The sequence below is a fragment of the Dietzia sp. MNB45 genome (assembly GCF_051994785.1).
GTDB lineage: Bacteria > Actinomycetota > Actinomycetes > Mycobacteriales > Mycobacteriaceae > Dietzia > Dietzia kunjamensis.
In genome coordinates, this window is record NZ_CP163397.1 from 3,592,607 (window position 1) to 3,707,949 (window position 115,343).

A 115,343-nucleotide genomic window follows, 5' to 3' on the forward strand; every position below is an offset into this window, starting at 1 on the left:
CGCATCGCGGCCGTCGACGACTCCCCGGGCGGCAAGGGCGTCAACGTCGCCCGCGTCCTCGCCGGCGGGGGGGTCCGGGGGCAGGCGGTGTTCCCGGCCCCGGCGGACGACCCGTTCGTGGCGATGTGCGCCGGGGCCGGCGTCGCGACGTCCGTCGTCCCCGCGCACGGCGCCGTGCGGATCAACCTCACCCTCGCAGACCCCGCCGGAACCACCACCAAGATCAACGCCCCCGGGCCCGAGCTCGACAGCACCGCGATCGACCGGGCCCGCTCCACGATCGCCGCCCTCGCCGGTGAGGCGACGTGGGTGGTGCTGTGCGGGTCCCTGCCACGCGGCGTGCCGGACGACTTCTACGCGGACCTGGTCGGTGCACTCCGCCCCGCGGGGGCCCGCCTCGCCGTCGACACCTCCGACGCACCACTGGCCGCCCTCGCGGCACGCCTGCCCGACGCGGCGCCCGACCTGGTCAAACCCAATGGCGAGGAGCTCGGGCAGCTGGCCGGCGTCGACGGCTCCGAGCTGGAGCGTCGCGCCGCCGCCGGTGACACGACCCCCGTGGTGGACGCCGCGCGGGCGTTGCGCGCCCGCGGCGTGGGCGCGGCCCTGGTCACCCTGGGCGGCGCCGGTGCCGTCCTGGTCGACGACGACGAGGCGTGGTTCGCGAACGCTCCTGCCGTGCAGGTCAGATCCACGGTCGGGGCCGGAGACTCCGCGCTCGCGGGATATCTGCTGGCCGAGTCCCGCGGACTCCCGCCGCGGGACAGGCTGGTCTGGGCGGTCAACCACGGCAGCGTCGCCGCCTCACTGCCCGGTACCGGACTGCCGCTGGGCCTCGACCCGACCACGTTCCGCGCCACGGTCCGGCGGCTCGACTGACCCGCCGCGCCGGCGCCCTGCACCCACAGACCGCGGCCCCCCACCCGGCGGCCTCCCCCCCAGCACCCTCCCAACCCAGCACCTCTCAAACCAGCACCCTCGGAAGAACACGGAGCACGGCAATGAACCAGCCGATCATCGAGACCGCCGCGGTGCGGCTCGACGCCGACCTCGGCGGCACCAAGCAGGAGGTGATCCGGGCGCTGGCCCGGACCCTCGTCGACGCCGGCCGGGCCGACGACCACGACGCGCTCGTACGCGATCTGTTCGCCCGCGAGGACAAGGCGGCCACTGGCATGAAGGGCGGGATCGCGATCCCGCACTGCAAGTCCGAGGCGGTGTCCGCGCCGAGCCTGGCCTTCGCGCGGCTCGACCCGCCCGTCGACTTTGGCGCCAAGGACGGCCCCGCCGACCTCGTGCTGATGATCGGCGCCCCCGCCGGCGGCGGCAAGGACCACCTGAAGATCCTGGCCACCCTCGCCCGAAACCTGGTGCGCTCCGAGTTCGTGGACTCCCTCCGGTCGGCCGCCACGCCGGACGAGGCGGTCGCGGTCATCGAAGGCGTGCTCAGGCCGGAGGAGAAGACCTCGTCGTCGTCCTCGACCCCCGGTTCGGCAGCGGGCGCGGCATCGGGCGCGGCGCCGGCCCGGGTGGTCGCGGTGACCGCCTGCCCCACCGGCATCGCCCACACCTACATGGCCGCCGACTCGCTCGCCCAGGCCGCGGAGGCGCGCGGCGTCGAACTGCACGTGGAGACCCAGGGCTCGGCCGGGGCCACCCCCCTCGACGCGGCGGTGATCGACGCCGCGGACGCGGTCGTGTTCGCCACCGACGTCGGGGTGCGCGACCGCGGCCGGTTCGCCGGCAAACCCGTCGTCGAGTACGGGGTCAAGAAGGCCATCGACGCGCCCGACCAGGTCCTCGACGAGGCGCTGGCCGCGGCCCAGGACCCCCGGGCACGGCGCGTGTCGGCGGACTCCGGCACCGCCGACGGCGGCTCCGGCTCGGGGGGCGGGTCCGGCTCCGACGAGCACTGGGCTCGCGGCCTGCAGCGCGCCGTCATGACCGGCGTGTCGTACATGATCCCGTTCGTCGCCGCCGGCGGGCTGCTGCTCGCACTGGGATTCCTGTTCGCCGGGTACGACGTCGCGTTCGTGTGGGAAGAGCTCGCCACCGGGTTCTCACTCACCGACCTGCCCGGGGAGGTGTGGTACCTCGACGGCGAGATCGTGTCCGCCGGGACCGCCGGGGCCGAAGCCCTCACCCACTCCGGGCTGCGGCTCTACATGGGAGCCGTGCTGTTCGCGATCGGCCAGGCCGCGATGGGCTTCATGATCGCCGTACTGTCGGGCTACATCGCCTACGGACTGGCCGACCGTCCCGGCATCGCCCCGGGCTTCGTCGGCGGCGCCCTGTCGGCGACCCTCGGCGCCGGGTTCATCGGCGCGCTCGTCACCGGCATCCTCGCCGGCTACCTCGTGCGATGGATGACCACCTGGAAGACGCCGCGCTGGCTCGCCGGTCTCATGCCGGTGGTCCTCATCCCGCTCATCGGCTCGCTGGCGATCGGCCTGCTGATGTTTCTGCTGCTCGGCCGCCCGCTGGCCTCACTGACCTCCGCCATGGAGTCGTGGCTGGGTGGCATGACCGGCTCCTCGGTGATCCTGCTGGGCGTCATCCTGGGCCTGATGATGTGCTTCGACCTGGGCGGGCCGATCAACAAGGCGGCGTACACCTTCGCCACGGCCGGTCTGGTCGCCGACAACCCGGCGACGCTGCGGATCATGGCCGCGGTGATGGCCGCCGGCATGGTTCCGCCGCTCGCGATGGGCTTGGCGACCGTCGTGCGCAAGCGCCTGTTCAGCCCGGTGGAGCAGGAGAACGGCCGCGCCGCGTTCCTGCTGGGCGCCAGCTTCATCACCGAGGGGGCGATCCCCTTCGCCGCCGCCGACCCGCTCCGCGTCATCCCGTCGATGATGGCCGGTGGCGCCGTGACCGGTGCGCTCATCATGGCGTTCTCGGTCGAGTCGTACGCGCCCCACGGCGGGTTGTTCGTGGTGTTCGCCATCAACCCGGTCTGGGGCTACCTCCTGGCCATCCTCGCCGGCACCCTCGTCGCGTGCGCGGCCGTGGTGGTCGCCAAGACCACCCGCCGCGAGCCCACCCCGGCCCCGGCCGCCGCAGCACAGCCGGTCGCGGCCTGACACCAGAACCTGCACGATGACGGGGGAACCCCCGGCACCGGAATACACAGAGGAGACACCATGCCCAGCACCACCGTCACCGTCGGATCGGCCGAGGGCCTCCACGCCCGCCCCGCGGGGATCATCGCCGAGGCCGCCGAGAAGTACGAGACCGACATCGAGATCACCTACGACGACGAGGAGGCCGACGCCGCGTCCGCGATGCTCATCATGGCGCTCGGCGCCGAGAAGGGCGCCACGGTGACCGTCAGCGGAGAGGACGCCGACGCGGTGGCCGAGATCGCCGCGCTCATCGAGCAGGATCTCGACGCGGAATGACCGTCCTGGTCGTGGGATCCGGCGGGTATCTCGGCTCGCGCCTGGTACCCGCCCTGCTCGCCCGTGGTCACCGCGTCCGGGCCGGCGTCACGGACCCCGGCCGTGCCGCGACGCACCCCTGGTCCGATCGGGTCGAGACCGTGCGCTGCGACGTCCTCGACCCGGCGAGTCTCGCGGCGGCCCTCGACGGGGTCGACGAGGTGGTCTACCTGGTCCACCGGATGGGCGGCGGCGCCGACTTCCGCCGCGAGGACGCCGAAGGCGCGGAGGCGATGCGCCGGGCGATGGCCGCCGCCGGCACGGAGCGGTGTGTCTACGTCTCCGGACTGGCCCCCTCGGGGGACGACCGGCTGCCGCTCTCGCAACACATGGCGTCGCGGCTCGAGGTGGAATCACTGCTCTCGGCCGGGTCCACGCCCGTGTTCACGCTCCGGGCCGGGGTGATCCTGGGCGCGGGCTCGACGAGTTTCGAGGTCCTCCGCACGCTCTGCGAGCTGCTCCCCGTCCAGCCGGTGCCCCGATGGATGCGACACCGGAGGGTCGAGCCCGTCGCCGAACGGGACGTCGTGGAGGCCCTGTGCCATGCCCTGGACGGTGAGCCCCGCACCGGCCACGCGGACCTCGGCTGCGGGGAGGCCCTGACCTACCCCGCGCTGCTCGCGCGCTACTCCCGCATCGCCGGGTGGCCGACGGTGCGCCTCCCCGTGCCCGGGGTGCCGTGGGACCTCGTCGCCGCCGGACTGGCACCCCTGGTCGATCAGGGCGGGGCGACGGTCAGCGCGCTGATCGAGAGCCTGCAACACGACATGGTGGTGGGTGATCCCGCCGCGGGGCTGCTCCCCGGGGACTGGGAGATGACGGGGATCGACGAGGCGATCCGGGTCGCGCTCGCCGACGCCGCCGGCTAGGTGGGATGTCCAGCGCGGCCACCGCCGATGCGACATCCGCTGACCCGCTTAGGTAACCTCGATCACAACTGACACTCGTCAATCCGCGAGAGTCTCGAGATCGAGGCCCGAGACGACCGCCCGAGGAAACAAAGAGGTCGCGCATCATGACGTCGCGTATCGCCACCCCGCCGGTCGCCCCGGGCCGTGAGGCCCTGTTCCGTCCCCTCGAGGTCAGGTCGCTGCACCTGGCCAATCGCCTCGCCATGTCCCCCATGACCCGCATGGGCTGCCCCGACGGCCTGCCGGACGAGGTCAACCGCGACTACTACGCCGACCGGGCCGCAGGCGGAACGGGACTCGTGGTGACCGAGGGCATCGGCGTCGACCACCCGACCTCGGTCGACCATTCGTGGATCCCCCGCCTCGACACGCCGGAATCCGTATCGGCCTGGCGTGTGGTGACCGACGCCGTCCACGCCGCCGGCGGCCGGATCATCGCCCAGCTCTGGCACGTCGGCCCGCTCTGGGGCGCGAACGCCCGCTTCGACCGGGCCCACCGCGACCGGCTGATGGAGATGCACCCCATGCGCCCGTCCGGCCGGTGGGGAACCCCGGGCGTCACCACGTACTCCGAACGCAGCGTCGCCCGCTGGTCGCCCGAGGTCCCGCCGATGACCGACACCGACATCTCCGAGGTCATCGACGCATTCGCCCGCTCCGCGCGCCTGGCGATGGAGGCCGGATTCGACGGCGTGACGCTGCACGGCGGCCACGGGTATCTGCTCGACGCGTTCGTCTGGGCCGACACCAACCGTCGCACCGACGACTGGGGCGGTGACCTGGCCGCACGCAGTCGCTTCCCCGCCGCGGTCGTGTCCGCCGTCCGCGCCGCGCTCGGCCCCGACGCGCCGCTGTTCTACCGCTTCTCCCAGCACACTCAGCAGGACTACACGGTCCGCAAGGCGACCACTCCCGACGAACTGGGCGTCTACCTGGGCGCACTCGCCGAGGCCGGGGTCGATCTGCTCGACGCCTCGACCAGGCGGTTCAGCGACGCGGCATTCCCCGACCTGGGAGGTGACGACGGCGAGGTGACCCTGGCCGGATGGGCCCGCCGGCTCACCGGCCTGCCGTCCGGCGCCGTGGGCGGGGTGGGGATCGGGACGTCCCTGCGCGAGCAGAAGTCGGGCAAGCCGGCCATCGCCGCGGACAACATCGATGCGGTCGTGGAGTGCATGGAGCGCGGCGAGTTCGACCTCATCTCCGTGGGTCGTCTGCATTTGGCGGATCCGTCGATCGCCGAGGTCCTGCGCACGGCCGGGCCACTGCCGGAGTTCGTGCGCGAGGTGCACGAGATGCCGTTGCGCTCCCCCGCCTGACCTGCCGTGCCGCGGGGGCATCTGGCCTGCCGCGCCGGGTTTCCGGCAGCGCGAGACGAACCCTGGCCGGGCCGCCGAAACGGGCCTAGCCTTCGGCCATGACCGTCACCGACGAACTGCTCGAGGCCGCCAAGGCCTACCAGGCCGACTTCGACAAGGGCGACCTGCCCATGCCGCCCGGGCGGGAGATCGCCGTGGTGGCCTGCATGGACGCCCGTCTCAACCCGTACGGCCTGCTGGGCCTGACCGAGGGCGACGCGCACGTCATCCGCAACGCCGGTGGGGTCGTCACCGACGACGTCCTGCGCTCGCTGACGATCAGCCAGCGCCTCTTGGGCACCGAGGAGATCGTCCTGATCCACCACACGGACTGCGGGATGCTCACCTTCCGCGACGACGACCTCAAGGACCGGATCGAGTCCGACACCGGCCAGCGGCCCCGCTGGGCGCCGGAGTCGTTCCCCGAGCCGGAGGCCGACGTGCGCCAGTCGATCGCCCGCGTCGAGTCCGATCCGTTCCTGCTCCACGCCACCGCCGTCCGCGGCTTCGTCTACGACGTCGGCACCGGCGAGCTGCGCGAGGTCGCGCGCGACTGACTCTCGTGCACGCGGTCCCGGGCGACGGCCGGCGACGCTTCCCGGGCCAGTGGGGGCGGGGAGATCATGAGCACTCTTCCCGACGGGTGACGATCGGGCTAAATTGAAGTTTCTTAACCCGACGCCGAGTCACTCCGGCGACCCCGATCGGAGCTCCCGCCGTGTCCGCACCCAATCGCCCCGCCGAGACCGCTCGTTCCGTGAACCCCTTCCGGGTCGCCCTTCTGGTCGGCGGCCTCATCGCCGTGGGCTTCGGCATCGCGGTCCTGTTCTGGCCCGTCAAGACCGCCCTCGCCGTGACCGGGGTGCTGGCCGTCTACGCGATCGCGGCCGGCATCGTCTACATCGCTGTGGCGGCCGTCGCCAGGTGGCAGAGCACGGGCAGCAGGATCAGCCACGCCCTCCTCGGAGTGCTGTTCATCCTCGCCGGCGCCTATGCATTCGCCTCTCTCCAGGAGTCGGCGGCGTTCCTCGCTCTCTTCGTCACGGTCATGATCGGCGTGATGTGGATCGTCGAGGGTTTCACCGCTCTGTTCACCCTCGGCGAGACCGGGTCGAGCGCGGTGACGGTCATCTTCGCGATCATCTCCGTCCTCGCCGGATTCGCGCTGCTCAGCACCCCGGTGTGGGGCGCGGGGTTCCTCTGGTGGCTCTTCTCGATCTCCCTCGTCGTCCTCGGTGTCCTCAACGTGGCCCGCGCTTTCCCGCTGAGGAGTTGATCGGCGGCCGCGCACCCGGCCCCGCCGGGTGCCGTCGGTGACAACCTCGTCGTCGTCGTCGCCCCCACCCATCCGCGACCGCAACCATCCAGACGACACGAGACCCCGGGACCACATCGGTCCCGGGGTCTCGTATCGCGGGGTCGTGCCTTCCCGGGGTCTTGCCGTCGCGGTCGGGGCGGCCCCGCGGGGTCAGATCGACCGGGTACTCAGTTCGTCCGGATGCCGGACTCGTCCGAGTACATGGACGTCTTGCTGGTCTCGGGGGCAAGGACCAGCGAGATGATGGTGAGCACGCTCAGGCCGACCAGGTAGTAGCCGACGTAGGCGACCGAGTAGTTCTGCACCAGCCACACCGCGACGAACGGGGTCAGCGCCGCGCCCAGGATCGCGGAGAAGTTGTACGCCACTCCCGAGCCCGTGTAGCGCGTGTGGGTGGGGAACAACTCGGGAAGCACCGCGGACATCGGCCCGAAGGTCAGCCCCATGAGCATCATGCCGACGCACAGGAAGAGCAGCATCCGCACCACGTCAAGGTCCTCGCCCGTACCCATCGCGTCCGGGTCGAGCCACCAACCGAAGCTCAGGCCGAACAGGATGATGGCGGCGGTGACGCCGATGAGCATCCGACGGCGGCCCAGCTTGTCGGCCAGCAGGCCGGCCACCGGGACGAACGCGGCGAACAGGACGATCGCGATCACCTGGATGATGAGGAACGACCGGTACCCGTATCCGAGCCCGCCGGCGTCCGCGCCGCCGATCGCGAACGACAGGATCCATGTGGTCATCAGGTAGAACAGGCCATACGTGGCCAACATGATGAACGTGCCGAGGATGATCTCCCACCAGTTCCTGCGGAACACCTCCGAGACCGGGGTCTTGACCCGCTCGTTGTTGGCGATCGCCCGGGCGAAGACCGGCGTCTCCTCGATGCGGAGCCGTACGTAGAGGCCGACGGCGACCATCACGATCGACAACAGGAAGGGCAGACGCCAGCCCCACACCAGGAACGGGTCGCCCAGTTCCGCGGCGGTGGAATCGTAGGAGAACCAGATCGTGAGCAGCAGGAAGATGCCGTTGGCGAGGATGAAGCCGAACGGCGCGCCGAGCTGCGGCCACATGGCGGCGAACGCGCGCTTGCCCGGTTGCGCCGTCTCGGAGGCCAGGAGCGCCGCGCCCGACCACTCGCCGCCCAGGCCGATGCCCTGGAAGAAGCGCAGGATCGTCAGCATCGCCGGGGCCCAGAGACCGATCTGGTGGATCGTCGGCAGCAGGCCGATGAGGAACGTCGCGATACCCATGGTCAGCAGCGCGCCGACGAGGGTGACCTTTCGGCCGAGACGGTCCCCGTAGTGACCGAAGACGATGGACCCGAGCGGCCGCGCGATGAACGCCGTACCGAAGGTGGCCATCGAGGCCAGCAGAGCGGTGCCGGAGTCACCGCCTGCGAAGAACAGCAGCGGGAAGACCGACACCGCGGCCGTCGCGAAGATGTAGAAGTCGTAGAACTCGATCGTGGTCCCGATGAGCGAGGCGAGGATGATCCGGCGCCGGGGCACCGGCTCGGCCGAGATCGTCTCGGGGACCGCGGTACCCGTCCCGTGGGGCCCTGTGGACCCGTCCGGCGTTGCCATGTTCCTCCTAGGGCGTCTGAACGGCGCATCTACTGTCGACCACCGACCGTCGACCGCGACAAGCGTAGGCGGCCAGGTGATGTGGGTCACCCTGACCGGTGGTGGCTGTGCACGTGGCACAGATCAGCCCGTCGATTTTCGCGATCGTTGCGCACGGTGTCCAATCCCTCCCCCGCCGCCGGGGCGTGCGGGGGTGGTGCGGGTGATGCGGCGTGCTGGCGAGGCGGCGCGCAGGGGTGGCGCTGGTGATGCCGTGCGCCGGGTCAGCGCGTCCGGTAGTGGGAGTACGCGGTCCCGCCGGCGAAGACGCGATGGGCGGCGAGCTCCAGGTCCAGCGTCGTGTCCGGGGGCAGCGCGCGCAGTCCGCCGCCCACGACCCTGGGGAAGACGAACAACCGGAGATCCGAGACCAGCCCCGCGCGGATCGCCGCGCCGGCCGTGGTGGGTCCGAAGATCTCCACCTCGCCCGGCGCCTCATCGACGATGCGGCGCAGAGTGTCCAGGTCGAGTCGCGGGACGAGGCGATCACGATCGGACACGAGGTCGTTCGCGGTCAGTCTCGAGGACACCACGGTGCGCGGTATCGCCTTCCACCGCTCCGCGAACTCGTGCTCGTCGGGGCTCCACGAGTCGTCCTCCGGTGGGGACAGCCAGTACTCCATCAGCTTGTACGTCCGCCGGCCGAGCACCTCGTGGACGACGGGCCCCAGACGTTCCACGTGGAACCGGAACACCTCGCCGCTCGGGGCGGACCAGTTGAAGTCGCCACTCGCGTCCGCGACGTACCCGTCGACCGAGACGGTCGCCGTGTAGGTCAGCGTGCCCATGGCCGTCCTCCAGCCCTTGTCCGTGATGTGGGCGGTCGTGATGAGGGCAGTGTAGTGCCGTGCGCAGGTTCCAGACTGAGCGTTTCCCGCGATTCGGTGTCCGGGGCCCGCGGCGGCGTCGGGTCAGTCGGACACCGCGCGGTCGGCGTCCCGACGCTCCCGCTCCTGCGCCTCGGCGATGGCCTGACGTGCGTAGACCCACCGGGCGGTGGAGTTCAGGTGCGAGCGGTGGTCACCGATGTGCAGTCCCCAGGACAGCAGGGTGATGACGCGGTTCCGGAAGCCGATGAGGAAGGCCAGGTGCACCACCAGCCACAGGACCCAGGCGAGGAAGCCGTGGAGCTCGAGCGGCCCGATCTTGGCCACCGCGCTGTAGCGCGACACCGTCGCCATCGACCCCTTGTCGAAGTACTTGAACGGCGGGCGCTCGGACGGGGACCGTCCCCCCTCGACCTCGCGGACGATCTGCTTGGCGACGTACTTGCCGCCCTGGATGGCGACGGGGGAGACACCCGGCAGGTTGTCGAGGTTGATCATGTCGCCGATCACGAAGATCTCCGGGTGCCCGGGCAACGAGAGATCCGGGTTCACCAGGACCCGGCCCGCCCGGTCCACCTCGGCGCTGGTCTGGTCGGCGAGCATCTGGCCCAGTGGGCTCGCCTGGACCCCGGCCGACCAGATCTTGCAGGTCGAGTCGATCCGGCGGAGCGATCCGTCGGGGTCCTTGACCTCGATTCCGCTGTAGTCCACATCGGTCACCATGGCGTTGAGCTGGATCTCCACACCCAGTTCCTCCAGCCGCCTGCGGGCCGCGTTGCCGAGCTTCGGTCCGAAGGGCGGCAGGACGGCAGGGGCGGCGTCGATGAGGATGATGCGGGCCCGACCCGGGTCGATCCGGCGGAAGCTGTTCTTCAGGGTCCGCTGAGCCAGCTCCGCGATCTGCCCGGCCATCTCCACGCCCGTGGGACCGGCGCCGACCACCACGAACGTCAGGAGACGACGACGCTCCGCCTCGTCCTCGGTCACCTCGGCCTGTTCGAAGCAGCCCATGATCCTGCTCCGCAGCTCCAGGGCGTCGTCGATGGACTTCATGCCGGGAGCCCAGCGCTCGAAGTGATCGTTCCCGAAGTAGGACTGGTTGGCACCGGCGGCGACGACGAGACTGTCGTACTCGAGCTCGAAGTCCACGTGCCCGGCGGTCGCGTGGACGGTCCGCGCGGTCACGTCGATCCGGTCCACCTCACCCAGGGCGACGGTGGCGTTCTCCTGATCGCGGAGGACCAACCGGGTGGAGGGCGCGATCTCCCCGACGGACAGGATCCCGGTCGCCACCTGGTACAGCAGGGGCTGGAAGAGATGGTGGCCGGTCCTGGCGACCAGGGTGACGTCCACGTCCGCCTTGTCGAGGGCGCGGGCCGCGGCGAGGCCCCCGAAACCCGACCCGATGATGACGACGCGGTGGCGACGATCCGCCGGGGCCTGAGCACCCGTCACCGGATGAGAGTTCATGGTCATGGTGCCTCCTCGACCCACTACTGTCCGGGTTCCGAGCCCCGCGGGGCCCACTCCCGCCGATCCTAGACCGCCCGACCGGGCCGGGGTCCCGAGCCGCCGAACCGTGCCGGACCGGAGTCAGACCCAGTCCGCGAGCGTCGGCGCGTATCGGCGGAGCACGCGGGTCACGAGCAGCAGGATCACCACGAGGATCCCGACCCACAGCACGGTCAGACACCAGCCCGCGAGGACGTCGCTGGGGAAGTGGACCCCCAGGTAGACGCGGGACGCGCCGACCGCGAGGACGTAGACCACCGCCACCGCGAGCGCGGCCCACCGGTCCCGGCTGCCCCAGGTCAGGACGACCAGCGGCGCCGCGAGCGACATCGACCCCCATCGCGTGCCCACTGGGGAAGGAGAAGGTGTTCTCCGCCGACAGGTGCTCCCAGAAATCCGGGCGCGACCGCTCGAAGGCCGGCTTGAAGGCGACGTTGAGCCTGGACGACCCGTACACCGCGGCGAGCACGAGGAAGGCGCCCCCGAACCTGCGCAGGACGCACAGCAGCAGCGCGATCACGACGGAGGCCGCGAGCACGAACTGGCCACCGAGGTAGCTCGCGGTCTCCGCCGCGGCCGTGAGCCAGGGGGTCGTGGCCCCGTGCACCCACATCATCACCGGCCGGTCCAGGGAGACGGTCTCGTCGTCGGAGACGGCGAACGCCAGCCCGGCGAAGACCGCCAGGAGGGCCAGCAGGAACCCGGCGCCCGCCGCCGGTGCCCTCCACCGGGACGCCCCGGTGGAGGGCCGGGTGTCGCCGTCGTCGATGGTCATCGCCCCAGCGTAGGGACGCGGACCGGGAAAATCAGGAAAAACTACTGCCGGGCGCCGCGGTGGTGATCGCTCCGTCGACCAGGTGGACCTGCGCGTCGCACCGGGCCGCCATCGTGGCGTCGTGCGTGACGAGCATCAGCGCCACGTCGAGCTCACGCGCGGTACCGAGCAGGAGGTCCATGACGACCCGACCGGACGCGGAGTCGAGCGCGCTCGTCGGCTCGTCGGCGAGCAGGAGCGACGGCCCGCTCATCAGCGCGCGCGCCACGGCCACCCGCTGCCGCTGCCCGCCGGACAGCGCCCCGACCGACCGGTCCGCGGCATCACCCAGGCCCACCACGCCGAGCAGCTCGTGGGCGCGCTCGCGGGCGTGGAGCCGTCGGGCGCGGGACGGCCGCGACCCCAGCCACACCATGGCCTCGAGCTGTTCCCGGGCCGTGAGTGACTCGATGAGGTTGGCCTGTTGGAACACGATGCCGATCTCGCGTCGGCGCAGCTCGGCCCCCCGGCGCGCGTCCACCGCGGCCAGGTCCACCGCCCCGTCCCCGGTCTCCAGCCACACGTGCCCGGAGTCCGGTCGGGCGAGTGTCGCCGCGACGGCGAGCAGGCTCGACTTCCCCGATCCCGAGGGCCCGGTCACCGCGAGGCTGCGGCCCCGCCCGATCGAGAGCGAGACGTCGTCGACGGCAGTGACCCTGCCGTGGCCGTCGGGGAAGGTCAGGACGACGTTCTCCATCCGCAGTGCGGTCGGGACGGGCGCGGTGGTCACGGGGGCATCGTGGAGGGCGGTACGGGTCAGTGCGGTACGGGGCATGGCGGTTCTCCTGGTGGTGGGTCGCGGTGAGGACGCCGGGGTCGACGACGACGAGGTGAAGCAGGTGCCGGACTCGGAGCCGTTCATCGGGCCGCCCCCAGTGCCGAGTTGGGGTCGGCGGTCAGCACGGGCCGCAGCGAGACGGCGGCGCCCGCGAGGCCGAGCACGGCGAGCAACACGGCCGGCACGAGGGTGGTCCCGGCCGAGACGACGAACGGCACGGTGCCGCCGACGGCCAGGCCGAACAGGGCGGCGATCCCGACCCCGCCCACGACGCCCACGGCCAGGACGACCGCGGCCTGGCCGACCGAGTCGCGGACGACCGCGGCGGTGGACGCCCCGAGCGCCTTGAGCACGGCTACGTCACGTCGGCGCTGCATCCCCCAGACGGCGAAGAACGAGCCCACGACCAGAGCGGTGACGGCGAGGAGCATGGTGGTCATCGTGCTCAGCGAGGTGTTCTCGGCCCGGTGCGAGGGCAGCGCTCCGACGAGTCCGTCGGAGTCGACCAGCGTGAGGCCGGCCTCGGCGGCGACGGCATCCGGGTCGGCGCCCGCCGCCACGGCCACGGTGGTGGCCGCCCCGCCGCGCGGAGCGAGCGAGTGCCAGGTGTCGAGGTCGGTGACGACGACAGGGGTGTGCGAATGCCAGAGATCACCGGTGTGTCCGGCGACCGCCAGCGCGCTGCCCCCGAGGCTGATCACGCCGACGTCGGAGCCCACCTCGTCGTCGACACCGTCGGAGACCAGGACCTCCCCCGGCGCCGGTGGCGCCACCGACCCCACCTCGTCGGCCAGTCCCACTGCGACGACGGAGACCCCGGTCTCGGTGCCGTCGTCCAGGGTGATCCGGGCGAGTCCCACCGGGACGGCCGACGGGTCCCCGGCGGCCACGGCGGCCACCTGGTCGGCGGTGAGTGCGGCGCGGTCGAGGTCGACGGCGCCGGAGTCGTCGGCGGGGAGGACGAAGCCGGAGCCGTCCGCGCCGAGCGCCCGGAGCGCGGACACGCTCTGGTGAGCCAGCCCGGCGGTCAGGCCGAGCAGGCCCGCCACCAGGACGGACAGCATCAGCACGACGCCCGTGATGAGGGCGAAGCGCCACCGCGCCGTGCGGAGCTCGCGGAGTGCGAAGAACATGGGGTCCCTTTCGTGGGGTCTGCCTGTCGTGGGGTCTGCCTCCAGGCTCGTCCCGCCGACGCCGCACCGGATCGGCCACGAGGGTGGTTCCGCGGCGTCGAACGGTGGGGCCGGCCTCCATCGTTCGATGGATGCCGGGTGCCCCACCGGCGACTAGCGTCGACCGGGTGATCCCCGCGCCCGCGTCCGCCGCCGCGTCCGCACCCGCCGCCGAGCTCCCGCCGGAGTCGGCGGGGGTGCGTGCGGTGTTCGCGCAGCTCCAGGTGGCACTGCACACGTTGGTGGCCGCACTGCTGGCCCTCACGTTGGTCAGCGCGCACCGGGACACCTCCGGCATGCCCGATCCGCCGGCGGTCGCCGCCGCCGTGGGGTTCACGGTCGTGTACGTCGCGGGGACGGTCTGGGCGCGCCGTCGCCCGACGACCACTGCCGTCCGGGTCGGGTGGCTGCTCGCGGTCCTGGCGTTGTGGGCGTGCCTGGTGGTCCGGGTCCCCGAGGCCGCCTACCTGGCATTTCCCCTGTTCTTCCTGGTCCAGTTCCTCCTCGGCGTGTGGGCGGGCACCGCGGCGGTGGCGGCGCTGGCCGCCGTGGCGGTCGTCGCCCTGGGCCTGCATCACGGGTTCACTCCCGCCGGGGTCATCGGCCCGACGGTGGGAGCGCTCGTGGCCCTCGGACTGGGGGCCGGTGTGCGGGCACTGCACCGCGAGTCCCAGGCCCGGCGGGAGGTGATCGCCGAGCTCGTGGCCACCCGCTCGGCGCTCGCCGCGCGGGAACGGGAGGTGGGCCGGGAGGCCGAGCGCGCGCGACTGGCCGGGGAGATCCACGACACCGTCGCGCAGGGGCTCGCGAGCATCGGGATGCTGCTGCACGCGGCCGAGCGCACCGCGCCGTCTAGCCCCGCCGTCGACCAGATCCGCCTGGCCCGCGAGGTGGCGGGCGAGAACCTCACCGAGACGCGCAGGCTCATCGCCGCCCTGCGGCCCGCGCCGCTCGACGGCGTGTCGCTGGCCGGGGCGCTGGGCCGTGTGGCTGCGAGGTGCCGGGCCGAGAATCCCGGGCTCGAGGTGTCCGTCACCACCGGGAACGCCGGCGAGCACGCCACCGAGTCCTCCACCGAGCCCTCCACCGAGCCGCCGGCGGAGCTCGCCGCGGTGCTCGTCCGGGTGGCGCAGGAGGCGATGACGAACGCGGTGCGGCACGGTGCCCCGAAGCGGATCACACTGACCCTGTCCGGCTCCCCCACCACCGTGGTCCTGGAGATCGCCGACGATGGCCGCGGCTTCGACGTCGCCGCCCCGCGCACCGCCGCCTCGTTCGGGCTCGACGGCATGGCGCGGCGGGTGGGCGACCTGGGCGGGCGGTTCGAGGTCGACTCCGAGCCGGGATCGGGCACGGTGGTCCGCGCCGTACTGCCGGTGCGGGAGACGGCGCCGGGGACCCGGTTGGGAGACGAGAGATGACGACGACGAGGACGCGTGTGCTGATCGCGGACGATCACGCGGTGGTGCGAACCGGGCTGCGTGCACTGCTCGCCGCCGATCCCGCGATCGAGGTGGTCGCCGAGGCGGCGGCGGCCGGCGCCGCCGTGGAGCGGTGCCGGATCGGGGACGTGGACGTGGTGTTGATGGACCTGCGGTTCGCGGGGGATGCCGCCGCCGGTGTGCTGGCCACCGCCGCGATCCGCGACCTGGCCGACCCCCCGCAGGTGTTGGTACTGACGAGCCACGACACGGACGCGGACATTCTCGGCGCCATCGAGGCCGGGGCCTGCGGTTATCTGCTCAAGGACGCCGGCCCTGACGAGCTGTTGGGCGCGGTGCGCGCCGCCGCCGCCGGCGAGAGCGCGCTGTCCCCCACTGTCGCCGCGCGGCTGATCAGCCGGATGCGCGACCCGCGGCCGGTGCTGACCGAGCGGGAGGCGGAGGTCCTGCGCGCCGTCGCCACCGGGGCGACCAATCGGCAGGCCGCCGCGTCACTCCACGTGTCGGAGGCGACGGTCAAGACCCACCTCGTCCACGTCTTCGACAAGCTCGGCGTCACCTCGCGGACCGCGGCGGTGGCGCGGGCACGTGAGCTGGGCCTGGTGTGAAGGTCTCGTACATGCGGATCGCCACGGCGGCCGCCGACACCGCGCTGACCACGGCGGCGGCCCACACCGCGGCGTGCATCCCCATGGCGTCGGCGACGATCCCCCCGAACACCGCGCCGACCGCGTAACCCAGGTCGCGCCACACGCGGTAGACCCCGACGGCTCGTCCCCGCCACACGGGGTGGGCCACGTCGCCGATAGCCGCCAACAGCGTCGGATAGACCATCGCGGTCCCGGCTCCCAGGATCACGGTCCCGACCGCCCACGTGCTGAATCCACTGCCGAGGGCGATGACGACCAGGGCGACCGCCTGGGTGGCCATTCCCACCGAGATCAGGTGCTTGCGGCCGATCCGGTCCGAGAGCGCGCCGGTGAACAGCTGTCCCACGCCCCAGACGGCGGGGTAGAGCGCGAACAGGAGTCCGATCTGTCCCACGGACAGACCCGCGGTGGCGAACAACAGGGGGAACAGTCCCCAGGACAGCCCGAAGTTGAGGTTGTTGACGAGCCCGGCCTGGCTGGCCGAGGACAGAGCCGGTTCTGTGAAGCTGGTCTGGATCGCGATCTCGCGGTCCGTCATCTCGGCGTGGAGATGGTCGTGCAGTCCGTCGGGGCGGGCGGTGTGCCGCCCCGCGTCCACCAGGGCGTGATCGCGGGTCTCGCGGACGAAGATCCCGGACAGCACCAGGGCCAGGGTCGTATAGGCCACTCCGACCAGGAACGGCGCCGGTCGCAGACCGTACTGGCCGGCCAGGTAGCCGGCGAGCAGCGAGGTCACCGCGACCGCGCCGTATCCTGCCGCCTCGTTGAGCCCCATCGCCAGACCACGCTGTCGCGGCCCGACGAGGTCGATCTTCATGACCACGGTCGTGGACCAGGTCAGGCCCTGGTTGATGCCCAGCAGGATGTTCGCGGCCACCACCCAGCCCCAATCGGGCGCCCAGATGAGCATGAGCGGGACCGGGATGGCGAAGAGCCACCCGACCAACAGGACGGGTTTGCGTCCGTATCGATCCGAGAACGTCCCGGCGAAGTAGTTCGCGATCGCCTTGGTGACACCGAAGGCCGCGACGTAGGTGAAGATGAAGGTGTAGCCGGTCAGGCCGAAGACGTCCGTCGCCAGCAGGGGCAGCACGGTCTGCTGCTGTCCCACCATGCCGCCGACCAGCGCATTGATCGCCACCAGCAGCGTGAACTGGGCGGCGTTGGCCTTGAGACCGAGTACGGGTGCGCGTTCGGTGGGCATGCTCCCCTTTCATGACTGAGTCCGCTGAGTGGTCAGTCCACGGCGCACTATACCCCTGCGGGTATTGATCCTGCCGGTTTCGCCAACTGTACACAGTTGACTACAGTCAAGCTGTACACACTTGACTACAGCGGGGAGGTCAGTGCTTGTCCCGCCTCGCCCCGCACCCACATCGGAGGATCATATGACCGGAACCCGTCCCGAAATCGCGGCCCCACCCGGCACTGATCGCGCGAGCCGCCTGGCAGGAAAGACCGCGATCGTCACCGGAGGCGGACAGGGCGTGGGCCGCGGGATCTCGCTCGGCCTGGCCGAATCAGGCGCCTCGGTCCTGCTGGTCGGGCGGACGCCCGAGAAACTCGAGAAGGTAGCCGAGGAGATTCGCGAGATCGGCGGTGCGGCCGAATGCCTGCCGGTCAACATCACCGCGGAAGGCGCACCCGAGGCGATCGTGGACGCAGCGGTCACGCATTTCGGAGGGGTCGACATCCTCGTCAACAACGCGAACATGGCCCGGCCCCTGCCACTGTCCGACTACCCCGACGACGGTTTCCGCAAGGCCTTCGAGTCCGGCCCCCGCGTGTCGCTCACGCTGATGAAGCTGACCCGTCCTCTCATGGCGCAGAGGGGCGGTGGGGTGATCATCAACCTGGTGACCTCGGCAGCCGTCCGGTGGGATCCCTCCAACTACGGCATCTACGGGGCCGTGAAGGAGAGCATGCGCGCCCTCACACGGGCCGCCACGTACGAATGGGCCGACGACGGGATCCGCGCTCTCAACGTAGCCCCGCATGCCCACAGTCCCGGGCTGGACTGGTGGATGGACAACAACCCCGAGGAGGCCGCCGAGTTCCTCTCCGCCATCCCCGCCGGCCGCGTGGGTGACCCGGTGACCGACATCGGCCGCCCGGTCGCCTGGCTCTGCTCGGCGGAGGCCTCGTACCTGAGCGGAGCGACCATCCCGCTCGACGGCGGCCAATCCCGCTGGGGCTGACCACTGCCCACCCCCGGACCACCGGACCACCGGACCACCAACTGTCAGTTCGATCAGGAGCACAAACGATGTCCCAGAATGCGCAACTTGCCGAGCTGTCCCGAGCCGGGGTGTCGGTCTGGCTCGACGACCTGTCCCGGGACCTGATCTCCTCCGGACGCCTCGCGGAACTGGTGGAGACCCGGTCGGTGGTCGGGGTGACGACGAACCCGGCGATCTTCCACGCCGCGCTGACGAGCGGGACCGCGTACGACGAGCAGCTCAGCCACCTCCGAGGCCGAGGTCATGAGGCGGACGCCGTGATCCAGGCCGGCACCACCGACGATGTCCGTGCCGCCTGCGACATCCTGGCGCCGGTGTACGAGCGAACCGGGACAGTAGACGGACGAGTATCGATCGAGGTCGATCCGCGACTGGCTCACGATGCCGAGGCCACGGTGGCACAGGCGAAGGAACTGTGGCAGATCGTGGACCGACCCAACCTGCTGATCAAGATTCCGGCCACCACGGCCGGGTTGGAGGCGGTCAGTCGGGTGCTGGCCGAAGGCATCAGCGTGAACGTCACACTGATCTTCTCCGTCGAGCGGTACACACAGGTCGTTCAGTCCTACCTGGACGGTCTGGACGCCGCCGCCCTGGCCGGCCACGACTTGTCGTCCATCCACTCCGTGGCGTCGTTCTTCGTCTCGCGGGTCGATACCGAGGTCGATGCCAGACTCGAGGCCATCGGCACACCGGCAGCGCTGGCCCTGAAGGGCCAGGCCGCGCTGGCCAATGCCTGGCTGGCCTATGCCGAGTATCAGCAGAACTTCGAGAGCTCCGACCGGTTCCGGAGCCTGGCCGGCCGCGGCGCCCGACCGCAGCGGCCGCTGTGGGCGTCGACCGGCGTGAAGGACACTCGGTACAGCGACACCCTGTATGTCAGTGAGCTGGTCGCACCGGCGACGGTCAACACGATGCCGGCGGCGACCATGGAGGCGTTCGCCGACCACGGGGACATTTCTTCGGGGTCGGGCACCAGGAGGTTTGCCGAACCTGCAGCGCTGTTCGAGGCGCTCGGAGAGGTCGGGATCGACATGGATGACGTCTTCGCTCAGCTGGAGCGCGAGGGCGTCGCCAAGTTCGACACGGCCTGGAACGAACTGATCGCGGCCGTGGGTGCACAACTAGCGTCTCGGTGACGACGCGCGGGCACGAGCCTGCGGCATGCCGGAGGTCTGCGCGATGGGCACGCCTCCGCGGCGGATACGACGGGCCCCGCAGGAGCAGGACTCGTAGACGATGACGCCCTCACTGGTCGAATGCCGCGAATCGCCCACCCACCTGTGATCGACGTCGAGGACGCACTCCGCCCCCACGGCGTGAGGGCGAATCGTTGAACGCGTGTTGTCGGCTTTCCGCATACGTTGACCATGGTGCAATGGGTCGGTGCAGTTCAACCATGACAATATGATCGGTCCGCTACACAAGTTCGAAGTGCGCGACCCTGCACTTTCCCGTGCACAGTCGCACCAGCTTCTCGAGTAGTCGCACCGATTACGAGAGCCGTTCGAGGCTGGCGACGTCGAATCGACCTGCGCAGCAATTGACTGCCTCCTGGAGGCAGCGACCTCAAGGGCCTTTCTGAGTACCCATGACGGGATGAAGCCCCATCTCCACTTCACGGCCGATCACGATGATGCTGTCGCGCGGACCAAGGCGATCACCGCGGGCGGCCTGGCGATCTTCGCGGTGGAGTCCGCGGGCGGTCGGCTCGGGGCATGCAACCGGCATGGTTGCCCGGAGGTCTTCGTCGACACCAGCCGCAACGGGCGACGGGCCTATTGCAGCGCCCGATGTGGCAACTACGAGGCCGTCAGGCGGCACAGGTCCGCCATCTGAGGACTGGACTGTGGACCCACTTGGTGAATATGCCCCCCGGTCAATCCGAGATGCCGATCCAGCCCGATAGCGCAAAGCTTCGGCGGAAGCTACTGCCGGGCACGGCGAAAATTGAGACTGCCAACCGGGGCAAAGCGATAAATGAAACCGGCCGTGGAACGAATGCCGGGCCTACGCGAATATGGTTTGCCGTCAATTGTTCACCTATCGGGTTCCCATGGTTTTGTGGCGGTCCACCGAGGCACACTTCGCGAGGTCCGCCCGTTGGGTAGCGCTAGTTCGCATTCGGCCTTGACCCTGCCAGACGAGAATCGCAGCGAGAGGTACGGCACGGCCAACGCGGGGGGCGGGTCCGAGTATCCGGTCCACCATGATCACCGCCCACGGCATCCAGGCGGCACTGCACCAGGTGTGCGGTACCCGGCGGCGACTTGAGGTGATCGACCGTCCACGCACGAGCTGGAAAACCCTCGCGACCCCGCAGATGTCCTCAACAGAGCGCCCAACGTAATCATTGACGACCTCGTGCCATCCCGGCGCGGCCTTCACCGCTGGCGGCCGTCTGATATTCGGCGGCATCTCCAAACGGTGCCGTACACGTCTTGAGCGGACACCTAAGTGCCAGGCCCGCGGTGAGGGCGATACCGATACCAGGCGGGCAGAGTCACGAGGTCAGCCCTGAAGGGGCAGCCACTCCTCCCTGCCCGCCGTCAATCTAGTCCGCTTCGTCGAGCACCGTGTGCGCGCAGGTCACGAGCTCGTCAACCGCTCCCGCCGGTATCTGCCCCATCGCCGTGAGGTTTCGTGAGTCGTCGAGCTGGCGCCGGCGGACCCCCTCGAGGATGATCGCAAGCTTCCACAGGCCGAGACCATGCCAGAAGGGCACATCCGAGACATCGCGCCCCGACACCTCGGCATAGTGCTCGACGAGCTCGGTCCGAGTCGCGAAGCCAGGCACGGTCGAGGCATCGAATCGCATCGTGGGCGGGTCCCCCGCCTGGGGCCAGTAGGCGAGCAGGGTCCCGAGGTCTGCAAGCGGGTCGCCGAGCGTGGCCAGCTCCCAGTCGAGGATCGCCCGCACCTGCGCGTCGTCCGGGTCGACGATGACGTTGCGTAGATGGCTGTCGCCATGCACGAGGGTGATCTCACCGGGCGCCGGCTCGCGCTCACGCAGCCGGGCCGTCAGCCGGTCGAGATCGGCGAGATCGCGGGTGCGGGAGAGCTCCCACTGCCCGCTCCACCGGCGCAGCTGGCGCGCGGCGTACGGCTTGCGGCTCGCGAGGTCGGCCAGGCCGACCTCCTCCAGGTCGACGGCGTGGATGCGTGCCAGGGTTTCCGCCAGAGACAGCCCCACAGCGTGCCGAGCAGCCGCGGAGAGCCGCTCCGCATCCGCTCGATCATCGAGCACCAGCCCGTCGACGAAGGACACTACGAGTACCGGACGGTCGGCGACCGCCGGGGCCTCGCACAATCCGTGGACGACAGGCAAGGGCACCCGCGTGTCCTGGAGAGCCGAGAGAATCCGGTGCTCCCGCGCGACATCATGCGCGGAGGCGAGGATCTCGCCCATCGGTGGACGGCGTAACACCAACCGGCGACCCCTGACGTCTGTCGCCAGGTAGGTCAGGTTGGACTGACCCAAACCCACACGTTCGTAGGTCAACGGCTGCTCGACCTCCACTCGCTCGGCGAGCCACTCCGTCATCGCCTCCGTGTCGATGCCCTCGATCACTTCTTCCGCCCCCACTCGGGATCGCGCCGACGGTACTCGCGACGCGCGATGGTCATCTTGTGCACCTCGTCCGGACCATCGGCGAGACGCAGGGTGCGCATATGGGCGTACCAGAGCGCGAGAGGGAAGTCGTCGCTCACGCCGCCGCCGCCATGCACCTGGATGGCGCGGTCGATGACCTTCAACGCGACAGCTGGGGCCGCGACCTTGATCGCGGCGATCTCCGTGCGCGCCACCTTGTTGCCGACGGTGTCCATCATGTGTGCCGCCTTCAGGGTGAGCAGGCGGGCCATTTCGATCTCGATGCGCGATTCGGCGACCCAATCCATGATGTTGGCCCGGTTCGCCACCGGCTCGCCGAACGTCACCCGCGACTGTGCTCGGTCGATCATCAGGTCGAGAGCACGCTCGGCCACACCGATCGCTCGCATGCAGTGATGGATACGACCCGGGCCGAGTCGTGCCTGGGAGATCATGAAGCCATCCCCCTCTCCGGCGAGAAGAGCGGAGCGGGGCACGCGCACATCGGTGAAGGTCACCTCGGCGTGGCCCTCGCGGTCCATGTAACCGAAAACGGGCAGGCCGCGCTCGATCGTCACTCCCGGGGTGTCGACCGGGACGACCATCATCGACTGCTGGCGGTGGGGTGGGGCGTCTGGATCGGTTTTGCCCATGACGATCATGACCTTGCAGTTCTTGTGCAAGGCGTTCGACGTCCACCACTTGCGCCCGTTGATGACGTACTCGTCACCGTCGCGCTCCATGCGGGTCTCGACGTTGGTCGCGTCGGAGCTCGCGACGGCCGGCTCGGTCATGGCGAACGCGGAGGCCATCTCGCCCGCGAGAAGCGGCCCCAGGTACTTTTCTTTGTGCTCCTCGGTGCCGAAGAGGGTGAGCACCTCCATGTTGCCGGTGTCCGGGGCGTTGCAGTTGATGGCCTCGGGTGCGATCTCGAGGCTGCGGCCGGTGATCTCGGCGAGGTGCGCGTACTCGAGGTTGGTCAGGCCCGGTCCCCACTCCGGATGCGGGTGGAAGAGGTTCCACAGGCCCTGGCTGCGCGCCTCGGCCTTGAGGTCCTCGAGCACCTGCGGCTGGTGGTTGGCATCACCGGAGGCGCGCATCTGCTCGCGGTAGACGCTCTCCGCGGGGTAGACGTGCTCGTCCATGAAGGTGAGGAGACGGTCGCGGTAGTCCTGTCCGCGTTGGCTGAGCTCGAACATCGTGGTCGTCCTTGTCTGGAGGTGTGCAGGTCAGGTGGTGACACCGGACGGTGCCGGGAGGGAGAGGGCCTCGTGGACCCGGGGGATCGTGTCCTCGGCGGTCCGGTGGTGGATGCCGCGGATGCCGAGGCGGGCGGAGCCGGCGAGGTTGTGCTCGAGGTCGTCGACGAGGACGCACTCGTCCGGGTCGACGCCGAGCCGGTCGCAGGCGATGCGGTAGATCTCGCGAGAGGGCTTGCGCACGCCGACCTGGCCGGAGACCACGCTGACGTCGAAGAGTTCCTCGAGGTCGACCCGGGCGTAGCAGTCCCGCCCGAGGGAGTTGGAGACGAGCGCCACCGGCGTGCCCGCGGCGCGGACCCGGCGCACCAGGTCGATCATCGGCAGGTCGAGTTCGAGGTGGGCGGCCAGACGGGCGAGCAGGCCCCGCGCCTCGACCCGGCCGCCCGCCTCGACGAGCGCCGCGGCGAAGGCATCCTCGAAGCCCTCGTCGTCGAGCCGGCCCACCTCGTGCTCGACGAGTGCGCGGCGGGCCCCCTCGTGGGTGGCGAGCACGCCGAGCGCCCGGTCCGGTTCGAGCCCAACGTCGGCGGCAAGCGCGCGGAAGGCGGTGCTGATCGGGACGGTGAGCACTCCCCCGAAGTCGATGAGCAGTGCCTGGACGGGGCGCGCGTCGGACGGGGTCGACTCCGGTGACGTGGACGTCATGGCGTGGCTCCTTCGGTACTTCGTGGTGACAACAGGTATACTTGAATTCAGATTCATGTTCAAGTCCCGGATCGCCGCTACCCGAGGAGCCACCATCCCCAGCGCCAGCCTGCCGTCGACGCCACACCGCGGGGCGCTCGCCGGCGCCCTCGCCGTGCTCTTCGGCGTGACCGGCCTCGGCAGCGCCGCGGTCGCCGTCGCCCTGCCGGCGATCTCCGCGGACCTCGGCCTGACGACGGGGCGTGCCGCGCTCGTCGTCAGCTGCTACTCGCTCGCTCTCGCCGTCGGCAGCGCGATCTTCGGGCGGCTCGGCGACCTCTTCGGCATCCGGCTGCCCCTCATCATCGGGCTGTCGGTCATGGTGACCGCGGCCTGCGCGGGGTCACTCGTCGACTCCCTTCCCGCCCTCGTCGCCACCCGGACCCTGCAGGGCCTGGGTGCAGCCGCCGTCCCGGCGCTCACCATTGCCGCGATCCAGGCGCTCTTCGCCGGTGACTCGCGAGCCCGGGCCATGGCTACGTACTCGGGAGTCGGCGCGACGATCAACGTCCTCGGACCGGTCGTCGGCGCCCTGCTCGTCGACCCCTTCGGCTGGCGACCTGTCGTCGCCATCCCGCTGCTCACCCTGCTCGTCGTACCGCTCGTGTGGCGCGACCTGCCGACGCAGCGGCAGCAGGGCGCGACCCTCGACCCCGTCGGGGCGGCACTCGTCGGCGGGGCGGCCATCGGCGCCGTGCTGTCCCTGCAGGCAGCGACCCTCGGCCCGGTCGTCGCGGTCGCCGGCGGGGTGCTTCTCCTCGCCTGCGCGCCCACCGCCGTCCTGCGCTCGCGCAGGCGGCCGCACGGCGTCGTCCCCGCCGCCCTGGTCCACAACCGGGCCGCCCGCCGGAGCCTGCTCACCGCGGCGAGCCTTCCGGCGGCGTGGTTCGGCATGCTCGTCACCGTGCCGACGGTGCTCATCGCCCACGGTTGGTCGGGCACTGCGGTGGGGATGCTCCTGCTGCCCTGCGCTGCGCTAGGCCTCATCGCTCCGCGCATCACCGGGCCGGCGCTCATCAGGTTCGGCGCGGCGCGCAGTCAGCTACTCTCCGCGATCGGCACCACCCTGGCCATCGTCCTGGCCGCGTTCGGGGCCGACCGGGTCGACGCCCTCGCCCTCATCGCCGCCACGCTCGTACTCATGCTCGCCTTCGGCCTGGGCCAGCCGGCGATGACCGCGCTCGTGGCCGACTCGGTTTCCGTGCACCACCGCGGTGGGGCGCTCGGCCTGCTCACTCTGATCTTCCTGCTGGGCGGCAGCCTCGGCGCCGCCGCGGTCGGTGGCCTCGGTGAGGCCATCAGCTTTCCCCGCGCCCTGCTCGTCCTGGCCGTCCTCCCGCTGACGGCCGCCCTCGCCTTTGCCCGTCCACTCCCGTCAACCCGACCACGACCCCAGGAGAACCCATGACCACTACCGATCACGTCCTGTACGAGCTGACCGACGGCATCGCGACGATCACACTCAACCGGCCCGACCGGCGCAACGCCATGTCCGTGCCGATGATCGAACGGCTCGGCGAGTTGCTCGCCAGGGCCGACGAGGATCCCGCCGTGCGCGTCCTCGTCCTCACCGGCGCGGGGCGCTCCTTCTGCGCTGGCGGCGACGTCCAGCAGTTCGACGAGAACGGCGGAGAAGGGGGCGGCGCGAGCGAGGTCGACCCCACGGCGGTCGCCGCGCAGCTGCACCACCAGGAGCTCACCGTCGGGCGCCTGCACGCCTTCACCAAGCCGACGATCGCAGCCCTGCCCGGCGCGGCCGCCGGGGCCGGCCTCGGCCTGGCACTCGCGACCGATCTGCGCATCGGGACCCCGCGAACCGTCGCCGCGACGGCTTTCGCCGCGGTCGCCCTGTCCGGCGACTTCGGTGTCGCGTGGCTGCTCGACCGGCTCGTCGGTCCTGCGCGCGCGCGTGAGCTGATGCTCCTGAACCCGCGCCTCGACGGGCAGGCCTGTCTCGACATGGGCCTGCTCACGCGGCTCGTCCCCGAGGAGGAGCTCGCACAGGCGACCACCGAGCTCGCGACCCGCCTGGCCCACGGTCCGGCGCTGACCCTGGCGCACATCAAGAGCAACCTGCGCGAGGCCCCGCACCAGACGCTGTCGGAGTCGATGGCCGGCGAGGTCCCGCGGCACAAGGAGTGCGGCCTGACCGACGACCACGTCGAGGCGGCCCGCGCCTTCGTCGAGAAGCGCCCCCCGGTCTTCGTGCACTGACGGCTCGACCGGAGGCGGCCACAGCGAGACGCGGCCGTCGGGTGAGCTACCCCTCGAAGTAGGCGCGCGGGTTCTTCACCAGCATCGTGTCGATGTCGTCCTGCGACGCGCCGCCCTCGAGCAGCGCCGGGATGACGTCCTCGCTGATGTGCCGGTAGTTCCAGCGCGGGACCACCTGGCGCTTGGCCTCGGGGTCGAACCAGTCGATGAAGCACGCCGCGTCATGTGCGAGCACCATCCGCTCGGCGTAGCCGCGGCGCAGCAGCTCCAGCACCGTCGCCACGCGGTCCTCGAACGGCAGGAGAACGTCGAGGCCGAAGCGGTCCATGCCCAGGTAAGAGCCTGCGTCGGCGACCTTGCAGAGGTAGTCGAGGTCGGTCGTGTCGCCACTGTGGCCGATGACGATCTTCGCCAGGTCGGCACCCTCCTCGGCGAGGACGCGCTGCGCGACGAGTCCGGACCCGGTGTGCGGGTTGGTGTGCACGGTGATCGGAGCCCCGCTCTCGGCGCTCGCCGCACCGACCGCCCGCATGGCCCGCTCGACGCCCGGGGTGAGCCCCTGCTCCTCGATCGCGCACTTGAGGAATCCGGCGCGCACGCCCGTGTCGGCGATGCCCTCGCGCAGGTCCTTGAGGAAGAGCTGCGTGAGCGGCTCGGGCACGTCGAAGAGCAGGCCGGGGCCGGTGTAGTGGAACTGGAAGGGGATCTCGTTGTACGTGTACAGACCGGTGGCGACGACGATGTTGACGTCGACCTGCTCGGCGACGCGCTGCACGCGCGGGAGGTAGCGCCCCAGCCCGAGGACGGTCGGGTCGAGGATCGTGTCGATGCCGAGGGCCGGCAGCTGCCCGAGCTCGACGACGGCCTCGGCCACCTTGACGTCTTCGTCCCAGTCGCCCTGGTAGTTCTCCCGGTACTCCTCCCCCAGCACGAAGATGTGTTCGTGGGCCAGCACGCGGCCCAGGTCGGCGGAGTCGATGCTCCCTGTCACGGTCGGTACGGCCACCATGGCGCTCTCCTTCGGGTCGGTCCTCGGAGCATAGGTCCACTTGAACTTGAATTCAAGTACTAATCGAGGCCCGGTTAGTGTGGCGATCGTCGGCGAGCGACGCGCCGGCGGCACGAGAGAGCCGGCCGCACCGACCAGCGGGTCGGTACGGCCGGCTCCCTCGTTCAGGGCCGGGTCAGATCGCCTGGGCGGGGACGACCTCCGGCTGCGCCACCGGGTGGTCGCGGTCGTGGCGGGCGAGCTTGCCCTTCAGGAGCGGAAGGAGGAGCAGACCGAAGATGGTCGCACCCACGAGCACCCACAACCCGGAGGACGGCGAGCCGGTCGCCTTCTCCGTGAGGCCGAACGCGTACGGTCCGACAAAGGCACCGGTGAGCCCGATCGTGTTGACGAAGGCGAGGCCCGCGGCGGCGGCCACTCCCCCGAGGCGGGCCATGAGGACTGACCAGTAGAGGGGCTGGACGCCGACGATGAAGACCATCGTCGCGCTGAGCAGGAGCATCTTGGCCACCGGGTTCTCCGTGGAGACGAAGGCGAGAGCCATGACGATCGCGGCGGCGGTCGTGATGCCGATGAGCCGCACCTCGGTGCCGGGGTTGCGCTTGAGCAACCGTGGCACCACAAGGACGCCGATGACGGCACCGACACCCACGACGCCCGAGATGAGCCCGATCATGAAGCTGTCGGTGACCTCCATCGCCTCGACGATGGAGGGGACGAAGAAGACGACGCCGTAGGTCGCGATCTGGTTCATGAAGTAGATCGCCGCGATGGTCAACAGAAAGGGCTTGGACATCGCGGTGCGGACGATCGCGCCGGGGCGCGACTCCTCGGGCTGCTCGCCGACGGCCCGGCGGGTCAGCTCGCGCGCCTCCTCCGGCTCGAGCCACGGCGCCGTCTCCGGCGAGTTGGGCAGGGCGAAGAATATGAAGATGCCGAGGAGGACGGTGGGGATGCCCTCGAGGACGAAGAGCCACTGCCAGCCGTGCAGGCCGGCGATGCCGTCCATCTTCATGAGCGCACCGCCGATGGGGTTGGCGACGATGAAGGCGACGGACGAGGCGGTGAGGATGAGGCCGACCGCGGTGGCGCGATCCTTTTGCGCGAACCAGGTCGTGATCAAGTACATGATTCCCGGGTAGAGGCCGGCCTCGGCCGCACCGAGCAGCAGCCGCAGGATGTAGAAGACCATCGGGCTGGAGATGAACATCATCGCCATGGTGATCAGGCCCCACGTGACCGCGATGCGGCTGATCCAGACCTTGGCTCCGATCCGGTGGAGGATGAGGTTGCTCGGCACCTCGAGGGCCGCGTAGGTGATGAAGAACAGGCCCGCCCCGAGCCCGTAGGCCGCGGCGTCGATCCCCGCGTCGATCTCGAGCGAGGTCTTGGCGAGGCCGACGTTGGTCCGGTCGACGAAGGCCATGAAGTAGGCCGCCATCAACAGGGGCATCAGGCGCACGAAGGCTTTCCTGGTCGCCCTGGCGTGCACGAGGTCCGACGGGGTTGTCGGTGCAGTCATGTGAACTCCTGGATCTGAATGATGATTCAGGTTCATATTGAACCCGGATTCAGATTGTGTCAAGGGTCACAACACTTGAGCCCCTCGGCACGTCGAGACGACCGGCACGGTGCCGTGTTCGTCGACCAAGATGGCGGCGTGGGGATCAGGGACGAGGTGGTACTTGTGCGGCGGTTCCCCGGCGTTCACGAACACCACGTACTCGTGTCCGGCCCGCCAGTCGACGCCTCGGGCACGGTCGTTCTCGAACTCGACGTCGGGTACACCGGCCCCGTTGTGCTGGGCTCACTGGGCCTGTCGCAGCGAGCACGAACGCGATGCCGGCCGCCACGGAGAGGGCTACGAGGATCGCCGTGACAGGGATATGGCTACGGGCAGGCCGCGGGTGGGGCTCCCCGTCGCACAGGTCCTTCCTGCAGCGGCACACCCAGCAGTGCGGCAACCAGGATCCGGCGCCCGCTCACCCCCCACACCCGGCGAGGCGCGGCCACTGGAAGGTATCGAGAGACGACTGTAGTGGCGTTGACCGCTGACCGCCGCGCACCCCTCATCACTGTCAGTCCCGGGTGTCGGCGAGCTCCTGCGCGCGGGCGAGCAGCTGGGGCTTGCGTATCTTGCCCGTGTCGGTGAGCGGGAATGCCTCGACGACCTCGACGAGGGGCACCTTGTAGCCCGCCATCCGGCCGCGCGCCCACTCCTCCACGGTGTCGGCGCTCAGTGACCCCCCGGCCCGCGCGCTGACAAAGGCGACCGGCCGCTGACCGCTGGTCGCGTCCTCGGCGGGCACGACGGCGACCGAGCCGATCTCGGGGTGGTCGGCGAGCATCATCTCCACCTCGGCGGGGAAGACGCTCATTCCCTTGACCTTGATCATGTCTTTACTGCGCGCCAGGTAGTGCAGGCACCCGTCGTCGTCGAGGTACCCGGTGTCGCCCGTGTGCAGCCAACCGTCGCGGAGTTGCTCGGCGCTCGCGGCCGGGTTGCCCCAATAACCGGTCATGATGGAGGGGCTGCGAAGGAGGATCTCCCCCGCCTCGCCGAAGGGAATCGGCGCGGCGGTCACCGGGTCCACGACGATCACGTCGGTGCCGGGCACGGGCAGCCCGCAGAAGACCGGTTCCGTCAGCAGGTCGTGGTCGTCCTCGTGGAAACCGTGGGGCACGACGTCGACGGTGTGGCTCTCGGTCATGCCGTAGGACCCCTCCCGCAGGATCGACCCCGCGCCGACGACCTGCGACCAGCGACGCCGGATCTCGGGGGTCAGCTTGCGGATGAAGGACATCGCCATGGGGGCGGTGAAGGAGGTCAGGTCGCGCTGCTCCACCCCCGGCACCTGAAGGATGTCGAGGTAGCTCTCGACGGTCGCCGCGGTCATCGTCACCCGGTGACGCTCGATCAGGTCGACCACCGTCGCTGCGTCCCAGCGTTCGAGGAGGACCGTCGTGCCACCCATGACGAGTGGGATGAGGATGCCCAGGTCCTCCCCCGCGATCCAGAAGACCGGGATGAAGCACAGCGACACGATGTCGCGGCCGGCGAGCCCGTTGGCCCCTGTCGCGCTCACCGCGGTGTAGACCATGTGTCGCTGAGCGTGCTCGCAGCCCTTGGGCAGGCCAGTCGTGCCCCCGGTGTAGTTGAGCGCGGCGAGGGCGTCGAGGTCCCCGGCCGGCTCGAGCAGCGGTTCCGCGCCGACTGTCTCGGACCAGCGCACGACCTCGACACCGTCGGCGGAGGGCAGGGGCTCCCCCTCTCCCCCGACGACGACGATGGTGCGCACCTCGGTCTCGACGGCCGCGCCGCAGAGCCGCTCGGCAAGCGCAGCGCTCGTCACGACGACCCGGGCGCCGGAGTCGCCGAGCTCGTGGACGAGCTCGGCGTGCTGGAACATCGGGTTGACCGGGACGTGCACGCAGCCCGCCCGCAGGGTCCCGAGGAAGGCCACGACGAACTCCGGAACGTTGCCCAGGTGGACGCCGACGCGGTCCCCGGGAGCCACCCCCTTCGCCCGCAGCCAGCCGGCCCACCGTGCGTGCCGGTCGGCGAGCGCGCGGTAGTCGATGACGACGTCGTCGTGGACCACGGCGGCCCGGTCGGGGCGCTGCCGGGCCCAGGCGTCGATGTACTCGGGCACCGTGAGGTCGCCCAGGGGGTGGACGACGTCACGCGGCGTGTCCGCAGGACGGACCCGCTCCTGCCGGCGTCGGACGTCCTCGAGGTGCTGGGTGTATTCCATTCCTGCGCTCCTTCGCGTCACCAGGTGTCGATGTAGCGGGTCGGTCCGTCGACCGGGGTCGCGGTCGCCATCGCGGTGAGGATCCACCGTCGGGTGTCGGCCGGGTCGATGACGTCGTCGAGCTCGACGACGGCGGCCGCGTTGACGGCCCGTCCGCGTTCGTACAGGTCGGCGAGGAGTCGGTCCTCGAGCTCACGCCGCTCGGTCGGGTCGGCAACGGCCTCGAGCTCGCGACGGAAGCCGAGCCGCACGGCCCCCTCGAGCCCCATCCCCCCGACTTCGCCGGTGGGCCAGGCGAGCGTCGCGGCCGGTCGGTGGAAGCTGCCGGCGGCCATCGCCTGCGCTCCCAGTCCGTAGGCCTTGCGCAGGACGACGGTGACGATCGGCACCCGAAGGTGGGCTCCGATGACGAAGAGCCGGGCGAAGTGCCGCACGGTCGCAGTGCGCTCGTGATCGGGGCCGACCATGAAGCCGGGGGTGTCGCACAGGGAGACGACGGGCAGCCCGTGAGCGTCGCAGAGCTGCAGGAAGCGCGCGAGCTTGTCGGCGGCCGGCGTGTCGATCGCCCCGCCGAGGTGCCGCGGGTTGTTGGCGACCAGACCCATCGGCCTCCCCTCGATGCGCACCAGGGCAGTGACGACACCGGGGGCGAAGCCCGCCCTCAGCTCGAGCACCGACCCCTCGTCGGCCAGGGCGTCGATCGCGGCGTGGATGTCGTAGGCGCGCACCCTGTTCTCGGGGACGACGTGGCGCAGCGTGCGCTGGTCGGCCGCGGTCCACTCCTCGTGCACACCCTGAAAGTAACCGAGGTAGCGCCGCGCCACCGTGACGGCCTCCGCCTCGTCCTCGACGACGACGTCGACGACCCCGTTGCTGCTCTGGACGTCGATCGGGCCGACCTGCTCCGGGGAGAATGCCCCGAGGCCACCGCCCTCGATCATCGCCGGGCCGCCCATGCCGATCGTCGAGTCGCGGGTGGCGACGACGACGTCGCAGCACCCGAGGAGAGCGGCGTTGCCGGCGAAGCAGCGTCCGGCGGCGATGCCGACCGTCGGCACCTGCCCGCTGAGCCGTCCCATCGTCGCGAAGGTCGGCACGTCGAGGCCGCTGGCCACGGTCGTGTCGGTGTCGCCGGGGCGGCCGCCGCCCCCTTCGGCGAAGAGGACGACCGGCAGCCGCTGCCGCTCGGCGATCTCGAGTATGCGGTCGGTCTTCTTGTGGTTTAGGTAGCCCTGGGTGCCGGCGAGAACCGTGTAGTCGTAGGCGAGGACGGCGCAGCGGGTGTCCTCGGCGGGTGCCGACGTGATCCGCCCGATCCCGGTGACGATGCCGTCGGCCGGGGTGTTCGCGATGAGGTCCTCCTCGCTGCGTCGGGCCCGCTGGGCCGCCACCGCGAGACCGCCGTACTCGACGAAGCTCCCCTCGTCGACGAGGTCGGCGATGTTCTCCCGCGCGGTCCGCTGACCGCGGGCGTGGCGCCTGGCGACGGCCTCGGGGCGCGCGTCGTCCATGCGCCGGTCGCGGCGCTCGAGCACACGCGTGAGGTCGGGTCGCTCGGCGTCGAGGTCGGGGCGGTCGTCGACGGCACCGGCCGCGGACTGGTCTACCGACGGGAGGAGCCGCACGAGCAGGTCGCCGGCGGCGACGGTCGCGCCGGCGGCCGCCCGGACCGCCGTCACCTCCCCCGAGACCGGCGCGGGTACGAGGTGCTCCATCTTCATCGCCTCGACGACGACGAGCGGCATCCCCGCGGCGACGTCCTGCCCCTCCTCGACGAGGACCGCGACGACGGTCCCGCCCATCTCGGCGAGGACCTCGCCGTCGACGCCGTCGGAGGGTCCCGCGGCGCGTGACAGGCCGGCGGAGGCGAACCACTGGGTCGTCACCGCCCATGTTGCTACGTCGTCGTGCCCGAGCAGCTCGCGCAGCACGGGCAGGGTGGTCTCCACGCCCCCGACCGCGCACTCGTCCACCGCCTGGCGCGCCTTGGCGAGCGCCCCGGCGTGCCCACCGTGGCTGTGGGTGACGATCTTGGCGACGAGGGAGTCGAAGGAGCCGTCCACCCGGGTGCCCTCGACGAGGTGGGTGTCGACGCGCACCCCCGGGCCGGCCGGGAGCGCGAGGCCGGAGACGACGCCCTGCGCGGGGAGGGTCTCGCCGCTGCTGCCGGTGCGCTCGGCCGCGACCCGCACCTCCACCGCCGCGCCGGTGACGCGGGGAGGGGATGACAGACCGAGGTCGGCGAGCGTCTCACCCGAGGCGAGGCGCAGCTGGGCGAGCACGAGGTCGACGCCGGTGACGAGTTCGGTCACCGGGTGCTCGACCTGCAGGCGGGGGTTGACCTCGATGAACCACCACCGGGTCGGGTCGTCGGCGTCGACGAGGAACTCGACCGTCGCCAGCCCGCGGTAGCCGCGGCCGGCCAGGATCCGCAGCGCTGCCGCGTGGAGATCGGCGCGCACCTCCTCGGGCAGGTGGGGCGCGGGGGCGACCTCGACGACCTTCTGGAAGCGCCGCTGCAGGGTACAGTCACGCTCGCCGAGGTGGCTGACGCCCCCGTCGCCGTCGGCGACCACCTGGACCTCGAGATGACGGGCCCTCTCGACGTAGAGCTCGGCGAAGAGGGCGCCGTAGCCGACGCTGCGCTCGGCCTCCGAGCGAGCCCGCTCCCACGCGTCGGCGAGCGGCTCACCGGCGGGGACGGCCCGCATGCCGCGGCCCCCGCCTCCGGCCGCCGCCTTGACCATGACACCGGCGGGCTCGTGCTCCCGGGCGAAGGCCTCCGCCTGCTCCCGGGTGACCCCGACGTCGGTGGCGGGCAGGACCGGCACACCGGCCTCGTGCGCCGCCGCCCGGGCGCTGCCCTTGTCGCCGAAGAGCTCGAGAAGCGACGCGTCCGGGCCGACGAAGGTCACGCCCGCGGCGGCGCAGGCCCGGGCGAGCACCGGGCTCTCGCTGAGGAACCCGTAGCCGGGGTGGAGTAGGGTGCACCCGTGCTCCGCCGCCCCGGCGACGAGGGACTCGGCGTCGAGATAGGCGCCCGCCCCCTCGCCGGGGAGTATGTGGACCCCCGTGGCGACCCGAGCGGCGAGCGAGTCGACCTCCGCCCGGGTCACGGCCACGACGACGTCGAGACCGATCTCCCTGGCGGCACGGACGATGCGGAGGGCGATCTCTCCACGGTTGGCGACGAAGACGGACTCAGGCACGCGGGCTCCTCAGCGAGACAGGGGGTCAGAAGATCTCGAACAGGCCGGCGGCGCCCATGCCGCCTCCGACGCACATCGTCACGATGCCGTACCCGGCGCCCCGGCGGCGGCCCTCGATGAGGAGGTGGCCGGCCATGCGGGCGCCGCTCATGCCGTACGGGTGGCCGACGGAGATGGCCCCGCCGTTGACGTTGTACTTCTCCGGGTCAATGCCGAGCGTGTCGCGGCAGTAGAGGGCCTGGACGGCGAAGGCCTCGTTGAGCTCCCACAGGTCGATGTCGTCGACGGTCAGGCCGTGCTGTGCGAGCAGCTTCGGCACTGCGACAACCGGCCCGATTCCCATCTCATCGGGCTCGCACCCCGCGACGGCCATCCCGCGGAAGGCGCCGAGCGGGGTCAGTCCCCGGCGCGAGGCCTCCCCGGCCTCCATGACGACCGCGGCGGAGGCACCGTCGGACAGCTGGGAGGCGTTGCCCGCGGTGATCGAGAAGCCCTCGGTGCCGTCCTTGGCGAGCACCGGTCCGAGCGTAGCCAGATCATCGATCGTCGTGGTCGGCCGATTGCCCTCGTCCCGGGTGAGCGTGACCTGCTGCGAGCCGACCTCGCCGGTGGCCCGGTCCCTGGTGAGCATCGTCGACTCCAGCGGGACGATCTCGTCGTCGAAGGCCCCGGCCGCCTGGGCGGCGGCGGTGCGCAGCTGCGACTGCAGGGCGTACTCGTCCTGCGCGTCGCGGCTAATGCCGTAGCGCTTGGCCACGACCTCTGCGGTCTCGAGCATCGACATGTACGTCGCGGGCACGTGCTCGACGAGCCACGGGTCCTGCGCGCGGTAGGTGTTGAGGTGCTCGTTCTGCACGAGCGAGATCGAGTCGACGCCACCGCCGACGGCGACGTCCATGCCGTCGAGGACGACCTGCTTGGCCGCGGTCGCGATGGCCATGAGGCCACTCGCGCACTGGCGGTCGACGGACATGCCGGCGACGGACACGGGAAGGCCGGCGCGCAGGGCGGCCTGCCGTCCGATGTTCATCGCGGTGGAGCCCTGCTGCAATGCGGCTCCGATGACGACGTCCTCGATGCGGTCGCCCTCGGCGCCGGCGCGCTCGACGGCGTGCCGGACGGCGTGGCCGATGAGCTCCTGGGCCTGGGTGTCGTTGAATGCGCCGCGGTAGGCGCGACCGATCGGGGTTCGGGCGGTAGAGACGATGACTGCGTCGCGCACTGTCACTCCTGTGTTGACTGGGGTGGGGTCGGGTGGGCGGTCAGCTCGCGGGGAGGTCCACGAGCGCTGCGAGGTCGGTGCGGTGGCGGTCCGGCGTACCGAGGGCGAGTTGGTCGGACTTGGCCCGCTTGAGCCGGGTGTGGACCGGCGCCTCCCACGTCATGCCGATGCCGCCGTGCAGTTGCAGGGCCTCCTCGGTGGCGTGGACGGCCGCGTCGGAGCAGAAGGACTGGGCGAGAGCCTGCGCGACGTACTGGTCGGGGTCCTCGTCGGCGAGCGTGGCGGCGGCGTACCGGGCGGCCGCCTGTGTGGTGACGAGGAGCAGGTAGAGATCGGCCAGCCGGTGCTTGATCGCCTGGAAGGAGCCGATCGGGCGGGCGAACTGCACGCGGGTCTTCGCGTACTCCACCGTGGTCTCGAGGCTCCACCGGGTCAGCCCGAGCTGCTCGGAGGCCAGCAACGCGGCCCCCGCCGCGAGAGCGGCGTCGACGGCGTCGTCGGCCCGGCCCCCGGAGGCGACCTCGGTGCCGGTGCCGGTCACGGTGACCCGGGCCAGCGGCCGGGTCACATCGAGCGAGGTGATCGGCGTGAGGTCCACCTCGTCCCGGCCGCACACGCGAAGGGAGGTCGCGCCCCCTTCGTCCCGGGTCGGGACGAGGAAGAGGTCGGCGCCGAGCGCACCGGCGACCGGCTCGGCCGAGTGGTCCACCGGCGTCCACGCCCCCCGCCGCGCGGTCCACGGCAGGACGAGCGCGGCGGTGCGCTCACCGGCGGCGAGCGCCGGCAGATGTACCTCGTCGCCGGCGTGGACGAGGGCGGTGGTGGCGACGACGGCGCTGGTGAGGAAGGGGACGGGCGCGACGGCGGCTCCCAGCTCCTCGAGGACGACCGCGGCCTCGCGCGCGCTCGCCCCGGCTCCCCCGAGGCTCTCGGGAACGAGCAGACCGGCGAGGCCGAGCTGCTCGGCGAGCGCGCTCCACAGGCCGGTGACGTCGGCGTCGGGCTCGTCGGCCAGACGGGCGGGCAGCGCGTCGTCGAGCGTTCGCTGGAGCGCCGAGCGGACGCTCGAGCGCAGGGACTCCTCGACGTCGGAGTGGAGAAGGTCGATCATCGCGGCACGTCCTTGAAGGCGATCCCCTTGTCGGGGCGGTGGTCGGGGGGTAGGCCGAGCACCCGCTCGGCGATGACATTGCGCATGATCTCGCTCGTGCCCCCCTCGATCGAGTTGCCCTTGGCGCGCAGGTAGCGGTAGCCGGGGCCGTGCCCGAGGAAGGACCCTCCGTCGGGGCGGACCATCGTCCAGTCGTGGTAGGTCAGCCCCTCCTCGGGCGCGACCTCGAGGGCGAAGCCGCTCACCTGCTGCGCCTGGTGGGCGAAGGCGAGCTTCATGGCCGAACTCTCCGGGCCGGGCTGACCGGCCTCGAGGGACTGGCGCAGGCGCTCCCCGGCCAGCCGGGTCACCTCGGTCTCGACCCACCACTGCATGAGCTCGGCGTGGTGGCCGGGCGTGCGCACGGAGGGATCCTCGCGCCAGCGCTGCGCGACGAGGCCGATCTGGCCCGCCTCGCGGTCGCTGCCGGCGCCGATGGCGACGCGCTCGTTGTTGAGGGTCGTCGTCGCGACCTTCCACCCCTGACCGATGGCGCCGACCCGGTGGGTGTCGGGCACGCGGACGCCGGTGAGGAAGACCTCGTTGAACTCCGCCTCGCCGGTGATCTGGCGCAGAGGACGCACCTCGACGCCGGGATCGGTCATGTCGAGCACGAAGTAGGTCATCCCCGCGTGCTTGGGCACGGAGGTGTCGGTCCGGGCGAGGAGGATCGCCAGGTGCGCGTTGTGGGCACCGGAGGTCCAGACCTTCTGCCCATCGACGACCCAGTCGTCGCCGTCACGGACCGCCCGGGTGGCGACGCCCGCGAGGTCGGACCCGGCGCCCGGTTCACTGAAGAGCTGGCACCAGACCTCGGTCCCCGCGAAGAGCGGCCGCAGGTAGCGCTGCTGCATCTCGTCGCTGCCGAAAGCGAGCATCGTCGGGGCGGCCATGCCCAGGCCGATGCTGTTGCGCCCGAGGTCCGGTCGCGGTGCCCGCGCGGCGTCGAGCAGGGCGTCGACCTCGAGTTGGCGTCCGCGGGCCAGGCCCAGTCCCCCCTTGCCCTCGGGGAAGTGGACCCAGGCCAGACCATGGTCGAACTGCGCGGCGAGGAACTCGGCGTCCGGGGTGGTCCGGGGGTCGTGGCTCGCGAGGAGCTGCTCGACCCGCTGCTGCAGATCAGACATCGGCGGTCATCCTGCGGATCTCGTGGCGGGCGAGGGCGTTCTTGTGCACCTCGTCGGGACCGTCGGCGAAGCGCAGGGTGCGCACCTGGGCGTACCACTCCGCCACGGGGAAGTCCTGGCTCAGGCCGCCGGCGCCGTGCACCTGCACCACCTTGTCGAGGATCCACTCGACGGTGGCGGGCGCGGCGATCTTGATGGCCTGGATCTCCGTGTGGGCGCCCTTGTTGCCCACGGTGTCCATGAGCCAGGCGGCCTTGAGGGTGAGCAGGCGAAGCTGCTCGATGCGCACCCGCGACTCGGCGATCCAGTCACGGACGACGCCCTGGTCGGACAGTGGTTTGCCAAAGGCTACGCGGCTCGCGGCCCGGGCGACCATGAGCTCGAGCGAGCGCTCCGCGATACCGATGAGGCGCATGCAGTGGTGGATGCGCCCGGGGCCGAGGCGGGCCTGGGCGATCGCGAAGCCCGCCCCCTCGTCGCCGATGAGGTTGCTCACCGGCACCCGTACGTCGGAGAAGTCGATCTCGGCATGGCCGCCGTGGTCGCGGTCGTCGTAGCCGAAGACCTTCATCCCGCGCCGGATGTCGACGCCGGGGGTGTCTCGTGGCACGAGGATCATCGACTGCTGCCGGTTCCGGCCGGCCGACGGGTCGGTCTTGCCCATGACGATGAAAATCTTGGCGTCGGGGTTCATCGCGCCGGAGATGTACCACTTGCGGCCGGTGATGACGTACTCGTCGCCGTCACGGACGATCGCGCACTCGATGTTGGTCGCGTCGGAGCTGGCCACGCGCGGCTCGGTCATGGCGAAGGCCGAGCGGATCTCACCGGCGAGCAGCGGCTGGAGCCACTGCTCCTTCTGCTCCGGGGTGCCGAACATGTGCAGCACCTCCATGTTGCCCGTGTCGGGCGCCGCGCAGTTGGTCGCAACCGGGGCGATGTGCAGGCTGCGGCCGAGTGTCTCGCACAGCGGCGCGTACTGGAGGTTGGTCAGCCCGGCGCCGTCCTTCCCGGGGAGGAAGAGGTTCCACAACCCCTGACTGCGGGCCGCCTCCTTGGCCCGCTCGATGACCGGTGGCGGAGACCAGCGGTCGGGGGCCGCGTCGAGCTGCTCCTGGTAGGTCGCCTCGATGGGGTAGACGTGCTCGTCCATGAAGGCGTTGAGCTGCTCCTGCAGTTCGGCGGTCCTGGCGTCCGTCGTGAAGTCCACGGGTCGCTCCCTTCGCTCAGGTGGTGGGGGTGGTGGCGCGGGCGGGCCGCTCACCGGTGGTCGCGATGTCGTCGCGGTCGATCTGGCGTTTGAGGATCTTGCCGGTCGCTCCCTTGGGGAGCGCCTCGACGAGGCGGTAGATCCGCGGGACCTTGTAGGAGGCGAGCCGCTCCGCGAGCCAGGCCCGCAGGGCTGCGGGGTCGATCGTCGCGCCGGGCTGTGGGGTGACCACCGCGGCGATCTCTTCGCCGAGCCGCTCGTCGGGGACCCCGATGACCGCCACCTCGAGGACGTCGGGGTGGCCATAGAGGACCTCCTCGACCTCGCGCGGGTAGACGTTGTAGCCGCCGCGGATGACGAGGTCCTTCTTGCGGTCGAGGATCCACAGGTCGCCGTCCTCGTCCATCCGGCCGATGTCCCCGGTGAAGAACCACTCGCCCTCGCGGACGTCGGCCGTGGCGTCGGGCCGGCCCCAGTACTCGCGCATGACCACCGGCCCCGCGATGGCGACCTCGCCGACCTCGCCGGGAGGCAGGTGGTTGCGGTCGTCGTCGACGATCGACAGCCGGCACCCGTCGAGGGCCCGGCCGACGCTCATCTCCTTGCGCGGGTGGATCGCGCGGTTGAAGCTCGCTGCGCCGGTAGTCTCGCTCAGCCCGTAGCCGTCGAGGACCATCGCGCCGAAGCGGTCGCGGAAGGCCTTGGCGACCTTGAGGGGGAGGGCGGCACCACCGGAGCAGGCCAGCCGCAGGTGGGCCAGGTCCTCGGCGGTGACGTCGGTGTCGGCGTGGAGCATGGCATTCCACATCGTCGGCACGCCGGCGAGCGCGGTGAGCTGCTGGTCGGCGGCCAGGCGCAGCAACGCCGCGGCGTCGAAGGGACGCATGAGCGACAGGCTGCCGCCGGGAGTGTAGACGGTGAACATCACCGCGGCCTGGCCGAAGACGTGGAAGAGGGGAAGGGCGGTGCCCATCCGGTCCTCGCGAGTCACCTCGAGCGCCTCGGCGAAGCCGGCGCCGCAGGCGAGCAGGTTGCCGTGGGTGAGCACGGCGCCCTTGGGCGCGCCGGTGGTCCCGGAGGTGTAGAGCAGCACCGCGGCGTCCTCGGACGACACGTCGGCGAGGGCGGGTTGCTCCCGGGGGGCGGCGACGCACCCCGGCTCGAGCAGCCACAGGGGCAGGTCGGCCGCGTTCGCGGTCGCCTCCACCGGCTCGCGACCCTCGTGCCAGCCGAGCGCGGTGGTGCACCCGGCGTCGTCGACGAAGTGGGCCAACTCACGCTGCGTGCACAGCGGGTTGACGGTCACGGCGGTCGCGCCGAGTGCGAGGACCGCGTGGTAGGCGAGGACGAACTCGGCGCTCGTCGGCAGGACCACGAGGACGCGGTCGCCCGGACCGACGCCGAGGTCGACGAGACGCTCCATCGCCCCGCGCACCCCGGTGCGCAACTGCGCATAGGTCCAGTCTCGCTCCCCCTCGCGCAGGGCCACGGCCTCGGGCGTCTCGTCGGCCCAGGTCCACACCAGTCCGGCTGCGTTGGTCATCGGGTCCCTCCCTGAAGGTGTCGCTGGTAGCGCTGCATGCCGTGGATCCACCGGTCGTGGTCGTCCACCTTGCGACGCAGGAACTCCCGCACGTCGGCGTGCGGCGTGACGAGGAAGGCCCCCTCGGCGACCGCGGCGAGCACCTGGTCGGCCACGTCGCGCGGGGCGAGGACCTCGCCCGCGCTCGTCACGGCGGCCGCGGCCACCCGGTCGCCGTCGCCCCCGGTCGAGCTCATGCCGGAGTGGAGCATGTCGGTGTCGACGCCCATCGGGCACACACAGCTGACGCCGACACCGTAAGCGCCGTAGGTGACGGCGAGCCACTCCGCGAAGCCGACGGCGCCGTGCTTGGTCACCGAGTAGGTGGCCGAGCCGATCTGGGTGAGCAGTCCCGCGGCCGAGGCGGTGGAGACGAAGTGCCCGCTCCCCCGCTCGACCCAACCCGGCACGAGCTGCCGGGCGGCGCGCACGTGCGCGAGCAGGTTGACGTCGAGCGCAAGCTGCCACTGCTCGTCGGTGGCGGCCAGGCCGGAGCCGTCGCCGACCCCGGCGTTGGCGAAGAAGAGGTCGACCGGGCCGTGGTGATCCTGCGCGGCGGCGATCATCGCGGCGATCGTCGTGTCGCTGGAGGCGTCCCCCGCGACCGCGACCACGCCGAGCCGCTCGGCCGTGGTGGTCAGCCGCGCCTCGTCGAGGTCGGAGACGACGACCCGCGCGCCGGCCTCGACGAGCGCCTCGGCGAGGGCGGCACCGATGCCGCCCGCGGCGCCGGTGACGACGGCCACCTTGTCCTGCACCTGCATCGCGGCGCCCATCAGTCGCACGGCCCGCCGGCGACGTAGAGGACCTGGCCGGTGGTGAAGCCGGCGCCCTCGCTCGCGAAGAAGGAGACGGCGTGCGCGATGTCGTGCGGCGTGCCGGTGCGGGCCACGGCCGCCTGCTCGCTCGCCATCTTCTTCAGATCATCGAAGGCGATGCCGATGCGCGCCGCGGTCTCCGCGGTCATCTCGGTCTCGATGAAGCCGGGGGCGATCGCGTTGGCGGTGACGCCGAACCTGCCGAGCTCGATGGCCAGGGTCTTGGTGAGACCCTGCATGCCGGCCTTGGCGGCCGAGTAGTTGGCTTGGCCGCGGTTTCCCTGCGCCGACGTCGAGGAGAGGTTGACGATTCGACCGAAGCGCTCCTGCGTCATGTACGCCTGGCAGGCCCTGGTCATGAGGAAGGCCCCGCGCAGGTGGACCGCCATGACGGCGTCCCAGTCCTCGACGGACATCTTGAAGATCAGATTGTCGCGGATGATGCCGGCGTTGTTGACCAGGACCGTGGGCGCACCGAGTTCGTCGGCGACGCGCGCGACGGCCGCCTCAACCTGCTCGGGATCCGACACGTCGGCGCCGACGGCGAGCGCCCGGCCCCCGTTCGCGACGATCTCCTCGACGACGCCCGCGCAGGCGGACTCGTCGAGATCGAGGACGGCGACGGCCATCCCGTCGTCGGCCAGGCGACGGGCGACGCCCGCGCCGATACCTCGGGCCGCGCCGGTGACGACGGCGATGCGCTGGTGGTCAGTGGTCATGTGAGAACTCCTGTGGTCTCGACTGCCGGATGACTCGAAACATACTTGAATCCGGCTTCAGGTTCAACTAGATTCGGGGAGTATCGTCCGCGACCGAAGGAGCTCATCGTGACCCAGACCACCCAGCGCCGCCCGACCTCCGTGCAGGACCTCCAGGACCTCGTGGGGGTGGAGCTCGGCCCCACCGAGTGGCACGTCGTCGACCAGTCGCGCATCGACGGCTTCGCCGACCTCACCGGCGACCACCAGTGGATCCACGTCGACCCCGCGCGGGCGGCGGACTCCCCCTTCGGGTCGACGATCGCGCACGGCCTCTACAGCCTCTCGCGCACGCCCGCCTTCCTCGAGGAGCTCATGGCCTTCGACGGGTTCGCGCACAGCCTCAACTACGGCTACGACAAGGTCCGCTTCATCCACCCGCTGCCGGTGGATTCGCGGATCCGGCTGCGCGCCAGCCTGACGTCGGTCGAGGAGACGTCACCGGGCGCGGTCAAGGTCGTCACCATGCTGACCGTCGAGGCGGAGGGCATCGACAAGCCGATCCTCATCGCCGAGTCGATCGGCCGCTTCACCGTCTGACCCCTACTTCACCGTCAGACCCCTGCACACACGAGAGGACCGCACCTGCCGAGCAGGTGCGGTCCTCGTTCGTCAGGGCCGGGGTCCGGTCAGCGGCGCACGCCCATGGCCCCCGAGAGCGGCAGCTGCCACCCGAGGGCCCGGTGGGCGGCCACCTCGTCGTCGATCCGCTGCGCGACGTCGGCCGGGAAGGATGCGGCGCGGCGCGTGGCGAGGTCGACGTGGCCCTCGATCACCTCGAGCGTGTTGGCGATGCGCCCGGTCGTGCGGTTGAGAACGACCGAGATGCCGTGGAAGACCTTGTCACCGCGGTCGAGCCACCGCACGTGCACCGAGACCTCCTCGCCGATGTGGACCTCGTGGAAGAAGCGCAGGTGCTGCTCCATACTGAAGACCCCCAGGTGCCGGCTGGTGCGGTAGGCGTCGTCGATCCCCACCCGGCGCAGCGCCTCCTCGGCGCCCCGGATGTGGAAGCCGTAGAAGTGGGCGACGTTGACGTGGCCGTTGCCGTCCTCCCACTCGCGCCCGGCGACGGTGCTGCAGGCAGCCGGGATTCGGTCGATCTCCTTGACGGGGGGCAGACTACCGCTCACGGCACCAGCACGACCTTGCCGGTGACCGTCCGGCCCTCGAGGGAGCGCAGCGCCGCCGCCGCGTCCTCGAGCGGGTGGGTCGCCCCGACGACGGGCCGTAGGGCCCCACTGCGCAGGTGCGGGAGCATCGCCTCCCACTCCTTACCGACGTGGCCGAGACGGGACAGGGCGTAGGCACCCCAGCCGACCCCCACGACGGAGACGTTGTTGAGCAGTAGCCGGTTGACCTTGACCTCGGGGATCGAGCCGGCGGTGAAGCCGATGACGAGGAGGCGGCCGTGCTCGCGCAGACAGCGCAGCGAGTCGGTGAAACGGTCGCCGCCGACGGGATCGACCACGACGTCGACGCTCGCCTTGCCGACGGCCTCGAGGAAGCCGTCGGCGAGGACCACCTCGTCCGCACCCGCGGCCCGGGCGATCTCCCCCTTCTCCTGCGTGGAGACCACTCCGATGACCGTGCCCGCCCCGAAGGCCTTGGCCACCTGGATGGCCGCGGTCCCGATGCCACCGGCGGCGCCGTGGACGAGGACGGTCTCCCCCTCGGCGAGGTGGCCGCGCTCGACGAGCGCGAAGTAGACCGTCGCGTAGTTGAAGATGAAGGAGGCCCCCTCCTCGAAGCCGACCTCGTCGGGCAGGACAAAGGTGAGGTCGGGGCGGGCCAGGGCCTGCTCCGCGAACCCTCCGAGCAGCGTGAGGGCGGCGACGCGGTCACCGACGGACAGGCCACTGCCCTCGGGGGCCGCGGTGACGACGCCGGCGACCTCTGCCCCCGGGACAAAGGGGAGGTCAGGCTTGACCTGGTACAGGCCGCGCGTCTGGAGCAGCTCGGGGAAGGCGACCCCGGCCGCCTTGACCTCGATGGTCACGAGGTCCTCGTGGTGCGGGTCGGGCAGGTCGACGACCTCGACGGAGTCCGGGCCGTCGAGCGAGGAGATGTGGATGGCGCGCATGGTGGGTCCCTTCAGATCTTCAGGAGGAGCTTGCCGGTGTTGACCCCGTCGAAGAGGCCGAGCAGGGCGTCGGGGAAGGCGGGGACCCCGCCCTCGAGGACGGTCTCGCTCGGGACGAGGCGGTCCTCGGCGATGAGTCGGGAGATCTCGGCGACGCCCTCGGGGTAGCGGTCCGCGTAGTCGAACACGACGAAGCCCTGCATCGTCGCGCGGAAGACCAGCAGCGACATGTAGCGTCGAGGCCCCTCGGCGAGGGTCTCGTCGTTGTAGGCCGAGATCGCGCCGCAGAGGACGACCCGGGCACCGCGGCGCAGGTTGGCCAGTGCGGCGTCGAGGAGCTCGCCGCCGACGTTGTCGAAGTAGATGTCGATCCCGTTGGGGGCCGCCTTGCGGACCTGGCGCAGCAGGTCGCCGTCCCGCCGGTCGATGACCTCGTCGAGACCGAGCTCACGCAACCAGGCGACCTTGTCCGGGCCGCCGGCGACACCGATGACCCGGGCCCCCATGGCCTTGGCCAGCTGGGCGACGGTACTGCCGACCGCGCCGGCCGCCGCGGACACGAGGACGGTGTCACCGGCCCGCACCCGACCGACGTCGACGAGACCGAAGTACGCGGTCATGCCGGGCATGCCGAGTGCGCCCAGCCAGGTGCTCATCGGCGCGACATCGAGGTCAAGGTGGGTGACCCCGTCCGTGTCCGACAGGGCGTACTCGCACACGCCGAAGCTGCCGCTGACCACGTCGCCGACGGCGAAGTCGGGGTGCTGCGAGGCGATGACCTCGCCAGCGCCCAGGGCCCGCATGACGTCGCCGATGCCGACCGGGGGGATGTAGGAGCGCACGTCGTTGAGCCAGCCGCGCATTGCCGGGTCGAGTGAGACGAGGTCGACGCGCACGAGGATCTCGCCGGGTCCGGGGTCGGGCACCTCGCTCGTCGTGAGGTCCCAGGTGCTCGCGTCGGGGCGGCCCTGCGGGCGGGCGGCGAGGCGGATCTCCTGCGAGGTCCGGGTCATGGGGCTGCTCCTGTGCTCGATCGGATGTCCTCGCCACCCTCCCACAACGTGAATCGTGATTCAACTACTGTTGAATCGTGATTCAAGTACGACTACCGTCGACCCACCACCACCCGACGCGAAGGACCACCATGGACATCCCCGCCCTCTTCTCACTCGACGGACGAGTCGCCCTCGTGACCGGCGGCTCCCGCGGCATCGGCCGCATGATCGCCGAGGGCCTGCTCGCCCAGGGCGCGACCGTCTACATCACCGCACGCAAGGAGGAGGCCTGCCGGGCCACCGCGGCCGAACTGACCGCGATCCACGGCGACGGGCGGTGCGTCGCCCTCCCCCACGACATCTCGACGACCGCCGGCATCGCCGCCCTCCTGGAGGCCTTCCGCGAGCACGAGGACCACCTCGACGTGCTGGTCAACAACGCCGGGGCGGCCTGGGGCGAGCCCTTCGACGATTTCTCCGAGAGCGGCTGGGACAAGGTCATGGACCTCAACGTCAAGGCACCCTTCTTCCTCACCCAGGCCGCCAAGGGCCTGCTGCTCGCCGGCCGCGAGCGGACCGGCCACCTGGCCAAGGTCATCAACATCGCCTCGATCGACGGACTCTCACTCAACCCGATGGAGACGTACTCGTACCACGCGAGCAAGGCCGGCATCGTCCACCTGACCAAGCGGATGGCGGTGCGCCTGGCGCCCGAGGGCATCATCGTCAGCGCGATCGCCCCCGGCGCCTTCGCCTCGAACATGAACAAGGAGGCACGCGACCACGGCGACGAGATCACCGGGCAGATCCCCTCCGGACGCATCGGCCGCCCCGAGGACATGGCGGGCGCAGCGGTCTACCTGGCCTCGGACGCCGGCGACTACGTCGTCGGCAGCACCCTCACCGTCGACGGCGGGGTCACCATCGCCCGCTGACCGCGCACGGGGCTGCGCGCCGGACGGCTCAATCCTCGCGCAGCTCCGGCGTCGTCAGCCCCAGGGCATTGGTCCACAGCCGGGTCGCTGTCTCGACGAGGTCGTCGACGGACTCGACGACCGCGCCCCCGGTGAAGGCCTCGTAGGCCAGTCGGGCGACCATCCCGGACAGGGCCATCGCGGCCATCGAGGCATCGACACCGCGATCGGCGAGACCCCGCTCCTGCAGGTCCGCGATGGCGCGTGCGTTGCGCGTGACGAACGCCATCGAGCGCGCGTTGCGCAGGTCGCGGAAGCGTGGGTTGAGCGCCGCCACCTGCTGGAGGAGCATGTTGAGGCGGGCATTGCGCCGGTACGCCTCGAAGTAGGCGCGGTTGCTCGCGGCGATGATCGCCACGGGGTCATCGCTCGCCTCGATGCGGCCCGTCCCGGGGTGGAGCATGTCGCTCTGCGCCTGGTAGAGGACGGCGGCGAAGACCTCGTCCTTGCTGTCGAACCACGTGTAGAAGCTGCCGATCGAGCACTTGGCCTCGGCGGCGATGTCGATCAACCGGGAGTCGACGTAGCCGTCGCGCTCGAAGACCGTGCGGGCCGCCGCGATGAGCGCCTCGCGGGTGCGCCGACCCCGCGCCGTCTGCGGCTGCGGCTGGGTGCCCATACGTGCGGCGTCGACGAGGTCGGGGGCCTCCGTGCTGGTGTCGCTGTCGCCGGGCATGGCGATAATGCTAGCGGGTGTTTGTACTTGTTCGTCGGGGGTCAGGCGCTGCACGGAGGAGCCTGTTAAGATCCCTGTGTATGCGGATGGTCAGAGGCAGGGTTTGATTCGGTTGAATCGCCCTGGCCCCGTCGGAGGGTCTTGCTGAATCAGGCGGCCTGAGGTTCGGTCGCCTGGTTGGAACGGCGGTTTGGCAAACTGAAAAACTGTTTGACAACCGACGACGAGAGCTACTGCCGCGCAAGGCGAAAGCTGGGATTTTCACCAGCGCAGACACCCGCGGCGCGCGGTGACGCGGCCGCTCAGACGACTCGTGGGCCAAGCCCATCGGGTGTTAGGAACGCCTTTCGGAAAGCGCCGTTCTGACAATCGGATAGCGCGCGTATGAGCATCCGATAGCGGACCCGCAGGGAGTCGCTCGGCTCGCGCGCATTCGACCGGTGTCCGCCGTTCCACGGCGAACGCACGGGCCGCGCGCGACATTGGGTCCGGGTTGGTGCCCGCTTCTTGATCCTCACCGACCGGACGGGCAGGTTGGGATGCACCGCTCTGAGTGAGTCACACGCCATTTCCGTGGGGTTCAATGACGTGCTGCTCGTCCCCTGGGCACTGGATGGCCATCCGGGGAGCTGGGGTGCCCTGAAGTTCCAGGTCACAATTGTTAGCAGCTGGCGGCGCGTTGGGGGTGGTCAGGCTGGCGGCCCTCCGCCAACTGGGCGGGGGACTTGGTCAAGTGCTCGGCGTCGGTGTTCGAAGGAGCGACACCGGTTCGGCCTGCCCGACGCGATCAAGAGGACGTCCGCGTTGTCACCGCCTGGGCCCGGGCGAGCAGGAGGAAACGGGGAGCCTGGCGGGTGGCACCTGATCCCATCAAGGCGCTACCCGGTAGCCGTCCGAACGCTATCCGATCGTCAGAACCGTGCTATCCGAAGCACGTCCCAAACACATCGGGTCGCGGTGTTGCGCAGGGCACCCTCAGCCATACCGGCGGGACCAGTGGTTGCGGGCGCGGGGTTCGGCAATGTTAGACGAGGACTGCGTGGTCGAGTTCGAGGTGCCAGCCAGTCGAACAGCTGGGCCCCGTCCGTCGCCTAACGTGGCAGCAGATCGGCTGCAGGAAGACATACCGGCGGCATGCGGTACACTTTTTCCGTGCATCTGTACTTCCTGTGACGGCTGAGTAGGCCCACCGCGCTCGTTGAGTATTCCGAGTCTGCGGCGGCCGCTCGTTCTGACCCTTCTGGGTCGCCGTCAGTTGCGTACCTATCTGCCTGTTCGTGGCCGGTGGTGCGTCGTCTCGAAGGACTACAATGCTCACCCCGATAAACCGTCATCCGGCGCGCCAGCGCGCGCAGCTCATCGCTTCCGACGTGTCTTTAATGCGCGGAGCCACGCCCGTTCTCCATCATGTCGACCTCACCCTCACTTTCTCATCGCGTGTCGCGATCGTGGGCGAGAACGGGCAGGGGAAATCGACGCTCCTGCAGGTGCTCGCTGGCGTCCTGGCCCCGGACTCCGGAACAGTCCAGTGCATCGGCACGATCGGTGTTGCCGAGCAAGAGATGACCGCCACTGACAGTCGAACTGTTGGACAGGCGGTCACGGAGGCGATCGCCGAACCTCTGGCCGCGTTGGAGGCACTCGACGCCGCCGCTCTCGCTCTCGCGGACAACACGGACCGGGCGGAGGAGCAGTACGCGGCCGCGTTGGAACATGCCGAAGCGCTCGATGCGTGGGATGCCGAACGGCGCGTGCAGGTCGCGCTCGAAGCGCTCGACACGGAGACGGACACGACCAGGCTTCTCGCAGACCTCTCGGTGGGACAGCGTTATCGGGTACGGCTGGCGTGCCTTCTGGGCGCCGATCACGACTTTCTCCTGCTTGATGAGCCCACCAACCACCTCGACCGAAGCGGGCTCGGGTTCTTGGCCACGCAGCTCCGAGCGCGGAGCGGGGGTGTTGTCGTCGTCAGCCACGATCGTGCGCTGCTGTCCGACATCGCGGAGACCATCGTCGACCTCGACCCGACGCCGGACGATCGGCCGCGCGTGTACGGGAATGGCTATGCCGGCTACCGGGAGGGGCGCCTGGCCGAGCGGGAACGCTGGGAACAGGACTACGACCGCCAGCAGGCCGAGCATGCTCGACTGCAGGACAGTCTCAGCGCCGCGCAGAACCGATTGGTCTCGGGATGGAGACCAGAGAAGGGCACCAACAAGCATGGGCGCGCCACCCGGGCCAGCGGGCTCGTGCAGAACGTGCACCGACGCCAGGAAGCACTGGAAGCCCACGCCGTCACCGTGCCGGAACCGCCTCAGCTCTTCCGGTTCCCCGACCTCCCCACACGCACTGGGGCGGTTCTCCTCAGCGTCGATCAGGTCAGCGTCGCTGGGCGGTTGACCCGGCCAGTGTCGTTCTCACTCTCCCACCGCGGCCGTCTCGTCGTGACCGGCCCGAACGGTGCCGGCAAGTCCACACTGCTGAGCGTGGTCGGCGGTGAGCTGGCGCCGGACACGGGAGCGGTTCGAACGCCTCGGAGCACGCGCTTGGGCTTTCTCCATCAGGAGACGACCCTGCCGCCTGAGCGGAGAGCGAGCGAGGTGTACGCCACGCACGTCGGCGCGCTGGTGTCCGAAGGCACTTTGCTGGAGTCGGATGCGATCGGGCTCTCTCAGCTTGGTCTGCTGCGCCCGCGCGAGGCGGGCAAACGAGTGGGTGAGCTCTCGATGGGGCAGCAGCGCCGGCTCGATCTGGCGCTCGTGCTCGCGATGCGCCCGCATGTGCTGCTCCTGGACGAACCCACCAACCACCTTTCCATCGCGCTCGTTGACGAACTCACCGACGCGCTCGGAGCAACCACGGCGGCGGTCGTCCTGTCAACGCACGATCGGCAGCTGCTCCGTGACGTTGACGAATGGCCGAGCCTCGAACTGACTTCGATGGTCGAAGGCGAGGCCCTGGTATGAGCGAAATGAACCTCAACCGGATACGTGCCCTGCGGCCACTGGCTTCGCGGGACTATCGCCTCCTGTTCGCCGCGGTCGGCATCGAGGTCTTCGGCACCGGGATGTGGACCATCGTGATGGTCTTCCAAGTGCTCGCGCTCGATGACAGCCCGCTCGCGCTCTCAGCGGTCGCAACAGGGATGAGCTTGGGCCTGTTCACCTTCTCGATCCTTGGTGGCGTTGTCGCCGATCGGTTCTCCAAACGCCGCATCATCATCACCGTGCAGGGATGCACCGCGGCTGTGATGATCGTGGTGGCAGTCCTGTCCCTCACCGAGACGATCGAACTGTGTCACGTCGGCGTTGCCTCATTCGCGATGGGCGCAGGAAGCGCGTTCTTCTACCCCGCCTACAGCGCGTATTTACCTCAGGTGCTTCCGCCTGAGCAGCTCCTCGCAGCGAACGGGCTCGAAGGTGCTCTCCGCCCCTCATTGGGGCAGGGCCTCGGTCCCGCCCTCGGCGGAGTCATCGTCGGCATATTCTTCCCCGCCATCGGGGCCGTCATCGTCGCAGCCTCGTACGCAATCGCGTTCATCCTCACCCTGTTCCTCAGCCGACGCGACGAGCCGACCACGGCCACGTCTCCGGAGCAGCACACGAGCGTGTGGGGCGACCTTCGAGCAGGCGTGAACTATGTGGTTCACACCCGCTGGTTGCTCTGGACCCTGATTTTCGGATCCTCGCTCGCTCTCATCATCCAGGGACCGATCGAAGTGCTGCTGCCCTTCATCACTCGCGACAGGTTCGAGGACGCCGAATCCACGTTCGGCTTCCTTCTCGCCGCATTCGGCATCGGTGGGGCTATCGGCTCACTCGTTGTGTCGTCGCTGAAACTCCCGCGTCGCTACCTCACGTTCATGATCGCCTGTTGGGGCGGCGGAACCCTCCCTCTCGCGGTCATCGGCGTCGCCGACAATCTGATCCTGATGCTCGCAGCCCTGTTCATCGTCGGCGCAGCGACCGGAGCCGGTGTCGTCATCTGGGGAACCCTGCTGCAACGCTTGGTGCCGCTCGACATGATCGGCCGAGTCGCGAGCCTCGACTTCTTCGTCTCGATAACCTTCATGCCGGTCTCGATCGCGGTCGCAGGACCGCTCTCGCTGCTCGTACCCATCCCGGTGATTTTCACCATCGCCGGCATCGCTCCACCCGTACTTGCGCTGATCGCGTTGCTGGCAGGACGTATGCGCGAAAGCGAGATAGAACGCCTTCTGGACGAACGGTGAGACGCGACTGTCGACATGCCCAACGCTTCCGTCCGGGCGGGCTTCACCTGCCCGGACTTGACCACATTCTGCCGACTCGACGAGCTTGACCTCGTCGTCACCGGCCAACGCCTCGAGCCCGGCCGAGCGGTGCTGGCCTGCCGGGTTCTCACATCGGACGAGTGGTGTCGGCGCTGCGGCGCCGAAGGGACTCCTCGTGACACCGTCGTCCGGCGTCTTGCACATGAGCCGCTGGGCTGGCGACCCACCGTCCTCGAGGTCGCGGTGCGTCGCTACCGCTGCATTGGCTGCGGGCACGTCTGGCGCCAAGACACTACCCGGGCGGCCGAGCCGCGGGCGAGGCTCTCGCGCCGCGGGCTGCGGTGGGCACTCGAAGCGCTGGTCGTGCAGCACCTGACGATCGCCCGGATCGCCGAGGCGCTCGACGTCGCGTGGGACACCGCCAACGACGCCGTTCTCGCCGAGGGCAAGCGTGTTCTTATCGACGACGAGCACCGTCTCAACGGTGTGAAGGTCGTCGGGGTCGACGAGCACGCCTAGGAGACTGCTGAACAAGCTGCGATCCTGGCACGGCCGGTGTGCGTGAGGGCCGGTTGGCCCTCGCGCGAAGTGCGGGGTTGGAGATCTCTGGGTTCGGCGAGAGGGGCGAGAGGTTCGTGGCGCCCACCGCGGGTTGTTCGAGCCTGTGCTGGGGCGGGAATGCCTGGCCCCGGCCCGCTGGTCAGGCCAGGGCCCAGGTTCCGTTCTGGCTCGTCAGTCCCATCGCGAGGAGTCGGCGCAGGTTCGGCGCCACGCACGCCTGGATCGTGCTCGCCTGCTGGATGCTCGTCGGCATCGCGCTGGCCTACGCCGGCGCGCGCCGCACCCGCACCCGCGCCTGAGGAACGGCTCCGGCGGCGGGCCGGTCAGTGCCCGTCGCCGCCGTGCCCGTCGCCGCCGTGCCCCGCGGCGAACCGCCCCGGCGTCATCCCGGTCACCGCGGAGAAGTCGCGAATGAAGTGCGCCTGGTCCGCGTAGCCGAGCATCGCCCCCACCTCCGCCGCGCCCTCCTCGCCCGTCCGCAGGAGCTCGGCGGCCTCCTGGAGCCGACGCCGCTGGATCAGCCACTTCGGAGTCAACCCGAGCCGCCGGTGCACCAGCCGCTGCAGCGTGCGCTCGCTCATCCCGAACTCCTCGCACAGCTGGGCCACGCGCAACACCTCGCGATCCGTCTCGACGTACCGGACGAGCCGATTGACGATCTCCCCCTCCGCGTCCACCGGGAGGTATCCGCGCAGCACCGACGCGTAGGCGTCCATCGCCGCGAGGTGACTGCGCTCGGTGTGTGGATCGGGGTCCATCGCGGCCCGGACCTGTTCGGTCAGGGCCGAGCCCGCCTCCCCCAGCACCTCTGTGAGGTCGAAGAACCGGTCCGTGAAGTCGGAGACCGAGTCCGCGGGCCCCAGCCCCGGTTCGCCGGGCCCAGCCGGAGCCGAACCGCGCGCCAGCAGGTACCCGGCGGCCGGGGCGAGCATCACGCCCACCGCCCACCCGTCACCGGTCAGCGTGGTGGTGGACAGTCCCGACACCACGCCGTAGAAGCGCGCGTACCCGGGCGTGATGACGATCAGACACACCGGGTACTGCAGCACCTTCTGGAGCGCCTCCTCGCCGCGCGGGACCGACCACACCGGGATCCAGAACCGCTCGAGGAAGCCGGCGAACTCCGGCGGCGGGGCGTACCGGTACATCGCGTGCGAGGCGTCACCGGATTCCTTCAGGTGAGCACGCTCGATCGCGTCCATCCGCCGGCCGGAGGGGGACGGATCAGGGGCCTGCCCACTGTCGGATTTCATCAATCCCCGACACTGCCACAGGCCCTAGCGTTGCGGGCATGAACACCACAGCAGAGCGCTACGGCGCGGCCCGCGAGCCACTGACCGACCTCATCGAGACCGTCCCCGCCGCGTCGTGGTCGTCGTCGTCACCCTGCGAGGGGTGGACGGCGCGGGACATCGTGCGGCACATCATCGACACCCAGCGCGACTTCCTCGCCACCCACGGCGTGGACCTGGGAGAAGAACCGAATGTCCACGACGACCCCGCGCGGGCCTGGCGTGATCACGCCGGGCGCGTCCAGGCGAAGTTTGACGACACCGACAACGACGACACCGACGTGGCAGCGATCGCCTTCGAGGGATTCTTCGGCCCCACCACCGTCGGCGCCGCGCTCGAGCAGTTCTACATCTGGGACATGGTCGTCCACCGCTGGGACATCGCCCGCGCCACCGGGCTCGACGCGGGACTGACCGACGCCGAGATCGACGAGATGGAGCAGGGCGCGCACAGCTTCGGCGACGCGCTCTACATGGACGGGATCTGCCGCCCGGGCGTCACCGCCCCCTCCGGCGCCGGGCGTCTCGAGCAGGTCCTGGCCCGGCTGGGCCGGGTCGCCTGAGCGGTCGGAATGATGCACCCTCGGTGACCGACGAACGTGCCGGGATGCCCGTGCTGTTCTGCCCACGCAGGTTGTGTACGCGGTCTGCGGGTGAGGCGCCTCGTAGTGCTGTGTGGCCGCGGTGGAAATTGTAGTGATGCAGGAACGCCGGTAGGCGAACCGCGCGGTCGGATTCGCTGACGTACGCGGCGGCGTAGGCCCATTCCTCGAGCATGGTGCGGTTGTAGCGTTCGACTTTGCCGTTGGTCTGCGGCCGGTACGGGCGGGTCCGCTTGTGGCTGACGGCGGGGCCGAGGGCGTCGGCGAAGGCGTGGGAGCGGTAGCAGGAGCCGTTGTCGGTCAGGACCCGGCGCACGGTGATCCCGGCGTCGGCGAAGAAGGCGTGGGCCCGGTGCCAGAATCCGGCGGCGGTCTCTTTGCGCTCGTCTTCCAGCAGCTCGCTGTAGGCCAGGCGCGAGTGGTCGTCGACGGCGTTGTGGATGTACCAGTACCCGGTGCCGCTCCGGTTCTTGCGGCCCTTGGCGCGGCCGTGGACCTTGTGGCCGCCGCCGTCGGGGATGCGGCCGAGCTTCTTGATGTCCACGTGGACCAGGTCGCCGGGAGCGTCGTGCTCGTACCTGGTCGGGCGAGGCCGGGTGGCGCGGACCGGGGCGCCGGTGGCCGGGTCGGTAACCGCCAGGCGCACGCACCCGTAGCGGGAGAGGATCTTGTGCACGGTCGAGGGGTGCATGCCCAGGTGGTAGGCGATGCGGGCCGGGCCCCACCGGCACGAGACGCGCAGCCCAATTACCCGGCGCTCGCGCCGACGGGGCGTCTGGTGCGGACAGGTATGTGGCCGGCTGGAGCGGTCGACCATGCCCGCCTTGCCGTTCTCTCGGTATCGCTCGGCCCAGCGGCGGGCGGTGGTGACCGAGACGTTGAACCGCTCGGCAGCCCGGGCCGGGGTCCAGCCGTCCTCGACGACACACCGAGCCAGGCGCAGTCTTCCCGTGGGCGTCAGAGTCGCGTTAGCGTGGGACACGAAGACCTCCGTTGTGGATGTGGGTGCTTGGTCGCTTCCACACCTCACACGGAGGTCTTCCTCATTTCATCTCGCCATGCCGACGGGTGACACAACCTGCGTGGTCGATACACCTAGCGCGCCTCGGTCGCGACAGGCTCAAGCAGAAGCAGACATGTCTGCTCCTCGTATGACTTGACTGTCGAGGTAAATCGGAACCTGTCATTGACCTCAATCCCATCGGGGATATTGGTTCCGGTCCAATTGAGGTCACTAACCAGATTGATGTCCCGGTACTGGAAATTGGGGCCAACGGGATTGGACTCGTCAAAATCTCCGGCGGACAGCAGTACGAGGTAGCGGGTGTCGTAGGTCTCGTAGTTGGCGAGAGCACCAATATGTCCGTCGAACTGAATCGTCTGGCCGGCGTAGGTCGCTGCGAAATCCGCGATGCTCGGCGAGCACGTGTCAGTCAGCTGCAGCAGGCCCGCGAGATCCGGGTTGGTCCCGGCGGTAAGAGGCTCAACGGCCACCGGGCTGTCGCTGGGGGTCTCAGCATTTGTCGCAGGTGGCACGTCCAGGGGCTCCGCTGGCTCTTCGACTACCGCGGCCGCTGATTCCGCCTCTACTGCGTCGTCATCGCCCTCTAGCGCTACACCCACCGCAAGAATGCCACCCAGCACCACTGCGACCCCTGCAGCGATGGCAATCTGCTTCCGCGGGAGGGGCGGTTTGGGTCGCCGGAACTTCAAAGTGGTCTTCACCCTGCCCTGGTCCTGTTCGACGAGCTCCCAGCCCTCCGCCTCCTTCTTAGCCGCCGCCCGGCGTTCGGTGCCGCGCACTGCAGTCACCTCAACGAACTGATACCTGATGTCCTCGTTAGCCATTCTGTACCTACATTCTCGGTAGCGAGACCTGCACCCTTAGCGCGGCGGAAGCGAACCGGTGAAAAGCACGACCCTCAATGTCGAATTGACTATTTCTGCGCCGCCTTGAATGAGCACAGCAACTCCGGGAGTTTACAACGAAGCTAGACAGCGCCACTGCAGTCAGCGACAGGGGACTGCTGCACGAGTAGGTGACAGGTTGGGTCACGCAGCCTGAGTGGCTGGCGTGGTCATGATGGTCTCGAACTCAATGGGGGTCAACCGGCCGAGAGCGGCTTGTCGACGTCGGCGGTGGTAGGTCCTCTCGATCCATGTCACGATCGCGATCCGCAGCTCTTCGCGGGTGGCCCAGGTACGGCGGTCGAGGACGTTCTTCTGCAGCAGCGCAAAGAAGCTCTCCATGGCTGCGTTGTCGCCGGCGGCGCCGACCCTGCCCATGGATCCGACGATGCTGTGGCGGTTGAGGGCGTGGACGAACTTCCTGCTTCGGAACTGGCTACCTCTGTCTGTGTGGACTACGCAGCCGGCCGCATCGCCACGCCTGGCGACGGCGTTGTTGAGCGCGGCGACCGCGAGCCGGGACTTCATCCGGGAGTCGATCGAGTAGCCCACGATCCGGTTGGAATAGACGTCCTTGAACGCGCAGAGGTAAAGCTTGCCCTCTGCGGTCTTGTGTTCGGTGATGTCGCCGATCCACAGCTCGTTCGGAGCGCCCGCTTCGAAGACGTGCCGGATCACGCCGTGCTTGTCGAGCACGGCGCACAGGTCGTCGTGGACCGGTGAGCCGGGCTTCTTCGCCTTGCCCTTCTTGGGCTTGCCGAACGCCGACCACCAGCCGTTGGACGAGCAGATCCGCCACGCGGTCCGCTCTGCCATCGACTGGCCGGCATCTCGGGCCTCGTCGAGGAGGAACCGGTAGCCGAACTCCGGATCGTCGCGGTGGGCCTCGAACAGCGCGTTGGCGCGGTAGGCCTCCTTGAGCTCGGTGTCAGTGACCGGCTGCGCGAGCCAGCGGTAGTAGGGCTGGCGAGCGATCTTGAGCACCCGACACGTCACCGTGACGGGGACACCGTCACCGGCCAGCTCTCGGACGAGCGGGTACATCATTTTCCCGGCAGGTTCGCCTGCGAGAGGTAGGCGGCCGCGCGGCGAAGGACCTCGTTCTCCTGCTCGAGCAGCCGGATCCGCTTCCGCGCCTCCCGTAGCTCGGCGTTCTCGGTTGACGTCGTGCCGGGCTTCTTGCCGTCCTCGACGTCGGCGGTCTTCATCCAGTTCGTCAGGCACGACTCGCTGATGCCGAAGTCGGCGGCGATCTGCTTCAGGTGGACGCCCGGCTCACGGCTCCTTGCGACACGAACGACGTCGTCGCGGAACTCCTTGGGGTACGGCTTTGGCACGGTATACATCCTTCCAGCGGCACCGTTCGGCACCACAGATCAGATGTCACCTAATCGTGCAGCAGTCCCCTGGAAACGTCTCCGCTCCTAGCGATTACCTCGAGGGTCACGAGTCACCAGAGGCAGAGAAGAAGAAGGACGACGACAAAACCGCCGCGACGCAGATGGCGCTGTTCTCCCTGTCCGAATGGCAGGAAGCCATCTACACCCGCATCGTCGACAAGGTCGGCACCCGCACCTACTGGGAGGACTGGGCCTCAGATGTCTCTGACATCTCCGCCCGGCTCATCGCCAGAATTAACGCCATCCTCGACGCCGCCGACCCGGCTCTAACCCAGCGGTTCGACGACTTCGTTGAAGGACTCAAAGACAACCTCAATGACTCCATCGGACGCGAAGACGCCGTGTCGATGCTGGCCCAGCATCTGATTACCAAACCCGTCTTCGACGCCCTCTTCGAAGGCCACGACTTCGCCGCGCAAAACCCCGTCTCCCGCGTCATGCAGACCATGGTCGATGCACTGTCCGGCAGCGGCCTGGATTCAGAAACCAACTCCCTCGAAAAGTTCTACGCCTCCGTCCGCGTGCGCGCCTCCGAAGTGTCCTCTGCCGAGGGCAAGCAGCAGGTCATCGCCGAACTTTACGAGCGATTCTTCAAGCTCGGCTTCGCCAAACAAGCCGACGCTCTTGGCATCGTCTACACCCCAGTACAGATCGTCGACTTCATCCTGCGGGCCGCCGACCACGCGTCCCGCGAAGCCTTCGGCCGCGGCCTGACCGATGAAGGCGTGCACATCCTCGACGGATTCACCGGCACCGGCACCTTCATGACCCGCCTCCTGCAATCCGGACTCATCCAACCCGATGACCTGGTCCGCAAGTACGCCAGCGAATTGCACGCCAACGAGATAATGCTGCTCGCGTATTACATCGCTGCGGTAAACATCGAAACCACTTACCACGCTCTCACCGGCGCCGGCGTTGACGACTATGAGCCTTTCCCTGGCATCGTGCTGGCTGACACCTTCCAGATCTCTAAAGCCGACGATGGCCTGGACCTCCAGGTGTTCCCCGCCAACAACGACCGGATAACCCGCCAGCTTGAGACTCCGATCAACGTCATCATTGGCAACCCGCCGTATTCCGTCGGACAGGGTTCAGCCAACGACCTCAACGCCAACCTGTCCTACCCGACCCTCGACTCTCGAATCGCGGACACTTTCGCCAAACTGTCCACCGGCGCGAACAAGAACAGTCTGTACGACTCCTACCTGCGGGCCTTCCGCTGGGGCACCGACCGCATTGGCAACCAAGGCATCGTCGCCTTTGTCGCCAACGGCGGCTGGATCGACGGCAACACCGCCGACGGCATCCACCTCTCCCTCGTCCAGGACTACAGTCGCCTATACGTCTACAATCTCCGAGGCAACGCACGGACAGCCGGCGCACTGCGCAAGAAGGAAGCAGGCAACGTCTTCGGAAGTGGCGGGCGCACCTCGATCGCTGTCTGGATCGGTGTGAAAGATCCTGCCCACACCGGTGCCTGCGAAATCTTGTACCGCGACATCGGCGATTATCTCTCCCGCGACGACAAGCTCGCCGCCATCGACACTGCCACCTTGGACAATCTCGAGTGGCAGAGCATCACCCCTAACAGCCATGGCGACTGGATAGGTCAGCGCGACGACAACTACGGCGCCTGGCCCCTCCTCGGCACAAAGAAGCCCGGCGACACCGCCACCCGCTACTTCCACACTTACTCCGCTGGGCTGCAGACCAACCGAGATTCATGGGTCTACAGCTACTCGCGAGAAAGTCTCGAGCACCAAGCCCGAACCCTTATCACCAACTACAACCAGGCCACCGCCGACTTCTCCAATTACCAGCAGCAACAGGGAGTGAACAGGCCCAACTAGAAGACCGTCACCGCGTTTCTCACCGCGAACCCCGAGCACGCCGACGAGAAAACGATCAAGTGGTCTCGAAGCTTGCGGACGCACGCGGCCCGCAAGGTCGAACTCTCTTACGACTCCGAGAAAATCGTTCCCGCCGCCTCCCGGCCCTTCACTCGGCAGCTTGTCTACTTCGACAAGCACCTGAATCACGAGCGCGGACGAACGCCGTCAATGTTCCCCACGCCCCGCCATCAGAACATCGGCATTCTCGTCCTAGCCCCTAGAGATGGCACGTCGTTTGCCGTGCACATGGTCGGTTCGCTTCCAGACCTTTCGTACTTCACGTACGCCTCTCAGTTCTTCCCCAGGTACACGTACGAGTCGGCGGAAGCATCGGATGGCGGGTTCGATCTCGGAGGTCACGGGACAGTTGATGAGTTCGGCTATCGGCGATTGGACAACATCACCGACGACATCGTCGCCGTCCACTCCGAGGCACTCTCCGGGCCGGTGGACAAGGATGACATCTTCTACTCTGTCTATGCCCAACTCCACGACCCCGGTTATCGCACTCGCTACGCCGCTGACTTGAAAAAGATGCTGCCGCACCTACCCCCGCCCTCCTCACGCGGACGTTTCAACCAGCTGGCCACTTGGGGCAGGCAGCTCGCGGACCTGCATGTGAATTACGAGAACGTCGAACCGTGGCCACTGGACGTGACAGTCAAGCCCGGTGTCGACGACTGCGATCGCGACACCTGGCGACTAGACAAATTGCGGTTCAAGTCCAAGACCGACCACTCCACGATCATCTACAACCGTCACGTCACAATTTCCGGCATCCCCGACGAGGCCGAGCGCTACCTCTTGGGCTCGCGCACCGCGCTGGCCTGGCTGATCGACCGCTACCAGGTCAAGACTGACAAAGCTTCAGGCATCGTTAACGACCCCAACGATTGGGCCGACGAACACGACGACCACCTCTACATCGTCAACCTCATCGCCAAAGTCACCCGGGTCGCTGTCGAGACGATGGAGATCGTCGATCAGATCGCCACAAACTCCGAGTTCGCCGATGGGCCATCTTGAGACTTCGGACGGCATCTCTCAATAGACAGACTTTTGCGGACCCTCGCTCCCTGTGGAACGCATTTAACGTCTTCAAGAAATCTTTAAACAAAGGAGGATTTGTTGAGCACAAATTCAAAGTGGCAACGCACGATGGTTCTGATGGCGAGATCTCGCTTCGGTCGGTATGCACCACGGCGCTAGCGGTCTCGATGGTCGCCCTTCATCTCGCGAATGACGAACAGGTCTCCTTACGTGAGTCGACCGTATCCATTGACGCGGTGGACCGGGAACTAGGGGCGAAGGCCGACGTCGAAGACCCCCTACTCACCGCACACAGATTGGTGAAGTTCTACCTGTCTCAGTTGGGGACGCTCTTAACGGCGTCGGCAACCTCACCCTCGCGAGCGGACCGCGACACGTAACGGTTGGCACGATCGCCCGAACAGTCTCGGAGCTCGCCGCCAAGTGCATCTACGTAGCTTGCCCTACTGACGACTATTTAGTTCGTACCCTTCGAGCCGGCAAACTGATGGAAGCGTCAATCGAGGACTACAAGTCCGGTGACGTCGACGGCGCTCACGAAATTATTACTCGATGGTCGCAATGGAGAGTGCGCAATATAGACAATTTCAACAAGGTTCCAAAGCAATCCAAGCCGATTTCAACTTCAATGATAAAGCAGGCTTTCCCTGAGGAAGACGACTCTGCCTACAGGAAGCTGAACAGACCAGCTCATGGGAATGCCGCATGGCTTTCCGCTGTGGAAATTCAAGAGCAAAAGCGCACTCCATTCGCCACAATATACGCGATGAAGAACATTAGCTACGCCACTCGCTGCCTTGCCACGGCCATCAGCAATGCCGGTCGCCTCTGGTCGTGTGACCTCAATGAGATCACACGTAGGGCCCTCGCCGATTTCGATATTGACGCTGACTGGGATCACGTGACGCGACTACTTCAAACTCACATACGAGCAATTTCGGACTTGAACGAGAGCGACTACGCCGTTACCCGTCAGGACCGCCAGCCACGGAGATGAACGGCGGGCCCGGGGGCTATCGAGCGCACCTTGATCGGCGCCGCCGTCCCGAAGGCCGCCACTGACAAATTAGTGGCACGCTACTGACACCGGTTTGGCAAACTGACAAACTGTTTGGCAACCGACACGAGAGCTACAGCCCCCGCGCCATGTCCACGAAACGCGAGTAATGCAGCTGATGCGCCACCGTGATCGTGGACGTGGGCCCACCGCGGTGCTTGCCCAGGATCAGGTCGGCCTCTCCGGCCCGCGGGTCATCGCGCTCGGAGGCGTCCGGGCGGTGCAGCAGCATGACGATGTCGGCGTCCTGCTCCAGTGAGCCGGACTCACGCAGGTCGGACACCTGGGGCCGCTTGTCGGTTCGCTGCTCGGGGCCACGGTTCAGCTGGGAGATCGCGATCAATGGGACGTCGATCTCCTTTGCCAACAGCTTGAGCTGACGAGAGAACTCGGAGACCTCCTGCTGACGGGACTCCACCTTCTTGCCCGACGACATCAGCTGGAGGTAGTCCACCACGATCAGCCGCAGGTCGTGCTTCTGCTTGAGCCGGCGGGCCTTGGCGCGGATCTCCATCATCGTCATGTTGGGCGAGTCATCGATGAACAGCGGAGCCTCGGAGATCTCCCCCATGCGCCGGGCCATCCGGGTCCAGTCCTCATCGCTCATCTTGCCCGACTTCATATCGGACAGCTTCACGCGCGCCTCCGCGCTCATGAGACGCATGACGATCTCCGTGCGGCTCATCTCCAGCGAGAACACCACCGAGGAGAGCCCATGCTTGATGGAGCAGGACCGCATGATGTCCAGGCCGATGGTCGAGTTGTGCGTGGGGATCGCGGTGGGGCCGGCCAGGTACAGGTGATCGGAGGCGGCGACCTCGATGCACCTGACCGGGACGCTCTCCGCACTGCGCACGTCGGTGATGAGCCGGGCCACCCGGTCGGAGCCGGGACTCTCGGGGACGACGATGCCGAAGTCGCAGACCAGCATGAGGGTGTCGAGCGACTTGGTGGTGACGATCTGCTCGGTGCCGCCCATCTCGATACGCCACTCGTGCTCGGCGTCGGCGACCAGCTCGGTGCCGTCGTTGAACCGCACTGTGAAGCATGGACGGTCCTGCCACACCTCGGTCACGGCGACGACCTCGGTGGGCTGCCCGTCGGCACCCAGCACCCGGTCCCCCACCGCGACCTCGCCCATGGTGGTCTGCCCGTCGGGCGTGGGCAGGACGGTGTCGAGGGCCAGCGCCTTACCCACGCCGGGGCGGGCGGCGATGATGATCATCTGGCCACCGTGCAGGCCGTTGGTCACGGCGTCCAGGTCGGCGAATCCGGTGGGCACACCCTGGGCGAGCCCGCCCGCGGTGTGGATCGCGTCGATCTCGTCCATCGTGGGCTGCAGCAGCTCCTCGATGATCACGAAGTCCTCGGTGGTGCGCCGCTCGGTGACCTCGAAGATCTCCGCCTGCGCGCGGTCCACCACCTCGGCGACGTCCGCGCCCTCGGACCCCGAGTAGCCGAACTGCACGATCCGGGTGCCGGCGTCGACCAAGCGGCGCAGCACCGCCTTCTCCGCGACGATCTGCGCGTAATACCCGGCGTTGGCCGCGGTGGGGACGGTGGAGATGAGCGTGTGCAGGTAGGGGGCACCGCCGGCACGACGGAGATCACCCCGGCGGTCGAGCTCGGCCGCCACGGTGACGGCGTCGGCCGGCTCACCGCGTGCGTACAGGTCGAGGATGACGTCGTAGATCGCCTGGTGCGCGGGCTTGTAGAAGTCGCCCGGCTGGATCTCCTCCACCACGTCCGCGATGGCGTCCTTGCTCAACAGCATCCCGCCGAGCACGGACTGCTCGGCGGTGAGGTCCTGCGGCGGGGTGCGGCCGAACTCTCCGCCGCCACCCTCGTCCGGCGGAGGCGGCATCTCGCCGGGACCGCTGAATCCCCCCTGCGCCATGACCGCTCCTCTCCGCTGTAGAACTCGTACCGCCACCGACCCCGATCGGGCGCCAACCCGAATGGGCACCGGCCCTGAACAGGCGCCGAGCGACCTCTCCACTGTAGGTCACCCCGCCGACACGCCCGGCGCCCCGTCCACCCGGTTATCCACAGGCCTATCCACATTTGCGAGAGAGCACCTGTGGACAACTGTGAATGGATGTGAGTTACGCAGGGCCGATGGGCGTATCACTGTGGACAACCGGTGGAAACCGCTGGCCACTTTCAGCAAACCCGCAGGTCACCATCATCGTTGCAGGTCGTGGCGCCGGTGGAGAACGGTACTTACCACGTCACAAACAGGGACACAATGGATAACGAAAGATGAACGGCACTGATCCGAGAACCGCCCGCACCCTAGGCATTACAACTAGTTATCCACAGGCCGTCCACAAAAGCGAGGGCCCCGACCGTCACTGTGACGGTCGGGGCCCTTCGCGGTGAATCAGGCGGGGACGACCTCGACCGCGACGCGCGCGGTGGTGTCGTGACCCAGGTCGACGACGACGCTGTGGGCGCCGGTCGACTTGATGTGCTCCTTGGGCATCTCGACGGCACGCTTGTCGAGGGTCGGTCCGCCCGCAGCCTTGATGGCGGAGGCGACATCGCCCGCGGTGACCGAACCGAACAGCTTGCCGGTGTCCGAGGTCTTGACCGCGACCTTGACGTCGGCCAGCGACTCGAGCTTCTGCTTGAGCTCGTTGGCGTGGTCCGAGTCGCGCACCTCACGAGCCTCCTGGGCCCGCTTGATGGAGTCGACCTGGCGCTCGGCGCCACGGGTGGCCACGATGGCCAGCCCGCGCGGGAGCAGGAAGTTACGACCGTATCCGCCCTTGACCTCGACGATGTCGCCCGGCGCACCGAGCTTGTCGACGTCGGCGGTGAGGATCAGCTTCATGATCCGTCTACCTTTCTTTCCTCCGACGGACCCGACCGGGGCCGGGATGTCGCGAGGTCATGTCTCATGCTTATGGGGTGGGACGCGGGTGGCGCCCCGGGGAAATCGACGCGCTCTAGAACGGGGGCTCGTCGTCCATGCCACCGAAGCCACCGGAACCGCCGGCCTGCGGGGCGCTGCCCCACGGGTCGTCGTTCTGCTGACCACGGCCCTGGCCGCCGCCGTAACCGCCCTGCGGCTGACCGCCACCCTGGAAGCCGCCGCCCTGCTGGCCGCCACCCTGGAAACCGCCGCCCTGCTGGCCGCCGCCCCCGCCGCCTTCACGGTTGGTGCGGGTCACCTTGGCGGTGGCGTACTTGAGCGACGGGCCGACCTCGTCGACCTCCACCTCGTAGACGGTGCGCTTCTCGCCCTCACGGGTTTCGTACGACCGCTGGCGCAGCCGACCGTTGACGATGACGCGCATGCCCTTCTGGAGCGACTCGGCGACGTTTTCCGCCGCCTGCCGCCAGACGTTGCAGGTGAGGAACAGGCCTTCGCCGTCCTCCCACTGGTTGGTCTGAGAATTGAAGCGACGTGGCGTGGAGGCGATCCGGAAGTTCGCCACCGCGGCACCCGACGGCGTGAACCGCAGCTCGGGGTCCGCGACGATGTTCCCGACCACTGTGATAGGGGTGTCGCCCTGTGCCATGCGCTTGTCCTCCGTGTTGAAGCCGGCGTATTACAGCCTGAGGTGGATGGTGATCGAAGGCCGACCGACCGCGCCCAGATTACCGGTGCGGTCGGACACTCCGGGTCACTTGTCGGCGCGGAGCACCTTGGTGCGGAGAACGTTCTCGTTCAGACCGAGCTGACGATCCAGCTCCTTGACCGCGTCCGGCTCGGACTTGATCTGCGCGACGGCGTAGATGCCCTCGGTCTGCTTGTTGATCTCGTAGGCGAAGCGGCGCTTCCCCCAGACATCGACCTTGTCGACCGATCCGCCCTCTTGCCGGATCACGTTGAGGAACGTGTCCAGCGACGGCGCCACGGTGCGCTCGTCGAGACTCGGATCGAGGATGACCATCACTTCGTATTGACGCATGGGACCTCATCACCTCCTGTGGACTACAGATTCGGCCACGGTGTCTCCGTGGCAGGAGGGTCGTTGCGTCAGCAACCGCTCAAGGCTACCCCGGTGACCTCGGCAGACGAAATCCCCGTCGGCGGTGGCAGCGCCGTCGCGGGGGCGCGCCACCCCCTCACAGGTCGTCGAGTCTGACGTAACCGTCCTCCACCGCCCGCAGCAGCAACCGGACCTTGGTCCGCGCGGGCCGGCCGACGGCGTCGTACTTGGAACGCACCCGCTGGATGTACGTGCTGACGGTGGAGTCGGCCAGGAACAGCCGCTCGGTGACCTCGCGCTTGCTGTCCGAGGCGAGCCAGGCGATGAGGACCTCGACCTCCCGGTCACTGAGGTCCGGACGGGCCGCGGCGGGGTGGAAAGGGATCGTGGCGGTCATGGCGCCCTCTCGTTCGATGAGTTCCGACTCATTCTGGCGACGCCCGGTCACGGCGTGAACTTCCCCCGAAATGTCAGTACAAGTCCGTACGGATGCATCCTACGATCGTATGAAACCCCAGCACATGACCTCCGAATCCCTTCCGTACGCCGGTCGGCCGGCCGTACGATGTTGACCGTGCACACCCCCCGCGAGCCCGTCGAGGGCGCAGTTGGACGATCAGCTCCTTCTCAGATTCAGACTCGTGAGGAGCTCGGCACCGCGCTCACCGCGCTCCGGGTGGCGGCCGGACTCTCGGTCCGCGATGTCGTGCGGTTGGTCCCCTCCCTGACCCTCGGGACCGCCTCCGGCTGGTTCTCGGGCCAGCACGTGCCGACCCGAGCGAGCGAGGCGACGCTGGTGGAGCTGCTCCGTCTACTCGGGGTCGGCGGGGACGCGGGCTCGGATACGGACCCGGCCGGCACGGGCCCGGCCGGCACGGGCCCTGCCGGCACGGACCCCGCCCGCGCAGACTCCGCCACCGCGGCCACCATCGACGAGTGGCGGGCGGCCGTCGAGCGGGTCCGGATGCGTCCGGGGCCCCGACGCACCACCCGCCGCACGCAGAACGGCACCCGCCCCGGGGAGGCCGGATCGTCGACGGACCCCGCTGCCCCGACCGGGACCGACCCGACCGACGCCCGACCGACTCCCCGCTCGGCCGTGCCCCAGCCCGATGACACCGGCAGCCCGTATGTCGGCCTGCGCTCGTACCTCAGTGACGACGCCGCCCTCTTCCACGGTCGCGGGGCCGAGATCGACCAGGTCCTGGCCCGCGTGACCGCCTCACGGACGCGGCCGCTCGTCGTGGTGGGCGCCTCCGGGTCGGGCAAGTCGTCACTGCTCGCCGCCGGACTCGCCCCGCGGTGGGTCGCCGAGGGTTCGACCGTGGCGATCGTGCGCCCGGCCGGGATCACCGGCGAACTCGCGAGCGCCACCGGCCACCTCGTCGTCGACCAACTCGAGGAGCTCTGGGCGGACGAGGTGAGCCCCGCGCGCCGCGCGGAGGTGCTCGACGTGCTCGCCACCCGCGCCGCCGAGGGCCGGCCGACGATCCTCGCCCTGCGCGCGGACTTCTTCCAGCCCGCCCTCGCCGAGCCCGTCCTGCGCGACGCCCTGGACGACCCGGTGGTGATCGGCCCGCCCAGCCGCGAGCAGCTCGCCGAGATCATCGTCGAGCCCGCACGCTCCCTCGGCTACACGGTCGAGCCGTCGCTGGTGAACCTGCTGCTCGACGCGGTCGCCCCCGCCGACGGCGGCGCCGACGAGCGCTCCCTCCTGCCGCTGCTGTCCCACGTGCTGCTGGTGTGCTGGGAGCGCAGCCGCCGCCGTCGCATCACCGTGGACGACTACTACTCCTCCGGCGGGGTGGAAGGCGCCGTCCGCGCGTCGGCGGAATCCGTCTACCAGGAACTGGATCCGGCGGGCCGGGCCGCGTGCAGGACCCTGTTCCTCCGGCTGGTCGACGTCCGTTCCGCCCGTCCCGTCCGCCGCCACGCCCCGCTCGCCGAGCTGTCCGAGGACCTCCTCGTCGTCGCCACCCCCTTCGCCCACGCGGGCCTGCTCACCGTCGACGGCGAGGCGGTGACCCCCACCCACGAGGTGCTCTTCTCCTCGTGGCCGCGCCTGGTCGACTGGATCGACGCGGACCGGGAGGGCCTGCGCACCCTGGCGCGCGTGCGCTCCGCCGCCGCCGACTGGGAGGGGTCGGGGCGCGACGAGTCCGCGTTGCCCCCCGCGTCGGCGACCGCGGACTACCTGAGGTGGAGGGACGACGACGACGGCCCCAGCGCCCACCTGGCGGAATCGGAGCGGCAGTTCCTCGCCGCCGCCGAATCCCATCACCGATCCGTCGCCCGGAGGGACCGCAGGCGCATCCGTACGCTGACCGTGCTGGCGGCGTCGTTGGCGGTGGTGACCGTACTGGCCCTGGTCGCGAGCGGTGTCGCACTCCGCGCCGGCGCGGACGCCCGCCACACCCGCGACGTGGCCCTGTCCCGCTCCGGCTCGGTCTCCTCCACCACCGCCTTCTCCCGCGACCCCGGCCTGGGCCGCGCGTTGGCCCTGGCCGCCTACCGGATCCACCCCAGCACCGAGGCGCGCTCGGCGCTGCTCAACACCAGCCGCGCCGACGTGCCACTGCGGTTCGAGGCCGCCCCCGGCAGTGGACGGGTCATCGCGCTGCCGGACGACGGCGGTGTCGCCGCCGTCAGCTCGGACGGCGTCCTGCGGATCTTCCGCGCGGGCGACCCCGCGGCGGTCGCGACCCTCGCCCTGGGCGTCGGGGAGCGCCACGAGCTGTACGCCGCCGACCTGTCGCCGGGCGGCTCGGTCCTCGGGGTCGCCGGACAGGGCGCGGTGCACCTGGTCGACCTGAGCGATCCCACGGAGCCCACGATCCTGGCCGCCCTCGAGGAGGGTGCCGGGCCGTTCCACTCCGTCGCCTTCTCCCCCGACGGCACCACCCTCGCGGCCGGCACCGGTGACGGCCGTGTCCTGCGGTGGCCGCTGGGCATGCGCGGCGGGGCGCTGGCCGTCACCGACCAGCGCGCGGTCGGTGCAGTGCTGGCAGCTGGGCGGTGTCGGTGGAGCGGACGCTGACGGCGGTGCCGAGGTCCTCGAGGGTGCCCGCCCGCTACCCGAACTGACCGGGTGGAACGCCTACGTCCACGACGTCACCTACGACGACCGGGGACGGCTCGCCGCCGCCGGCTCCGACGAGCGGGTCCGCGTCTACGACCCCGTCGGGCGGATGCTCACCGAATTGCCGGCCTCGCAGGTCGCGACCGGGGTCCGCTTCACCGACTCCGACCACCTCGTGACGTATTCGGTCGACGGCCTCGTCCGACTCTGGCCGCTGGGGCGCCTGGGCGCGGCGTCGGAGTCCAACTCGATCTTCCAGACCGCGTCCTCGGCGGATCGGACCACCGGGGTCCTCGGCGTCACCGCCGCGGAACTGCACCACACCGTCGTCGACACCACCGGCCCGGTCCCGCGCGAGACCGGCCGCGTCGTCCCCGACGCCGGGACCCGGTTCTCCGGCTCCCTGGCCATGTCCCCCGACGGCCGCGTCGTCCACGCCGGGCTCGCCGACGGGGGCCTGCAGGTGTTCACCGCGCCGTTCGGGCCCGCCACCCGCCCGGTGGCGGCCCTGCCCGTGACCTCCGGGGTGGTGGTGGCCAGCCCGCTCAGCCCCGACGGGCGCACCCTGGCCGTGTGCAGCGACACCAGCCCCGACCTGGGACTGGTCGCCGTCACCGATCCCGCCGAGCCCACGCTCCGGGTCACGGTGCCGCTGCCCGACCCGTGCGTCGTCGCCGAGTTCTCGGCCGATTCAGGGCAACTCGTCGTGCCGACCCTCGGGCCCGAGACGGTCGTCCTCGACACCACCGACCCCGACCGGCCGACCGTCGCCCACCGGCTCACCACCGGGATCGGCGCCTCGCCGTCGGCCGGGTACGCGCACGGCTCGCCACTGCTGGCCACCTCCGGCGGGGACAAGACGATCCGACTGTGGGACATGGCCGACGCGACCGCGCCCCGCGAACTGTCCTCGTTCACCGCGCCGCCCGGGGAGATCTACTGGACCGCGTTCTCCGCGGACGACGACCTGGTCATGCTCACCTCGAGCACCGGCCAGGTCACCGTGGTGGACGTGTCCGACCCTGCCGGGCTGCAACCGTGGGCGGTTCTGGGATCGACCACCGATCCCCTGCTCTGCCAGGGCCGCAGCGCCTCGCCCACGGGCGGCCTGCTCGCGGTGGGCGTCGAGGGCGCCATGTGGATGTGGCAGCTCGACCCGGACCGGGTGGTGAGCGAGGCCTGCGCCGGTGGCGTGCAGCTCACCGCCGAGGAGTGGGATCGGCACTTCCCGGACACCGAGCCGTTCGACCTGTGCGCGTGAGTGCTGGTCGCGCTGCGGGAGCGCCGGGCCGCTGACCGGGGGCGGGGGCGGTGCGGGGGCGGTCAGCCGTGTTGGAGGCCGATCGTCAACGCCTGCGTGACCGGGATGACGGTGAGGAACAGGAAGGCCGCCACCGTCCAGCCGATCCACACGGGTTGGCGCCACCCGGCCCGGTAGCCGCCGGCAGCGGTGACCATGCAGATGAAGCCGATCAGGATGCAGACGAACATCCAGATCATGGAGTTGGTGCTCATGGGGCGGCGTCCTCTTTCCGGGGGGCGTCGACGGGGTCGCGCCTCGCGGGCGGGGCGACGACGAGGGGGTCGTCCGGGTCGGCGAGCACCCCGGCCAGCGGGTCCGGGCCCTCGGGCGTGCCCTGGTGCGTCATGCGGACGCGGTCCAGGTGGGGGCGGTAGATCTCGAGGATGACCACGGCGCAGATCGCCACGACCAGCAGGTCGCGGACCAGGACGAGTGGGTGGAACACGTCCGCGCCGATACCCTTGTTGTCCACGCCGTGGAAGTACGACATGTGCGCCACCCAGAGCAGGGCGTCGAACGCCATCCACGGCAGCAGGAGCCGCACGCGGGGGACGGCGAGCACCGCGAGGGGCACCAGCCAGAGCGAGTACTGCGGACTCCACACCTTGTTCGTGAGCAGGAAGAACGCCACGATGAGGAACGCCAACTGCGCGACCCGGGGGGTGACGGGCGCAGTGAGTCCGATGACGAGCACCGCGATGCAGCCGAGCGCGAACAACACCAACGACACCAGGTTGAGGGTCGCGGGGGCCTCCCCCGCCGCGCGGGCCGCGTCGAAGCCCTGCCACCCGGTGAGGGTCTGGATGACCGCGTAGATGCTCTCGGGATTGGCGGGCCTGTCCGAGTTGAGTCGGTAGAACTCCCGCCAGCCCTCGGGGAACGGGATCATGATCGGCAGGTTCACGGCCAGCCAGGCCACCACCGCCGCCGCGGCCGCCTTACCCAGCTCGGCGAAGCGCCGACGGCGCAGGGCCACCACCAGAAGTGCGCCGAACAGGAACAGCGGGTACAGCTTCGCCGCCACGCCCAGGCCCAGCACGACCCCGGCCCAGACCGGGCGCGAACGGGCCCACAGCAACAGCGCGACGGAGGCGAACGCGATCGCCATCAGGTCGTAGTTGGTGAAGGCCTGGAAGATGATGAGCGGGCTGGCCGCCATGAGCAGCGTGTCCCAGGGCCTGCGCCCCGCGGACTGGTAGGTGGCCCATACGGCGATCATCCACGCCATCGCGAGCAGGACGCTGCCCAGGACGAAGTACTTGGCCACCTCGATGAGCCCGCCGGGGAAGACCGCGTGCCAGGCCTGGGCCGCCTGGGCCGTGACGTACTGGAACATCCCGGACAACACCGGGTACTCCATGTAGCGGACCTCGCCGTTGTCGGCGATCCACATGTACTTGTACGGGAAGGCGCCGGTGTCCAACCCCTCGGCCGAGTACAGCGGCAGCGGGTCCGCGTAACACGCCTTGTAGTACTGGCGGCCGTCCCAGTTGAGGCCCGGCTGCGAACCGTCGGTGGGGTGGGTGGTCTCCAGGCAGGCGGACTTGGAGAAGAACCCGAACGCCAGGAAGATCACGGCGAACAGCATGATCACGCGCAGCGGCGTCCAGAACCGTTGACGGCCGACCACCGCGTGACGACCGACCGGCCCACCCCACGCCGCGATGGCCTCCGCGCCGACCCCGTCACCGGGGCGGACCCGCTCGTGCGGCTCCAGGGAGCGGAGGTCGTCGTCGAGCGGCAGCGGGGAGATACGGCCGTTGCTCTGCACGGTCACACCCTAGCGGCGGGGGCGGGGGCCGGTCGCCCGGGATCAGGCCCCGTCGTCCCCGCCGCCTGCGCCACCGGTGCCTCCGTCTCCGCCGGTGCCGCCACCGGCATCAGCACCACCGCCGCCGGGGACCGGGGCGGGCTCGGGCGCGGGCGCCGGGGCGGGTGCGGGTGCCGGCGCACCGGCGCCCGGGATGACGATCTCCGGCAGTCCGGGGACCTGGAGCGTGAGCGGGCCGGGAGCCTGCGGCGCCGGCGCGGGCTGGACCGGGGCCGGGGCCTGACTGGCCTGGGGGACGTAGTCATCGGTGCCGGCACCGGTACCGGTCCCGCCCGTGGTGCCCGAACCGCTCCCGTAGGACTGCCCCTGGGACGCGCCGGCCTGGCCGCCGATGTACCCGGGCTCGGGGAAGCTCTCCCATTCCGTGCCGGACAGGGCGCCGTCCATCGCGGACTTCCAGATGTCGGCGGGCAGCGACGCGCCGTACATGGTGCCGCCCCAGGCGTTGAGCAGCGGCTGGTTGTCGTCGGTCCCCACCCAGACGGCCGTCGCGATCGACGGGGTGTAGCCGACGAACCAGGCGTCCTTGTTGTACCCGGTCTCGCCGAGCTGGGTGGTGCCCGATTTCGAGGCCGAGGGCCGCCCGCCGGCCAGCGAGTGACCGTTCGAATAGGCGGCGATGGGCTGCATCGCGGAGGTGAGGTTGTTGGCGACGTCGGGGTCGACCACCTCCTCGCCCTCGATCGAGGAGTTGTCCAGCAGCACCTCGCCGTCGGCGGTCTCGACCCGCTCGATGAAGTGGGTCGGCCGGTGGACGCCCTCTGCGGCGAAGGTCGCCAGGCCGGTCGCCATGTCCCGCACGCGGATCGGGTACTGGCCCAGGATGAGGCCGTCGTAGGGATCCTCGCCCTGCTCGCTCAGCGTCTCCCACGGCAGACCCGGGATCTGCTTGGGGATGCCGGTGCGGTGGGCCATGTCGCGGACGTCGTTGGCCCCGTTGTCCAGCATGCGCTGGAGCCGGATGAACGAGGTGTTGAGCGACAGCAGCAACGCCTGGGAGATGGAGCACGAGCCACAGGACCGGCCGTCGACGTTGGTGACCGTGACGTTGCCGGTGGTCACCGGTGCGGACGAGATCTGGGTCCCCAGGCCGATGCCCTGGTCGAGAGCGGCGGCGACGCCGAAGATCTTGAACGTCGAACCGGTCTGCAGGGGGGCGTTGGCGTAGTCCCAGCCCTCGGCCTCCTCGCCGCCGTAGTACCCGATCACGCCGCCCGTCTTGGGATTGATCGAGACGATGGCGGTCCGGTTCTCCGGCCTCTCGCCCTGCATGTTCGACCGGGCGGCGTCGACGACCGCCGACTGGGTCTGGGGGTCGATCGTCGTGGTGATCTTCAGGCCCCGCGTGTTGAGCATCTGCTCGTCGATCCCGGCGGCCGCGAGCTCGCCCAGCACCTGACGGCGGATGGGTCCGTTGCTCGGGTCGCCGACGTTCTGCTCGATCGCCTGCGGGTCTTCGACGACCTGAGGGAACGCCGCGTTGCCGCGCTGCTGGGCGTCGATCGCGCCCATCTCCCGCATCCCGTCCATGACGTAGTTCCAGCGGCCCTCGGCCGCGGCCCGGTTGTTGAGCGGGTCGAGGGCCGACGGGGACTGGATGACGCCGGCGAGCAGCGCGCCCTCCTCGATCGTGAGCGCCTCGACCGGCTTGTTGAAGTAAGCGGTGGACGCGGCGGCGATGCCGTAGGCGCCGCGGCCGAAGTAGATGGTGTTGAGGTACGCCTCGAGGATCTGGTCCTTGGACCACTCGTTCGTCATCTTGGCCGCGATGACGATCTCCTTGGCCTTGCGTTGGTACGTGGGGGCGTCGCCGACCATCGTGTTCTTGACGTACTGCTGGGTGATGGTCGAGCCACCGCCCGCACCGGCCTCGCCGGTGATCTGCCCGATCACCGCGCGACCGATGCCGGTGGGGTCGTACCCCTCGTTGGTGTAGAAACTGCGGTCCTCGGCGGCGATCACCGCGTTGCGCACGTGCACGGGGATCGCGTCGAGCTCGATGAGCGTGCGGTTGCCCTCCGGGGGCACGATACGACCGATCATCGTGGTGCCGTCGCTGGAGTAGATCTCGGAGATCTGTTCGGTGCGGACGCTGCCGGGGCTGGGGATCTCGGTGCGGTTGTACATCACCCCCGCGATGGCCAGAGGGATCACGAGGACGACGACGGCGAGGAGGATCACCGTCGTCCAGACCGGATGGCGACGGGCCCAGCCGCGCCGGTCCGAGCTGGTGCTCCGGCCCTCGTCGGCGGACCGGTTCGTCCTGCCATTCTGCGACATGTTCTACCCTCCTGCGAGCCGACCCGTCTGGCCCGGGAGTCCCCCGGTTGCGGTGCTCTGACGACCATTGTGTACGAAATCGCGACCGATTCTGTACTCCGGAACCCGCGTCGGGCACTCCGGGCGGGCGTCAGCTGTGTCGGCGGAGCTCTCGCGCCGCTCGTCGCACGCGCTTTCCGGCACCCGGGGTGAGCCCCACCTCGTAGGAGAGGATGAGGTGGTTCCAGGAGCAGCTGCGGCACACCTCCACCACGTGGACGGTGAACCCGTCGTGGGTCAACGCGAGGTGGTCTATCTCGTCCTGACCGCGGGCCGACCCGGACGCCGGCCCCAGGTCGTCACCGAACACCCAGGAGACCTCCGTGAGGTTCTCCTTGCGGCACACCGGGCAGACCGTCTCCGTCTCCACGCCGTGGAAACCGGCGGCCCGCAGGAGGTAGACGTCCGCGTCGCACACCTCGCGCAGCGAGAGCGCGCCCTCGCGCAGGCCCGCCAGGACACCGCGGCGGCGCAGCGCGAAGTCCACCACCCGTCGACGCTGGAGCGCCGCACGGCCGGTGGGGTCCTCCGGCCCCGGCGCGGGGCCGGGTCGCGGGGAGCGGGAGTCGGCCTGGTCCACGTCGTCCAGCCTACGGCCCCCGCCGCAGGCCCGGGCCCGAGCGAGCCGCAGAACGCGCCGACACGTCGGGCCGATGCCACCGCTCGGTATATCGGCTCGATACATCAGCAGGTGTATAGTGTGAACCCGTCGCATGACACACGGCGCACGAAGCGCACAGGCACGATTCGCGGGAAGGGGGAGGTGGAGTGCTCGAACTGGCAATCCTGGGTCTGCTCGACGAGCGGCCGATGCACGGCTACGAGCTGCGCAAGCGACTCTCCGAGATGCTCGGGACGGTCCGGACCGTGTCCTTCGGCTCCCTCTACCCCACTCTGCGCCGCCTCCAGCAGCAGGGCGACATCGTCGAGGACTCCTCGGCCGCCACCGCCACCAGGCCGCCCGCCACCACGCGGCGCGGGCGCAAGACCTACCGCATCACCACCCGCGGCAAGGGGACGTTGGCGGCCCTGCTCGACGAGCCGGTGACGGCGTCGTTCGGCGACGACGGTTTCGGCGTCCACCTCGCGTTCTTCGACCGCACTCCCGGGCCCGCCCGGGTGCGCCTTCTCGAGGGTCGGCGTCGGGTGCTGGAGGAGCGTCGCGAGAGCCAACGCGACGCCGCCACCCGCGCCGGGCCCACCGAACTGCGCTACGCCCGGCAACTCACGTTGCTCGGGCTGGAGACCAGCGAGCGCGAGCTGCGCTGGATCAATGAACTCATCCGGACAGAGAACCCATCACAAGGAGATCCCCAATGACCGACAAGAAGGTGCGCGTCGCGATCGTCGGCGTCGGCAACTGCGCGTCCTCGCTCGTGCAGGGCGTCGAGTTCTACGCCGGCGCCGCGATCGACCAGACCGTTCCCGGACTCATGCACGTCAAGTTCGGCGACTACCACGTGGGCGACGTCGAGTTCGTCGCCGCGTTCGACGTGGACGGCAAGAAGGTCGGCATGGACCTCGCCGAGGCGATCAACGCCTCCGAGAACAACACCCTGAAGCTCTGCGACGTGCCGCCGACCGGCGTCACCGTGCAGCGCGGACCCACCCTCGACGGCCTGGGCAAGTACTACCGCGAGACCATCGAGGAGTCCGCCGCCGAGCCCGTCGACATCGTGCAGGCCCTGCGTGACGCCGAGGTCGACGTCGTGGTCAGCTACCTGCCCGTCGGTTCGGAAGAGGCCGACAAGTTCTACGCGCAGTGCTGCATCGACGCGGGCGTCGCGTTCGTCAACGCCCTGCCCGTGTTCATCGCCTCCGACCCGGAGTGGGCCGAGAAGTTCCGCAGCGCCGGCGTCCCGATCGTCGGCGACGACATCAAGAGCCAGGTCGGTGCCACCATCACCCACCGCGTCATGGCCAAGCTCTTCGAGGACCGCGGCGTCGCGCTGGACCGCACGTACCAGCTCAACGTCGGCGGCAACATGGACTTCAAGAACATGCTCGAGCGCGACCGCCTGGAGTCCAAGAAGGTCTCCAAGACCCAGGCGGTGACCTCCAACCTGGAGGGTTCGCTGAAGGACAAGATCCACGACCGCAACGTCCACATCGGCCCCTCCGACTACGTGGAGTGGCTCGACGACCGCAAGTGGGCGTACGTTCGTCTCGAGGGACGCGCGTTCGGTGACGCCCCGATCAACCTCGAGTACAAGCTTGAGGTGTGGGACTCCCCCAACTCGGCGGGCATCATCATCGACGCCGTCCGCGCGGCCAAGATCGCCAAGGACCGCGGCATCGGGGGACCGATCCTGCCCGCCTCGGCGTACCTGATGAAGTCGCCGCCGGAGCAGATGGCGGACGACAAGGCCCGCGCCGAGCTCGAGGCCTTCATCATCGGGGCCTGACCAGCGCAGCAGAAGGATCGTATGAACACAGCGACGAACCACCCGCACACCACCCCGGGGCGTCGTCGTGTCCCGGCCGTCATCGCACTCGCGATGGCGGCCGGTGTCGCACTCTCGGCCTGTTCCGCCGACACCGCGGACGACTCCGCCACCTCGCCGACGACGCGGCCCGACACCTCGTCGTCGTCGTCATCCTCGACTCCCGCCCCCACCACCACGGCCCCCGACACCGCGCAGCCCGTCTCCGTGCCCCCCGCGCCGGCACCGCCGGTCTCCCCCGCCCCCGCGCCCCGACTGCCCGCCAACGTCGTCGGCACCGGTGGGCCCTGCCAGATGCTCGGCGAGGTCGCCCAGGCCGAGGACGGTTCCGCCCTGTTCTGCACCGAGGACCCCGGGGGCGCCGGCCCCCTGTGGCTGCCGCAGGGCGGCACGGGTGGGACCGGCGGGGCCGCGGTCGCGGACGCCACCGGACAGGCGCGACCCGGCGGACCGTGCGCCCAGGAGGGCCTCGCGGTCACCTCCGCCGACGGCGACGTGCTCACCTGCCGTCTCACCGGCGGCGGCGACGTCCCCGGCGGCCTCTACTGGCAGTAGGCCCCCCGGGGCGCCGGCCGGGCCCGATGGGACCGCATCCGGTTGCAGGTGGGGCGCTTCGCCGATTGACTGGACAACATCTGTCCCGAAGATCAACCGGAGGCCCCGATGACCCAGACCCGGTTCACCCATATCGAGGTCGACGACGGTGTCTACGCGCCCCAGGACGACTCCTGGCTCATCTGTGAGGCGCTCGACCAGTGCGATCTGGTCGCCGGGCGGCGGGTCCTCGACATCTGTACAGGCAGCGGCATCCTCGCCATCGAGACCGCGCTCAAGGGCGCACGGGAAGTACTCGCCTACGACATCTCCCCCGCCGCCGTCGCGTGCGCGTCCCGCAACGCCGACCGGGCCGGAGTGCAGGTGGACGTCCGGCTCGGCACCCTCGACGACGCCCGCCGGGCCGGCCCCTACGACGTGGTGGTCTCCAACCCGCCGTACGTCCCGTCCGACGCTCCGCTCGAGGGCACCGGACCCAACCGGGCGTGGGACGCCGGCGCCAACGGCCGCGTGGTGCTGGACCAGCTGTGCGACCTCGCCCCGGACCTGGTCTCGCCCGGCGGGAGCATGATGATCGTGCACTCGGAGTTCTCGGACCCCCCGCAGACCATCCGCAAGCTCGAGCAGTCGGGATTCACCGCGCGGACCGTCGCCACCCGCGTCGTGGATTTCGGTCCCGTCATGACCTCGTACGCCGAGCGACTCGAGGCCGCCGGCCTGCTCGAGCCCGGTCGCCGCGAGGAGGAGCTGGTGGTGATCCGCGTTGACCGCGTCTGACGCCCGGCGGGTGCGGATCGTGCCCGGGGGACCGATGCTCATCGAGGGCCCGGTCGACATGACGACGCCCGACGGCGAGCGCGTGTGCTCGGACCGCTTCATGGTGGCCGTGTGCACGTGTCGGCGCAGCAAGACCTACCCGTTGTGCGACACGAGCCACCGCCGCAAGGTCCGGGCAACCGACCCGGCCCGCGACGACGACTGAGCGCGGCCCCGGGGCGGCGGCGGACCCCTTCCCGCGAATCCGCTACCCGGAATCGGGATCTGCTACCCCGATGCGCATAGCGGATCCCGATTCGGAGTAGCCGATTTTCCGGGGCGGTGGGGCGGGCGGCTCGCCGGGAGAGTGGCCGGGAGAGTGTCAGGACAGGAGCGAGGACTCGCCGCGCTTCCACGCGGCGAGCATCTTCTCCGCGGCCAGGTCGTCGAGATAGTCGAGCGCGCGCATACCGAACACCACGTCGGCGGCCAGTTCCGGCTCGCGGCGCACCAGATCGCCCACGACGTCGTGGCGCATGACCTGCTCGTGGACCGCGTCGGCCTCGACGTGCTCGGCGTAGAAGTGCACACACTCCTCGGGGGCGTCCATCCGGCGCAGACCCGCCACCAGCCGCGCGGATCCCGGCGACGAGGTGATCTCGATCGCCGCGAAGTGTCCGATCGCGGCGCCGCGCAGCGACCGGTGCAGGCCGAACATCGACATGAGGTTCACCGTCGACAGCGTCTCGGCGCTCACCCGGTCGATGTAGCCGAGATACGACGGGTCCAGTCCGGCCGCGCTCATGAGGTCCGCCCACAGTTGTTGGTGAACGCGATCGCCGCGGCCACCGCCGAACTCGTCGAACTCGACGGCTACGAACGACGCCTTGGCCTGACCCTGCAGCCGCGGGATCGCGAACGCGTGCGGGTCACCTTCCTTGAGGTGGTATAGCGAGCGGTGGGCGAAGTACTCGCGGATCTGATCCCACGTGCCCTCGTCCTTGAAGTACCAGGACGGGCCGGTGCCGGAGGTCGCCTCGACCGACATCGCGTCCATCTCTGCCACGGGGTCGTCGCCCGGCTCGACGGCCGACCGCAGGTGCCCGAGGAAGACCCGCTCGAGGTCCCGCCGCAGCCGCAGCACGTCCGGCTCCCACTCCAGCTCCGCGTCGACCCCGTCGAAGCCCCGGTAGTGCAGCTCGTACAGCGTGTAGAGCGTCAGCTGCAGGTCGCGGCCCAGCGGCTCGACGTCGGCCGGGACCGCCGGAAGCCCGTCCGTGCGCCCGGTCGACAGGGCGTCGATCGCCGCATCCGACAGCGGCCCGCACGCGTGGGGCAGCGGAGGCGCGGTCGTCGTGGCGTCGTTCACCGGGGCGAGGTCGGCGGGTGCGGCGGTCATGCCCCTTGTCTACCCTCTCGACCGGTCATCCTCCACCTGCCGGGAGGACCCGGAGTCGCCGTCTGCGATGACGCCCCCGCGGTGCGAGGCCCTGTCGTCGTCGACCTCTCCGCTACTGTCATCGCCGGCGGCCGTGTCGACGCCGGGGTGGTCGCTGCGGCTCTGCTCGCCGCGGCCGCGGGCGTCGTCGTTGTCGTCGTGCTCGCGCTCGATCCGCTGCTGCTCCTGCTGCTCGTCGGGGTCGCCCTCACGGCTCTGGTAGCTGTCGAACATCTTGCGGCGCTCGTGCCACCGCAGGCTGTAGGTGGACTCGCGCACCACGTTCTCGTCGTCGAAGTTCGATCCCAGGGCGCCGGCGAAGGCACCCAGGCAGCTGGACAGCCACGCCAGGTGGACGTAGTCGAGCAGGACCGTGGGGCGACCGAGCTGCGTCCCCAGGTAGTCAGCGTCCATCACTGTGAGCGCCAGGACGAACATCGCCGCCAGGAGGGCGACGAACATGATGCCCACGCCGACCCCCACGGTCAGCACCGTGGCCGCGTTGTCCATTCGGCGGTTGCCCGGGGTGAACTCGTCGTCCCGCCGGGTCCAGAGCCCGTTGCGCAGGATGAGCCACGCGACCAGCGTGAGAACCCCCATCACGCTGATGAGCAGCAATCTGAGCGCGTGCAGCTCAACCGACAGCGCGGCGATGCTGCCGTAGAAGATGCCGAAGGCGCCCGTGCCCGCGCCGGCGGCCACGACGCCGGACAGGGCCGTCACCATCCGGCTGGGCCGGTTGTTGTGCACCATGCCCGCGAGCAGGCGGGCCTTGTTGACGAGCCCACGCCGGTGCGCCGGGGGCAGGTCGTCGGTGCCGGGCACACCCATTCCGTCGCGGTGGGTCCCCGAACGCACCAGCCGGAGCGCCAGCTCGCGGACCTTCGACCGCACGCGGAACACACCCAGCACCGGCACGCACACCAGGGCGGCCGCGGTCGAGCGGCTGACGTCGTACAACACCGGCACACCGTCGGGGTGGGTCGCCAGGTCCGTCAGATAGATCACGAAGTCCCACCCGTGCTGCTGCAGCAAGCGGGGGGCGTGATCGGTGAGCCGGATCTCTCCCTCCGGCCCCAGCGGGAGGGTCTCCTGGTCGACCTCCACCCGCCAGCGTCCACCGAGTTCACGGCCGAGGTCCTCGGCGAGATCGTCGGCTATCGCCACCGCGACCCGGCGGGGCACTCCGGGGTCGGCCATGAGCCCGACGGTCGCGAACGCTCCGGAATCGGCCTGAGTCTGCTCGTCCATGCCACCATGATGCGCGTCGGCGGCGTTCCGGGGGAGGGTCGGTCACCGCCCGCCCGCGACCGGGCGGGTCCGACGGTGATTCGGTTGCGGGGCCCGGGGGGCTCGCGTTACATGGGGCCCGTACGCGAGTACGGGAGGTGGCATGTCGGAGACGGAGAACCAGCAGTCCGGGCCGGATCGGCCCCGGGGGTCCGGACCCGAGCTGGCGAGGTACGGCTCGCCGCTCAACTGGCCCGTGTTGCGCCAGCTGGCCGGGTCCGACCTACTCGGACGCGGCAGTGCCACCCGTTCGCGCCGCTCGCTGGAGATCACCCCCCGTACGAAGACGGCCGACAAGGTGGTCAAGAGTGTCTGCCCGTTCTGTGCGGTCGGGTGCGCCCAGGACGTCTACGTCTCCGGTGGCAAGGTCACCCAGATCGAGGGTGACGACGACAGCCCCATCTCCCGCGGCCGCCTGTGCCCCAAGGGTTCGGCGAGCAAGCAGCTCGTCACCAACCCGGACCGCATCACCACGGTGCTCCACCGCAAGCCGTACGCGACGGAGTGGGAGGAACTCGACCTCGACACGGCCCTGGAGATGGTCGCCGACCGCGTGCTGGAGTCGCGGAAGGAGTTCTGGGAGGAGACGGACTCGAACGGTGACACCGTCCGGCGCACCCGGGGTCTAGCGAGCCTGGGCGGGGCGACGCTGGACAACGAGGAAAACTACCTCATGAAGAAGCTCTACACGGCGCTCGGCGCCATCGAGGTGGAGAACCAGGCGCGCATTTGACACTCCTCCACCGTTCCCGGTCTGGGAACCTCATTCGGGCGTGGTGGTGCCACGAACTACCAGCAGGACCTCGCGAACGCCGACTGCATCGTCATCCAGGGTTCCAACATGGCCGAGGCGCACCCGGTGGGGTTCCAGTGGGTCATGGAGGCCAAGCGCCGTGGCGCCACGATCATCCACGTCGACCCCCGGTTCACGCGCACCAGTGCGCTCGCTGACCAGCACGTACCCATCCGTGCGGGGTCGGATATCGCGTTCCTCGGCGGGCTGATCAACCACGTCCTCACCAACGACGCCTGGTTCTCGGAGTACGTGCTGGCCTACACCAACGCGTCGACGATCATCGGCGAGGACTTCGAGGACACCGAGGACCTCGCGGGCCTGTTCTCCGGCTTCGACGCCGATGACCGGACCTACGACCTGGAGTCCTGGCAGTACGCGGGTGCCCAGAACGACATGCCCGACGAGGGCCGCGACGACGACGATGCCGAGGACGAGGCCTCCGAGACCCCCGGCGCCGCCGGCGCCCGCGCGTCGGACACGACCGAGGATCCCCTGCGCGACGAGACCCTGCAGCACCCGCACTGCGTCTTCCAGATCCTCAAACGGCACTTCAGTCGCTACACGCCGGAAGTGGTCGAGCGGACCTGCGGCGTCGCTGCCGACGACTTCCTCCGTGTCGCCCGTGCGCTGACCGAGAACTCGGGGCGCGAGCGCACCACCGCGTTCTGCTACGCCGTCGGCTGGACCCAGCACACCGTGGGGGTGCAGTACATCCGCACGGCGTCGATCCTGCAGCTGCTGCTCGGCAACATCGGCCGCCCCGGTGGCGGCATCATGGCGCTGCGCGGCCACGCCAGCATCCAGGGCTCCACCGACATCCCGACGCTGTACGACCTCATGCCCGGGTACCTACCCACGCCGAACGCCGGCGAGCAGCCGGACCTCGACAGTTACATCGGCACCGACGACGTGGCGCAGGGTTTCTGGGGCCACATGCGCTCGTATACCGTCAGCCTGCTCAAGGCCTGGTGGGGCGACGCCGCCACCGCGGACAACGACTTCGCCTACGACTACCTGCCCAAGCTCACGGGCAAGCACGACTCGACCGTCACGGTGCAGCGGCAGATCAACGAAGGCGGCGGCGGGTACTTCCTCGTCGGCGAGAACCCCGCCGTGGGCACCGCCAACGGGCGGATGCAGCGCGCCGGGCTGGCCAACCTCGACTGGCTGGTCGTCCGCGACCTCGTGATGATCGAGAGCGCCGACTTCTGGCGCAGGGGCCCGGAGATCGAGACCGGCGAGATGCGCCCGGAGGACATCGGCACCGAGGTCTTCTTCTTCCCGGCCGCCAACCACGTGGAGAAGAAGGGCACGTTCACCAACACGCAGCGGTTGCTGCAGTGGCGACACCAGGCCGTCGAGCCACCGGGGGACGCGCGCAGTGAACTGTGGTTCTACTATCACCTCGGACGCCGTCTGAAGGAGAAGCTGGCCGACTCCACCGACCCCCGAGACCGGCCGCTACTGGATTTGACCTGGGACTACCCGATGGAGCCGGGCTCGGACGACGAACCCGACGCCGAGGCCGTGCTGGCCGAGATCAACGGCCGCGGCGAGGACGGCGAACCCCTGTCGACGTTCACCCAGCTCAAGCCGGACGGCTCGACCTCGTGCGGGTGTTGGATCTACTGCGGCGTCTACGCCGACGGCGTCAACCAGGCCGCGCGGCGCAGGTCCCGCCACGAGCAGGGCCCGGTGGCCCCGGAGTGGGGTTGGGCCTGGCCGGCGAACCGTCGCATCCTCTACAACCGTGCCTCCGCCGACCCGGAGGGGCGGCCCTGGAGCGAACGCAAGGCACTCATCAGCTGGGATCCGGACGCCGCCGACGGCGCCGGCCGATGGGTGGGCGAGGACGTGCCCGACTTCGAGGCCGACAAGGCGCCCGATTACACCCCGCCCGAGGGGGCGGTGGCGCAGGACGCCATCGGTGGGGCGCAGCCGTTCATCATGCAGGACGACGGCCGCGGGTGGCTCTATGCGCCGCGCGGACTGGCCGACGGTCCGCTGCCAGCGCACTACGAGCCGCCGGAGTCGCCCGTGGCGAACCCGATCTACCCGGGTCACGACGCCAATCCCGCCCGCGCGATACGCCCCGGTCGGTACAACGAGACCCAGCCGGGCCACGGGGAGCCGGGCAGCGAGGTGTTCCCGTTCGTGTTCACCACCTACCGCCTGACCGAGCACCACACGGCGGGCGCGATGAGTCGGACGTTGCCCTACCTGTCGGAACTGCAGCCGGAGTTCTTCTGCGAGATCAGCCCCGAGCTGGCGCGGGAGCGGGGCCTGGTCAACGGGGGCTGGGCGACGATCGTCACCTCCCGCTCCGCGATCGAGGCGCGGGTCCTCGTGACCAGGCGGATGACGCCGCTACTCATCGACGGTCGCACCCTGCACCAGATCGGGCTGCCCTATCACTGGGGCGGCAACGGCGTGAGCATCGGCGACCCGGCGAACGACCTGCTCGCCCAGTCCCTCGATCCCAACGTGTCCATTCCCGCGACCAAGGCCACGAGCTGTGACATCGTCGCGGGACGACGGCCGCGTGGACCGGCGCTGCTGGAGTTCGTCGAGGGCTACCGCCGGCGCGCGGGAGTCATCACCGAACCGGGAACGGAGAGCTGAATCATGTCCGCCTTCCTGTCCGATCTCGGGCGGTCCTTCTTCGGGGACATCGATCCCGCCGAGGACAACGGCTACGCCGACCCGCCGCCGCGCAAGGGCTTCTTCACCGACACCAGCGTGTGCATCGGCTGCAAGGCCTGCGAGGTGGCGTGCAAGGAGTGGAACCTCATCCCCTCCGACGGCCTCGAGCTCACCGGCATGTCCTACGACAACACCCAGGCCCTGGGCGCGTCGACGTGGCGGCACGTCGCGTTCATCGAGCAGGAGGTGCCGGCCCGGTCCGGTGCGCACGCCGCGCCGGCCCCCGCGGCGCCCGCGCCCGTCGACCTCGGGATACCGGCGTCGACCCTGCCGGGCGACTCCCCCGACGCCGGGGAGTCCACCGACTTCCGGTGGCTCATGGAGTCGGACGTGTGCAAACACTGCACGCACGCCGCCTGCGTGGACGTCTGCCCGACGGGCGCGCTCATGCACACCGAGTTCGGCACCGTCGTGGTGCAGAGCGACATCTGCAACGGCTGCGGATACTGCGTGAGCGCGTGCCCGTACGGTGTGATCGAGCGCCGCTCGGGCCCCGCGGGCGACCCCGCCGTGGGCATCGCCCAGAAGTGCACGCTCTGCTACGACCGGCTCACCGAGGGCCAGACCCCCGCCTGTGCCAAGGCGTGCCCCACGGAGTCGATCCAGTTCGGTGACCTCGACGAACTCCGCGAGCGCGCTGCCGGCCGCCTGGACCAGCTGGTCGAGGCGGGCGAGCCGAACGCCCAGCTCTACGGGCACGACTCGAACAACGGAGTCGGCGGCACGGGCGCGTTCTTCCTCCTGCTGGACGACCCGGAGGTGTACGGACTGCCGCCGGATCCGGTGGTGACGACCCGGTTCGTGGGGAAGATGTGGCAGCAGGCCGCTCTGGCCGCGGTGACGCTGCTCGGCGGCGCGGTGGCCGCCTTCGCCGTGGGAGGCGGGGCCTGATGAGCGACGGCGACGGGGCCGACCACAACCGAGCCGACCACAACCGGGCCGACGACGACAAGGCGGGCATCACCCCGGGGCCGGGGCAGAAGACGCGGACCCGCCGAAAGGGCAAGGGGGGCCGCGAACATCTCGTGGTGCCCCCCGCGGAATTCCGCTCCTACTACGGCACACCGATCGTCAAGGCCCCGCCGTGGGAGTACGACATCGCGGCCTACCTGTTCCTCGGCGGCCTGGCCGGCGGCTCCTCACTGCTCGCCGCCGGGGCCGACCTGGCGGGCCTACCCAGCCAGCGCCGCTCCGCCCGGATCGTCGCTCTCGGTGGGATCACCGGAAGTCTGTACTACCTGGTCCGCGACCTGGGACGCCCGGAGCGGTTCCACCACATGCTGCGAGTGCTCAAGCTGACCTCACCGATGAGCGTGGGCACCTGGCTCCTGTCGGCGTACGGCCCGTTCGTGGGGCTGGCCCTGGGGCAGGAGGTCGTCCCGCTGCTGCCCGCCCGCCTGGCGCGCCGACTGCCCACCGATCTCATCACCCGCGCCTCGCGACCGGCCGGGATCGTCGCCGCCCTCGTGGCACCGGCGGTCGCGTCGTACACGGCGGTGCTGCTCACTGACACGTCTCTCCCGAGCTGGAGTGCGGCGCGCCGTGAGCTGCCGTTCGTGTTCGTGGGCAGCGCCGCGGCCGCGTCCGGCGGGGTCGGGCTGCTGCTCAATCCGCTCCACGAGACGGGCCCCGCCCGGCGGCTGGCCGTGGGCGGCGCGACGCTCGAACTCGCCGCCGACCGGATCATGCAGCAGTCGATGGGCATCACCGCCGAACCGCTCCACGAGGGCCGGGCCGGGGCGTACCACCGCGCCGCCCAGATCCTCACCACCGCCGGCGCGGTGGGCGCCGTGCTCGGGCGACGCAACCGCGCGCTGTCCGCGGTCGCGGGCCTCGCGCTGGCGGCGGGGTCGGCGTGCACCCGGTGGGCGGTGTTCCACGCCGGGATGGCGTCGACGAAGGACCCGAAGTACGTGGTCATCCCCCAGCGCGAGCGGCGTGACGCCCGCGGTGGCGGGGAGGCCTACGCGGGCGAGCGGTAACCGGACCTCCCCGCGGGCTCGTCCGGCCGGCGGGGTCCGGGGCGGCCCGGCGTGGCAACCGACAGGTCGGGTCAGACAATGGCGTGGCCGTCGTCGCCCTCGCGGCGGGTGAGCCCGCGTTTGGCGAGCACCTCGAGCAGCGGCATCACCACACGCCTCGAGGTGTCGAGGTGGGTGCGCGCGCCGCTCGGGGTGAACGGCTGCGGTAGTTCACGGAGCCGCCGTACCGCCTCCCCGATCACGCCCGGGCCCAGCCACACGCCGGGTCCGACGCCGGTGACGAGTCCGGCCCGTTCGCAGGCGGCGAGCTCACGCGGTCCGAGGCCCAGCCCGGCCAACTCCCCGGCTGTCGGGGCGTCGAACGGCCCGACCCGGAACCGCTCGGCCAGGGTGTCCGCTGCCGCTCGGACCACCTGGGGCAGACCAGGTCCGTCCCCGGCGACCACCCGGCCCCCCTCCACCCGCAGCGAGGCCGCGGCCGGGTGATCGAGGACGGCCATGAGCAGGGATGCGTCGGGCAGCCCGAGCGCGCGGCGGGCGGCCTCGGTGGGCAGGCCCGGATCGAGCGGATCGGCGCGGTCGTGCTCGCGCACGGCCTCGACGAGGGTCTCGGCGAGGACGGCGACGCGCCCGGGGTCGATCAGCCACCCGCGGTGGGACTGGTCGCGGACCGGGATGGCGATCCCCCATGCGCGCAGGTCATCGACGTGGGCCACGCCGCGCCGACGCAGCTCCGAGGGCAGGTCGGGGCGCTCCGGTGTCGCCGCCAACTCCTCGGCGCGGTGGCGGGCCGCACCGCGGCGACGCAGCGCCGGCGGGGCGGGATCCAGCACGACGGCGCCCGCCGGGATACGGTCGGCTCCCGGCTCGCGCAGGATGAGTCGGTCCCCCACCCGCAGCGGCAGCGGGTCCGCGAGCGCGAGGCGGGCATGACCCTCGTCGAGGGGCCGCACGCGAGCGGCTGTCGAGGCGGATCCGATGTGCACCATCACCTGCTCCGGCAGCGCGTCCGTCCGCCCGTCGACGCGCACGTCGAGGGTCCCGACCGAGCGCCACCGTCGCGGGGTGACCAGAGTGCTACCCCGCGGGATCTCGCCCGCGGCGACCCCGCGCAGATTCACGGCGACCCGCGCCACCGCCGCCACCTCGTCGCGCCGGTGCCCGAGCGACTGCAGACCACGGACGGTGACCTGCGGCCCACCCGGCCCCAGCTCCAGCGTGTCCCCCGCCCGCACCGTGCCCGCGGGCAGCGTGCCGGTGACGACGGTGCCGGCTCCGCCGATGCTGAACGACCGGTCCACCCACAGCCGCACGTCGGCGCCGCGATCGGCCTCCGGCAGCAGCGTGCCCAGCCGGGCGAGCTCCCCGCGCAGCGCGTCCATCCCGGCGCCGGTGACGGCCGAGACGCACACCGCCGGTATGTCCGCCAGGGGTGTCCCGGCCATCGCGTCACGGGCCTCCGCCAGCGCGAGGTCCGGATCCAACAGGTCGCTGCGCGTGATGACGAGGACGCCGTGCTCGACGCGCAGCGCGGTGAGCGCGTCGAGGTGTTCGGCGGACTGCGGCATCCACCCGTCGTCGGCGGCCACGACGAACATCACCGCGGGCACCGGCCCGACCCCGGCCAGCATGGTGGGGACGAACCGCCGGTGGCCGGGCACGTCGACGAACGCGACCGTGCGGCCGTCGTCGAGGGTGGTCGAGGCGTACCCCAGACCGATGGTCAGGCCGCGGCGGCGTTCCTCGTCCCACCGGTCGGGCTCCTCGCCGGTGAGCGCGCGGACGAGCGTCGACTTCCCGTGATCGACGTGGCCGGCGGTGGCGACGACGAACATCAGGCGGGCGCCTCCGCCCGGAGCACGAGCCGCGCCAGCTCGTCGTCGTCCCCCGGCGGCACTGCACGCAGATCCAGGAGGCACCGGCCGTCGGTCACGCGCCCCAGGACGGCGGGGCGTCCCGCGCGCAACGTCTCGGCACAGCGCTCCGGCAGGGACACCGCGGCGCTCGAAAGGTCGACACCGGGCGCGCCCCCACCGCCGACGGCGGCGACGGACCGGACGGCCTCCGCATCCAGCCCCGCCGCGCGCAGTCGTGCGGCGATCCGCTCGGCCCGCTCCCACAGTTCGGCGGGGTCGGCCTCGAGACCGGCGACGACGGGTGGACGCGGACCGCGCAGCGTCGCCTCGAGAGCGGCCAGCGTGAGCTTGTCGACGCGCAGCGCGCGGGCGAGCGGATGGCGGCGCAGGCGCTGCACGAGGGCGGCGTCGCCGGCCATGATCCCGGCCTGCGGGCCCCCGAGGAGCTTGTCGCCGCTGGACGTCACGAGGTCGACGCCCGCCGCCAGCGTCGTGGTCATGTCCGGTTCATCCGGAAGCGTGGGGTGGGGCGCGAGCAGCCCCGAGCCGATGTCCACCACCAGCGGCACCCCGAGGTCCCGCAGCTCGGCGGGCGGGACGGACGAGGTGAAGCCGCTCACCACGAAGTTGGAGGGGTGGACCTTGAGGACGAAGGCCGTGGTGTCGTCGATCGCACGCGAGTAGTCCTCGGCGTTGACCCGGTTGGTCGTGCCGACCTCCCGCAACCGGGTCCCCGTGGATTCCAGGAGCTCCGGCAGGCGGAACCCGTCGCCGATCTCCACCATCTCACCGCGCGCGATGACGATCGTCCGCCCCGGCCCGCCCAGCGCGGTCGCGGCGAGGGCCAGGGCGGCCGCGCCGTTGTTCACCACGTGCACGTCGCCCGCCGTGGGCACGGCGGCCCGCAGGGCGTCGAGGGCGCCGCGACCCCGCCTGCCCCGGCGACCCGTCGCCAGGTCCAGCTCCACGTCATTGGTGCCCGCGGCCTCGGCGAGCGCGCGCACGGCGGCATCCGACAGCGGCGCCCGACCGAGGTTGGTGTGCAGCAGGACGCCACTGGCGTTGAGGACGGGCGTCAGTGTCACAGGCGCGCCGGGCAGCGCGTCGAGCACCGCGTCGACGATCTCGTCGGCCCGGAGCACTCCCGCGCGGGCGCGGTCCTGCGCGCCCCGGATCTCGCCCTTGACCAGCTCGCGGCCCAGCCCGTCGACCGCCCCGGTGAGGCGCGGATCGCGGAGCAGGACGTCGGTGGACGGGATGAGGCGACGCGGATCGGGCGACGACGGCCCCGACCCCTCGTGCGGCTGCTCGGTGATCGTCCGTTCCCCTTTTCGGATCGGTGCCGGTGACGGTGAGGTTGTGGCGGAGGCGGACGGGAATCGAACCCGCCTGACCGAGATACTCGGCCACGTCGGTTTTGAAGACCGCGGGGACCACCAGGTGCCCGGACGCCTCCCTGCCCCACGAGACTAGGCGGTGTTCCCCGGCCGCGCCCACCGATCGGCGCCGCCTCGTTAGGGTCGGACCATGACCACCGAACCCATCTCGCCCGCAGCCCGGCTCACCTCGTACGCGCACGGGGGCGGGTGTGCCTGCAAGATCCCGCCCGGTGCTCTGGAGAACGTCGTTGCCGACCTCATCGGGGCCCCGGTCCGCGATCCGGCCGCGGAACTCATCGTGGGCCTCGACGACGGCGACGACGCGGCGGCGGTGCGGATCACCGGTGGCCGGGCCGTCATCAGCACCGCCGACTTCTTCACCCCCGTCGTCGACGACCCGTACGACTGGGGGCGCATCGCCGCGGCCAACGCGCTCTCCGACGTCTACGCGATGGGCGGGACGCCGATCATGGCGATCAACCTGCTGTGCTGGCCGATGGACGTCCTGCCGTACGAGATGGCCGGAGAGGTGCTGCGTGGCGCCCAGGAGGTGGCCGGCGCCGCCGGATGCCACGTGGCCGGCGGGCACAGCGTCGACGACCCCGAGCCCAAGTACGGCATGGCCGTCACCGGGCTGGCGGACCCGGACCGGCTGCTGCGCAATGACGCGGGCCGGGCCGGGATGCCGCTGTCGCTCACCAAGCCGCTGGGGATCGGGATGCTCAACTGTCGGCACAAGAACACCGGGGAGGTGAGCCGCGAGGCGATCGAGACGATGACCACCCTCAACGACGTCGCCTCCCGGGACGCCCTGGCCGCCGGGGTCGAGTGCGCCACGGACGTCACCGGGTTCGGCCTGCTCGGCCACCTGTACAAGATGGCCCGGGCCAGCGGCGTCTCGGCCGTGATCGACCCCGCCGCGGTGCCCTACCTCGAGGGCGCCCGTCAGGCGCTCGCCGACGGATACGTCAGCGGCGGGACGCGCCGCAACCTCGACTGGGTACGTCCGCACCTCGCGGCCGACGTGGACGAGGACGAGCTGCTCCTGCTCGCCGACGCCCAGACCTCCGGCGGGCTGCTCGTGGCCGGGGAGATCCCGGGGGGCACCGTGATCGGCGAACTCGTCCCCGCCGGAGACGCGGCGATCACCGTGCGCTGACGGGGCCGGTTTCCCCGCACCTCGCCGAGCAGAGGGTTTCGCACACCCGCTCTCGGGCGATACCGGCGAAATCCTCTGCTCGGCGGGAGGGTGAGCGCACGAGGCCGGGAGGGTGAGCGCCCAAAGGCGGGATGGTGAGCGCACGAGGGCGGGAGAGTGAGCGCGCGCGGCCGGGATCCGCCCCGCCAGCTCAGGCGGGGCGGTCGAGGCGGGCGAACGCGTCGAAGATGCGGGCACCGTGGGCCAGCGCCCGCTCGTCCAGCACGAAGCCCGGATGGTGGAGATCCGTCTCCTCGGACTCGCCGTCCCACACCCCCAACCGCAGGTAGACGCCGGGGATCTCCTCGGTGTACCAGGCGAAGTCCTCGCCGCCGCTGGACTGGTCGGCGGTGCCCACCCCGTCGGTTCCGAGCACCGATTGGACGGCCTTCGCCGCGAGGTCGGCGCACTCGTCGTCGTTCACCACGGGCGGCACACCCTGGATGTACTCGACCTCAGTGCGCGCCCCGTACAGGGCACCGATCCGCTCGACCGTCTCGCGGACCAGCGGCTCGACGGTCGCCCACACGTCCCGGTCCGCGCTGCGCAACGTGCCCCAGATCTCGCCCGAGTCGGGGATGACGTTGGGCGCGGACCCGCCGGCCTTGATCGAGGCCCACGTGAGCACGGTGCCGGACCGCGGGTCGATCCGCCGGTCGATCACGCCCGTGACGCCCGTGACGATCTGGGCGAGGGTGAAGACGGTGTCCTGGGTCTCGTGCGGACGCGCGGTGTGCCCGCCGTCCGAGTGGACGGTGATGCCGATCTTGGCGTTGGACGAGGTGATGGCCCCGCCGGTCACGCCCACCTCGCCGACCGGGCGGTGCGGGTCGCAGTGCAGCGCGAGGATGCGGTCGACGCCCTTGACCACGCCCTCCTCGACGCAGTCCTTGGCACCGCCGGGCATCGTCTCCTCGGCCGGCTGGAAAATCAGGCGCACCGGGCGGGGCGGCGGGTCGGCGACCAGCATCTCGGCGGCGCCCAGCAGCATCGCCGTGTGGCCGTCGTGCCCGCAGGAGTGGCTGACGCCCTCGACCTCGGAGGAGAAGGACTCGCCGGACTCCTCGCTCATGGCCAGCGCGTCGATGTCCGCGCGCAGCGCCACCACGTCGGTCGACGTGGCCCCGTCGGCGGCCGCGACGTCGCACCACAGCCCGGTGCCCACCTCGAACCGCTCGGGCTTGAGCCCCATCGAGCGGAGCTCGCCCTCGATGTACTCGGTCGTCTCCCGCTCCTCGTAGGACAGCTCGGGGTGGGCGTGGATGTGCCGCCGCCACCCGACGAGCCGGCCCTCGAACCCGGTCGGGTCGGGGGTCTCATTCTTCTTGCGTCCGAACATCGAACACCTCCTGGCAGAACTGGACCACCCGGTCGCCGAGACGCTGCCGGTTGGCCAATTTCACGAATTCATGACCTTCGTCCTCGAACAGCAGGACGTCCACCGGTACGCCGCGCCGGCGCAGGAACTCCACGGCCTGATCGGTCTCGCTGAGCGGCACATTGGTGTCGTGCGCGCCGTGGACGAAGAGCATCGGGACGTCCACGTGGTGGTACCGCCGTAGGGGCGAGGCCTCCCGCAGTAGCTCACGTTCCTGGAGCGGGTTGCCGTACTTGGGGTAGGCGGCCGCGGCGATCCACGGTTCGGTGGTGCGGTAGAAGGTCTGCAGGTCGCTCATCCCGCACGCGGCGATTCCGCCTCGCCACCTGCCGGGGTGGCGGACCAGCGTGGCGTTGACCAGGTAGCCGCCGTAGGACCGGCCCGAGACCACCGCCCGGTCTGGATCGGCGATGCCCTCGTCGATCAGGTGCAGCAACGCGTCCTCGACGTCGTCGATGCCGGAGAAGCGACCGTAGCGGTCGTCGGCGTGACTGAAGAAACGACCCGAGCCGGTCGACCCGCGCACGTTGGGCAGGAAGTAGTTCACGCCGATGTCGAGGTAGCGGCGGGCGATGTCGTTGTACCCGGGGCGCGACTGCCCCTCGGGACCGCCGTGGAGGTGGACCACGGTCGGGCCCGGTTCGTCAGCGATGTCGGGACGGTAGAGCCAGCCGCTGAGCTGGAGTCCGTCACGGGCGGTGAACTCGACCAACGTCGGCGCGGGGTCGGGTTGCTCGGGCGGCCGCCCGGTCCACCTGCGGTTGTCCACGTCGTACATCACCACGCGCGGCGGCTGGTCGAGGCTCTCGATGGTGAGCGCGAGCAACCGGCCGTCTGCGGTGAGCGTGGGTGAGGTCGCCACGACCTCGGGCAGCGGTGGCCGGACGATCACGCGGGGGCGCTCCGGCCGTAGGTCGAGGACCTCGATCTCCGACAGACCACCGCGCACGTTCCACAGCAGCACCGCGGTCGAGCGGTCCAGGCTCACCTCGACGCGGTCGAGATCGGCGTCGGTGCGGAACGCCACCGGCCAGGACTCGGTGGAGTCCTCGTCCGCCTCGACCGCGAGCAGGCCCATCCGGTCCGCCGAATGGTCGCTGCGGACGACCATCCGCATGGGACGGTCGTCGTCCCCCGCGTCGAGGATGACTCCGGCGTCCGTGGTGGAGCCGGTGTCGACGGGTAGCAGTGGCCACCACCGGCCGTCGGGGACGATGCGCAGCAACTCGCGGTTACCGCGGGCACCCACCCGGAACAGCGCGGCTCCGTCCCACGCGTGGACCAGTGCACCGCCCATCCGTCGATCGACGACGGTGTGCTCCCCGGTCTCGGGGTCCACGAGGCGGCCCTCGGCCAGGCCCTCGGAGTCGAACGCCGTCACCGCGAGCAGGTCGCCGTCCCAGCCGACGATCTGGACGGTGGCGTCGCCCACGGTGTCGACGGGGTAGACGTCGTGATCGTCGGGGTCGGTGGTGACCAGCCAGATCCGTTCGCGCTCGCCGCCGTCCGGGGCGACCTCGCAGGCGAGCCACCTGCCGTTGGGCGAGTAGGCCACGCGGCGCACGGGGCCGTCGACGGGCAGCACGACGTCGCGCTCCGGCCCGGCCCCGTCCAGCCCACCCGGCCCCAGCGGCCGCTGCACGGCGCGCGGGTAGCCGGTGCGCTCGGTGACCACACACGCCAACATCGACCCGTCGGGCGACAGGTTGGGGGACGTGGTGTGGCGGATCTGGGTGGGCCCCCCGGCGGCGTCGTCGGGTGGTCCCGCGACGTCGCGGGACTCGGCCTCCTCGGTGACCTCGACGTCGACCTCGGTGGTGTCAGGCACGGTGAATCCAGGTGTCCTTTCCGCCGCCTCCGCTCGAGGCGTTGACGACCATGGTGCCCGCCGGGGCCACGCGCGTCAGTGCGACAGGCGGGGCCGTGGCGGCGATCTCTCCCCCCTCACCGTGCCGCAACATGACGAACGCCCGCATGTCCACGTGGCGACGCTGCAGTTCGCGGCCGTCGAACGTCGGCAGGGTGGACAGCGACTGCACCTCTTGCGCGACGAACCGGTCCCCGTGGCGGCGCAGCTCGTCCCGACGCTCGTCGAGCTCCCGGGGCGAGCATTCCGGGCCCACGGTGATGTCGGACCCGCCGTAGCCGTCGATCGGCTTGACGACCAGCTCGCCGAGCCGGTCGAGGACCTGTCGACGCTGGTCCGGGTCGGCGCACAGGTACGTGTCGACCTGGCCGATGAGAGGCTTCTCGCCCAGGTAGAAGTCGATGATCTTGGGGACCATGGCGTAGATCGCCTTGTCGTCGGCGGCACCGTTGCCGGGCGCGTTGACCACGGCGACGCCGTGCTCCGCCATCGCGTTCAGCAGCCCACTTCGCAGCGCGGTGCCATCTGCGCCCGTAGAGGACAGCAGCATCTCCTCGTCCATACGGACGTAGAGCACGTCGATCTTCTGCCGCTCCCCGCCCTCGACCCGCCATAGGGCGGAGTCCTCGCACATCAGGTCAGAGGGCGTCACCAGGGTGCCACCGACCGCCTCGGTGACGCTGCTGAGGTCGTACGCCTCGAGTTCGTCCTCGGCGACCACCACGCCGATGGCGGGATCGTCGACGCCCTCGGGCGCGGCCGCCCGCAGGGTGTCGGTCAGCATCGCCAGCGCCTCGCGGGGGTCGTGGACCTCCGACCGCGCACCGAACTCGGGGAAACCCTCGGCGATCCGGTCGCGCAGTGCGACCGCCATCGCCATCCCCCCGGGCATCCGCAGGTTGTCCTCGAGCACGATCCACTCGCCCGGCGCCGTGGAGACCAGGTCCACGCCACACACCGGGGCGTGCAGGACGCCCTCGGGCACCGCGCGTCCGGTGGGACGGAACCCCGGTGCGCGCTGGAGCGCCTCCGCGGGGACCACGCCGGCCCGGCTGATCTCTCCCGCCCCGTAGATGTCGCGCAGGAACATCTCCATCGCGCGCGCCCGCTGCTCGATGCCCGCGGAGATCCGTGCCCACTGGTCGGCCGGGACGATCCGCGGGACCGAGTCGAGCGGGAAGACCTGCGGCTCGTCCTTGCCGTACACCTTGAGCGTGATGCCCATGGAGCGCAGCGTGTCGTCCACCTGCTCCTTGCGCTCGCACAGGACCTCGGGGCCCATGTCGGACACGGCCTTGAGCAGGTCCACGTACTCGGGCCGCGGGTTGCCGTCCTCGGAGATGGCCTCGTCGTGCACCTCCTCGGTGACCGCCTCCCCGAGCGGCGAGTAGGAGGCGAGCATGTGTCGCATCCCGCGGTCGTCGGCGGTGTCCCGGGGGCGGATCCGCTCGACGGTCTCGGCCAGCAGGACGGCGATCACGTCGCTGCGGCGTCCCCGTCGGCGGTGCGCCGCGCGTTGGCGGGTGGCCGAGGTCGCGGAACCGCGGACCCCGTCGAGCAGGTTCAGCACCAGGTCGAGTTCGCTTCCGGCCCGGAGGTGGTCGACGTGGTCGTCGACCAGTCCGGTGAGCACCTCGGTGGCGGGGCGGGGGCGCCCGGTCGCCACGTCCACGAGGTCCCCCTCGAGTCCGGAGCGTGCGGCGCGCCAGAACGCCGCGGCCAGCACGGCGTCGGAGGGTCCGTCCCACCCACCGGATCCGGAGTCCTGACCGGCGTCCCGTTCGGCGAGGACGCGGTCGACCGCCGCGCGGAACAGGGCGGCGACGACGACGAGGGTGTCGATGGTGCTGCAGGAGTCGCAGGCCACGAGTTCGATCCCGTCGCCGTCCCGGGAGGGGCGGACGTCGACCGCGATCCCCTCCCGTCCCGCGACCACGCCGGTGGCGACGATCTCGTCCTCGCAGGCCAGCGCCTCGTCGGCGGTGTCGGCGGCATAGGCGGGCAGGTGTGCGGGTGACCACTGGCTCTCGAAGTAGCGGGTGGAGGCGTACCCGGAGTCGGTGCCGTCGGCCCAGTAGGGGGAACTCGCCGACAGTGCCAGCAGCACCGGCGCGAGGGCGGCGACCCGTCGGGCCGCGTACTGGGCCTCGTCGGCGTCGGCGGTCTCGACCACCACCCGGAAGCCGGCCGAGGCGCGGGTCTGCGACTCGCGGCCCGGCGCGGGGTGGGGGTCCTGCGGCGCTGGGTCGAACTCCACTCCGGGCGAGGCCAGCGACCCTGCCGCGACCACCCCGGTCCGCAGTCCGTTGGCGGCCTCCGCCAGGCGGGTCCGGTTACGGCGGAGGGCGTCCCCGAGCTCGCCGAGCCCGGTGTGGGCGCCCGCGTCCGCGACCACGATCGCGCCGTGTTGCTCCGGCCGGACGTGGCCCTCCTGTCCCCGTTGCCCGGTGTCGCCGAGAGCGGCGAGCACGTCCGTTGCCCGCCGAACCGGTCGCCGGGTCCTCGTGTCGACGAGGTGGAGTTCCTCTTCGACTCTGATCCATCGCTGTGCGTCGGTCATCATTCCCACGCTAAGGGAACGCGGGCGCACCCGCACCCGCAGCAGCTCCCCGCGCCCGGCGCGGGGGTCACCGCATGATCCACGTGTCCTTGCCGCCGCCGCCCCGCGAGGAGTTGACGATCATCGATCCCGCCGGCGCGACCCGGGTGAGCCCGGCCGGGACCGCGTGCGCGGTGGTCCTGCCCCCTTCGCGTCGGACGTGGGCGAACGCGCGGAGGTCCACGTGCCGGCGCTGCATCCGGGTCCCGTCGAAGGTCGGCAACGTGGACAGGGGCACGACCTCCTGGGCGATGAACCCCTCCGGCCGGGTGAGCAGGTCCTCCCGGCGGGCGGCCAGCTCCGCCTCCGAGCACTCCGGCCCGATGGTGATCCCGAGTCCGCCGTACCCGTCGATCGGCTTGACCACCAGCTCGCCGAGGCGGTCCAACACGAGGTCCCGCTGCGTCCGGTCGGCACACAGGTAGGTGGGGACCTGCTCGAGGATCGGGGTCTCCCCCAGGTAGAAGTCGATCATGGCGGGGACGGAGGCGTAGACGGCCTTGTCGTCGGCCACCCCGTTGCCGAGGGCGTTGGCGATGGTCAGGCGTCCGGCCCCGAGCGCGTCGAGCAGCCCGTCGCGCAGCGGGATGCCGTCGTCGCCCGGCGAGCTGAGGAGCATGTCCTCGTCTATCCGGGCGTACATGACGTCCACCCGGTGCAGATCGCGGCCCGCGCGATGGTGCAGCACCCCGTCCCGGAAGGTGAGCCGGTCGGGCGTGACCAGCGGCAGTCCGGTGCGCTGCGCGATGAGTCGGTGCTCGAACCAGGCCGAGTCGGTCGGCCCGGAGGAGACGACCGCGAGCTGCGGCTCGTCCCCGGCGGCCGGCGGCGCGGCCGCCTCGAGCGTCTCGCGGATCATGCCGAACGCTTCGTCCGGCGCGTGGAGATCGAACCCGCCCGTGAGGTCGCCGAACAGGGAGGTGGTCATCTGTCGCAGGGCGTGGGAGAAGGCGATCCCGGAGGGCACCCGGACGTTGTCCTCCAGCACGAACCACGTGCCGTCGTCCCCGCACACCAGGTCGATCCCGCAGATGTGCGCCCGCGTCCGACCCGGCCGCTGTACGCGTCCCGTGCTGCGGTGACCGGGGGCGCGGTCCAGGGACTCGGGTGTCATGTGCCCCGCGCGCACGAACTCGCGCTGGCCGTAGATGTCGTCGAGGAAGGCGTCCAGGGCGCGGGCGCGCTGCTCGGTGCCGGCGGCCAGCATCCGCCACACCTCGGGCGAGATGATGCGGGGTACGAAGTCCATCGGGAACGCCTGGGGCCGCTCCTGTCCGGTGACCCGGAACGTCACCCCGGCCACCGAGGCCTCCTGCTCCGCCGTCACCTGTCGCGACCGGAGCCGCACGGTGCCCGTCCGGTCCAGGGCCGACATCACGGGAGCGTAGGCCTCACGGGGGGCACCCCCCTCCTCGACCGCCTCGTCCCAGCTCGGGTCGGCGTCGAGGCCCTCGATCGGTTCGTACACGCCGAACAGTCGGGAGTGGGCGTCGGGGACCGCCGACCGGGGACCGCTGATCCCGGCGGTCTCCGCCGCGAGCAGGTCGACCACGTCGTGGGGGTGCCCCCGTCGGCGTAGGGCCTGGCGCTGCCGGAACGCACTGCTGCCGTTGTAGAGCGCGTTGTCGAGCAGGGTACGCACGGTGTCGAGGTCGCCCGAGCGGCTCAACTCGGCGGTCAGGGACTCCGCCAGGTCGGAGACGACATCGGTGGCGGGGCGGGCCCGGAAGGTGGCGGGGTCCACGAGATCACCCTCGAGGCCCGACCTGGCCGCGCGCCACAGGGCCGCCCGGAGCCTCGTCTCGGCGGGGGCCGCCGACTCGGCGCCGTCCGCGACAGCGGCCGCCTCGCGCTCGACGAGGGCCCGGAACAGGGCGGCGGCCAGGACGGTGGCGTCGGCGGAGGGGCAGGCGTCGCCCACCTGTAGCTCCACGGACCGCCGGTCGGCCCCGGGCTGCACGCCGAAGCCCACCATCGACGCATCGACGACCACCCCGCTGGCCACGAGGTCGGCCACCAGCTCGTCGTACTCGGCCGCCGAGCACACGCCCGCCACGGGCGCCGCCGTGGGCCACTGCGAGGCCGCCACCGAGCGGCAACTCGCGTAGCCGGAGTCCGACCCGTCCCGCAGGAAGGGCGAGCTCGCCGTGAGCGCGAGGAACACCGGTAGGTACGGCGCGATCCGGCAGGACACCGCGACCGCCTCGTCGGCGCCGTGGGCCTCGACCCGGATGCGTACACCGCAGTAGATCTGGTCCCGGGCCAGGTATTCGTAGTCGGCCAGGAGTCGACGCGTCCTCGGGGTCTCGTCGACGAGGACGGATCCGGGGGGCACGAGCGGGACGGCCCCGGCGGCGACCACCGCCAGTCCGAGCTCGGCCCCCGCCCCGTTGAGCCGCGCCCGCTCGGCGCGGAGGGCCGACCGCAACTCCGTCGCGGACCGGGCAGGGGCGGTCGCGGCGCGGATGACGCAGTTGCGCAGTTCCTCTCCCGCGCCACCTCCACCCCGCAGGGCCAGCAACTCCGCCGCCCGGGGCGTCAACTCCCTGCTCGCGGTGTCGAGGACGTGCAGGTCCTCTTCGACGACTATCGACCTCACCACTGCCTCCATAAAGGAAATGTAGGGCCGTGGGGCGGGGGTCACATCCGGTCGGGTTGTGGGATGGGTCTCATCGGATCCGGGTTCAGCGCGCCTTCCACACCGGCGCACGCTTCTCCGCGAACGCCCTCGGGCCCTCCGCCGCGTCCTCGGAGGTCATGACGGTGATCATCTCCGTGTCATTGACCCTCCACTGGTCGACCTCCGCCGGACGCCCGCCGTCGGTGATGCCGAGCGCGACCCGCTTGGTCCCCTGGACCGCCAGCGGCGCGTTGGCGGCGATGGTCCCGGCGAGCTCGAGCGCGGTGTCGAGCAGCCGGTCGGCCGGGACGACCCGGTTGATCAGGTGCAGGTCGAGCGCCCGCCCGGCGGTGATCGGCTCGCCGGTGAGCATCATCTCCATGGCCACCCGGTGGGGCAGCTGGGCCGGCAGTCGGAACGCGCCACCGGCGGCGGCGATGAGCCCGCGCCGCACCTCCGGCAGCCCGAACACCGCGTGGTCGGCGGCCACCACGAGGTCGCAGGCCAGGGCGATCTCGCAGCCCCCGCCCAGTGCGGTGCCGTTGACCGCGGCGATCACGGGGACCGAGACGTACTGCTGCATCATCCCCGCGAATCCCCACTGCCGGTTCTCGGCCGGGAAGATGTCCTCACCCCGGGAGATGGCCTTGAGGTCGGCGCCCGCACAGAACGACCGCTCTCCCGCGCCGGTGATCACCACGACCCGGATCTCGGGATCGGTGTCCGCCTCGTGCAGCGCGTTGCCCAGCAGCGTGCTGACCTCGCCGTTGACGGCGTTGCGGGCCTCCGGGCGGTCGAGGGTGACGAGTAGGACGTGGTCCCGGCGCTCGGTACGGACGGCGGGACGGTTCTCGGTGGACGTCATGGGCCCAGTCTCGCCCGGCTGTGGCCGCCCCGAAGCCCCTCCGCGCTATTCGGCCCTCTCCGCAGGAAGGTTCGTGCGGATGTCCGCGCATCGCACGCTCGAGTGGCACGGCCGACGTCGCTGCGCGTAAACGCATCCTTCCCCTCGGCCGGTCCCGGTGCGGGGCGGGCCCAGGCGCCCCGCCGGTCGGGCACCGTGCCCCGCCGGTCGGGCTCCATGTCGCGGGTCGGGGGCGCCACTCGCGGGTCGCCGACGGTCGCCGCGGGGCCACCGCCGGACTGTCGCCGATTCCGACCCGCGCTGCAGCGCCCCGAGGAGACGGGCCGGTCAAGGATTGTCATAACTAAAACGAAGGCGAGCGAGAGATGTTTCACGTGAACCCTTCTCGGCGGTGGGTGGATACCCCGCCCCCGGCGAGGTAGTGTGAGCCACTACAAATATATTTGATCTAGATCATCGGTCTCGGCGCTCCGGGTGGGTGCCCTTCTCTCGTGGAATGAGGTGTCGGACGTGGCCCCCACACGACTCGGCCAGCGCCCGCAGCTCTCCGAGGAGGTCGCCGACCACGTGCGGACTCGGATCATGAGCGGCGATGTCCGCCCGGGGTCCTTCATCCGGCTCGACGAGACCGCCTCCGCACTCGGGGTGAGCGTGACCCCGGTCCGGGAGGCACTACTCACCCTGCGCGGCGAGGGCCTCGTCGATCTGGTGCCGCGGCGCGGCTACCTGGTCTCGCCGATGAGCCGCCAGGACATCGAGGACATCTTCTGGCTCCAAGCGGAACTCTCCAAGCGCATCGTCGACCGGGCCATCACCCGCTACGACGCGGAAACTCTCGAGTTCCACGGTCGTCTGATCGACGAGTTCGAGAAGGCATCCGCGTCAGATGACACCGACGGCGTGGTGCACGCCCAGTACGCGATCCACCGGTGCCTCAACCGGGCTTCCCGCTCGGACAAGCTGTCCCGGTTCCTGTCCAACGCCGCCCGCTACATGCCCTACCGGCTGTACGCGGACGACCCCGAGTGGCGTGCGGGCGCACTGACGGACAACCGCCGCATGCTCGAGGCGCTGCGTGACGGCGACGTCGAGACGGCCCACGAAGTGGTGGACGCCGAGTTCACCGGTGGCGCGAGTCTGCTCATCGCCCATCTCGAGCGAGCGGGCGTGTGGGACGACGAGCGCGCACCGGAACTCGACCCCGAGCACTGAGTCCCACTTCAGTGATCGGTCCATCCGCACTCTCCACCTCAGATCGGTTTGAACAGGATGCGGTAGGTGGCCGTCCGAACCGTCCGGGGGAGTTCGTCGGGCCGCGTGCGAACTCCACGGGATTCCGAGTTCATCCCGGAACGGTCGCTGCAGGAAGCCGGTGGTCGCGCACCTGTGGATCCGGCCCGACGATAGAGCTGGTGAGCACTTCCCTGCTCTCCCGGAGTGGTCGGACGGGAGCCGTGACACCAGCTCAGACGCCCACGGTGCCGTGCTCGGAACGCAGTGTGCCCTTGACGACCTTGCCGCTGGCGTTGCGGGGGAGTTCGTCGACGTGGACCAGATGCTTGGGGAGCTTGAAGCCGGCGAGCTTACCCCGCAGCCACTCGCTGAGCTCCTCGAGGGTGAGATCGGCAACGCCGTCCTCCGCGTTCTGGGCGACCACTGCGACGGGGACCTCGCCCCACCTGTCGTCCTTGCGGCCGATCACCGCGACCTCGCGGATCCTCGGGTGCCCGGCGATGATGTTCTCCACCTCGGCGCAGTAGATGTTCTCGCCTCCGGAGATGATCATGTCCTTCTTGCGGTCCACCACGTAGACGAAGCCCTCGTCGTCGATGCGGACGAGGTCGCCGGAGTGGAACCACCCGCCCTCGAAGGCCTCCGCCGTCTCCTTGGGCTTGTTCCAGTAGCCGGACATGGTGGTGGGACCGCGGTAGACGATCTCGCCGACCTCACCCGGGCCGACGGGCTCGCCGAAGGCGTCGACGACGCGGGCCTGGAGGGTGGGGATGACCTTGCCGACGGAGCCGATCTTGCGGATCGCGTCATCGCCGTTGAGGGCACAGGTGATGGGGCTCATCTCGGTCTGGCCGAACACCGCGCAGTTCAGGGCGTCCGGGAAGGTCTCGGCCATGGCGCGCAGGATCGTGTCGGTGGACGGGGCCGCGCCCCAGGAGATGTTGCGCAGCACCAGGCTGCGCGGGCGGGCCTGCTGCTCGGCACAGACGGCCTGCCACTGCACGGGGACGAGGAAGATGCTGGTGATCTGCTCGGCCTCGAGGGTGTCCAGGACCGCTGCGGGGTCGAAGGCCTGCAGCGGGTGGACCACCGTGACGCCGCCGAGCTGGAGGCTCGGCGCGATCGAGCCGAGCGCCGCGATGTGGAACATCGGGGCGGCGCACAGTGCGCGCCCGTCCTCGTCGAACAGTCGGAACACCCGGATGCAGGTCAGGGACTGCGCCGTGAGGTTCTCGTAGGAGAGCATCGCGCCCTTGGGGCGGCCCGTGGTGCCCGAGGTGTACATGATGAGCGCGGTGGAGTCCTCGGGGACGTCGACGGGCTCGTGCGGCTGGCCCTCCTCCGCGATCGCGTCCGCGTACGTGGTCTGGTCGGGCGTCCCCGATTCACCGCCGATGACGATGTGGTGGCCCGGCTCCTCGCCCTGGGCGCGGATCGCGCCGACGAGCGGGGCGAGCATCGCGTCGGTGATGACGACCTTCGGCGTGCAATCGCTGACCAGGTAGGCGAGCTCGCCGGGGGTGAGACGGAAGTTCACCGGGACCGCGACGGCACCCAGCTCGTTGATGCCCAGGACCGCCTCGACGAACTCCGGGTTGTTGAGCGTGATGAGCATGACCCGATCGCCCCTGCCCACACCGCGGCGGGCCAACGCGTCGGCGAAGCGGGTGCTGCGATCGTGCAGCTGGGACCACGTGGTGGTCTGGCCGAGGAAACGCAGCGCCTCGGCGTCGGGCTGCATCTCGGCGTGGGTGGCGACCCACGTGTTCCAGTTGTTGCGGCGGGCCGCGTGGAGTTCGGCGATGGGATCCGTGGCGGTGGTCATGATCTCGGCCTTTCGTCGGGCGGTGGGTGACGGGAGGGGCAGGTGACAGGAGGGACGGTTCAGGAGAAGTTCGGGCGCCGTTTCTCGAGGATCGAGGACACGCCCTCGGCGAAGTCGGGGGAGATCAGCAGCTCGCACTGGCCCTCGTGTTCCCTGGCCAGGGCCGCGTCCAGCTCGGCGAGCGTGGCCCCGGTGACGGCCCTCTTGGTCAGTTCCAGGGCGCGGCGCGGACCCCGGGCCAGTCGGCGGGCGAGCTTCGCGGCGGCGGGCTCGAGGTCCGCGGTCGGGTGGACCTCCATGGCCAGTCCGACGTCGTGGGCCTCCGCGGCGGAGACGGCGTCGCCACGCAGCAGCATGCGCGAGGCGATCGACCGTCCGACGGCCGCGGGCAGCAGCACGCTGGCGCCGCCGTCGGGCATGAGTCCGATGTTGGTGAACGCGAACAGTAGGTAGGCGTCCTCCGACATGAGGACGAGGTCGGAGGCCAGCGCGAGCGAGACGCCCACCCCGGCCGCCGGGCCGGTGACGGCGGCGATTACCGGGACCGGGACCGTGAGGACCGCGCGGACCAGTGCGGCGGCCCCGGCCATGGTCGCGTCGGGGCTGGGCGCGTCCGCGCCGGCGTCCTTGATCGCCTGCAGGTCAGCTCCGGTGGTGAACGCCCCGCCCTCCCCTGAAAGCACGATGACCCGGGTGCCCGGATCGCTGCCGTGTTCGATGATGAGCTCGGTCAGCGCGGTGACGGTGGGGTGGTCGAGCGCGTTCATCCGGTCGGGCCGGTTGATACTGATCGTGGTCACGCCCAGGTCGTCATGGTCGACCTTGATGGCGTCACGTCCGGTCGCGGTCATCGGACCGTCTCCCCCGCCTCGACCATCCCGGCCAGCCTGCCGGTGATGATCTCCTCAGCCTCGGCCATCATCCGGTCGACGAGCTCCGCCGCGGTGGGCACGTCGTGGATCAGACCCTGACACTGGCCGGCGCTCCAGATGCCCGCGTCCAGGTCGCCGTCCTCGAAGACCTTGCGTCCGCGGGCTCCGGCGACGAGGTGCTGGATGTCGGAGAACTCGGCACCCTCGGCCTCTTTCGACACGACCTCGGCGGAGACGGCGTTGGCGGCCACCCGCGCGGTGTTGTGCAGTGTCCGGAAGATCAGCTTCGTGTCGAGCTCGGTGTTGGCCACGATCTGTTGTTTGACCTGCTCGGCCACCGGCGACTCGGCCGTGCACATGAAGCGGGTGCCCATGTTGGCGCCGTCGGCTCCCAGCGCCAGTGCTGCCACCATGCCGCGGGCGTCGGCGATCCCGCCGGAGGCGAGGATCGGGATGGACAGCCTCGCCGCCGCGGCAGGGATGAGCACCAGGCCGGGGACGTCGTCCTCCCCCGGGTGGCCCGCGCACTCGAAGCCGTCGATCGATACCGCGTCCACACCGAGCTGCTCGGCCTTGATCGCGTGGCGGACCGAGGTGCACTTGTGGATCACCTTGATGCCGGCCTCGTGGAACACCGGTAGGTGGTCCTTGGGATTGGACCCGGCCGTCTCGACGATCTTCACGCCCGACTCGACGATCGCCTGCCGGTACTCGGCGTACGGGGGCGGAGAGATCGCGGGAAGGATCGTGAGGTTGACGCCGAACGGCTGGTCGGTCATCTCCCGGCAGCGCGCGATCTCCTTGACCAGGTCCTCGGGCGTGGGTTGGGTGAGTCCGGTGATGATCCCCAGCGCGCCGGCCTCGGACACAGCGGCGGCGAGTTCGGCGCGGCCGACCCACATCATGCCGCCCTGGACGATGGGATGACGGACGCCGAACTCCTCGGTGAATCGGGTGCGGATCACGGCTGGACCTCCTCGTAGGTGCCACCGGAGGTGGCCTCAGGACTTGGCATGGGCGACTGATCCCTTCTGCAACCGACCGCGATGACGTCGTCCCTCCAGAACGACCATGAATCCGATCACATATATGTGTAAGTGTCGCTACGCGATGCCCACTGTAGCCGGTGTTGTCAAGATCACACCGTGTTCCACCTAACCCGGAAAGCGCACCCATGTGCCCCTCACGCCCTCGTGGGTCACGCACCCTCTCCGGGCATCGGGTTCGGCGTCCCGACGTGCGGAAATCGCGGGGCGCGGCGGCGGTTCCGCCGGGTTAGGCGGCTCCGGTGGAGCCGGCGGCTGGAGCGTGCACGACCGGGCAGGCGACCACCCGGTCGCGCGGCTGGATGGGGCAGGCCCCCAGGTCGGCGGGACGGTAACCCTCCGGGTATCCCGGGTACGTCCGGTTCTCGGTCCCACGGGACCCGAGCTCGCGGCGGCGGACCGGCAGCCACCGCACCACCTTCGACCGCATCCGCAGCGCCGCGTAGGCGGCCTCGCGGAACGCCGGAGGTTGCCACGGGAAGCCGAAGGCGCGGGTCATGTCGTCGTCGATCAGCGCCTGCACGACCTTGCGGACCACCGGCCGGGCCGGCTCCGGGTACCAGGAACACATGAGATCGAGCGTGTACGTCCCGATGAGCTCGTTGGTCCGGGCGTAGCGCATGGTGCGCGCCTCGTAGTCGTCCCGCCAGCGCCGGAACTCCCCGATGCCCTGCGGGATCCCCTTGATCTTCATCCGCTCCCCGACTGCGCGGTAGAAGTGGAACGCCGCGAGCCGTTCGTTCGGATGCAGACGCCGCCAGCCGTTCGCATCGATCCACTCGAGCGGTTCGTAGATGAACGTCGACAACACATAGAGCATGTCGTCATTGGTGATCTCGTACATCGCGTGTTGGCGGTTGATCACCCGCAGCGCCTCCTTGCCGCGGGGCGAGTCGTACCCGTGCTCGACCAGCTCCACCATGAGCAGCGCGGTGTCGTCGTACCGCTTCTGCGGGTGATCGCGGAAGTTGCCCGCCTGCTCCAGGACCGCCGACACCGAAGGGATGCAGTAGGTCCGGTACAGCGCCAGCTCGAGCGCCCGCTGATAGTCCCACGGGAACTCGTACGCGGAGGTGATGCGGTGGATCTCCGCCGCGTCCGCCACCGGATCGAGAGTCGCGATGAGATCACGCCAGTACCAGCGCCCGGGCTTGAACGGGACCCCTGCCGTGAGCGGGTGGTCGACGGCGGCGTCGGCGACGAGGTCGGCCGGGATCGGTCCGAACACCCCGGGCACGGCGGACCGCTCGGTGGCCGCGGCCCTCGTCGTCGTCGTCATCTCCTCGGTTCTCTCGGAGGTGGCGGTCATCTCACCTCACATCCTTCCCTGGACGTTCGCGAGCATCCACTTGACGATCTTGATGTCACGCGGCTTGCGGGTCATGGTCATGAGGTTCAGCGGGGCCGCGAACTTCTGTGCGGTGATGGCCTTGGGGCGGGCGAACTCGCGTAACCCGTCGGCGCCGTGGATACGGCCGAAGCCCGAGTCACCCGAACCGCCGAACGGCAACGCCGGGATCCCGGCGAACGCGAGGAACGAGTTGACCGACACCATGCCCACGTCCAACTTCTCCGCGAGGGCCAGCCCCCGCTTCTTGTTGCCGGTGAAGATCGAACCGCCGAGGCCGTAGCTGCTGGCGTTCGCCTTCTCGATCGCCTCCTCCAGGTCCGCGACAGGGTTGATCACGACGGTGGGGCCGAAGGTCTCCTCGGTGATCGCGGACGAGTTCTCGGGGACGTCGACGAGGACGACCGGCTCGATGATCTTCTCGCCGACCGAGTCCTCGCCGCCGAGTACGGCCCTGCCGCCCTTGGCGATCGCGTCCTTGACGTGCCTGCGGACGATGTCGACCTGCGCCGGCAGCGTCATGGGCCCGTAGCTGGAGGAGATCGAGTTGCCCGGGGTGAGCGCGCGGACCTTGGCCGTGAACTTCTGGACGAACGCGTCGTGGACGTCCGAGTGGACGTAGATCCGCTCCACGCCCGCGCAGGTCTGGCCCGCGTTGCCCATGGCGCCGAAGACCGCCTGGTCGGCGGCCGCGTCGAGATCCGCGTCCGAGTCGACGAGCAGGGCGTCCTTGCCACCGCCCTCGATGACGACCGGCGTGAGCGTCTCCGCGCAGGCGGCCATGACCTTCCGGCCCGTCGCGGCGGAGCCGGTGAACGCGAGCTTGTCGACGCCCGCCCTGCACAACGCCGCGCCCGTCGAGCCGTCGCCGGTGATCGTCTGGATGAGCGGCTGGGAGGCGCCCAGGGAATCCCACACCTCCGCCAGCCACACGCCCACACCCGGCGTGAGCTCGCTGGGCTTGAACACCACCGCGTTGCCCGCGGCCATGGCGTAGGACAGCGTGCCCATCGGGGTGAACGCGGGGTAGTTCCACGGGCCGATCGCGCCGACCACGCCGTAGGGCTGATATTCCACGTAGGCGGCCTGGTTGCTCATGAGCAGCCCGGCCGAGACGGAGCGCCGTCGCAGGACCTTGTCCGCGTTCTTGGCCGCCCACTCCAGATGGCTGACGGTGAGCATGACCTCGAGGGTCGCGTCCTCGTCCGGCTTCCCGGTCTCGGCGGAGATCAGGGACGCCAACTCCTCGGCCCTGGACGAGATCGCCCGCTTGTACTCCAGCAGCCACTCACGGCGACCCCGCGGACCCTGGTTCGCCCACCAGCGGGCCGCGGCACGCGCACGCTCCACGGCGAGGGCGACCTCCTCGGGACCGGCGATGGGGTACTCCGCGAGGACGGTGCCGTCGCGGGGGTCCAGGCTCGCGAACGTGGGGCCGGTCTTGCTGGGCTCGGTGGTCGTCATCTGAGGTCCTCTCGTTTCCGATCACATATATTTGATGTAGCGTGCCGTGATACGGGCCACAGTAGTCCAGTGTGCACCCAACCGACACCCCGTGACAGATACCGGGACAACCACACAGAAAAACGAGGCGAGAAGTGTTCGACATCCTCACCGAAGAGCAGCGTGACTTCGCCAAGTCGATCGATGACTTCTGCGCGCGCGAGGTCGGCGGCGTCGAGAAGCGACGCGAGCTCACCACCGAGGGCGGCACCCACTCGCCGCACATCTACTCCAAGATGGCCGAGCTCGGATGGTTGGGGCTGACCGTCCCCGAGGAGTACGGCGGCTCCGACGCCGGTGCCGTCGAACTGTGCCTCCTGCTCGAGCACTCCCTGCGCGGCCTCGCCCCGATCGGCGGCATCGGCCCCACCCTCATCACGGCCGCCGCGTACCAGAAGTTCGGGACCGAGGAGCAGCGTAAACGCGCGCTCGAGCTGGTCGTGAACGGCGGGACCCTGTCCATCTCGATGTCCGAGCCCGGCGCCGGGTCCGACGTCGCCGCCCTGCGCTGCAAGGCCGAGCGCGACGGCGACAACTGGGTGATCAACGGGCAGAAGACCTGGTGTTCCAACGCCCACTTCGCCGACCGCATCCTGCTCGTCGCCCGCACCGACTCGTCGGGCAAGAAGCACGAAGGCATCACGATGTTCGACGTGCCCGCGGACATCGAGGGCCTGCAGATCACCGGGATCGAGACCATGGGCGGCAAGGAGGTCAACGACCTCTACTTCACCGACGTCCGCCTGCCCGCCGACTCCGTGATCGGAGAGGTCGGCGGCGGCTGGGCGCAGCTCATGACCGGGCTCAATACCGAGCGCCTCATCCTCGCCGCCATGCAGCTCGGCGTGGCCCAGCGGGCGTTCGACGACTGCCTGACCTTCATCAAGGAGCGCGAGCAGTTCGGCCGCCCCGTCGGCTCCTTCCAGGTGCTCCGCCACCGTATGGCCGACCTCGCCACCGAGATCGAGGCCACGCGCCTGCTCGTCTACGCGGTCGCCAGGAAGGTCGACGAGGCCGACCCCACGGCCCTGTTCCCCCGCGAGGCCTCCATGGCCAAGCTCAAGGCGTCCGAGCTGAGCAAGCGGGTCACGCTCGAGTGCATGCAGTCCATGGGCGGATACGGGTACGCCACCGAGTACGGGATGGAACGTCTGGTCCGCCAGGCGGTGGTCTCCACCATCTACGGCGGCACCAACGAGGTCCAGCGGGACATCATCGGCAAGACGCTCGGCCTGTGAGCACCGCCGGGGCGGCCGGCAGCGCCGGGACCGCGGGCGCCGCCGCGCGCGAGTTCGAGCTCATCCTCGCGCTCGACACGGTCCCCTCGGACCGCGTCTCCGCGCTGTGGGACTCCCTCGAGCCCGCGCGGGTCGACGACATCGCGGGCAGCCGCTGGAAGGGCACCGGCCTGGACACCGGGCACCCCATGTTCGGCATGCTCGGGCAGATGCGCTGGTGGGGCAAGGACTTCACCGAGGCCCGCAAGGTGGACCCGATCCTCGTCACCGACGACTCCGGTGAGGTCGTGCCGGACACCTCGGCGACCGGCGGGGGCGGGGCGTCCCTGTGGGAGGTCTCCTTTCGCGGCCGCCCGACCGCCTCCATGGTGTACGACCGCCTGCCGGTGATCGACCACTTCGCCGTCGTCGGACCCGACACCCTCCTCGCGGTGATGAACGGGCGAGGCACCGTGCACGAGGGCGAGCACTTCTGGTTCGTCCTGGAGCGCGAGCGCTGAGACGCACGGGCCGGGTGCGCGGGGCGGCGCCACGCCCCACAATGGGGCGCATGACCCCGAACCCCACGCGCCCGGTCCGCATCGCCGTCCAGCTCCAGCCGCAGCACTCGCCGGACTACGGACTGATCCGGGACGCCGTCCGACGCTCCGAAGACGCGGGCGTGGACGTGGTCTTCAACTGGGACCACTTCTTCCCGCTCTACGGTGATCCCGACGGCGCCCACTTCGAGTGTTGGACGATGCTGGCCGCGTGGGCCGAGCAGACCGAACGCGTCGAGATCGGCGCCCTGGTCACCTGCAACACCTATCGCAACCCCGACCTGCTCGCCGACATGGCCCGTACCGTCGACCACATCTCCGGCGGCCGCCTCATCCTGGGCCTGGGCAGCGGATGGTTCGAGCGGGACTACGCCGAGTACGGCTACGAGTTCGGCACCAAGGGCTCGCGGCTCGACGACCTCGGGCACTCCCTCGAGCGGATCGAGCAGCGCTTCGCCACGCTCACCCCCGCCCCGACGAGGGACATCCCCGTGCTGCTCGGTGGCGGCGGTGAGAAGAAGACCCTGCGACACGTGGCCCGCCACGCCGACATCTGGCACTCGTTCGTCGACGTGGAGACCTACCGCCACAAGTCGGAGGTGCTCGCCGGGCACTGCGCGGACGTGGGGCGCGATCCGGGCGAAATCGAGCGGTCGACGGAGATCGGCGGGGCCAGCTCGCCCGACGAGGCGAAGCGGCTCGCCGAGGACCTGCACGCCGAGGGCGTCACCCTCTTCACGGTCGGGCTCAACGGTCCCGATTACCCGCTGGACCTGGTCGAGTCGCTGGTGGCCTGGCGCGACGGCCGCTGACTCGGCGCTGACCCTGCCCGTCGGCGCCGAGCCTGCCCCTCGGCGCCGACCCTGCCCGTCGGCGCCGGAAATCCGCTACTCGGATTCCGAATCCGCTATCCCGATCGGCGTAGCGAATCCGCATTCCGAGTAGCGGATTTCGGGTTGGGAGGGAACCGGGCGGGCTGAGGGGGAACCGGGGCGGGCTGGGGCGGGCTGAGGGGGAACCGGGGCGGGCTGGGGCGGGCTGAGGGGGAACCGGGGCGGGCTGGGGCGGGCGCGTGTCGGCGCGGGCCGCGGCGGGTCAGCCCCGCTTGACCGCCCGGTCGACCCGGCGCCACGTCCGGTACGTGTACCCCGACGCCACGAGCATGAGCACCAGCACGAGCGAGGCGAAGATCGACGGTCGCCCGGTGAGGATCAAGCCCACCGCGTTGACCAGCGCCAGCACGGTGAAGAACCCGACGAACCCGCCGATGACCTCCAGCCGCTGCCGGGCACCCAGGGCGTCACCGCCGCTCCGAGCCACCGCCGATCAGCTCTTCAGGCCGCCGGCGGTGAGGCCGGAGATGATCCGTCGCTGGAAGATCAGCACCATGATCACCAGCGGCACGGTGACAAGCGCGCCGGCGGCCATGATCGCCGCGTGCGGCGGCAGATACGGATTGACGCCGGAGAACCGGGCGATCGCCACCGTCACGGGCTCGGTCGCGGTCGTGGACAGCTGCTGCGAGAGCACGAACTCGTTCCACGTGATGATGAACGCCAGGATCGCGGTGGTGAACAGCGCCGGCGCGGCGAGCGGGAGGATGATCTTGATGAACGCCTGGCCGCGGGTCGCACCGTCGACGCGGGCGGCCTCTTCCAGCTCCCACGGCAGGTCGTTGAAGAACGACGTGAGCGTGTAGATGGTCAGCGGGAGCGCGAACGAGATGTTGGGGATGATGAGCGCCTGGTAGGTGCCGATCCAGCCGATGTCGGTGAACAGCTGGAACAGCGGCGTGACCAGGGCGACGCCGGGGAACATCGACGCGGCGAGGATGATCCCGGTGACGAGGAACTTGCCCCGGAAGTCGACCCTGGCGAGGGCGTAGGCGGTGAACACGCCGAACGTCAGCGCGAGGGCGGTGGTGATCGAGCTGATGAGCACGGAGTTGATGATCGCGCCCAGGAAGTTGTTGCCGCCGTCCGTGGCCAGCGCCTCGCGGAAGTTGTCGAGCGTGAGGTGCGAGGGCACCGGGCTGGCGGAGAAGATGAACCGGTTGTCGCGGAACGCGGTCACCAGCATCCAGTAGAACGGCGCGAGTCCCCAGATGAGGATGAGCAGCGCGCCGACGTAGGTGCTGATGGTGGGGCCGAGCGGTTTGCGCGGCGGCTTGATGTCCTCGTCGTCGCGGCGCCGGTCGGGGCCGCGGGTCGACGACGACGAGGTGGTCGTCGGCGTGGTCGGCGAGGTGCTCGGTTCAGACGCTCGGTGACTCACCGGATCTCCCCCTTCTTGCCCGTGCGATCCTCCACGACGTTCGCGCCGAGGAATTTGACCATGATGTACGCGACGGCGAAGACCAGCAGGAACACCAGTGTCGATATCGCGGAGGCACTGTTGAAGTTGCCCATTCTCATCTCGTTGACCACCAGCATCGACACGGTCGCGGTGGGCGAGTTGGAGTTGGCCGACACGAGGATGACGGGCAGGTCGTACATGCGGAGTGCGTCGAGGGTGCGGAACAGGATCGCCACCATGAGGGCGGGACGCACCAGCGGGAGGGTGATGCGGACGAATTGCTGCCAGCGGGACGCGCCGTCCACGCGGGCCGCCTCGTAGACGTCACCGGGGATCATCTGCAACCCGGCGAGGATGAGCAGCGCCATGAACGGCGCGGTCTTCCACACGTCGGCGATGATGATGGCCATACGGGCGTAGAACGGGTCGGTGGTCCAGGCGATGTTCGTGCCCAGGATGGTGTTGGCGATCCCGTTGGGGGCGAAGATGAACGCCCACAGCTTGGCCGTGACGGCGGTGGGGATCGCCCACGGGACGAGCACGGCGGCACGCAGCAGGGAGCGTCCCCAGATGCTCTTGCCCATGACCACGGCCATGGCGAAACCGAGCACCGTCTCGAGGGAGACGGTGGTGACGGTGAAGAACAGCGTGTTGCCCATGGCGGGCCAGAAGTCCACGGACGAGACGCCCGGCGGACAGGTGACCGTGCCGTCGCCGCCGGGAGCGGGGCAGGCCTGCGTCAGCCAGTAGAGGTAGTGCTGGAAGCCGGCGAACCCGCCCTCCGAGAACATGCCCGTGGCCGGGTCCAGGCCGCGGTCGGCCATGAACGACAGGTACACCGCGCGGATGACCGGGTACCCGATCACCACCGCGAGGATGGCCAGGGCCGGACCCACCATCCACACCGGCCGCCAGTCGAACTTCTTCTCGACCAGTGGCGCCGGGGACTTCTCGCTCGTCGTCATCGCCTCGCTCCTCGCCGGATTCGCGCCCGCCCCACCAGGTAGACCGGTGGGCCCCGGGAACGTTACCCGGGGCCCACCTGCCCTGGTCCGACAGCCGTCTGTCGCCGGACCGTGTGCCGATCACCCGGACCGCGGTGATCGCTGACCTCGTTCGATCACCGTGCTCGGTGAATCACTGTGCCTGTTCGATCGCGGCCGACATGTCGTTGAGGGCCTGCTCGACGTCCTTCTCCCCGTGAAGCGCCGCGAAGGTGTTGTCCTGGATCGCCTTGGACACGGACGGATAGAACGGGGTGACCGGGCGCGGCTCGGCGTTGTCGAGCGCCGCCTTCAGCGCCGGCATGTAGGGGAACTCCTGCTGGAGCGCCTCGTCGTCATAGATCGAGGACAGCACCGGCGGGAACGACTGCTCGGCGAAGCCCATCTGGACGTCCTCGGAGATGATGAACTCGAGGAAGGCCCGCGCGGTCTCCTTGTTCTCGGAGAACACGTTGATCGCGTTGTTGTAGCCACCGAGCGTGGACTGACCGGCGCCGTCCTTGCCGACGATCGGGGCGACCTGGAAGTCACCCTGGACCTGCGACGTGGGGTCGGACTGGCCCGACTCGTACATGTACGGCCAGTTGTAGGAGTACATGGTCTCGCCGGCGAGGAAGGTCTGCGCGGTCTCCTCCTCCGTGAACGCGTCGGTCTTCTGGGGGATGACGCCGCCCTTGTATGCGTCGACGAGGGCGGTCAGGCCGGCACGCGCCTCCTCGGTGTCGAGCTCAGGGGTATTGCCGTCCTCACCGACGACCTGCCCGCCCCAGCTGTGGATGAACTGGGTGGCGGCGACGGTGAGACCCTCGTACTGGCTGAGCTGGGTCTGCAGGCAGTCGACGTTCGCACCCTCGGCGGCCTCGCAGGAGGAGACGAGCTCCTCCCAGTTGGCGGGCGCCTCCGGCTGGAGGTCGGTGCGGTAGTACAGGAGCTGGGCGTTGGTGTTCTGCGGCACGCCGTAGAGGGTGCCGTTGTAGGTCGCCGAGTCGACGGCGGCCTCGATCAGCCCGGAGGTGTCGACCTCGGTCTCGTTCTCGATCGGCTGCAGCCACCCGTTGGCCGCGAAGTACGCGGTGTCGGTGACGTCGAGGGCGAACACGTCGTACTCGCCGCTCTCGGTCTGGAGCGACTGCGTCAGGGTGTCGCGTTGCCCGTCCTGCTCGGCCGGCAGCTCGCGGAGGGTGACCTCCTGGTCGGGGTTCTCCGCGTTCCACTGCTCGATGACGGGACGGAGCTTGTCGGTGTCGTTGCTGCCCATCGCGAAGGTGATGGGGCCGACGCCCGAGGTGCCGGCCTGCGCCTGCTCGTCGGATTCATCGCCACCCGATCCACACGCCGTGGATACGAGGGCGACTACGGAGGCGGCCGCCGCCGCCTTGAGGAACCTGCCGTGAACGGCCATGCGCTCTCTCCTACTGTCGTGTCTCGACTCCCCTCGGCGAGTGCCGACGGGGCAGTGGACCGGTGCCGCCTGTGACACGGGTCTCACTGAGGACCTGCTGAGCGTAACCCACGAGACGGCGGTGGCGCGGGACCACGTGCGGACACGCGACCGACGCGCCGTCGCTCCCGCCACCAGGATGGTCACGGGAGCGAGGTCACAGGAGTCACTCTAGCAACACCCGATCGGGGCGGACGCCGGCGTGCATCGCCGTTGGCACGGGCCCCGGCCCCACGGGGTCAGCGCAGTCTGAGACCGGATTCCACGTCGAAGAACCGCACCTCGTCGTCGAGCGCCTCGAGGTACATGGTGTCGCCCTTGCGGGGGTGGTCACCCGACTCCGCCCGGTACACCACGGGGTGGTTGTCGCGGGTCGAGCAATGCAGGTAGCTGTCCGCCCCGAGCTCCTCCACCAGGTCCACCGTCACCTCCAGCCCGTGGCCTTCCGCGGCCATCCGCAGGTGCTCGGGCCGCACGCCGACGGTGACCCTCGACCCCGAGCCGGCGGGCACGGGCTCGCGGAACCCCTCGAGGTCCACCGCCCCGTCGGCGACCGGGGCGTCGAAGAGGTTCATGGACGGTGACCCGATGAAGCCGGCCACGAAGGCGTTGACCGGGTTGTTGTAGAGCTCGCGCGGGGCGTCGACCTGCTGGAGCACCCCGTCCTTGAGCACCGCGACGCGGTCGCCCATCGTCATGGCCTCGACCTGGTCGTGCGTCACGTAGATCATCGTGGTGTGCAGGTCCCGCTGCAGCTTGGCGATCTGGGCGCGCGTGGCCACCCGGAGCTTGGCGTCGAGGTTGGACAGCGGCTCGTCCATGAGGAAGACCTGCGGGTTGCGCACGATCGCCCGCCCCATGGCCACGCGCTGACGCTGGCCGCCGGACAGCTCCTTGGGCTTGCGGTCGAGATACGGCACCAGGTCGAGCATCTCCGCCGCGCGGTCGACGCGCTCCGTGATCTCCGACTTGGACGCCTTGGCCAGCTTCAGTGCGAAACCCATGTTCTCGCGGACCGTGTAATGCGGGTACAGCGCGTAGTTCTGGAACACCATCGCGATGTCGCGGTCCTTGGGCTCGGTGCCCGTCACGTCCCTGTCACCGATGAGGATCCGTCCCGCCGCCACGTCCTCCAGACCGGCCAGGGCGCGCAGGGTCGTCGATTTTCCGCAGCCGGAGGGTCCGACCAGGACGAGGAACTCGCCGTCGGCGATCTCCAGATCCAGACGGTCGACACTGCGTCGCGCGGCCCCCGGATAGATGATGGACACGTTCTCGAAGGTTACCGAGGCCATGAGAAATAATTCCCTTCACCGGCAGGAACGTGCCGGACGATCCGAGATAGAGGGCGAACACGGGTGACTGTAGCGGCCCGGGGCGGAGTTCACCCGCACTGCGCACACAGTTCACGCGGGCGTGGCCCGCGCGCGGCCGCCCGGTCGTCCCGCGCGCCTAGCGTGCATGCGTCCACTACGACTGTTGACGCCTCCAGGAGACCCGAATGTCCGTCCGCCGCCTGCTCCCGCTCGCCACCGCCCCGACGCCGGGGACCTCCAACCGACAGCACGTGACCTGTGTCTACAAGTGCGGTGACCAGTGCGCCGCGCCGGTTCCCAACGCCACCGACAACCCGTACTTCGGGGATATCGCCACCGAGATCAGCCGCCGCGGTGCACTCAAGGCCGCGGGCGTCGTGGCGCTGGCGGTGGGCGCCACCCAGGTGCTGCCCGCGGCAGCCGCGGCGCAGGGCTCGTCCGCCGCGGGCTCGCTCGGCCCCGCCGGATCCACCGGCGGCGCGACGATCGACACGGGGTTCGCCCCGGTCGCGCCCAACACCGCCGACGCCGTCACCGTCCCGGCGGGATACTCGAGCGAGGTGGTTATCCGGTGGGGCGACCCCGTGCTGCCGGGTGCCCCGGAGTTCGACTTCGAGAACCAGACCGCCGCGGCGCAGGCCATGCAGTACGGCTACAACTGCGATCTGGCGGTGATGTTCCCGATGGACGACCGCGACGAGCGCTTCCTGCTCACCGTCAACCACGAGTACACGACCGAGCCCTCGATGTTCCGCGGGTACGATTCCTCGGCCCCTACCCGCGAGCAGGTGGAGATCGCCTGGGCGGCCCACGGGCTGTCTGTGGTCGAGCTGGCCAGCCGCGCCGGCGACGGCGGGCTCGACCCCGTCATGGGGTCCTACAACCGGCGCATCACCGCCACCACCCCGTTCGAGCTGCGCGGACCCGCCGTTGGCCCCCTGACCCGGACGACGGCCGACCCGACCGGCACCCGCGTGCTCGGAACGCTGAACAACTGCGCCGGCGGGCACACACCGTGGGGCACCGTCCTGTCCGGGGAGGAGAACTTCAACCA

General features: G+C 70.2%; 93 protein-coding genes, 1 tRNA gene and 3 pseudogenes (2 of these 97 running past the window's edge). 39 read left to right on the forward strand and 58 right to left on the reverse strand.

All coding sequences use genetic code 11. The annotated features are described in order from the left end of the window. The 7 genes from AB5G72_RS17245 to AB5G72_RS17275 form a co-directional block, all read left to right on the forward strand. Positions 1–879, forward strand: partial view of a 1-phosphofructokinase family hexose kinase gene (locus AB5G72_RS17245; protein WP_440220529.1) — the 3' portion only. 81 nt of this gene lie to the left of the window's left edge; the window shows 879 of its 960 coding nt (coding positions 82–960); its start codon lies off the left edge, out of view; its stop codon occupies positions 877–879. A 122-nt stretch (positions 880–1,001) separates the two neighbouring features. After that, positions 1,002–3,083, forward strand: coding sequence for a PTS fructose transporter subunit IIABC (locus tag AB5G72_RS17250; RefSeq protein ID WP_440220530.1), 2,082 nt, complete (start codon positions 1,002–1,004; stop codon positions 3,081–3,083). Positions 3,084–3,143: 60 nt separating this feature from the next. Next, positions 3,144–3,401: an HPr family phosphocarrier protein gene (locus AB5G72_RS17255; RefSeq protein ID WP_067713081.1), complete on the forward strand. Its 258-nt coding sequence runs from the start codon at positions 3,144–3,146 to the stop codon at positions 3,399–3,401. Next, the gene (locus AB5G72_RS17260) at positions 3,398–4,309 is read left to right on the forward strand and encodes an NAD(P)H-binding protein (protein ID WP_440220531.1); all 912 of its coding nucleotides are present in this window, start codon (positions 3,398–3,400) and stop codon (positions 4,307–4,309) included. Before AB5G72_RS17255 ends, AB5G72_RS17260 begins: the two co-directional genes overlap by 4 nt. A 146-nt stretch (positions 4,310–4,455) precedes the next feature. After that, complete coding sequence (locus AB5G72_RS17265; protein WP_440220532.1) at positions 4,456–5,670, forward strand: oxidoreductase; 1,215 nt, start codon at positions 4,456–4,458, stop codon at positions 5,668–5,670. A 98-nt stretch (positions 5,671–5,768) separates the two neighbouring features. Then, positions 5,769–6,266, forward strand: a complete 498-nt coding sequence (locus tag AB5G72_RS17270) for a beta-class carbonic anhydrase (protein WP_440220533.1) — start codon at positions 5,769–5,771, stop codon at positions 6,264–6,266. A gap of 161 nt (positions 6,267–6,427) precedes the next feature. Further along, positions 6,428–6,985, forward strand: a complete 558-nt coding sequence (locus tag AB5G72_RS17275) for an HdeD family acid-resistance protein (protein ID WP_120285557.1) — start codon at positions 6,428–6,430, stop codon at positions 6,983–6,985. Between the two features lie 209 nt (positions 6,986–7,194). On the opposite strand, the gene AB5G72_RS17280 is transcribed toward AB5G72_RS17275, so the two are convergent. From AB5G72_RS17280 to AB5G72_RS17295, 4 genes are all read right to left on the reverse strand, one after another. Next, on the reverse strand, positions 7,195–8,619 hold the full coding sequence (locus tag AB5G72_RS17280; RefSeq protein WP_120285558.1) for an MFS transporter: 1,425 nt from the start codon (positions 8,617–8,619) through the stop codon (positions 7,195–7,197). Positions 8,620–8,882: 263 nt separating this feature from the next. After that, positions 8,883–9,446, reverse strand: a complete 564-nt coding sequence (locus AB5G72_RS17285) for a dihydrofolate reductase family protein (RefSeq protein WP_440220534.1) — start codon at positions 9,444–9,446, stop codon at positions 8,883–8,885. A 123-nt stretch (positions 9,447–9,569) separates the two neighbouring features. After that, positions 9,570–10,961 (reverse strand): NAD(P)/FAD-dependent oxidoreductase, encoded by a 1,392-nt coding sequence (locus AB5G72_RS17290; protein ID WP_440220535.1) that lies wholly within the window; start codon positions 10,959–10,961, stop codon positions 9,570–9,572. 117 nt (positions 10,962–11,078) lie between these two features. Further along, positions 11,079–11,348 (reverse strand): phosphatase PAP2 family protein, encoded by a 270-nt coding sequence (locus AB5G72_RS17295; protein ID WP_440220536.1) that lies wholly within the window; start codon positions 11,346–11,348, stop codon positions 11,079–11,081. A 227-nt stretch (positions 11,349–11,575) separates the two neighbouring features. Between AB5G72_RS17295 and AB5G72_RS17300 the strand changes: the two genes are divergently transcribed. Further along, a complete protein-coding gene (locus tag AB5G72_RS17300) occupies positions 11,576–11,785 on the forward strand; it encodes a hypothetical protein (protein ID WP_440220537.1) in 210 nt (69 codons plus the stop codon). Between the two features lie 18 nt (positions 11,786–11,803). On the opposite strand, the gene AB5G72_RS17305 is transcribed toward AB5G72_RS17300, so the two are convergent. Next, positions 11,804–12,508, reverse strand: coding sequence for an ABC transporter ATP-binding protein (locus tag AB5G72_RS17305; protein WP_440221523.1), 705 nt, complete (start codon positions 12,506–12,508; stop codon positions 11,804–11,806). Positions 12,509–12,669: 161 nt separating this feature from the next. After that, complete coding sequence (locus AB5G72_RS17310; protein ID WP_440220538.1) at positions 12,670–13,722, reverse strand: FtsX-like permease family protein; 1,053 nt, start codon at positions 13,720–13,722, stop codon at positions 12,670–12,672. Between the two features lie 167 nt (positions 13,723–13,889). Between AB5G72_RS17310 and AB5G72_RS17315 the strand changes: the two genes are divergently transcribed. Together AB5G72_RS17315 and AB5G72_RS17320 are read left to right on the forward strand one after the other, a co-directional pair. Next, complete coding sequence (locus AB5G72_RS17315; RefSeq protein ID WP_440220539.1) at positions 13,890–15,182, forward strand: sensor histidine kinase; 1,293 nt, start codon at positions 13,890–13,892, stop codon at positions 15,180–15,182. Further along, positions 15,179–15,811, forward strand: a complete 633-nt coding sequence (locus AB5G72_RS17320; protein ID WP_440220540.1) for a response regulator — start codon at positions 15,179–15,181, stop codon at positions 15,809–15,811. Before AB5G72_RS17315 ends, AB5G72_RS17320 begins: the two co-directional genes overlap by 4 nt. Here the strand turns inward: AB5G72_RS17320 and AB5G72_RS17325 are convergent. Next, positions 15,759–17,057 (reverse strand): MFS transporter, encoded by a 1,299-nt coding sequence (locus tag AB5G72_RS17325; RefSeq protein WP_440220541.1) that lies wholly within the window; start codon positions 17,055–17,057, stop codon positions 15,759–15,761. The genes AB5G72_RS17320 and AB5G72_RS17325 overlap by 53 nt on opposite strands. A 184-nt stretch (positions 17,058–17,241) precedes the next feature. Between AB5G72_RS17325 and AB5G72_RS17330 the strand changes: the two genes are divergently transcribed. The 3 genes from AB5G72_RS17330 to AB5G72_RS17340 all read left to right on the forward strand — a co-directional run bounded on the left by AB5G72_RS17330 (position 17,242) and on the right by AB5G72_RS17340 (position 19,932). After that, a complete protein-coding gene (locus AB5G72_RS17330) occupies positions 17,242–18,051 on the forward strand; it encodes an SDR family NAD(P)-dependent oxidoreductase (protein WP_440220542.1) in 810 nt (269 codons plus the stop codon). Between the two features lie 68 nt (positions 18,052–18,119). Next, the gene (gene tal / locus AB5G72_RS17335) at positions 18,120–19,232 is read left to right on the forward strand and encodes a transaldolase (protein WP_440220543.1); all 1,113 of its coding nucleotides are present in this window, start codon (positions 18,120–18,122) and stop codon (positions 19,230–19,232) included. 460 nt (positions 19,233–19,692) lie between these two features. Further along, positions 19,693–19,932, forward strand: coding sequence for a CGNR zinc finger domain-containing protein (locus AB5G72_RS17340; RefSeq protein ID WP_440220544.1), 240 nt, complete (start codon positions 19,693–19,695; stop codon positions 19,930–19,932). 715 nt (positions 19,933–20,647) lie between these two features. Here the strand turns inward: AB5G72_RS17340 and AB5G72_RS17345 are convergent. The 3 genes from AB5G72_RS17345 to AB5G72_RS17355 are packed head-to-tail and all read right to left on the reverse strand — an operon-like array spanning position 20,648 to position 23,592. Continuing rightward, on the reverse strand, positions 20,648–21,637 hold the full coding sequence (locus AB5G72_RS17345) for a phosphotransferase family protein (protein ID WP_440221524.1): 990 nt from the start codon (positions 21,635–21,637) through the stop codon (positions 20,648–20,650). Positions 21,638–21,660: 23 nt separating this feature from the next. Beyond that, positions 21,661–22,884, reverse strand: coding sequence for an acyl-CoA dehydrogenase family protein (locus AB5G72_RS17350; protein WP_440220545.1), 1,224 nt, complete (start codon positions 22,882–22,884; stop codon positions 21,661–21,663). A gap of 30 nt (positions 22,885–22,914) precedes the next feature. Further along, positions 22,915–23,592, reverse strand: a complete 678-nt coding sequence (locus tag AB5G72_RS17355) for an HAD-IA family hydrolase (RefSeq protein ID WP_120285568.1) — start codon at positions 23,590–23,592, stop codon at positions 22,915–22,917. A 55-nt stretch (positions 23,593–23,647) separates the two neighbouring features. Here AB5G72_RS17355 and AB5G72_RS17360 point away from each other — a divergent pair, with 55 nt between their 5' ends. After that, a complete protein-coding gene (locus AB5G72_RS17360) occupies positions 23,648–25,039 on the forward strand; it encodes an MFS transporter (protein ID WP_440220546.1) in 1,392 nt (463 codons plus the stop codon). Beyond that, positions 25,036–25,845, forward strand: coding sequence for an enoyl-CoA hydratase-related protein (locus AB5G72_RS17365; RefSeq protein ID WP_120285570.1), 810 nt, complete (start codon positions 25,036–25,038; stop codon positions 25,843–25,845). Before AB5G72_RS17360 ends, AB5G72_RS17365 begins: the two co-directional genes overlap by 4 nt. A 46-nt stretch (positions 25,846–25,891) precedes the next feature. Here the strand turns inward: AB5G72_RS17365 and AB5G72_RS17370 are convergent, their stop codons facing one another. The 11 genes from AB5G72_RS17370 to AB5G72_RS17420 form a co-directional block, all read right to left on the reverse strand. Beyond that, positions 25,892–26,854: a phosphotriesterase family protein gene (locus AB5G72_RS17370; RefSeq protein ID WP_154830038.1), complete on the reverse strand. Its 963-nt coding sequence runs from the start codon at positions 26,852–26,854 to the stop codon at positions 25,892–25,894. Between the two features lie 175 nt (positions 26,855–27,029). Next, positions 27,030–28,376, reverse strand: a complete 1,347-nt coding sequence (locus tag AB5G72_RS17375; protein ID WP_440220547.1) for an MFS transporter — start codon at positions 28,374–28,376, stop codon at positions 27,030–27,032. Between the two features lie 556 nt (positions 28,377–28,932). Next, complete coding sequence (locus AB5G72_RS17380; RefSeq protein ID WP_413957932.1) at positions 28,933–30,609, reverse strand: AMP-binding protein; 1,677 nt, start codon at positions 30,607–30,609, stop codon at positions 28,933–28,935. A gap of 17 nt (positions 30,610–30,626) precedes the next feature. Further along, positions 30,627–33,818, reverse strand: a complete 3,192-nt coding sequence (locus AB5G72_RS17385) for a carboxyl transferase domain-containing protein (protein WP_440220548.1) — start codon at positions 33,816–33,818, stop codon at positions 30,627–30,629. A 25-nt stretch (positions 33,819–33,843) separates the two neighbouring features. Then, a complete protein-coding gene (locus AB5G72_RS17390) occupies positions 33,844–35,040 on the reverse strand; it encodes an acetyl-CoA C-acyltransferase (protein WP_154830035.1) in 1,197 nt (398 codons plus the stop codon). Between the two features lie 40 nt (positions 35,041–35,080). Next, positions 35,081–36,151 carry an acyl-CoA dehydrogenase family protein gene (locus AB5G72_RS17395; RefSeq protein ID WP_317469519.1) on the reverse strand — a complete coding sequence of 357 codons (1,071 nt, stop codon included), beginning with the start codon at positions 36,149–36,151 and terminating at the stop codon, positions 35,081–35,083. Next, positions 36,148–37,317, reverse strand: coding sequence for an acyl-CoA dehydrogenase family protein (locus AB5G72_RS17400; protein WP_317469521.1), 1,170 nt, complete (start codon positions 37,315–37,317; stop codon positions 36,148–36,150). The genes AB5G72_RS17395 and AB5G72_RS17400 overlap by 4 nt, the downstream gene beginning before the upstream one ends. Continuing rightward, on the reverse strand, positions 37,310–38,527 hold the full coding sequence (locus AB5G72_RS17405) for an acyl-CoA dehydrogenase family protein (protein ID WP_317469523.1): 1,218 nt from the start codon (positions 38,525–38,527) through the stop codon (positions 37,310–37,312). Before AB5G72_RS17405 ends, AB5G72_RS17400 begins: the two co-directional genes overlap by 8 nt. Before the next feature lie 16 nt (positions 38,528–38,543). Further along, on the reverse strand, positions 38,544–40,070 hold the full coding sequence (locus AB5G72_RS17410; RefSeq protein ID WP_440220549.1) for a class I adenylate-forming enzyme family protein: 1,527 nt from the start codon (positions 40,068–40,070) through the stop codon (positions 38,544–38,546). After that, the gene (locus tag AB5G72_RS17415; RefSeq protein WP_440221525.1) at positions 40,067–40,873 is read right to left on the reverse strand and encodes an SDR family oxidoreductase; all 807 of its coding nucleotides are present in this window, start codon (positions 40,871–40,873) and stop codon (positions 40,067–40,069) included. Before AB5G72_RS17415 ends, AB5G72_RS17410 begins: the two co-directional genes overlap by 4 nt. Positions 40,874–40,884: 11 nt before the next feature. Then, positions 40,885–41,646, reverse strand: coding sequence for an SDR family oxidoreductase (locus tag AB5G72_RS17420; protein ID WP_120285577.1), 762 nt, complete (start codon positions 41,644–41,646; stop codon positions 40,885–40,887). 108 nt (positions 41,647–41,754) lie between these two features. Between AB5G72_RS17420 and AB5G72_RS17425 the strand changes: the two genes are divergently transcribed. Next, the gene (locus AB5G72_RS17425; protein ID WP_163376861.1) at positions 41,755–42,225 is read left to right on the forward strand and encodes a MaoC family dehydratase; all 471 of its coding nucleotides are present in this window, start codon (positions 41,755–41,757) and stop codon (positions 42,223–42,225) included. Between the two features lie 89 nt (positions 42,226–42,314). Here the strand turns inward: AB5G72_RS17425 and AB5G72_RS17430 are convergent, their stop codons facing one another. The 3 genes from AB5G72_RS17430 to AB5G72_RS17440 are packed head-to-tail and all read right to left on the reverse strand — an operon-like array spanning position 42,315 to position 44,781. Next, positions 42,315–42,818, reverse strand: coding sequence for a thioesterase family protein (locus AB5G72_RS17430; protein ID WP_440220550.1), 504 nt, complete (start codon positions 42,816–42,818; stop codon positions 42,315–42,317). After that, the gene (locus AB5G72_RS17435) at positions 42,815–43,768 is read right to left on the reverse strand and encodes an NADPH:quinone oxidoreductase family protein (protein ID WP_440220551.1); all 954 of its coding nucleotides are present in this window, start codon (positions 43,766–43,768) and stop codon (positions 42,815–42,817) included. The genes AB5G72_RS17430 and AB5G72_RS17435 overlap by 4 nt, the downstream gene beginning before the upstream one ends. Positions 43,769–43,779: 11 nt before the next feature. After that, complete coding sequence (locus AB5G72_RS17440) at positions 43,780–44,781, reverse strand: NADP-dependent oxidoreductase (protein ID WP_440220552.1); 1,002 nt, start codon at positions 44,779–44,781, stop codon at positions 43,780–43,782. 131 nt (positions 44,782–44,912) lie between these two features. Here AB5G72_RS17440 and AB5G72_RS17445 point away from each other — a divergent pair, with 131 nt between their 5' ends. Further along, positions 44,913–45,698, forward strand: coding sequence for an SDR family oxidoreductase (locus AB5G72_RS17445; protein ID WP_440220553.1), 786 nt, complete (start codon positions 44,913–44,915; stop codon positions 45,696–45,698). 28 nt (positions 45,699–45,726) lie between these two features. Here AB5G72_RS17445 and AB5G72_RS17450 read toward each other — a convergent pair whose 3' ends face one another. Further along, complete coding sequence (locus AB5G72_RS17450; protein WP_187352398.1) at positions 45,727–46,413, reverse strand: TetR/AcrR family transcriptional regulator; 687 nt, start codon at positions 46,411–46,413, stop codon at positions 45,727–45,729. 1,310 nt (positions 46,414–47,723) lie between these two features. On the opposite strand from AB5G72_RS17450, the gene AB5G72_RS17455 reads away from it, so the two are divergent. From AB5G72_RS17455 to AB5G72_RS17465, 3 genes and pseudogenes are all read left to right on the forward strand, one after another. Next, on the forward strand, positions 47,724–49,379 hold the full coding sequence (locus tag AB5G72_RS17455; RefSeq protein ID WP_440220554.1) for an ABC-F family ATP-binding cassette domain-containing protein: 1,656 nt from the start codon (positions 47,724–47,726) through the stop codon (positions 49,377–49,379). Continuing rightward, entirely contained in the window at positions 49,376–50,644 is a 1,269-nt protein-coding gene (locus AB5G72_RS17460; protein WP_132064188.1) for an MFS transporter, read from the forward strand. The genes AB5G72_RS17455 and AB5G72_RS17460 overlap by 4 nt, the downstream gene beginning before the upstream one ends. A gap of 15 nt (positions 50,645–50,659) precedes the next feature. After that, positions 50,660–51,178: pseudogene (locus tag AB5G72_RS17465) on the forward strand (ISL3 family transposase); the annotation flags it as partial. A gap of 371 nt (positions 51,179–51,549) precedes the next feature. Here the strand turns inward: AB5G72_RS17465 and AB5G72_RS17470 are convergent. Then, entirely contained in the window at positions 51,550–52,479 is a 930-nt protein-coding gene (locus tag AB5G72_RS17470; RefSeq protein ID WP_440220555.1) for a helix-turn-helix domain-containing protein, read from the reverse strand. A 38-nt stretch (positions 52,480–52,517) separates the two neighbouring features. Here AB5G72_RS17470 and AB5G72_RS17475 point away from each other — a divergent pair, with 38 nt between their 5' ends. After that, positions 52,518–53,081, forward strand: coding sequence for a TIGR03086 family metal-binding protein (locus AB5G72_RS17475; RefSeq protein WP_440220556.1), 564 nt, complete (start codon positions 52,518–52,520; stop codon positions 53,079–53,081). A gap of 52 nt (positions 53,082–53,133) precedes the next feature. Here the strand turns inward: AB5G72_RS17475 and AB5G72_RS17480 are convergent. The 3 genes and pseudogenes from AB5G72_RS17480 to AB5G72_RS17490 all read right to left on the reverse strand — a co-directional run. Then, positions 53,134–54,102: pseudogene (locus AB5G72_RS17480) on the reverse strand (IS481 family transposase); the annotation flags it as partial. A 113-nt stretch (positions 54,103–54,215) separates the two neighbouring features. Beyond that, complete coding sequence (locus AB5G72_RS17485; protein ID WP_440220557.1) at positions 54,216–54,968, reverse strand: DUF4839 domain-containing protein; 753 nt, start codon at positions 54,966–54,968, stop codon at positions 54,216–54,218. A 204-nt stretch (positions 54,969–55,172) separates the two neighbouring features. Then, positions 55,173–56,365, reverse strand: a protein-coding gene (locus tag AB5G72_RS17490) for an IS3 family transposase (protein ID WP_440219912.1) whose coding sequence is annotated in 2 segments (ribosomal slippage) — positions 55,173–56,078 and positions 56,081–56,365 — 1,191 coding nt in all. Because the reading frame shifts where the segments join, the coding sequence is not laid out codon by codon here. Positions 56,366–56,463: 98 nt separating this feature from the next. On the opposite strand from AB5G72_RS17490, the pseudogene AB5G72_RS17495 reads away from it, so the two are divergent. Both AB5G72_RS17495 and AB5G72_RS17500 read left to right on the forward strand, forming a co-directional pair. Next, positions 56,464–59,349 (forward strand): annotated as a pseudogene (locus AB5G72_RS17495) (type ISP restriction/modification enzyme); the annotation flags it as partial. Positions 59,350–59,860: 511 nt separating this feature from the next. Continuing rightward, complete coding sequence (locus AB5G72_RS17500) at positions 59,861–60,370, forward strand: hypothetical protein (RefSeq protein WP_440220558.1); 510 nt, start codon at positions 59,861–59,863, stop codon at positions 60,368–60,370. 133 nt (positions 60,371–60,503) lie between these two features. Here the strand turns inward: AB5G72_RS17500 and dnaB are convergent, their stop codons facing one another. The 5 genes from dnaB to AB5G72_RS17525 all read right to left on the reverse strand — a co-directional run bounded on the left by dnaB (position 60,504) and on the right by AB5G72_RS17525 (position 64,768). Next, entirely contained in the window at positions 60,504–62,327 is a 1,824-nt protein-coding gene (gene dnaB, locus AB5G72_RS17505) for a replicative DNA helicase (RefSeq protein ID WP_372509951.1), read from the reverse strand. Between the two features lie 486 nt (positions 62,328–62,813). Next, entirely contained in the window at positions 62,814–63,266 is a 453-nt protein-coding gene (gene rplI, locus AB5G72_RS17510) for a 50S ribosomal protein L9 (RefSeq protein WP_067720010.1), read from the reverse strand. A gap of 115 nt (positions 63,267–63,381) precedes the next feature. Further along, positions 63,382–63,957 carry a single-stranded DNA-binding protein gene (locus AB5G72_RS17515; protein WP_067720013.1) on the reverse strand — a complete coding sequence of 192 codons (576 nt, stop codon included), beginning with the start codon at positions 63,955–63,957 and terminating at the stop codon, positions 63,382–63,384. A gap of 105 nt (positions 63,958–64,062) precedes the next feature. Next, a complete protein-coding gene (gene rpsF / locus AB5G72_RS17520; RefSeq protein ID WP_067720016.1) occupies positions 64,063–64,350 on the reverse strand; it encodes a 30S ribosomal protein S6 in 288 nt (95 codons plus the stop codon). A gap of 157 nt (positions 64,351–64,507) precedes the next feature. Beyond that, positions 64,508–64,768 (reverse strand): LuxR C-terminal-related transcriptional regulator, encoded by a 261-nt coding sequence (locus AB5G72_RS17525; RefSeq protein ID WP_440220559.1) that lies wholly within the window; start codon positions 64,766–64,768, stop codon positions 64,508–64,510. Between the two features lie 177 nt (positions 64,769–64,945). On the opposite strand from AB5G72_RS17525, the gene AB5G72_RS17530 reads away from it, so the two are divergent. Continuing rightward, positions 64,946–67,408 (forward strand): NACHT and WD repeat domain-containing protein, encoded by a 2,463-nt coding sequence (locus AB5G72_RS17530; protein WP_440220560.1) that lies wholly within the window; start codon positions 64,946–64,948, stop codon positions 67,406–67,408. Then, positions 67,365–68,711 carry a WD40 repeat domain-containing protein gene (locus tag AB5G72_RS17535; RefSeq protein WP_440220561.1) on the forward strand — a complete coding sequence of 449 codons (1,347 nt, stop codon included), beginning with the start codon at positions 67,365–67,367 and terminating at the stop codon, positions 68,709–68,711. Before AB5G72_RS17530 ends, AB5G72_RS17535 begins: the two co-directional genes overlap by 44 nt. 62 nt (positions 68,712–68,773) lie before the next feature. Here the strand turns inward: AB5G72_RS17535 and AB5G72_RS17540 are convergent, their stop codons facing one another. The 4 genes from AB5G72_RS17540 to AB5G72_RS17555 form a co-directional block, all read right to left on the reverse strand. Next, the gene (locus tag AB5G72_RS17540) at positions 68,774–68,965 is read right to left on the reverse strand and encodes a hypothetical protein (RefSeq protein ID WP_119192320.1); all 192 of its coding nucleotides are present in this window, start codon (positions 68,963–68,965) and stop codon (positions 68,774–68,776) included. Further along, positions 68,962–70,530: a glycosyltransferase family 87 protein gene (locus AB5G72_RS17545; protein ID WP_440220562.1), complete on the reverse strand. Its 1,569-nt coding sequence runs from the start codon at positions 70,528–70,530 to the stop codon at positions 68,962–68,964. The genes AB5G72_RS17540 and AB5G72_RS17545 overlap by 4 nt, the downstream gene beginning before the upstream one ends. A 36-nt stretch (positions 70,531–70,566) precedes the next feature. After that, positions 70,567–72,864 (reverse strand): transglycosylase domain-containing protein, encoded by a 2,298-nt coding sequence (locus AB5G72_RS17550; protein WP_440220563.1) that lies wholly within the window; start codon positions 72,862–72,864, stop codon positions 70,567–70,569. Positions 72,865–72,994: 130 nt separating this feature from the next. Then, positions 72,995–73,483: a DUF5318 family protein gene (locus tag AB5G72_RS17555; RefSeq protein ID WP_325769603.1), complete on the reverse strand. Its 489-nt coding sequence runs from the start codon at positions 73,481–73,483 to the stop codon at positions 72,995–72,997. A gap of 188 nt (positions 73,484–73,671) precedes the next feature. Between AB5G72_RS17555 and AB5G72_RS17560 the strand changes: the two genes are divergently transcribed. The 5 genes from AB5G72_RS17560 to AB5G72_RS17580 all read left to right on the forward strand — a co-directional run bounded on the left by AB5G72_RS17560 (position 73,672) and on the right by AB5G72_RS17580 (position 76,884). After that, the gene (locus AB5G72_RS17560; RefSeq protein WP_440220564.1) at positions 73,672–74,223 is read left to right on the forward strand and encodes a PadR family transcriptional regulator; all 552 of its coding nucleotides are present in this window, start codon (positions 73,672–73,674) and stop codon (positions 74,221–74,223) included. Further along, positions 74,220–75,308, forward strand: coding sequence for an inositol-3-phosphate synthase (locus AB5G72_RS17565; RefSeq protein ID WP_067720034.1), 1,089 nt, complete (start codon positions 74,220–74,222; stop codon positions 75,306–75,308). The genes AB5G72_RS17560 and AB5G72_RS17565 overlap by 4 nt, the downstream gene beginning before the upstream one ends. Before the next feature lie 21 nt (positions 75,309–75,329). Next, a complete protein-coding gene (locus AB5G72_RS17570) occupies positions 75,330–75,902 on the forward strand; it encodes a hypothetical protein (RefSeq protein WP_132063498.1) in 573 nt (190 codons plus the stop codon). 108 nt (positions 75,903–76,010) lie between these two features. Next, the gene (locus AB5G72_RS17575; protein WP_096906353.1) at positions 76,011–76,679 is read left to right on the forward strand and encodes a HemK2/MTQ2 family protein methyltransferase; all 669 of its coding nucleotides are present in this window, start codon (positions 76,011–76,013) and stop codon (positions 76,677–76,679) included. A 34-nt stretch (positions 76,680–76,713) separates the two neighbouring features. After that, positions 76,714–76,884: a CDGSH iron-sulfur domain-containing protein gene (locus AB5G72_RS17580; RefSeq protein WP_067720218.1), complete on the forward strand. Its 171-nt coding sequence runs from the start codon at positions 76,714–76,716 to the stop codon at positions 76,882–76,884. Positions 76,885–77,040: 156 nt separating this feature from the next. Here the strand turns inward: AB5G72_RS17580 and AB5G72_RS17585 are convergent, their stop codons facing one another. Further along, positions 77,041–78,057: an iron-containing redox enzyme family protein gene (locus AB5G72_RS17585; protein WP_440220565.1), complete on the reverse strand. Its 1,017-nt coding sequence runs from the start codon at positions 78,055–78,057 to the stop codon at positions 77,041–77,043. A gap of 9 nt (positions 78,058–78,066) precedes the next feature. Further along, complete coding sequence (locus tag AB5G72_RS17590) at positions 78,067–79,347, reverse strand: hypothetical protein (RefSeq protein ID WP_253002789.1); 1,281 nt, start codon at positions 79,345–79,347, stop codon at positions 78,067–78,069. 142 nt (positions 79,348–79,489) lie between these two features. Here AB5G72_RS17590 and fdh point away from each other — a divergent pair, with 142 nt between their 5' ends. From fdh to nrfD, 3 genes are read left to right on the forward strand one after another with little or no spacing between them, the layout of a single operon-like run. Next, positions 79,490–82,804 carry a formate dehydrogenase gene (gene fdh / locus AB5G72_RS17595; RefSeq protein WP_440220566.1) on the forward strand — a complete coding sequence of 1,105 codons (3,315 nt, stop codon included), beginning with the start codon at positions 79,490–79,492 and terminating at the stop codon, positions 82,802–82,804. A 3-nt stretch (positions 82,805–82,807) separates the two neighbouring features. Further along, complete coding sequence (locus AB5G72_RS17600; RefSeq protein ID WP_269503369.1) at positions 82,808–83,776, forward strand: 4Fe-4S dicluster domain-containing protein; 969 nt, start codon at positions 82,808–82,810, stop codon at positions 83,774–83,776. After that, positions 83,776–84,867, forward strand: a complete 1,092-nt coding sequence (gene nrfD, locus AB5G72_RS17605; protein ID WP_440220567.1) for an NrfD/PsrC family molybdoenzyme membrane anchor subunit — start codon at positions 83,776–83,778, stop codon at positions 84,865–84,867. The genes AB5G72_RS17600 and nrfD overlap by 1 nt, the downstream gene beginning before the upstream one ends. Before the next feature lie 71 nt (positions 84,868–84,938). Here nrfD and selB read toward each other — a convergent pair whose 3' ends face one another. From selB to AB5G72_RS17620, 3 genes are all read right to left on the reverse strand, one after another. Then, the gene (gene selB / locus AB5G72_RS17610) at positions 84,939–86,702 is read right to left on the reverse strand and encodes a selenocysteine-specific translation elongation factor (protein WP_440220568.1); all 1,764 of its coding nucleotides are present in this window, start codon (positions 86,700–86,702) and stop codon (positions 84,939–84,941) included. Next, positions 86,702–87,964, reverse strand: coding sequence for an L-seryl-tRNA(Sec) selenium transferase (gene selA / locus AB5G72_RS17615; RefSeq protein ID WP_253003829.1), 1,263 nt, complete (start codon positions 87,962–87,964; stop codon positions 86,702–86,704). Before selA ends, selB begins: the two co-directional genes overlap by 1 nt. 119 nt (positions 87,965–88,083) lie before the next feature. Continuing rightward, positions 88,084–88,179, reverse strand: a tRNA-Sec gene (locus AB5G72_RS17620). 71 nt (positions 88,180–88,250) lie between these two features. Here AB5G72_RS17620 and selD point away from each other — a divergent pair. Then, positions 88,251–89,261, forward strand: coding sequence for a selenide, water dikinase SelD (gene selD, locus AB5G72_RS17625; protein ID WP_096906360.1), 1,011 nt, complete (start codon positions 88,251–88,253; stop codon positions 89,259–89,261). Between the two features lie 190 nt (positions 89,262–89,451). On the opposite strand, the gene AB5G72_RS17630 is transcribed toward selD, so the two are convergent. The 5 genes from AB5G72_RS17630 to AB5G72_RS17650 form a co-directional block, all read right to left on the reverse strand. Next, entirely contained in the window at positions 89,452–90,639 is a 1,188-nt protein-coding gene (locus tag AB5G72_RS17630) for a M20 family metallopeptidase (RefSeq protein WP_096906361.1), read from the reverse strand. Continuing rightward, positions 90,617–92,506 carry a S9 family peptidase gene (locus tag AB5G72_RS17635; RefSeq protein ID WP_301162523.1) on the reverse strand — a complete coding sequence of 630 codons (1,890 nt, stop codon included), beginning with the start codon at positions 92,504–92,506 and terminating at the stop codon, positions 90,617–90,619. Before AB5G72_RS17635 ends, AB5G72_RS17630 begins: the two co-directional genes overlap by 23 nt. After that, the gene (locus AB5G72_RS17640; protein WP_440220569.1) at positions 92,499–95,105 is read right to left on the reverse strand and encodes a glutamate-cysteine ligase family protein; all 2,607 of its coding nucleotides are present in this window, start codon (positions 95,103–95,105) and stop codon (positions 92,499–92,501) included. Before AB5G72_RS17640 ends, AB5G72_RS17635 begins: the two co-directional genes overlap by 8 nt. A gap of 67 nt (positions 95,106–95,172) precedes the next feature. Further along, positions 95,173–97,755 (reverse strand): YbdK family carboxylate-amine ligase, encoded by a 2,583-nt coding sequence (locus tag AB5G72_RS17645; protein ID WP_440220570.1) that lies wholly within the window; start codon positions 97,753–97,755, stop codon positions 95,173–95,175. Positions 97,756–97,828: 73 nt separating this feature from the next. After that, positions 97,829–98,629, reverse strand: coding sequence for a crotonase/enoyl-CoA hydratase family protein (locus AB5G72_RS17650; protein WP_440220571.1), 801 nt, complete (start codon positions 98,627–98,629; stop codon positions 97,829–97,831). Positions 98,630–99,130: 501 nt separating this feature from the next. Between AB5G72_RS17650 and AB5G72_RS17655 the strand changes: the two genes are divergently transcribed. Further along, the gene (locus AB5G72_RS17655) at positions 99,131–99,841 is read left to right on the forward strand and encodes a GntR family transcriptional regulator (protein ID WP_440220572.1); all 711 of its coding nucleotides are present in this window, start codon (positions 99,131–99,133) and stop codon (positions 99,839–99,841) included. Between the two features lie 253 nt (positions 99,842–100,094). Here AB5G72_RS17655 and fadD5 read toward each other — a convergent pair whose 3' ends face one another. The 5 genes from fadD5 to AB5G72_RS17680 form a co-directional block, all read right to left on the reverse strand. Continuing rightward, positions 100,095–101,687: a fatty-acid--CoA ligase FadD5 gene (gene fadD5, locus AB5G72_RS17660; protein WP_440220573.1), complete on the reverse strand. Its 1,593-nt coding sequence runs from the start codon at positions 101,685–101,687 to the stop codon at positions 100,095–100,097. A 59-nt stretch (positions 101,688–101,746) separates the two neighbouring features. Further along, positions 101,747–102,538 carry an enoyl-CoA hydratase-related protein gene (locus tag AB5G72_RS17665; protein WP_096906367.1) on the reverse strand — a complete coding sequence of 264 codons (792 nt, stop codon included), beginning with the start codon at positions 102,536–102,538 and terminating at the stop codon, positions 101,747–101,749. Then, positions 102,535–103,521 carry an NAD(P)H-dependent flavin oxidoreductase gene (locus tag AB5G72_RS17670; RefSeq protein ID WP_174705796.1) on the reverse strand — a complete coding sequence of 329 codons (987 nt, stop codon included), beginning with the start codon at positions 103,519–103,521 and terminating at the stop codon, positions 102,535–102,537. Before AB5G72_RS17670 ends, AB5G72_RS17665 begins: the two co-directional genes overlap by 4 nt. 313 nt (positions 103,522–103,834) lie before the next feature. Then, complete coding sequence (locus tag AB5G72_RS17675) at positions 103,835–104,914, reverse strand: oxygenase MpaB family protein (protein ID WP_185952083.1); 1,080 nt, start codon at positions 104,912–104,914, stop codon at positions 103,835–103,837. Positions 104,915–104,920: 6 nt separating this feature from the next. Further along, a complete protein-coding gene (locus AB5G72_RS17680; protein WP_440220574.1) occupies positions 104,921–106,417 on the reverse strand; it encodes an aldehyde dehydrogenase family protein in 1,497 nt (498 codons plus the stop codon). A gap of 134 nt (positions 106,418–106,551) precedes the next feature. Here AB5G72_RS17680 and AB5G72_RS17685 point away from each other — a divergent pair, with 134 nt between their 5' ends. The 3 genes from AB5G72_RS17685 to AB5G72_RS17695 are packed head-to-tail and all read left to right on the forward strand — an operon-like array spanning position 106,552 to position 109,045. Next, positions 106,552–107,694: an acyl-CoA dehydrogenase family protein gene (locus AB5G72_RS17685; protein WP_440220575.1), complete on the forward strand. Its 1,143-nt coding sequence runs from the start codon at positions 106,552–106,554 to the stop codon at positions 107,692–107,694. After that, complete coding sequence (locus AB5G72_RS17690; RefSeq protein ID WP_440220576.1) at positions 107,691–108,194, forward strand: DUF4334 domain-containing protein; 504 nt, start codon at positions 107,691–107,693, stop codon at positions 108,192–108,194. Before AB5G72_RS17685 ends, AB5G72_RS17690 begins: the two co-directional genes overlap by 4 nt. A gap of 50 nt (positions 108,195–108,244) precedes the next feature. Beyond that, positions 108,245–109,045: an LLM class F420-dependent oxidoreductase gene (locus AB5G72_RS17695; RefSeq protein ID WP_061228349.1), complete on the forward strand. Its 801-nt coding sequence runs from the start codon at positions 108,245–108,247 to the stop codon at positions 109,043–109,045. 283 nt (positions 109,046–109,328) lie between these two features. Here AB5G72_RS17695 and AB5G72_RS17700 read toward each other — a convergent pair whose 3' ends face one another. The 5 genes from AB5G72_RS17700 to AB5G72_RS17720 form a co-directional block, all read right to left on the reverse strand. Then, a complete protein-coding gene (locus tag AB5G72_RS17700) occupies positions 109,329–109,553 on the reverse strand; it encodes a hypothetical protein (protein ID WP_120285617.1) in 225 nt (74 codons plus the stop codon). 6 nt (positions 109,554–109,559) lie between these two features. Further along, complete coding sequence (locus tag AB5G72_RS17705; protein ID WP_440221526.1) at positions 109,560–110,372, reverse strand: carbohydrate ABC transporter permease; 813 nt, start codon at positions 110,370–110,372, stop codon at positions 109,560–109,562. A 131-nt stretch (positions 110,373–110,503) separates the two neighbouring features. Beyond that, complete coding sequence (locus AB5G72_RS17710) at positions 110,504–111,493, reverse strand: carbohydrate ABC transporter permease (protein WP_163376979.1); 990 nt, start codon at positions 111,491–111,493, stop codon at positions 110,504–110,506. 172 nt (positions 111,494–111,665) lie between these two features. Continuing rightward, on the reverse strand, positions 111,666–112,934 hold the full coding sequence (locus tag AB5G72_RS17715; protein ID WP_440220577.1) for an ABC transporter substrate-binding protein: 1,269 nt from the start codon (positions 112,932–112,934) through the stop codon (positions 111,666–111,668). 278 nt (positions 112,935–113,212) lie between these two features. Then, positions 113,213–114,268: an ABC transporter ATP-binding protein gene (locus tag AB5G72_RS17720; protein ID WP_163376981.1), complete on the reverse strand. Its 1,056-nt coding sequence runs from the start codon at positions 114,266–114,268 to the stop codon at positions 113,213–113,215. A 206-nt stretch (positions 114,269–114,474) separates the two neighbouring features. Here AB5G72_RS17720 and AB5G72_RS17725 point away from each other — a divergent pair, with 206 nt between their 5' ends. Next, positions 114,475–115,343 carry the beginning of a PhoX family protein gene (locus AB5G72_RS17725; RefSeq protein WP_440220578.1) on the forward strand. It continues 1,246 nt past the right edge of the window, so 869 of the gene's 2,115 nt are visible here — the first part of the coding sequence; the start codon lies at positions 114,475–114,477; the stop codon falls past the right edge of the window.

Bases quoted from the DNA above. Each gene is read 5' to 3' on its own strand.
- nrfD (WP_440220567.1), top strand. From the start codon at position 83,776: ATGAGCGACGGCGACGGGGCCGACCACAACCGAGCCGACCACAACCGG.
- fadD5 (WP_440220573.1), bottom strand. From the start codon at position 101,687: ATGACCACCGCCACGGATCCCATCGCCGAACTCCACGCGGCCCGCCGC.
- rpsF (WP_067720016.1), bottom strand. From the start codon at position 64,350: ATGCGTCAATACGAAGTGATGGTCATCCTCGATCCGAGTCTCGACGAG.
- AB5G72_RS17695 (WP_061228349.1), top strand. From the start codon at position 108,245: ATGACCCCGAACCCCACGCGCCCGGTCCGCATCGCCGTCCAGCTCCAG.
- AB5G72_RS17330 (WP_440220542.1), top strand. From the start codon at position 17,242: ATGACCGGAACCCGTCCCGAAATCGCGGCCCCACCCGGCACTGATCGC.
- AB5G72_RS17600 (WP_269503369.1), top strand. From the start codon at position 82,808: ATGTCCGCCTTCCTGTCCGATCTCGGGCGGTCCTTCTTCGGGGACATC.
- AB5G72_RS17475 (WP_440220556.1), top strand. From the start codon at position 52,518: ATGAACACCACAGCAGAGCGCTACGGCGCGGCCCGCGAGCCACTGACC.
- dnaB (WP_372509951.1), bottom strand. From the start codon at position 62,327: ATGGCGCAGGGGGGATTCAGCGGTCCCGGCGAGATGCCGCCTCCGCCG.
- AB5G72_RS17340 (WP_440220544.1), top strand. From the start codon at position 19,693: ATGAAGCCCCATCTCCACTTCACGGCCGATCACGATGATGCTGTCGCG.
- AB5G72_RS17325 (WP_440220541.1), bottom strand. From the start codon at position 17,057: ATGCCCACCGAACGCGCACCCGTACTCGGTCTCAAGGCCAACGCCGCC.
- AB5G72_RS17550 (WP_440220563.1), bottom strand. From the start codon at position 72,864: ATGTCGCAGAATGGCAGGACGAACCGGTCCGCCGACGAGGGCCGGAGC.
- AB5G72_RS17575 (WP_096906353.1), top strand. From the start codon at position 76,011: ATGACCCAGACCCGGTTCACCCATATCGAGGTCGACGACGGTGTCTAC.
- AB5G72_RS17580 (WP_067720218.1), top strand. From the start codon at position 76,714: ATGCTCATCGAGGGCCCGGTCGACATGACGACGCCCGACGGCGAGCGC.
- AB5G72_RS17260 (WP_440220531.1), top strand. From the start codon at position 3,398: ATGACCGTCCTGGTCGTGGGATCCGGCGGGTATCTCGGCTCGCGCCTG.
- AB5G72_RS17540 (WP_119192320.1), bottom strand. From the start codon at position 68,965: ATGAGCACCAACTCCATGATCTGGATGTTCGTCTGCATCCTGATCGGC.
- AB5G72_RS17485 (WP_440220557.1), bottom strand. From the start codon at position 54,968: ATGGCTAACGAGGACATCAGGTATCAGTTCGTTGAGGTGACTGCAGTG.
- AB5G72_RS17460 (WP_132064188.1), top strand. From the start codon at position 49,376: ATGAGCGAAATGAACCTCAACCGGATACGTGCCCTGCGGCCACTGGCT.
- AB5G72_RS17320 (WP_440220540.1), top strand. From the start codon at position 15,179: ATGACGACGACGAGGACGCGTGTGCTGATCGCGGACGATCACGCGGTG.
- selD (WP_096906360.1), top strand. From the start codon at position 88,251: ATGACCACCGAACCCATCTCGCCCGCAGCCCGGCTCACCTCGTACGCG.
- AB5G72_RS17640 (WP_440220569.1), bottom strand. From the start codon at position 95,105: ATGACCGACGCACAGCGATGGATCAGAGTCGAAGAGGAACTCCACCTC.
- AB5G72_RS17305 (WP_440221523.1), bottom strand. From the start codon at position 12,508: ATGGAGAACGTCGTCCTGACCTTCCCCGACGGCCACGGCAGGGTCACT.
- AB5G72_RS17445 (WP_440220553.1), top strand. From the start codon at position 44,913: ATGGACATCCCCGCCCTCTTCTCACTCGACGGACGAGTCGCCCTCGTG.
- AB5G72_RS17255 (WP_067713081.1), top strand. From the start codon at position 3,144: ATGCCCAGCACCACCGTCACCGTCGGATCGGCCGAGGGCCTCCACGCC.
- AB5G72_RS17665 (WP_096906367.1), bottom strand. From the start codon at position 102,538: ATGACCGCGACCGGACGTGACGCCATCAAGGTCGACCATGACGACCTG.
- AB5G72_RS17360 (WP_440220546.1), top strand. From the start codon at position 23,648: ATGTTCAAGTCCCGGATCGCCGCTACCCGAGGAGCCACCATCCCCAGC.
- AB5G72_RS17470 (WP_440220555.1), bottom strand. From the start codon at position 52,479: ATGAAATCCGACAGTGGGCAGGCCCCTGATCCGTCCCCCTCCGGCCGG.
- AB5G72_RS17290 (WP_440220535.1), bottom strand. From the start codon at position 10,961: ATGACCATGAACTCTCATCCGGTGACGGGTGCTCAGGCCCCGGCGGAT.
- AB5G72_RS17355 (WP_120285568.1), bottom strand. From the start codon at position 23,592: ATGACGTCCACGTCACCGGAGTCGACCCCGTCCGACGCGCGCCCCGTC.
- AB5G72_RS17525 (WP_440220559.1), bottom strand. From the start codon at position 64,768: ATGACCGCCACGATCCCTTTCCACCCCGCCGCGGCCCGTCCGGACCTC.
- AB5G72_RS17375 (WP_440220547.1), bottom strand. From the start codon at position 28,376: ATGACTGCACCGACAACCCCGTCGGACCTCGTGCACGCCAGGGCGACC.
- AB5G72_RS17345 (WP_440221524.1), bottom strand. From the start codon at position 21,637: ATGACGGAGTGGCTCGCCGAGCGAGTGGAGGTCGAGCAGCCGTTGACC.
- AB5G72_RS17265 (WP_440220532.1), top strand. From the start codon at position 4,456: ATGACGTCGCGTATCGCCACCCCGCCGGTCGCCCCGGGCCGTGAGGCC.
- AB5G72_RS17370 (WP_154830038.1), bottom strand. From the start codon at position 26,854: ATGGTGGCCGTACCGACCGTGACAGGGAGCATCGACTCCGCCGACCTG.
- AB5G72_RS17455 (WP_440220554.1), top strand. From the start codon at position 47,724: ATGCTCACCCCGATAAACCGTCATCCGGCGCGCCAGCGCGCGCAGCTC.
- AB5G72_RS17650 (WP_440220571.1), bottom strand. From the start codon at position 98,629: ATGACGTCCACCGAGAACCGTCCCGCCGTCCGTACCGAGCGCCGGGAC.
- AB5G72_RS17310 (WP_440220538.1), bottom strand. From the start codon at position 13,722: ATGTTCTTCGCACTCCGCGAGCTCCGCACGGCGCGGTGGCGCTTCGCC.
- AB5G72_RS17645 (WP_440220570.1), bottom strand. From the start codon at position 97,755: ATGGAGGCAGTGGTGAGGTCGATAGTCGTCGAAGAGGACCTGCACGTC.
- AB5G72_RS17350 (WP_440220545.1), bottom strand. From the start codon at position 22,884: ATGTTCGAGCTCAGCCAACGCGGACAGGACTACCGCGACCGTCTCCTC.
- tal (WP_440220543.1), top strand. From the start codon at position 18,120: ATGTCCCAGAATGCGCAACTTGCCGAGCTGTCCCGAGCCGGGGTGTCG.
- AB5G72_RS17715 (WP_440220577.1), bottom strand. From the start codon at position 112,934: ATGGCCGTTCACGGCAGGTTCCTCAAGGCGGCGGCGGCCGCCTCCGTA.
- AB5G72_RS17570 (WP_132063498.1), top strand. From the start codon at position 75,330: ATGAACACAGCGACGAACCACCCGCACACCACCCCGGGGCGTCGTCGT.
- AB5G72_RS17450 (WP_187352398.1), bottom strand. From the start codon at position 46,413: ATGCCCGGCGACAGCGACACCAGCACGGAGGCCCCCGACCTCGTCGAC.
- AB5G72_RS17415 (WP_440221525.1), bottom strand. From the start codon at position 40,873: ATGCAGGTGCAGGACAAGGTGGCCGTCGTCACCGGCGCCGCGGGCGGC.
- AB5G72_RS17380 (WP_413957932.1), bottom strand. From the start codon at position 30,609: ATGGAATACACCCAGCACCTCGAGGACGTCCGACGCCGGCAGGAGCGG.
- AB5G72_RS17630 (WP_096906361.1), bottom strand. From the start codon at position 90,639: ATGTTCGGACGCAAGAAGAATGAGACCCCCGACCCGACCGGGTTCGAG.
- AB5G72_RS17420 (WP_120285577.1), bottom strand. From the start codon at position 41,646: ATGACCACTGACCACCAGCGCATCGCCGTCGTCACCGGCGCGGCCCGA.
- AB5G72_RS17435 (WP_440220551.1), bottom strand. From the start codon at position 43,768: ATGCGCGCCATCCACATCTCCTCGCTCGACGGCCCGGACTCCGTCGAG.
- AB5G72_RS17440 (WP_440220552.1), bottom strand. From the start codon at position 44,781: ATGACCCGGACCTCGCAGGAGATCCGCCTCGCCGCCCGCCCGCAGGGC.
- AB5G72_RS17590 (WP_253002789.1), bottom strand. From the start codon at position 79,347: ATGGACGAGCAGACTCAGGCCGATTCCGGAGCGTTCGCGACCGTCGGG.
- AB5G72_RS17515 (WP_067720013.1), bottom strand. From the start codon at position 63,957: ATGGCACAGGGCGACACCCCTATCACAGTGGTCGGGAACATCGTCGCG.
- AB5G72_RS17285 (WP_440220534.1), bottom strand. From the start codon at position 9,446: ATGGGCACGCTGACCTACACGGCGACCGTCTCGGTCGACGGGTACGTC.
- AB5G72_RS17675 (WP_185952083.1), bottom strand. From the start codon at position 104,914: ATGACCGCCACCTCCGAGAGAACCGAGGAGATGACGACGACGACGAGG.
- AB5G72_RS17365 (WP_120285570.1), top strand. From the start codon at position 25,036: ATGACCACTACCGATCACGTCCTGTACGAGCTGACCGACGGCATCGCG.
- AB5G72_RS17710 (WP_163376979.1), bottom strand. From the start codon at position 111,493: ATGACGACGAGCGAGAAGTCCCCGGCGCCACTGGTCGAGAAGAAGTTC.
- AB5G72_RS17500 (WP_440220558.1), top strand. From the start codon at position 59,861: ATGGAAGCGTCAATCGAGGACTACAAGTCCGGTGACGTCGACGGCGCT.
- AB5G72_RS17280 (WP_120285558.1), bottom strand. From the start codon at position 8,619: ATGGCAACGCCGGACGGGTCCACAGGGCCCCACGGGACGGGTACCGCG.
- AB5G72_RS17395 (WP_317469519.1), bottom strand. From the start codon at position 36,151: ATGATCGACCTTCTCCACTCCGACGTCGAGGAGTCCCTGCGCTCGAGC.
- selB (WP_440220568.1), bottom strand. From the start codon at position 86,702: ATGTTCGTCGTCGCCACCGCCGGCCACGTCGATCACGGGAAGTCGACG.
- AB5G72_RS17250 (WP_440220530.1), top strand. From the start codon at position 1,002: ATGAACCAGCCGATCATCGAGACCGCCGCGGTGCGGCTCGACGCCGAC.
- AB5G72_RS17270 (WP_440220533.1), top strand. From the start codon at position 5,769: ATGACCGTCACCGACGAACTGCTCGAGGCCGCCAAGGCCTACCAGGCC.
- AB5G72_RS17720 (WP_163376981.1), bottom strand. From the start codon at position 114,268: ATGGCCTCGGTAACCTTCGAGAACGTGTCCATCATCTATCCGGGGGCC.
- AB5G72_RS17400 (WP_317469521.1), bottom strand. From the start codon at position 37,317: ATGTCTGATCTGCAGCAGCGGGTCGAGCAGCTCCTCGCGAGCCACGAC.
- rplI (WP_067720010.1), bottom strand. From the start codon at position 63,266: ATGAAGCTGATCCTCACCGCCGACGTCGACAAGCTCGGTGCGCCGGGC.
- AB5G72_RS17565 (WP_067720034.1), top strand. From the start codon at position 74,220: ATGACCGACAAGAAGGTGCGCGTCGCGATCGTCGGCGTCGGCAACTGC.
- AB5G72_RS17410 (WP_440220549.1), bottom strand. From the start codon at position 40,070: ATGACCAACGCAGCCGGACTGGTGTGGACCTGGGCCGACGAGACGCCC.
- AB5G72_RS17680 (WP_440220574.1), bottom strand. From the start codon at position 106,417: ATGACGACCACCGAGCCCAGCAAGACCGGCCCCACGTTCGCGAGCCTG.
- AB5G72_RS17585 (WP_440220565.1), bottom strand. From the start codon at position 78,057: ATGACCGCCGCACCCGCCGACCTCGCCCCGGTGAACGACGCCACGACG.